Source organism: Neobacillus pocheonensis (assembly GCF_050477905.1).
Lineage (GTDB): Bacteria > Bacillota > Bacilli > Bacillales > Cytobacillaceae > Neobacillus > Neobacillus pocheonensis_A.
The window spans coordinates 230,687-346,029 of sequence record NZ_JBCNAD010000008.1; the positions used below are offsets into that span (position 1 = coordinate 230,687).

The following is a 115,343-nucleotide window of genomic DNA, read 5'->3' on the forward strand; positions in this document are numbered from 1 at the left end:
TAACGGTATGAATAGTAAATCCAATCAGGGTTGGAAATAGAACGGGAAGGAGCATCGAGAATGCTGTCAACCCCATCGTCAGAATTAATGATGTTCTCCGGCCTATTTTATCGGAAATAACTCCCCAGATGGGCCCGCTAAATATCGATAAAATTCCGTTTAAAGCCATTAATTGACCGGCATATTTCACACTTATTCCTGATTCAATCATGTAACTCATGACAAAAATCATTTGAACTATGTAGGTAATTCCGATAATCCCATAAATAAGCCCGACATTAATCACTTTTGGATTTTTATAAATTTCTTTTGCGGATGATTGCTGTCTATTCTGTTTACCTGGATTTTCAGCAGGTGGATTTTTAATGAAAAAGAGCGTTAGAACCACTACTAGTAGTCCGATGACTGAGAATATTCCCCACGCGATTCTCCAGCCGATTTCCTCATTTATCCTGCTAAGGTAGGGGACAAGGATGCCAGCCAGAAGAATACCAATTCCAGCCCCACTTGTGGTAAGGCCGATGACAAATCCCTTTCGGTGCGGAAACCAGGCAACAAGCAACGAGATAAAAGGGGTATAGGTAAAGGAAGTCCCAATCCCTAATAAGAGCATAAAAATAAAAGTTTCTGGATATGAAAAAGAAAAGGATAGACCCGCAAGTCCAAGGGTTACAAGGGAAATTCCAAGTAAAACGGTCCTTTTACTGCCCCATTTGGATGCGAGAATTCCTGCAAAAATGATGGTACTCAAATAGCCTAATGAGGTGGTTGTCCCGAGATATCCTGCTTGTTTATAGGTGATATGAAGTCCCTCTCTCATAAACGGAAGGATAACCCCATACGAAAGTCTGGCAAATGCCAATACCACTATGGTTGTCAACATTCCAATTATGGCATAACTCCATAATTTTTTATTGGATTCCATGAATGTCTCTCCTTTTTTATGATCACATTTCTATATCATCTTATTCCTTTCGGGTTACGAAAATTCTTTCAAGTCTGAAACTTAAATGAATAAGTGCTTTTAAATATGGGGAAAATTTTTATGTTTGAACGAATTCATTAGAGTAAGGAGAACTTCGCGATGACAAATGTGAAATTAGCCGTTATTTATTACAGCATGGGCGGAACAAATCATCAATTATCAAGATGGGCTGAAGAAGGGGCCAAGGAAGCCGGTGCAGAAGTGAAGGTGTTGAAGGTTCCTGAATTAGCACCTCAATCAGCAATAGAAGGAAATCCCGTCTGGAAAGCACATGTTGAAGCGACCGCAAACGTGCCGGAAGTAAAATTAGAAGATTTGGAGTGGGCTGACGCCATCATTTTCAGTGTGCCAACTCGTTTTGGAAATATGCCATCACAAATGAAGCAGTTCTTAGATACAACGGGTGGACTTTGGTTTAATGGGAAACTGGTAAACAAAGTTGTCAGTGCGATGTCGTCTGCACAAAATTCTCATGGTGGTCAAGAGGCGATGATTTTATCACTATATACAACCATGTATCACTGGGGAGCAATCGTTGCTGCACCTGGATATACGGACCCGGTAACATTTGGAGCGGGAGGCAATCCATACGGAACGAGTGTCACCGTTGATCAAAGTGGTAAAATGGTTGAAGATGTACAAGCCGCCGTTAAGCATCAGGCAAAACGGACTGTAACAGTGGCTGAATGGGTCAAAAAAGCAAATCAGTAATTTTTAATTGAGCTGACTGGGATTTACCAGTTAGTTCTTTTTATTTTATACTAAATTTTCGAAAAATTCTATTGACATTTTGGCTATTTCTAAGGATAATCAAAGAAAATTAAAATGGAAAATGGTAAGGGACTAGTAAATCTTTGGAATGTGAAAGAGAGTGAAACCCACCGGCTGAAAGGTTTCTCACGGAAAGAGGATTGAACCTGCCCTGGTATAACTGCTTATGGAAACATGGGCCGTGACCCGCGTTATGGGTTTAAAGTGGATGCCAGCTTGAGGTTCGGCATCAATGAAGGTGGTACCGCGGAAACGACTTTTCCGTCCTTTAATTAGGACTGGAGAGTCGTTTTTTTATTTTTTAAAAAAGAAGGTATTAAATATGAAAAAACAACTAGTAGTGGTGAAGATTGGCAGCAGCTCGTTAACAAATGCCTCCGGAGCTATATCAAAGGAAAAAATGCGTGATCATGTGGAGGCTCTTGCCCTTTTAAAAAAACAAGGCCATGATGTGATTCTTATATCTTCTGGAGCCGTTGCCGCTGGATTTGGCTCACTTGGGTATACGGCACGACCAAAAACAACGGCTGGGAAGCAGGCCGCTGCTGCAGTAGGGCAAGCACTGTTAATGCAAAATTATATTCAACTATTTAATGAGTTTACGATTGTACCAGGGCAAATTTTACTAACCCGTGAGGACTTTTATAGCCAAATTAGGTTTAATAATCTTTTTAATACCATCCAGCAGCTACTTCAAAGAGGTGTAATTCCGATCATAAATGAGAATGACTCCGTATCGATAGAAGAACTGACCTTCGGAGACAATGATATGCTGTCGGCACTCGTTAGTGGGTTTTTACATGCAAATGCTCTCATTATATTAACGGATGTCAATGGACTGTATGATGGAAATCCCAAAGTTTCCAAGGATGCAAAAAAATATCATTTTATCCCGGAAGTATCAGAGACTCTTATGGGATTCGCTGGAGAAAGCGGTTCGTCAGTAGGTACTGGTGGAATGAAATCAAAACTGCTTGCTGCGAAAAAAGCATTATCGCTCGGTGTCAGTGTCTTTGTAGGAACTGGTGCAGGGAAAGAAAAATTGATTGACATCCTTTCTGGTAAAGGTGACGGTACATATATCGGCGGCCCTTTCCAAACACAAATGCAAATGAGGAAACAATGGATTGCCTACCACTCGCAGGTAGGTGGGGTAATCGAAATTGATGAAGGGGCTGAGCAGGCGATTGTACAAAGAGGAAAAAGCTTACTACCCGTTGGAGTAACAAATGTCACCGGTGAATTTAACGCTCTTGATGTGGTAGAGGTACGTAACCCAAAAGGAAAAATCGTCGGAAAAGGGCAAGTTTATTATTCCTCTCAGGATCTACTAAAGGTAAAGGGATTACCAAGTGAACAATCTAAGGTTTTTTCCATAAATCAACGGGCAGAAGTGATTCATCGCGATAATTGGGTCATGCTGCCAAAGGAGTGAAAGGTTCAATGAGTGAGTTAATAGAAAAAGCGAAAATATTGAAGAAGGCTTCGAAAAGTTTAGGGATGCTTACAGCTGAGGAAAAAAATCAAGCTTTAGCAAGAATGGCTGATCAAATTATGATTGAAAAAGAACGAATTATCAAGGAAAACCAAAAGGATATTTCAGCTGGTAAAGAAAATGGTATTTCTGTTTCACTTTTGGATCGTTTGCTTCTAACAAATGAGCGAATTGACCAGATAGTAGAAGGTATCTATCAGGTAATTAAACTAGATGATCCAATCGGTGAGATTATTGAGGCTTGGGAGAGACCGAACGGCTTGCACATTCAAACTGTAAGAGTACCGTTAGGTGTTATCGGAATGGTATACGAGGCCCGTCCGAATGTGACAGTGGATGCCGCGGCTCTTTGTTTAAAAGCTGGGAATGCTGTTTTGTTACGTGGGAGTTCTTCTGCTATTCATTCGAATAAGGTACTTGTTCAAGTGATGCAGGATGCCCTTGCCGAAACGGCGATGCCCAAAGCAGCCGTTCAGCTATTAGAAGATACAAGCCGGGAGACTGCCTCACAAATGTTTAAGCTCAATCAATATTTAGATGTCCTCATTCCACGCGGTGGTGCAGGGTTAATTCAATCTGTTATCCAGAATGCAACGGTTCCTGTGTTAGAAACGGGTGTTGGCAACTGTCATGTTTTTATAGATGAATCAGCACAAGAAAAAATGGCAACTGAAATTACATTAAACGCGAAATTACATCGGCCATCTGTTTGTAATGCAGCGGAAACGCTTCTCATTCATAAAAAGTGGTCGTATATTTCAGAATTAATAAATGTTCTGCGTGAAAAAGGAGTCGAGCTGCGTGGTGATAAAGAATTATTATCCATATATTCGTTTGTCAACCAGGCAACCGAAGACGATTGGAAAATAGAATTCTTAGGACCAGTCCTAGCTGTAAAACTAGTTAGTAATGTGAATGAAGCAATTGACCACATAGATCAGTATGGTACAAAGCATTCAGAAGCTATAATCAGTGAAAATCAGCAAAATGTCCGCTTATTTTTCCAGGCGGTAGATGCAGCAGTGTTGTATCATAATGCCTCTACCAGGTTTACCGATGGGGAGCAGTTCGGATATGGGGCTGAGATAGGGATTAGTACACAAAAGCTTCATGCACGGGGTCCAATGGGACTTAAGGCAATCACAACAACCAAGGCGATTGTGCAGGGCAATGGGCAAATTAGAATATAAAAAAGGAAGTAAGGACTTAAAATTAGTCCTTACTTGTTTTTTTTCTAATTGAATGAAAGGGACATTGGGCTAAAGATGTATCATCATCATGCAAGAAATATTGCTTCCACTCATAGTTATCCTTATTTCCATACGTATTTAAATTAGGGTGAATGTCTATAGAGTCATATTCTGATAGGCGTTTGCGAATGGATGCTTTGATTTTGGCAGCATTTGAAGCAGTTGAGGAAAACTCTTCTAGAACAAATCGAGGGGTAATAGCTAGCATGAAGTATGGGAAATGTCGGCTTACTCTTTGTTTATGTGCTGGTGTCGCACAATACATAAAATATTGCTCACCATGAAAGCAGAATTCCCATAAAGAATCATGAGGATCAACTGGTATATGGTTTGGCCATTCTATTTGATCGAATTCATGTAAAAGATTAAGCTGTTCCCAAAAAAACTGCTCAAATTTTTCTACTGAGGTATTCTCATGTAAATCCGAACTTGGTTCATAAAATACAATAAGCGAAGTAAAGGATCCAATTTCTCGAAAGGTCTTTGAATAGTCTTCCAGTAGTTGGGCTAATTGTTTTGAGGATGCATTTTTATTTGGAATGCTGACAAAACCATATCGAAAACGATGGAGTTGATATCCTTGTGTGGCTGGAATACATGGAAAGGGTTTGTTTTTATCCAGCATTTTTGCTTCGAATTTTTCAAATGCATCCTTTTGCCAATTTTCCTGTGCCATCCCCAGCAGTGATTCCTTTGTAAAGATATGCATGTAATACCCACCTTTCATTCACAAGATATGCACAATTAAAAATGAGGGTGAGTATTCCAGTTGTTACCCATTACCAGCAATTCTGTTATAATAAAAAAACAAACGTATATTCCCTTTATAAGATGGTGATTTCGTGGCAAATGATATTCAAATTTCTGTTAGAACTTTAGTGGAGTATGTATTTCGTAGTGGGAGTATCGATACACGTTTTCGGTCGCAATCGACGCTTACAGATGGGACAAGGATACATCAAAAAATCCAAAAAACCTATCATGAGGGGGATCAAAAGGAAGTCTACCTCAGTGTTGAAATACCATTTGAAGGAATTTCCTTCCTTATTGATGGCCGATGTGACGGGCTTTTGTTTAAAAATGGGGAAGTGACGATAGATGAAATCAAATCGTTCTCCCAGCCATTGGAACAAATTGATGGTGATGGCTACCCTGTTCACTGGGCTCAAGCGAAAATGTATGCCTATATATATGCGAAAGACCACCAATTATCTGAAATCAATGTACAGCTAACCTATGTTCAGGTTGAATCAGAAGAGAAACAGTTTTATCTAAATAAGTTTACTTTAGTAGAGTTAGAAGACTTTGTATTAGAAGTAGTTAGGGGGTATGCCCCTTTTGCAAAGCTGCAACTGAAGCATCGTACGGATCGAAACAAGAGCTGCAGAGAGTTGAATTTCCCCTTTCCTTCTTATCGTGGAGGTCAGCGCAAATTGGCAGGCGCTGTTTATAAGACGATTTCGGAGGAGAAAAACTTATTTGTAAAAGCGCCTACAGGAATCGGGAAGACAATTTCTACTCTCTTTCCAACAGTAAAAGCCATCGGAGAAGGCTTATTAAACCGCATTTTCTATCTTACCGCAAAAACCATCACCCGAACTACAGCCGAAGAGGCATTCGCCCGTATGCGTACTAACGGTCTATGCATAAACACGGTCACCATCACAGCTAAAGATAAGGTTTGTTTTAAAGAGGAAACAAAGTGTCAAAAGGATTACTGTGAGTTTGCAGATGGGTATTATGACAGGATCAATAGGGCCATTCTCGATATATTAGAGAATGAAAACATTATGACTCGCGATGTAATTGAAACCTATGCTCGAAAGCACAAGGTCTGTCCATTTGAATTTTCTCTTGACCTCGCCTATGCCGTTGATGCCATAATTTGTGATTACAATTATATTTTTGATCCCCGAGTTTCGTTAAAGCGATTATTGGAGGATCAGAAAAAGTCGACCGCTGTACTTATTGATGAGTCCCATAATCTAGTCGATCGTGGACGGGAAATGTTTTCCGCCACTATTAACAAAGAAATATTTCTTCAATTGAAAAAAGACTATAAAGGGATCAATCAAGCCATTTATGATGCTGCGAACAATTTGAATTCCTGGTTTATTTCCTTAAAAAAAGAATATGCATCTCAGAATGAATTTGTTGTAAAAGAAATGGACGAAACTTTAAAGCTACAACTTATACACTTCTTAGAAGTTGCGGAACAATTATTAAAATCAGGGGACTCAAGCCATTTATTGGATTCCTATTTCGTGGTCAATCATTTTTTAAAAATCTTAGAGTTACTTGATGAGCATTATGTAATATATGGTGAGAAATTTAAAAATGATTTAACCTTCAAGCTTTTTTGTATTGATCCTTCAAAAAATCTTAAGCAAATGGGGAAAGGATTCCGGTCAAAGATTTACTTTTCAGCAACGTTATCTCCACTGCCCTATTACCTAGATATCCTTGGGGGACAAGAGGGAGATTATGCCTTTTCAATTCCTTCTCCTTTTTCAAAGGAGCAAGTGGACGTTTTGATAAAGCCAGTGTCAACACGCTACCGGGATCGTGAGCGAACCAGGGAACCTATTGTGAAAATGCTGCAAACAATCGTAAAAAAACGGCCAGGCAATTATTTGATTTTTTTCCCGTCTTATCACTATTTACTTTCGGTATTTGAACAGTTCAAACTAGGAGATGAAGTGACAGAGACCATTATCCAAGCATCCGGGATGAGTGAAGTTGAAAGAGAAGAATTTTTAGCCGCATTTAAACCGAATCAAAAGGAAACATTACTGGGTTTTGCTGTTCTTGGAGGGATTTTTTCTGAAGGAGTCGATTTAATTGGCGACCGCTTAAATGGTGTTGTAGTGGTAGGTGTGGGCTTACCTCAATTATGTTTTGAGCGAAATCTAATGAAAGACCATTTTGATAAGCAAGGTAAAAATGGATATGACTATGCTTATGTATTTCCTGGGATGAACAAGGTGTTACAGGCTGGAGGAAGATTGATTCGCTCTGATGACGACCACGGTACCATTGTTCTTGCCGATGATCGCTTTTTACAACCTCATTATCATAATCTACTTCCGCAGGAATGGCGGGAGTACACAATTATTTAAGGTGCGATTTGCATTCATTTGCAGCGTGCTTTTTTTTTTTGCTTGGACAAGGATCCCATTTTTTAAATTAATTCTAAATTATTTTTGTAAATAAGGTGACAAAATCGGAAACTTTATCATATAATTAACAAAAAGTTGCACTAGGTAAAAACTTTGAAGGAGGGGAAAGAGAGATGGATAAACCTAAAACAATGAAATTAGTGAATGGTGAAAAAGGAAATATTATAAAAATTACTTCTTTAAATCTGGACGGTGTGATGAGAAGAAGATTATTAGATTTAGGCTTTGTAACTGGCGCATTGGTTGAGGTCGTACGTAAAAGCCCCTTAGGAGACCCAATTGCGTTTCGCGTCAGCCAAACTACGATTGCACTTAGGGAAGAGGAAAGTTCAAAAATAGAAGGGGAGCTGGTATCTGATGGGAAATGAATATCGAATTGCCTTAGCGGGGAATCCCAATACAGGTAAAAGCACGTTGTTCAATGCCTTAACGGGACTTAGACAGCATACCGGCAACTGGGCCGGCAAAACGGTTTCGCTTGCACAGGGGAATGTGCAGTTTAAGGATAAAACGTTCCAACTTATAGATCTCCCTGGCACCTATTCACTTTTTTCTAATTCAACAGATGAAGAGGTTGCTAGAAATTATATTGTTTTTGAAAAACCCGATGTAACGCTTGTCGTACTGGATGCGACATCGTTAGAACGTAATTTGAATCTCGCTTTACAAGTTTTGGAGATGACAAAAAACGTTGTCATTGCGATTAACCTAATTGATGTTGCTGAACAACAAGGAATTCAGATTAATGAACGGCTGCTGACAAATCGATTAGGGGTTCCAGTCGTCAAGATTTCTGCGAGGAACAAAAAAGGATTTCCAATGCTTTTAGATACGATCGACCGCATCGTAACGGGAGCCATTGAATGTAACCCAGTAAGAATGACTTACTCCGAGGAAATTGAAGAACAAATCAAGAAAATTGAACCGAAGGTAAGTGCGATTGTTGGCAATCAATTATCTTCCCGCTGGGTATCATTAAGATTGCTGGATGGTGACGAAACCTTATTGAATGAAATAAATCAGAGATTGTCAGGGAGGCAGGTAGAGTATGAGTATTCAACACATATTTGCTGAAGCCCAGGAACTGACGACGCCAAAGCTGAGAGATGATATTGTTCAGCAGCTTTATGATCGCAGCCATAAATTATGCCAAGAAGGCATTTCATATACGAAATCGGAAAGAGATACACGGACAGAAAAACTGGATGCCATTTTTACTTCACCTATTTTTGGTTTTCCGATCATGATTGCCATGCTAGGTTTATTGTTTTATATAACTATTGCGGGTGCCAATGTCCCTTCCTCCATGATTGCGGAGTTATTTGGATACCTTGAGGGTTATATAACGCAGTTTTTTAACTTTATTCATGCTCCAAATTGGCTCCACGGCATTCTGGTTCTCGGATTATATCGGGGTACAACATGGGTCATAAGCGTGATGCTGCCTCCGATGGCGATCTTTTTTCCAACCTTTGCGTTATTAGAGAACTATGGATACCTGCCACGGGTAGCCTTTAATATGGATCGTCTCTTTAAAAGAGTTGGGGCACATGGGAAGCAATCCTTAACGATGGCGATGGGCTTTGGCTGTAACGCAGCGGCGGTTATTTCAACGAGGATTATCGAATCACCTCGTGAAAGAATGCTTGCCATTTTGACGAATAATTTTGTACCATGTAATGGCAGATGGGGAACATTAATTGTGTTGTCATCGTTATTTATGGCTGCTGGTTTTACGGGGGGAATGGCATCACTTGTTACTACAGGTGTCATTGTTGGAATCGTTATGTTTGGTATCATCGTTACCTTTTTCGTATCGTGGATATTATCGAAAACCGCTCTCAAAGGGGTTCCAACTCATTATACGTTAGAACTTCCACCTTATAGGAAACCAAAGATCTTTGATACTGTGATTCGTTCATCTTTAACAAAATCATGGTCAGTCCTAGTGCGTGCAGTTAAGGTAGCGGCACCTGCAGCCATTTTAACGTGGGTGTTTGCCAATATATATGTTGGTGATACGAGTATCCTGATGTATGCTGTTAATTTCTTGGATCCATTTGGAAAAATGCTTGGCCTTGATGGGTATATTTTGATGGCGTTTATTTTGGGTCTGCCTGCAAATGAGATAGTGTTGCCAATCCTTTTAATGGGGTATTTATCAACTGGATCTTTAACTGAAGTTGATAACTTGGTAGATTTAAAGAAAATTTTTCTAGAGCATGGCTGGACGTGGTTGACTGCATTAAACATGATGTTATTTTCATTGCTGCATTATCCTTGCGGTACGACTTTGCTTAATATTTATAAAGAAACAAAGAGTAAGAAATGGACTTTCTTAGCATTTCTTATCCCAACAGTTATTGCCATTCTTGTCCCACTATTCATAACGCAAACGGTGAGATTTTTTGGATGGGTATAAATTTTGAAGACATCACTTTATAAAAAGTGGTGTCTTTGTTTAGACTTTGTAACATGTCTGGTGATTGGCGCTCCAGTTTCTCCCCGCGGAAAGCGAGTGCCCGGAGCGGAAATCAACAGGCCCAGCTGCAGGGGAAATCTTTAAATTTGATATTTAGATTCTGACATCACTTTAATAAAGTGGTGTCTTTTTTTGATTATTAGAAGTATAAACGAATAGGTCATTGATAAATGAAGAAACCTATAAATACCTATTATGTGGAGGATAAGGATGTCAGAGGATACTTTAACAGATACCATTCATTCAGATTTTCTATTGAATATTCAAACGTTAAAAAATACCTTTTCAAATATCCATGATTTTAAGACAAGAGTTTTCGAGATAAAGGGTCGAAAGATTGGGATTGCGTATATTGACTCGATTACGAATAAGGATATCGTTAATGGCAGAATTGTAAATGAAATTAAAAAGTTAGATGTTCCTGACTCCCTCCTTGAATTACCTATAGCTGACATTCATGCAACAGATGATTTTAAGAAAATATTTTCTGGAATTATGTCTGGGAAGGTCGCAATTATTGAAGGAAACTCGATGATCGCTTACCTGCTGGATACCGGATTGTTTGAATCTCGTTCTATGAGGGAACCTGATTCAGAAAAAATCGTTGGCGGTTCACATGACGGCTTTGTTGAAAGTTTAAATAAAAATATTAACATTCTAAGAAATCGGATTAGAACACCAAATTTAAAGAGTGAGTTATTAAGCGTAGGAGGAGAGGAGATAACCACAAATATTTCTATCCTTTATCTCGAAAATATCGCAAATCCTGAAGTAATTAATATAGTAAAAAACCGCATTTCTCTCATTAAACTGGAGAATAGTCTCACACCAGGAAAATTGGAAGAGTTTATTGAGGATAGCTCATACTCCCCATTTCCACAAATTTTAGAAACAGAAAGGCCTGACCGTGTTGCTGCAAACTTGATGGATGGGCGTATAGCGGTATTGGTGGAGGGAAGTGCAACTGCATCCATTATGCCTGTCACATTTTTTTCCTTTTATCAATCCCCGGATGATTATAATTCTAGATTTATTTTAGGGTCGTTTTTGCGAATAATCAGACTGGTAGGTTTTTTTATAAGCATTAGTTTACCGGCGATCTATATTGCTATTGTTTCTTTTCATTATGAGATACTTCCCTATGAATTAGTCACAAATATTAAATCGAGCTTAGAATATGTACCCTATCCGCCGGTTATAGAAGCCTTGATTATGCAGCTTACCCTGGAATTATTAAAAGAAGCAGCCATCCGCTTGCCTACATCCATGGCTCAAACAGTAGCTATAGTAGGTGGTTTAGTAATAGGTACTGCCATTGTGGAAGCCAATCTTGTTTCGAATACTATGATCATAGTCATTGCTATTACGGCAATTTCTTCCTTTACTGTGCCTATTTATGAGATGAGTTCATCGATTCGGTTATTAAGTTTTCCCATGATTTTTGCTGCATCGCTGTTAGGGTTAGTAGGAATTGTTGTAGGATTTATACTTTTAATGATACACCTAGTAAAATTAGAATCATTCGGTGCTCCATATTTTGCACCATTTGGTCCCATTCGTATGTCCGATTTAAAAGACTCGTTAATAAGAGTACCATACTGGAAAATGAAGACCCGTCCAAGTACAGCAAAACCAATTAATCAAAAACAATCCACTGGGAAAAAGGGGTGGGCTGAGGATGGAGAATAAGAAGGAGGGAATTTCCTCTTTTCAAATGTTCTTCTTCATTGTATTGTCGACAATCGGAGAAGGAATTTTATCATTTCCGAATTTGGTTTACAAAGATGCCCGGCAAGCCTCGTGGATATCCATTTTGATAACGGGCTTTGCCGCTTTTTTTCTGGTATTGACCTATTGTTATTTGCATCGTCGATTCCCAAGGAAAACCATTTATGAAATTTGTATGGTTATGTTCGGAAAATGGTTAGGAAGGTTAATCATCGTGGGTTACCTTATCTATTTTTTCCTTATATGCATGAATATTAATCGAATATACATGGAGACCATCAGAAATTGGATTCTAACCTCTACACCTCGATCAGTGATTTTATTTCTTATGTTTATGCTTGGGATTTATTTGGGTAAAGAAAACATAAGAATGATAACACGCTTTTTTCAGCTTAGTTTTTGGATTATTATCTTTCTCATGTTCATGAATCTAGGGTCATTGCCTTATCTACATTGGAAGTATTTATTTCCGGTTAATGAAGTTAGTTTTGCCAATATTTTAAGAGGCAGTAGGAGCAGTGTTCCTTCTTTTTTAGGGTTTGATAGCTTATTAATTATTTTGCCTTTTGTAGAAGGTAAATTAAAAAGTAAGGTAAAGTCCTCTATATTTTCGATTATGTTTATAACATTCACTTATTTATATGTGGTCTTAACCTGTATTTTATTTTTTAGTTCAAAAGAATTGATTTTAATTCCACAGCCGATTTTATATTTATTTAAATCGGTCACGATCTTTGGGGTCATAGAGAGACTGGATATTATCATTGTTTCGTTATGGATTGTCATGATGATGAACAGTTATATTTCCTATATTTATTTAACAAATATCGGATTTTGTACGCTATTTCATATAAAAAAACAAATCATTCCAACGATCATCATTACAGTTCTTGTTTATTTTCTTGTTCTATTTATTCCAGTATCAAGAGAATCCATTATTACTCAGTTTAAACTGATATCCATTTTAAGTTCTATTTTTTCAGTAGGAATACCGTTATTGGCTATCATTTCGTCCTTCCTTTTCCATCGGAAAGACATGAATGAAGGGGAACCTCAATGATGATAGGAAAAGGTTTTTTAATAATGGTGGTTTTGCTTTTCCTGACAGGATGCTGGGATGAAAAACTTTTAAAAGATAGCTCGCTAGTCTTGAGTATTGGCATCGATTCAACGAAAAACAACAAAATAAAAGCTACAACAGCAATCCGAACAAGCAAAATCATTTCAGGCGGTCAAAGTGAGTCGATTAACTACATAGTTGAAGAAATAGGAAATACCATTAGGGAAACCAGATTAGAAGTCGATAAACAAATCCCGGGTGTTTATGAACCAAATAAATTACGAATTATATTGATTGGGGACAAAATTGCAAGCAAGGACCTTTATCCTTACTTTGATGTCTTTTTTCGTGATCCTAGAAGTTCACTTGCTGCAAAAGTTGCCGTCGTGAAAGGGGAAGCTTCTGATATTATCAAAATGAAAAAATTAAAGGAAAATTTGATAAGTGAAGCCTTGATTGATCTCATAAAAAGTGCAGAAGAACACACCATTGTTCCTGTTGAAAATCAACAAACGATTCTAACAAGTATGTTTGACGAAGGCGAGGATTTTACACTTCCATATATGGAGCGATTGGATAAAAACACGGTCAAGGTAACAGGAATTGCCCTCTTTCACAAGAAAAGGTTTACAGATAAAACGTTAAAAGGCAACAAATCAGTTATATTTTTAATGGCAAAGGGGGAAAAGAGCAAGGATATTAAGCTTACAGAGAGTATAGAAAACAATGAAGATCATAAAGTAAGAAACTTTGTCTCTTTTTCTGTTTTAAAAACGAAAAGAAAGATGAATATTAAAATGGTAAACGGCAAGCCTGCAGCAACGATTAACCTAAAGCTTTTTATCGAAATCAATGAATATCCAAAAGGGTCATTATATGGACAAAAAGAGGAATCGGACCTCAATAAAAAAGTGGCCCACAGAATTGCGAAAGAAGCGAATCAGATGGTTGAGACACTAAAAAGTGCTCATTGTGATGCCTTTGGAATTGGACGCTATTTAATCGCTGAGCATCCTAAAGTTTGGGAAAATCTAAATTGGGAGGAGGAATATCCAGACATGCCCTTTAAAATAAACGTTACGGTTGAAACCGTGAAAAGAGGCATTATCTTTTAATCATATAACACCAAAAAACCCATCTATCGTAGTGAAGGTATATGAACCTTTCTACGAGGATGGGTCATTTTTATGGAAGCGGTTAATCTATGATTCCTGTTTGTAGGATTTCTACATCTGCATTTACACTAACCTTTACGCTCGGATAATACCTTTTCCATTGTTTTTCACTAAATCCGCGATAATGTTCTTTATATTTTGCTCCTAAACCTAGAGGGTCTACTTGATGGTTCTTAAAATGTGTAATGATTTTTAAGGCACTTTTTTCTAATTTCTGTTCAACCTGTTTTTGATATTTCTTTTTATCAAAAGTCTGTCTTTTTTGCTTTGAAGGAGCGAACTCTTGAAGTTTTGTTTTCATTTTGAGATGAATCGAAAACTCTGGTCTGCCGTTTACAATTTTTACTTTATACTTTGTATGTGTTTTAAGTGTTTCAAGAACTACCTTATCACGATTTTCCAAAATAAATTGGCGTAAACCATTCCTGTTTTTATCTACTAATGCTTTAAAAATAAATAGGTCTTTCTTTGAAATTGAGGTTACAAATTGATCATCTTTAAAAATTGCCAGTCCAGTGATTCTGATGTTACTATCTGCTTTTTTAATTAATGGTAAATAAGGATCCTGTCCTATTTGAAAATATTGAAATAAAAAGGTTTGTAAATCCGTTCGAGGAAGCAGACCAAATTCCATATTTTGATCGAGCATTTCTTGTATATAAATTGAAACATTCTCCAATTTATATTTCTTTATCTTTAGCAATTCATTAGCATCACCATCAACTACGGCCATTTGCACAATACTTCCAATAGAGGGATCACGGTTTGCTGTGTCAACTAAATCATTAATACCTTTTGTTGCCAAATCTTTGCCATAAAGAGCCAATCGAAGCTGCCCGCTTACCAATGGATATCTTGATTCGTTATTTAAGCTGGTACGTATCTCCTTACTAGATTGACCAAGAGCTGTTTTGACTTCGATATAGGAGGTTTTGTCTTTTTTAAAAATAGGAAATACTATCGTGCCCTTTATGCCCTTTTTTCCGGACAGATCATACCCTACCCCCTGTGACATATTGATTTCATTAACAATGTTGGTAGGGAGGAAGGAGCATCCTGATAAAAATAATATTAGAAATAACCATATTGCTAACCGATTAACCATTCTGATTACTCCTTCGTAAAATGGTAAATACAAGTAAGAGTAATGGGATATAGCCGTAAAAAATGTATAAATTCATTTGAGTGATCATTTTATCCAGCATTTCTTTGAAGGTTTCGGTTATGAATTGAGAGAGTGCCACACTAATTAAGCACAGAATGAGTAAGGTGTACTTTTGTTTCTTACAGAATATCTTCTTTAAGCCTCTGCTTGAGCACCATAATAAAAGTGCAAGCAATGAAGTAACGATAATTAGATACATAGAGATATATAAGTATTCGAATCTCTCCAAATACGATAGCTTAATTATTTTTGTTAAAGAAAGTTCCGGCCAAATCGTCATTTTTAACTGATTTTCACTATAAAAGCTAAAGGAAATAATAGAAGAGAATGTATAAAGTAAAGTGGTAAACAGTACACCTAAATGAGCGAATTTTTTCGAGGCTTTAGGATCCCTTATAAATGGGTAGTACATCAATAATGCCTCTGTCCCCGCTAAAGTATACATCGAGCTTTTAATGGAATCTACCATTTCCATGAAGGTATGGTTCATGATCGGCAGCAAATTGGCTAAATGAGCATTCTTTAACGGGTAAATATAAAGGAAGATTAACAATAATTGCGGAAAAACAAACGATAAAAAAGACAGTCCGACAATTGTCCGAAATCCACCAGAAACACAATAAAACAGGAATATTAGAATTAAGGTAGAAAGAACCCATGTAGGTATGGTCGGAAACATCCAGACTTGAACGATTTCTATATAGCCTAGTAAAACAGATGCACTGGCCAGCCAGTAATATATGATGATAAAAAAGCTAAGAAATTTGCCTAGAAAATTGCCAAAAAGATTTATATGAACATCTATAATATCTCCATCTGCTTTTCCAAGCAGTTTATAAGCCATCCAAATAAAAGCTTGGACTAAACAACCGGCTATTAGGACACCAATCCAAGCATCATATCCTGCTTTCGCGGCAATGATTCTTTGAAATCCTAAAATACCAACACCAACCTGGGAATTATAAATAATAAAGAAGACTAAATAAGGAGAAACTTGATGCCTAATATTCGCTTGCAAATGGAATTCTCCTTTACTATTTATTCATAAAAATCGTTCATTGGCTCTGGGGTCTTCACAGTCCCAGTAGATTTACTCTTCTTTTGCGGCCTCAAGTTTTTTGGGTTTTCTTTTTGCATGGAAAAAGGAAGTCTCACCCATAAATCTTGAAAGGAAGTAATACGTATTGGATATTGGCTTATATAGGGACGCCCCAGTGACGTTAATCGCAGTAAATGGACTTGTATAAATTGGAAGGATAAAAACACCCCAAACAAACCAAACCATTGGGCAAGAAAGATGGTTGGAAACTTTAGAAATCGAATGGTATTACTAAATTTATAAATAGGTGAAGTATAGGAAGCCAAAGTTCCGAGTCCAACTAGAATAAGCAAAACATTACTTGTTAAGCCTGCTTCCACAACAGCTTGCCCGATTACAATTCCACCCACAACCCCAAGGGACTGTCCAATTTTAAACGGCAGGCGAATGCCAGCCTCTTTTACCATTTCAATCATTAATTCTAAAAAAAGTGCCTCCAAAAATGGGGGAAAGGGCACAGATGCTCTTGAACCAACAAGGGTCTCCAATAAACGAGCAGGGATCAATTCATAATGATAAGTCATGATGGCTACATACATCGGAGTTACCATACCCGAGATAAAAATGGAAAGTAAGCGCATTAAACGGAAGAAATTTCCAATTATCCAAGAGTAACTATAATCCTCCATGGCAATAAAAGATTCCATTAAGGTTACGGGAAGAATGACTAAATTTGGTGATCCATCTACTGCAATGATTATTTTTCCTTCTGTTAGTCCAGCAGCCACTCGATCTGTTCGTTCCGTTGAAATCGATTGAGGAAACAAAGAATTGGAGTTGTCCTCAATCATCGATGCAATATAAGAACTGTCCTGAATATGGTCATATTGAAGGTCTTTTATTCTTTGGATGACGGTGTTTACATTTTCTGGATCAGCAATTCCATCCATGTAAAGTACAGCTACTCTTGTTTTGGAAAGTTCTCCAACCTTCATTTCCTCTACGAGCAGTTCCGGAACGGGCAATCTTTTTCGGATAAGATTAATATTGGTGTCCAATTCTTCAATGAATCCAACCTGCGGGCCAACTGCTGATGATTCCATCAATGGAACGCTTATATCGCGAAATTTGGTGTTTGCAATATTAATTATTAAACATTCTTCATCAAATGGGTGCTTTTGGATAACAATAGCTCCATTTAAAATGCTTTGAACTATCGTATCTGAATCTTTTGTAAATACAATTTCCTGAACTGGGATTTTACTTTTCAATTCTTCGAGGGAAAGCCGGTCTTGTAAAAAGGGCAAAACATCCTTATGCAGAATGTCTGATGAGATGAGAGTGCGATAATAAGAAAGCCAGAATGGTTCATTCTCTTTTAATGATGTATGTTCGTATACAAAGTCATTTGATTTAGATAATCGTTCAAGCCAATTTTGATTGGAAGAATTTTGTGGTGTTTTTTCGTTATCGCCATTTCTTGTTTTCATAAAAATCCCTCAAAGTCATTTTTCTCATTTTGTGTAAAATGGTGGATTTTATGCAATTATTGGGGAATAAAAAAGCAGACATGATGGCATGCCTGCATTAAGTATCAACCTACATGGAAGGACTTGACGGGAGTCGAACCCGCAAAACACATAACAGTCTTTCATAGCGACTGCCAGTACTCTACATTGAGCTACAAGTCCTGTTTGTAATATGACCTTTATGGAAGAAATTATTCATTTCAATTTGCGGATTTCTTCTGTAACAACAAACGCCAAGTCATCGTTCCCAAACAACGATAGTACTCCGAGCAAGGTTTGGTCATCCACTTCTCCAGCTTCTTCCTTCGGTACTGTCAACTCAATTGCTTCTCTTAAAGCAGGGTTTGATGACTGATTTGGATATGCCCTTAAATATATTTCTTCGGGATTTAGGTCATGATTCACGCACCACTGGGCAAAGACAAGAATCATCATTTTTTCTTCACCCTTAAAGTTCTCGATAATCTTTTCTTCTATCTGTTTTTGATTCATAAAGCAATTCTCCTTTTTTCACTCGTTATAGGTTTATTATAAAAGTTTTTCAAGAAAAATGTAGTTTTACCGTATTATGTTTTTCGTCCAGCATGGATTAAACTCTTCTTATATAGCCATACTGTTTGAAGAATATTTTTTTATGACGAGAGGAGTAATTGAAATGAGCAAGATTGAAGTAGGCGAAATTTTTACGATTAGTGATGAAAATGATGATGAGCAGGAAGTGGAAGTACTGGGTGTGATGAGTATCGAAGGCACCGATTATGTGGCAGTCGCGTTTGCGGAAGATGTTAAGCAGGAAACAGACGATGATATAGATATCTTCTTTTTGAAAGTCGACGAGGATGGAGATTTTTCCGCAATTGAAAGCGACGAGGAGTTTGATACGGTGTCAGCCGCCTTTGATGAAATGATGGATGAGGAAGAAGAGGAAGAATAGTTTGTTCGAGGAGAGGCGTGAGTTTGCCTCTCCATTATTTTTGACGTATTTTTAGATGGAAGAATTATGTATGAATAAAAATGATTTAGGAATACTGAAAAGGAGAATATCATCAAAGGAGAGACGTAATGTCTATTAAAGAAGGAACTAAATTTCAAATTTCCCAAGGTATACAAAACTATTTTAACTCTGCTGAGTCGTTAACTGTCATCTCAAACAACGGAATAACGATCCAATTCACACTTTGCGACGGCAGAGGTTACGGTTCGATGCCAGTTGAACATTTAGATTACTTATTAAAAAAATCAAATTTATCTCTAATTCCCAATAAACGCTCCTTGCTTAGTGCGGATCATGACGAGGAACAGATTGGATAAAGGCATAAAGTTCAAATTCGGAGCATTACTTTTTCATTGGGTAATGCTTTTTTATATTATTAATATTGAAACCATTAAAAATATGGAGTGAATAACGATGAAGAAACTGGTTATTGAAAATTCAACGATTGCATACGTAGACCAAGGAGAAGGAGAACCAATCGTCCTGCTTCATGGATTTTGTGGCAGTTCACGTTATTGGGAGAAAGTGATTCATGAACTATCCACCATTTATCGTGTGATTGTACCCGACTTACCTGGTCACGGGCAATCGGATCCATTTAAATATGAGTGCACCATTGATGATTTTGCCGAAAAATTGAAAGCACTAATGGATCAATTAAATATTCAAACAGTTACGATGTTTGGCCACTCATTAGGCGGATATATTTCATTAGCCTTTGCAGAAAAATACAGCGACCGTTTGAAAGGCTTCTCCTTGGTTCATTCCACAGCCTTTCCAGATTCAGATGAAGCGAAAAAGGGGAGAGCTGCCAATGCGGAAAAAATCAAAAAGGATGGAATCCAACCTTTTATCGAGGGACTAATCCCGAAACTTTTTGCTCCAGATAATCAAAATAAAACGTATGTTGAAACAGCAAAGGAGATCGGCTTTACAACATCCCCTAAAGGTGCCAGAAGTACATTAATTGCGATGAAAGACAGACCTGACCGAAATAAAGTATTAGAGGAAACAAACCTGCCTGTTTTATTAATCGCAGGTGAACACGATCAAATCATCCCGGCGGAAAAAACATTCTCTGTGAGGAAGTCGAATATCAGGCAATCAGTAATTAAAAATGTGGGTCATATGAGTATGTACGAAGATCCGAAAGAGCTTCTATCGGATATGAAACTTTTTTTATCAAATATTTATGAATGCTGTTAAATGATAGAGGAACCTTATGGGTTCCTCTAAAATAGGTCATTAAGTTCGGTATCGGAGTAGACAGCAATGAGAACAACGGCTTTTTTATCGCTAATATTTTTCACAAAATGTGGAACACTTGCATTCCAACTAAAGGAATCACCTTCTTCGAGGATCACTGAATCTTCCCCTTGTTCGGCAAGAACTTTCCCTTCTAACACCAAATGGCACTCTTCTCCTTGATGAGCATTCGCTTCTCCCATGGAAGCGCCTGGAGGAAACTCCACACTCAGCAGCCTTAATCCTCCTTTTGATGAGATATGCTCAATTTTCAGGTTATTAAAGGTAGAGTAGGTTCTTTCATTTTTTCTTACAACACGCATATGCTGTTTCTTTTCTAACAATAAGTACGGCAAGGGTACCTCAAGATAGTTAGCAATAGTCTGAAGTGTATTGATTGAAGGCGAAGTATTATTATTTTCAAGATTGCTAATAAATCCTTTTGACAGACCAGTGCCCTCACACATTTGGGCAATCGTAATTTTTTTTCGGTTTCGGATTGCACGGACTTTTGATCCAATATCCACTATTTTCACCTCATTATGTTTTGTAATAGGAAATTTAGTTTTATATTAACAAAAAAATCATTGACAATCCACATCTTTCTTTGTTATCTTATAAACAACAAAAGTTCATATTTGAAAACATAAATTAGTTATAGTTATTTCTTTATTAGTATGAACATTAATTGCCAACCTTATGGTAATTGAATTAATTTAACGAAGGGATGATGAAAAATGGATTCACCGATGATTTATGAACTTCGTCGACCAAAACGAATCGACCAAGAAAAAACCTATCCTGCCATGTTTATCATGCATGGAATCGGCAGTAACGAACAAAATATGCTGTCATTGGTTGATGGATTAGAAGACCAATTTTTTATTTTTAGTATCAGAGGTCATCTGCCGCAGCCTCCAGGCTATGCCTTTTTTACGATTCAAGGATATGGGAAACCACATCGCGAAGTGTTCGATGATGCAATTATTAAACTGACTAACTTCGTAGATTATGCTTGCTCCCAATACCCCTTGGATTTGAAAAAGTTGTTCTTACTTGGCTTTAGCCAGGGTGCGATTCTTTCAATGACACTTGGTCTTACCCTTGGGAACAGAATAAAAGGCATCATTGCCCTTAGTGGATACATCCCTGGATTTGTCAAAGAGGAGTACAATATCAAACCAGTTGATAACCTATCTATTTTTATTTCCCATGGAGAAATGGATCAAGTTCTTCCATTTGATTGGGGTGTGGCAAATAATAAGTATTATAGAGAATTAGGTGCGAATGTAACCTTTAAAACCTATCAGGAAGGTCATACGGTTTCCTTACAAAACCAACATGATTTTATGACATGGTTAATGGACCAAGTAAAAAAATAATTTCATCTAAAAAGGGAGAGAAAAGAACAATGTTAAACAAATTTGAAGCTAGTACATTAATTTTACGTGTAGTATTGGGGATTACTTTCTTTATTCATGGGTTAACTAAATTCACAGGCGGGATTGAAAATATCGTTGGCTGGTTTGACAGCATTGGTTTGCCAGGATTTATGGCCTATATTGTAGCTCTGATTGAGGTTGTTGGAGGAGTTGCATTGATTCTTGGTTTAGGTAGTAGAATTGTTGCAGCTTTGTTAACTCTATTAATGATTGGTGCAACTATAAAAGTTAAATTAGCTGTTGGATTTTTAGGAAATGGTCAAATGGCTGGTTATGAATTAGATTTAGCGCTCCTTGCTATGTCTCTGTTTATTGCTATTAATGGTAGTAAAATGTTTGCACTAGATCAGTTAATAATTAAGGGACAAAAATCAGATTCACAATCAAAAATTAGTCTTAATTAAGGAAGGAGAGTTGTAAGATGCTGCCATCTTTCTTTATCGCTCATGGGGCACCGTTATTAGCGATTGAAAATAATGAATATACTAACTTTTTAAATCAGCTGGGTCAAAGCCTGTCGCGGCCAAAGGCCATTCTACTTTTTTCGGCACATTGGGAATCACAGCAGCAAAAAGTGAGTGAAGTTGATCAATATAGCACCATCTATGACTTTGGAGGCTTTGATCCAGAACTGTACACCATTAAATATCCTGCAAAAGGAGATTTGAAGATTTCAAAAGAAATAAAAGAATTGTTTGAGGCGAATGGAGTACCGTTTGAAGTGGAAACTACTCGCGGTCTGGACCATGGCGCATGGGTAGTCCTTCGTATGATATATCCAAATGCAGATGTTCCAGTTATCGCGATGTCGGTAAATCCTAATCTTACACCAGAAGAGCAGTATAAAATTGGGAAATCTCTATCAGCACTGCGGGCAAATGATGTGTTAATTATTGCTAGCGGTGGAACATCCCATAATCTAAGAATATTAAAATGGGCAGACAATGGGGAGGTTGATCAATGGGCTCTTGAGTTCGAAAGTTGGTTGGCACTCCATCTGCAAAATTGGGATGTCGATTCATTATTTAAGTATGATTCCCTTGCTCCTTATGCTGAATATGCGGTACCTCGATATGGGAATGAGCATTTTATTCCATTATTCTACGCAATGGGTGCCGCCGATGATGTGAAAAAAGCAACGCTTTTACATCGCAGTTTCCGTTATGGTAACCTAACGCACAGTGTTTGGCAGTTCGGATAATTTAAGTAAAAAAAAAGATATTCTTCAAAGTAAAAAGGTCAGTATTCTGGCCTTTTTTATTTATTTTATAGAACTATCTAATTTTTAGATTGACTAAATAAATTGAATAATTTTAAGAATATTGTTATTATTCATATAAATGCAAGCGCTATTATCCACATTACGAAAGGGGATTAAAGATGAAAAGCTGGTTAGTAAAAGAACTTGGAGAACCTTCTGATGTACTGAGTATGGAGAATGTGAAAAAAACTGAGCGAATTGATAACGAAGTATTAATTCATGTAAAGGCTGTGGCTCTTAATTTTTTTGATATCCTGTTGTGCCAAGGGAAATATCAAGAAAAGCCGCCGCTTCCCTTTACAATTGGTTCAGAAATATCAGGGGTCGTGGTTCAAGCAAGCGAAGGAAGCAGGTTTAAAGAGGGACAGCGAGTGTTAGCTCTGCCGCAAAAGCCAAATGGGGGTTTAGCAGAATACGTTTCCGTTTCAGAAAGTGCTGTTTATCCAATTCCAGAATCAATGAGTTGGAATGAAGCTGCCGCTATGTTTATTACATACCATACCACACATTACGCCTTATTTAATCGGGCAAAGATTCAAAAAGGAGAGGTATTACTCGTACATGCAGGTGCAGGAGGTGTTGGATCTGCGGCGATACAGTTAGGAAAAGCAGCTGGAGCCTTAGTAATCGCAACTGCTGGCGGAGCGGAAAAAACTGAAATCTGCAAACAACTTGGTGCTGATGTGGTAATAGATTACTTAACCGAAGACTTTGTTGAAGTGGTAAAAAGAGAAACAGATGGAAAAGGGGCAGACGTAATTTATGATCCTGTTGGAGGGGACGTTTTCGACCGTTCACGAAAATGTATTGCTTTTGATGGCAGGATTCTGGTTATTGGGTTTGCCGGCGGAAACATACCAAGTATTCCAGCTAATCATGTCTTAGTCAAAAATTATTCAGTTGTCGGTGTCCACTGGGGTTATTTTAATCGATTATATCCTGAAAAAGTGAATCAGGAACATGAGGAACTAATTGGACTTTATGAACAGGGTAAAATCAAACCGCTCATTTTTAAAGAATTTGATTTCCAAGATGTACCGGAAGCATTGAATTTATTAGCAACTAGGAAAACTTGGGGTAAAGTTGTAGTAAAAGTATAATAATGAAATATCAGGAGGAAAAACATGACCAACAATAAAAAAATCTTGTTAGCATACCGACCGGTTGGAATGCCTGATCAGAGCCACTTTAATACTATTGAAACAAATGTTCCAGAGCTAATTGATGGAGAGGTGTTAATTAAGTCTCTCTATATTTCTGTTGACCCTTACATGCGCGGCCGGATGTCAGATACAAAATCTTACGCAAAGCCTTATGAGGTTGGTAAACCTTTTATTGGAGGAATCGTGGGTCAAGTAATCGAATCAAAGAATCCGAAATACAAGGTTAATAGTTTTGTTGAAGGACGGATGGAGTGGGCGGAATACAATGTTTCTAATGGCAGTAATATTCGAAAAATTGATCCAGAAATTGCCCCTATCACAACAGCCCTTCATGTACTTGGCATGCCAGGATTAACTGCTTATTTTGGTCTATTATATATTGGACAGCCAAAGGAAGGGGAAACCGTTGTTGTCTCTGGGGCATCTGGTGCTGTGGGTACAATCGTAGGACAGATTGCGAAGCTTAAGGGCTGCAGGGTGGTTGGAATTGCAGGAGCAGAAGAAAAATGCTCGTTTTTAACAAATGAGTTAGGCTTCGATGCTGCGATAAACTATAAAACAACACCTGATTTATACAATGAGTTGGCAAAAGCCTGTCCAAATGGAGTCGATGTGTATTTTGATAATGTCGGCGGAACAGTGACGGACGAAGTGATGAAACTAATTAATTTTCAGTCACGGACTGTCATTTGCGGTCAAATCTCTCAATATAATTTGGAGAACCCTGAAATGGGGCCAAGCATTCTCGGGCAATTGCTAAAAACAAGTTCTTTAGTGAAAGGGTTTATTGTATCCGACTATGCCGATCATAACAAAGAAGGACTTACGATGTTAGCTAAGTGGGTCCGTGAAGGAAAAATCCAATATCGAGAAAATGTTATTGAAGGATTTGAGAATACGGTGGATGCGTTTCTTGGGCTTTTCCGAGGTGAGAACATTGGCAAGCAGCTAGTCAAGATATCTGAACCTACCATCAAGGATTAAATTTCCATTAGAGTTAAAGAAAAGGTGTAAATAATATATCCTTCCCAACTAAAATCGGGAAGGATATTTCCATTAAGATTCAGCCGGTGCAGTCCCTACGAAAGTTCCATTAATAAACACGTTCACAGATGGAAATCCGTCTGTACTTACAAAGGGTACACCTACCATTGTTACACCTTCTGCTGGAATTACTACCTCAATTGTATGAGCGCCGTTCCATTTATTACCAGATTGAATTAATTCCATTTTTTGTGCCTTGAATGCTTCACTGCTTAAAAATTCTGCAACAATTTTATTTCGTTCAGGTCCTGATAAAGGGATAAGATCATGACAAGTGCAATCATCATCTGGTTCTGCCGCTTTTGCAGTATTCCCAGTAGAAACAAATAATGTTAACGCAATTAAGCCTCCAAATAGTAGAGTTAGAATTTTCTTCATCTTTATTCCTCCTTTTATGCGACTCTATTACTCTTTTCTTTATAATACGACAAAATCCTTCAAAAATTTTGGAAAAATATTCGACAAATGCCAATATTTATTACAAATTGGTGTCAATTCCCTTTTGTTGCCATTTTAGTATTAATGCGTTCTAATAAGATTAGGATTTTACCTAATATGAAACTATTATACTTGGAGGACGTTATGATTTTAGATGATATTGTTGTCCATTTCTTAACATATACAGAACCGCTCTATATCCATCTTGCCGTTTCCAATAAGGTCGGCGTTCCTTTTTCTCTACGGGGATTTGGACTGAAAATTAATAAAGAGAAAAACCAACTTTGTATTTACATTCTTAAATCACAAACGGAGAGATTTCTCTCATACATAAAAACAGGAAATAATTCAATAACATGTCTATTTACAGATGGTTATTCAAATGAATCCTATCAAATTAAAGGGAATTTTATTGAATTAAAGGATTCTAGTGAAGATGAAGACCTTGAAATTTTAACTAGTTACCGTAATGGAAGTCTAAAGCTTTTCCCAAAAATGTATGCGAAATTTCCATTGTCACCAGCACTTTGTGACATAGTCACCTACAAGATAGATGAGGTATTCATCCAAACTCCTGGTCCATATGCGGGTAGGACGTACTCAAAAGGAGATGAAAATCATGATTCCTGAAGAAATGCATCCTGCATTAATGGGAATTGTCCCAGCCACTTTAATTACAAGCAGTAAACAGGGTATCCCAAACATTACGAACATTTCAAGGGTTTGGTTCGTTGATCAGGAGCATGTCGCGGTTGCCAACCACATGTTGAATAAAAGTATTCATAACCTAAGAGAAAATGGTCACGCCTTTATTCGGACCATGGATACGACTACTTTTTCAACGTGGGAACTGGAATTAGAGTATATTGGCCCTAGTACAACTGAGAAAATTTTTGCTGAAATGCAAAAGCAATATGAGGTCCTTTCCATGATTCTAGAAACAGAGATGCCGATTACCATTCATAACGCAGAAATATTTCATGTCCTGTCTGCTCGTATTTGTGAGGAAGAAAATAGTCATTTGTTATCAAAACCGGATTTATTTAATCCAATTTTAGAACAGTTAGAAAGAAAATTCGGCTGGAATACCTCAGCTGTTTGGGTTATGGAGGAATTAGATCCACAATTACAACTTGCAACACTTAGGGGATTTGCAGAGGAATCAGAAACGAAAGTGCTTAAACGAGTAGCACAGTGGTCTGTCGAGCAGGAAAAACCGATACGGATTAACAATATTCGATCCCAATATCAATATGCGTTAACCACTTTCCTCCATCAGCAAAAAGAGACTTTTACATTTGAAGACTTTCGGAGCTTAAATCATAACTACATTGCCATCCCTATTAAGGGGGAAGCTGGAAATATTATTGCTGTCATCTGCAGTCAAAGCAACGATTCATTAAAGTTTAGCTTTTTTAAGGATGAAACCCTACTGGCTGCTTTCAGATTTCTATCTTTGCTTATAACAAAACTGCTACAGCTTCATGACCCAAACAAACGCCAGTTCGCCATTGATCAAGAGTTGGAGAGGATTCGTTTGGTAGGCTCTAAACGAACAGGTGAGGTTAAAACTATTTTAAGTCCGCGTGAATTACAGGTCGCAGTGCAAGTGGCTCATGGTTTGTCGAATGAAGAAATCGCGAAAACACTTTTTTTAAGCAAACGGACAGTCACTACCCATTTAGAACGGATCTTTCAAAAACTATCTATTAATTCCCGAGCAGCATTGGCCAGTTATGTGATTGAAAATGGCCTAATGGACTCCTCGCAATAAAATTACGTAATTCAACCGATATTTTTCAAACCGAACACCACTTATGATAAGTTCAAGACTTATGAATAGGTGGTGTTTTTTATGGAATGGCTTGTTTTATTACATGTTATATCAGCGGTGGTAGGACTTGGTCCGGCTTATGCTTTTCCGATGATTCTAAAAAAGGAAAAATCGCTGGTGGAAGTAAAAAGAATGGCAGATTTAGTGACCAGACTAGAGATACTCCCTAAAATTTTTGGGATGTTGACTTTATTGTCTGGACTTATGTTAGTCTGGCTGGGCAATTATGGGACCTTTTTTACGCTATGGATTATAGCCGCCCTAATCCTTTTTATTTTAGCAGAGGTCGTCATTATTGGATTTCTTACACCTGCGGCTAAAAATCTATCCGCAACCTTAGATCATTTAACCGAACAAGGCGAAATCGAAACAAATGAAAAAACTTTAGGCCTGCTGGCAAAGGTGCGAAATTACCATATCACTTCATGTGTACTGGTTTTGGTAATCATTGCTCTTATGGTCGTTAAGCCTGTGTAGAGGAGGGAAAATGAAATTGGATTCATGGACTGAACGATATTTAGATTTCCTAGGATTAGAGGCGAAAAAGCCTAGTTACCATTATTGCAAGCAACTAGTAGAATCTCATTTTCACCAAGTACCGTTTGAGATTTGTAGTAAGTTTTATTATTTTAAAAATAAGGATTTAAGTAATTTAATTCCCAGTAAGGAAGAGTACATGGAGCATTTATTAGAAAAAGGCTGGGGCGGGAATTGTTATATTCTTAATATTCACTTTGGTTTACTGCTGCAATCACTTGGATTTGACATAAAATATATCAGGGCGAGAGGGGGAAATAATCATCTTGCTTTAATGGTTACGATCGATGACAAATCGTATTATACCGATGTTGGTTACATGGCCCCGTTATTTGAGCCCCTCCAAATTGAAAAAGAACCTTATTTGGTTCGCTGTGGAGAAGAAATCATCATTAAGCGAAAAAGCAGCAATGAGTACATGATTGATAGAAGAACTGGCGGTCAAAGCTTTGTGACAAAAACGATTGAATGGTTTCCTGTTGGGCTAGAAAGCTTTACGAAGGATATAATCCATTCCCATCGCGATGATAATGACAACCCGTTTATGAGACGAATGGTGGCGACAATTTTTAAAGAACATGTCAGCTATGCGGTGATGAATTCAAAATTAATCATTAAATCTGATAAGGAAATAATAATTAAAGATTTTAATAATAAAACTGAATGGCTGCAAATGATGAAATCAACATTTAACCTGAAAAAACAGGATCTAGAATTTGCCTTGGACTTCTTAAATGAACGTAACGTACACCTATTTTAGTTACTAACACAAAATCCATCTGAAATAGGTGGATTTTTTCTTTATCTGAAAAAGGAGGGATAATCAATTGGATATCGAAATATAAAAAGGATTAAAAACTTACGGAGGGATATGTATATATGATTTCGACCTTAAGATTTCCGATACGATCGCATATTGGCTGGGGTTCAATTGAAAAACTTCTACCAGAGCTACAAAATTTAAAGCTAAGTAACATCCTTATTGTTACAGATCAAACACTAGTTAAAATTGGTCTAGTTGATCAATATCTATCGCCATTAAAGGAAGAGTTTACAGTTAATGTCTATACTGATGTCGAACCAGAGCCAACTTTGAGATGTGCTGAAACGCTAGTGGCGTTTACTAGACAAGGAGAATTTGATTGCGTGATTGGGTTAGGCGGTGGCAGCGCACTTGATTTGGCAAAGCTAGCAGCTGTCGTGTCCCAAAATGATGGAAGTGTAAAGGATTATTTAAATCTGACAGGAACAAAGCCCTTGGTACATAAGGGTATTCCTAAGATACTAATCCCAACAACTTCTGGAACCGGAAGTGAAGTTACGGATATTGCCGTTTTATCACTTGAGGGAACAAAGGATGTTGTCACCCATGATTTTTTACTCGCCGACCTCGCCATCGTTGACCCTCAATTAACTATTTCAGTTCCAAAACGAATAACAGCCGCGACAGGTATTGATGCCTTAACACATGCCGTGGAAGCATTCCTTTCCATTAATGCCAATGAAGCTACAGATGCTCTTGCGCTAAAGGCGGTTAAACTGATAAGTGGCTCGTTAGAAAATGCTGTTGAAAATGGGGAAGATAAAGAAGCTAGAACTGCAATGAGTTTTGGAAGCTATTTGGCTGGTTTAGCCTTTTTCAATGCGGGGGTTGCTGGCGTACATGCACTGGCCTATCCGCTAGGAAGCCAATTTAAATTACCGCACGGTGAATCTAATGCTGTCTTATTGCCCTATGTAATGAAATATATCGCTCCTAGCTGTTTGCAGAAGATGAATATTGTTTGTGATATTTTAACTAAGGAAGATAAAAATCCAACACCGGATGATTATTTGCAAATATTTTATCGATTAGTAGAAAATGTGGGGTTACCAACTACCCTAAAAGAATATGGAATTTCAGAATCCTATCTTAGCACATTAACAGAAGATGCCGTGAAGCAAAAAAGGCTGCTTGGCCGTAGTCCAATGCCGTTAAATCAGGAAGATATCTTTCAAATTTATCATTTGGCATTACATGGCGTGAAGGCAGGAATTTAATATGTTTTTGACTAGGATTGAGCCTAGAGTTTCAGAAACAGATGGCGTGGGCCATATTAATAACACAACGGTTCCAATTTGGTTCGAAGCTGGCCGTAATCAACTTTTTAAATTATTTACACCTGATAGCTCGTTTGAAGATTGGAGAATGATTATTTTAAAGATGGATGTAGAATATATAAGACAAATTTATTATGGAGAAAATGTAGAGGTCAAAACTTGGGTACGGAAAATTGGAAATTCGAGTTTAGAGCTGTATGAGGAAATTCACCAAAACCAACGGTTATGCGCAAAAGGCACTGCCTTATATGTGAACTTTAATGTCCAAGCCCAAAAATCTGAGCCCATTCCCGATCACATCAGAATGGAATTAGAAAAGCATTTCTACGAGCCGGAGGAATAATGCAAACGATCGCTACAGAAAAAGGCAGTTCACTTAAGGTGAACAGCCTTTTAATTTTTCTTTACTGTATAATATTTAAGCGGTTCTTTACTTGAATCTTTTATGGCACCAAAAAGGATGCTGGTTATACTTTTTGGACCCTGGGCATCGTGACCTGCCTCCCAAAGCATCATACCTCCGAAACCATGTTCGAGTGCCAGTTTTGTTTTCTTTTTCATGGTAGTATCGCCATTATAATAGTAGGTTGTTCCATTCATTTTTACCGTGTCGTTTGCAGCATTAGCAGGATTTTGATTAACAATGGTTGAATAGGAAACCTGTTTGATTTTTGGATCTGCCGGTTGAGCATAAAGTGGAACGCCTAAAACAAGTTTATCTCTTGATAATTTTTGCTGATCAAAGTAGTTACCCCAGTATTCTACAATCTTTTCGGCGTATGGGTACGTTGACAAGTTCTCCGCATGATACCCATCATCCCACTGGCCGTCATAAGCCATGATATTTACATGGTCGACGTATTGAAACATCGATGGGTCATACTTCACAGCCCCAATTTCTTTCAGAGTGTTCGCATTAATTTTTGGATAAACAGCAACCGATAGTTCTTTCTTTTTTGGGTGAAGCTGTTGGCTTAATTCCTTTGCGAAAGCAGCTAGATTTTGAGCATCTGCGTTTGAACGTGGGTGTTCAAAATCGATATCAATTCCGTCTAGCTTTTCGCGCACCGCAAAACTAGTAAGCTCATTAACTAGCTTTGTTCTAGAAGTAGGATTCGAAATCGCGGCCTGAAAATACGGATACGATTCACCGCCGTACATGTGAAACCATCCGCCTACGGCAATCTCTACTTTTGTATTAGTTTTCTTTGCTTTCATAACAATCGTCCGTAAGTTTTTTAGTGGTTGATCGCCATTAAGCAGCATCCCGCCATCCTTGGTGGGATGGGCAAAAGAAAAAATGACATGAGTTAGTTTAGAATAATCAATCATGTTTGGATCACGATAATCCTGAACATAGCTAATTAATACTTTTGATTTTGTTTTATCTATCTGTGGTAATGCTTTTTCTTTTGGTTTTATAGCTGATTTTGGAGCATTATCTATTTTTATTGTATTGGATTGGCCGGATTCTGACTTGTTTCCAGTGATTAAAACTCCAGTAAAAATTCCTCCAAAGAAGATAATAACAATTACCAGGGCAGGGAGGAGATTACGTTTTTTCATCATTTAGGATTCCTCCTGATTTTTCTGCTACTAAAAAATTGTAACAGAAAAAAGGGGAAGAATGAGTTGGTAAATTTTAATATTACCTCAAGCTTTTAATTGGAATATGGAAGTATATTTTAATAAAAATCACACAGGCAAAGCAAAGCAACCAGGCCCAAAAAGGTTTACTGTAATGAACTCGCAAGCAAAAAAACATGAATATCCAAACCATTACTGACCACCCAAGGTTCCATCCATTATGGTATGTAATCAGGTCAGCGGCCTTAAAAAAACTTTCAATCGCTATTGAATATAGGACCCAGCATGCACCATATACGATTTGCAAAATTAATCGGGCTTTTAACGGGAATTTCGAGAGGTATATGAATACTATGGGGGATAATCCAAAAAAAGTAAGTAAATAGTCCGTAATGGTATGGTTTGGTACAAGCATTGATTCTTGAAACGTCCATAATGGGTGTTTATAGGTGAAAGTTGAAATCCCAAAATCCACACTTATTAAAAAAAGGATCGTTGGATAATATTTTTTCCAATTTCGCCAATCACCAAATTGCCATGCGGCAAGGAAATTTAACAAGGGAAATCCCAGCCTCAAATATGATGCCAATGTGTGTAACATAACATCCCCCAATTATTTTAAGGCATAATCATTTTATACTATATAGAATTTACATTTTCTAAGAAAATATGACCGATTCATTTTACAATAATTGCATTGCAAGCTCTTTGTTTGAAAATGAATTCTAATCTTGATAATATAGATAAGTTAGATTATAAAAATACGATTGTTTTTATTAAATGTAAGGTGGTAAACATGAATCAAGAATATAGAGTGTTATTGTATTATAAATATGTTCAAATTGAGAACCCTGAGGAAACGGCCAATGAGCACCGTCAATTGTGTATGGATTTAAGTTTAAAAGGGCGTATCATTATTGCATCGGAAGGGATTAATGGTACGGTGTCAGGCACCATTGAACAGACTGATGCCTATATAAAATACATGAATAAGCATCCACTTTTTTCAGGTACTGTTTTTAAAATAGATGAAGCAAGTGAACATGCATTCAAAAAACTGCGCGTCCGTCATCGGCCTGAACTTGTTACACTGCGGCTTGAGGATGATGTTGATCCGAATGTTGTAACCGGTAAGCATTTAAAACCGAAGGAATTTTTTGAAGCGTTGCAACAGGAAGATACAATAGTAATCGATGCTCGAAATGATTACGAATTTGATCTCGGTCATTTTAGAGGTGCAGTACGGCCAGATATTTTAAATTTCCGTGATTTACCACAATGGATTAGAGAAAATAAACAGGAATTTGAAGGAAAAAAGATTCTTACTTATTGTACAGGTGGTATACGTTGTGAAAAATTCTCAGGCTGGCTTCGTCAAGAAGGCTTTGAAGATGTATCACAATTAGAAGGTGGAATTGTTACTTACGGAAAAGATCCCGAAGTACAGGGCGAATTATGGGATGGACAGCTTTATGTTTTTGATGAGCGCATTAGTGTTCCTGTCAATCGTAAAGAACACGTCATTGTTGGAAAAGATTTCTATTCTGGCGAACCATGCGAACGATATGTGAATTGCGCTAATCCAGAGTGTAATCGCAAGATTCTCTGCTCCGAGGAAAATGAACATAAACATTTACGCAGCTGTTCACATGAGTGCAGGATTCACCCACGGAACCGCTATGTTGCTCAACATGGCCTAAGTGAAGAAGAAGTAAAAGAAAGACTTAGCGCGATTGGTGAAGAGGTCAAAATTTAATGATATTGAAAGGCAGGTCAATTTTGACCTGCTTTTCTTATTTATTAGATAAATTTAAAGGATTTTGCCAAATCCATTCGAATATATTTAACTAATGCTGCAATATTGAAAGGAGTTTTGAAATGACCACTACATATACGTCAAGAAGTGATGTCCCCCTACATGAGAAATGGAATTTATCAGATATATATGAACACCAAAACAAGTGGGAAGAAGACCTTCGTTTGATAGAAAGAATGGCGAACGATCTTAAAGGCTTTGATGGTCAAATAAAAGATGGGGAAACCTTATATAAGTATTTAAAGCAAAGGGAAGAATTATCGTTTGTTTTTAATAAGGTTTATGCTTATGCGATGTTAAATGTGGATGAAGATACAAGGGTAACAAAATCACAGGCCTTAATAGATCAAGCTAAACAACTAAGTGTGAAGGTAAGTGCATCCACCTCCTTTTTCATGCCTTTTTTATTAGGCTTAAACGAGGATATGTTAAGAACCTATATTAAGGAGGAAGAGGGTCTAAAATACTTTGAAGAGGATTTATTAGAATCGTTCCGCTATAAAGCACATGTGTTAAGTAAGGAGCAGGAGGAAGTCTTATCCCAATTAGGGGAGGCGCTATCAGTTCCAAGCCATACCTTTGGTATGCTGAATAATGCGGATATTAAATTTGGCGACGTGACAGTAGAAAATGGTGAAAAAGTTGAATTAACAAGGGGCATGTATTCAAAATTAATTGAGGATGAGGACCGTGAAAAAAGGCGGGAAGCCTATAAGGCATATTACCAACCATATGTACAATTAAAGAATTCCATCTCTTCAACTCTTTCTGGAGCGATTAAAAATAATGTGACCATGTCGAAAATTCGCCAATATCCTTCCGCATTGGAAAAAGGTTTATTTGGTGATAAAGTACCGAAAGAGGTCTACGAAAATCTAATCCAGACAACCAAAAACAATATCGAACCACTTCATCGATATAATCGAATCCGCAAGGAAAAGTTAGGATTAGAGGATCTTCGACAATATGATATGAGTGTCCCACTTGTTAGTGGGGTAAAACAGGTTATACCATATGATGAAGCTTACGAAACAATGTGTAGGGCTTTATCACCACTTGGAGAAGATTATATAAGTATTTTAAAAGAGTTTAGAACTTCTAGATATATAGATGTTCGTGAAACACCTGGTAAGCGCTCAGGTGCCTATAATCTTGGTGTATATGGCGTTCATCCGTATATCCTCCTTAACCATCAGGATGATTTGGACAGTTTATTTACCCTTGTTCATGAATGCGGTCATGGCGTTCACAGTAAGCTAAGCTCCCAGCATCAACCGCAAATTACAGCAGGTTATAGTATTTTTGTGGCAGAAGTGGCTTCAACCGTTAATGAAGTTTTATTAATAAACTATCTTCTTAACAATGAGAAGGATGCTAACATTCGAAAACATTTGGTTAACCATTTTATTGATCAATTTAAAGGGACATTTTTTACTCAAGTCATGTTTGCCGAGTTTGAGAAAAAGACGCATGAAATAGCTGAAAATGGCCGACCTTTAAATGTGGAAGTATTCAGTCAGACCTATGAGGCGTTGTTCCGGGAATATAATGGAGAAGAGATTGTTTTCGATGAGGAAGTCAAATATGGCTGGTCGAGAATCCCTCATTTTTATCGACCATTTTATGTATACAAGTATGCGACAGGATTTGCTTCAGCCATCCATTTGGCAACAAAGATTATCGAAGGTGACCAGAAAACGTTGCATTCTTACTTAGAGTTTTTAAAGAGCGGCAGCTCCGATTATCCGCTTGATTTGTTGAAAAAGACGGGAGTAGACTTAACAACCCCAGTTCCCATCGAAAATTCTCTGCGTAAGTTTAGTGAGCTTGTTGAGGAGTTTTCTAAATTATAAAACTAAATGTGTGTTATTGCGCAGATGAAGGACAAAACACGCCAAGATTGTTAACGAAATGTCCTTCATAAGGCCTATGAAAGACAAAACGCACCAAGATTGTTAACGAAATGTCCTTCATAAAGCTAATCTATCAACCGCCATGTCATTAAGAGATTGGAAACATGCATTAGGTCTGGGAAGCGATCCATCTTGTAAGGAGTCACGTATGGGTCTGGATGTAATTGCAGGAGAATAAGCAAAAACTCGGCATTTTTTAAATTAAATGCCGAGTTTTTCTTTTATCATTTATTCAGTTGCTTCACGACCAAATGCCTTTTCTTGTTTGTTCTTTTCTTCTTCAAGCTCTTTGTCTTTTTTAATACGGCCTTTTCCAACCGATAGGGCAACTAAAACTCCTACTGCAATAAAGATCAGACCAGTTAAAAAGACAGTCGCAAACGATTCAGACCAAGCTGTTTCAATACCGTGAATGACGATTTTTTGAATTTCACCAGGCAATTTTAATAAACCTGGATTAAGTAAAAGGCCAAATAAGGCATCCGTTTTTTCTGAAAGAGTCGTTAAAGCTCCATGAGCGACTGGGTTATCCGTGTTTTTAGCAACATCGACCATTTTGGTTTCAAGCGAATGGTTCATGACCGAATTTAAGATGGTAATCCCAATTGTACCACCAATTGAACGGAAGAAAGTGGACGCTGACGTAACAGTCCCTAACTGCGATTTTGGGAATACATTTTGAATCGCAATCATCAAAGTAGGCATCACTAATCCCATTCCAAGTCCAAGGACTACCATATAGGAATATGCCATAAACTCACTGGAATCTAATCCCATGGTGCTCATTAAATAAAACCCAAGACCTGCAAGCAGCATGCCAGCTGTCAGCACTGTACGGAAGGTGAGTTTAAGTAATAATCGCCCGCCAATGATACTTGCTAAAATCAGCGCTATCATCATTGGAGTCATAGTTGAACCTGCTTTGGTAGGTGAAACACCCAGAATTCCCTGCATATACATCGGTACAAACATAATCGCACCAAACATCCCAAGACCAAGCAAAAATCCTAGAGCATTCATCGTTGCAAAGATACGATTTTTGAAAAACGATAAATCTAATATTGGTTCAGCAGCTTTATTCTCAATAAATCCAAAAATAATAAATAGGACGATCGATCCTCCAAAAATGAAGAAGGATGTTGTGGATGACCAGTCAAATTTATCGCCGCCAAAGGTTAAGCCGAGCAATAATAAGACGATTGCAGGAATCAAGGTTAATATACCTAAATAATCGATATTAACCTTTTCTTTCTTGGCAACATTTTCATGCTTTAAGCCAGCAAAAATAAATAAGGCGGATAGTAAGCCAAAAGGTACATTAATAAGGAAGATCCAATGCCAGCTAATATGATCGACAATGATACCGCCTAGGAAAGGACCAATAACAGAACTTAATCCAAAGAGACCACCAAAGATCCCTTGCCATTTTGCTCGTTGCTCAGCGGTAAAGATATCACCGATAATCGTTTGTGAAAGCGGCATAATCATACCACCGCCTATCCCTTGAAGACCACGGTAAAGCACTAATTGTTCCATATTGGTCGCAGTCGCACAAAGGCCAGAACCAATGATAAAGATGATGGTACCCAGTAAATATAAGGAGCGTCTGCCATATAGGTCAGATAATTTACCGACAATCGGTACAATGGTCGTAGAGGTAATCATATAAGCTGTGGTTACCCACGCGAAAATTTTAAAGCCATTTAACTCAGCGATTATGGTTGGCATCGCGGTGCCAACAATGGTCTGCTCAAGTGCACTAAAGAACATACCAATGATTAAGCCGGTTATTACTAACCTGGTATTAATTCCTTTTTCTTGTATTCCCATATTTATTTCCCCCATTTTTTGATGTTTTTCATTTTATCATTTTTGACCGCTGAGTCATTATACAATCGAATGTCTGGTCAGTCAATGAAAAACAAAAAAAGGATTAACTTAATCCTCAAAACCGTAAAAAGAAGCAATTGCTTCTCTGTATATATCAAATTCTTTTTTTTCCTTAAAGTTAGATAGCATTCCTTTAATGACTGGGATTCTTGGGTTCTCCTTTTTGATTTCATCCTCAAGAACTTCTAGGGATATTTCCAATGATTCCTTATTTTTAACTTGACCAAGGACTTCCCTCATTTTTTGAACAACATTTTCGATTGAATTATTTTCAAATAAATCCTTTGATTTTTTAAGGACCCTTTTTAATTCATCTTCAGAAAAGAAAGGTTTTTCAGCTGTAATATCTTTCACTATGCTATCTAATCGTCTCATTAGATATTGTGTCAAAGCTTCAAAATCAAATTCATCAGGTTCGAAAAAAATGATTTTGATATAGGATTGGAACAATCCTTCGAGAATTAGCGCCAAATCAACCGCATAGGGCTCCATGTCTTTTCCGTATATCGAGATAAGTCCCTTTCGATAGAGGAGATGGATTTCATGGTGTTTACTAAATAAGAGATTTTTAATTTCCTCATTTCTTGGAATTGCTTGTTCTTTTGACAGCATAATTAAAAACTCTTTATGTTTTAAAAATGTTCCAAAAAGAGCTGAAATTTGTTTAATAAACTTTTCTCGTGGTGGTAAATCTTGTTGTTCAAACATGGTGATATTAGTAAAGACTGTTTCAAAGATATATTCTAAAATGGCCAGTAAAAGCTCATCTTTTGACTTAAAATGTAAATAAAATGCCCCCTTTGAGATGCCGCTTTCGGATGCAATTTCTTGAATAGAAGTGGATGAAAAGCCTTTACTAGCAAATAGCTTCATACCTGATTCGACAATGATTTTTTCCTTTTCCCGCAAAATAAACCCTCCAAAAGTTATGACTGTCCGGTCAGAATTAATTCTCTATAGTCAAAATGCTATTCTAAGTGATGTCATTTGTCAATAAGCATAGGAAAAGGAGGGATTATGTGCAAAAAACATCCATATTTTACATTTTTTAATAACTTTTTACACTGAATTTGGTAGAATACTGATAAAATGAATCTTAAATAAAATTCATTTAATAAGGAGGAAGATTGCTTGGATTCAAAATTTACAAAACCAAAAGGCTTTGGTGAAATACTTGATTTTACGTTTACCATAAGTAAGAAGCATTTTAAGGACTTTTTCCTCATTTTACTGATCTTAATGGGCCCGGTATATTTGCTTGAAGCGGTAATCCAGCTTTTTTCTGGGGTTCATTTTTTTAGAGGGGTTGGAACAGGGAACGGATGGTTTGAAAAAGGGCTTTCTAGTTTTGCGGAGTCGGGAACGTTTGAGGCAAGTAGTATTAGTGCAGATATTGGACTAATTATTACAGCTATCGTCGGATTTCTTTTGTTTCCGGTCGCGGAGGCAGCTGTGCTTTTTGGAGTTAACCATATTCGAAAAGATGAAGAATTTTCGGTTGCTATGGTCATGAAAGAGGCGTTTTCAAGATTTTGGCCGATGCTGGGAAGTTCGATTTTATTTGGTCTCATTACAATGGGTCTTATCCTTGTCCCTGTCGGAATCATTGCTGCTGCAGGTTTTGGCCTCGCAGCAATCAAGCATCCATTATTAGGAATACTTTCAGGGTTGGTGCTGTTTTTGGCTTTTGCCTTGGTAATTGGATTACTTTTAACCCGTTGGAGCTTTTACTTTGCTTCAGTCGTTTTAGACCGGCAATCACCAGGTTTTTCAAGAAGTTGGCGGCTTACAAAGAAACGTACTTGGCCATTACTTGGACTTTATATTGTCTTTTATTTAATTATTTCTAGTATTAGTTTTGCAGTACAAGTGACACTAGGAGTTTCCTTAGGAAACAGTGTGATGTTGTCGATAATTAGTAACCTTGTTACCATCTTGACAACGATGTTTTTCTCGGTTGGCTACGCCGTAATGTATCTTGATTTAAAAACTAGACATGATGCTGATGATATAAAAGAAATGATCGAAGACTATCACATAAATTAACCGATCAAAGTTAGGTGATTGAAAATGCTTGATGCAAATAAGGCACGTGATAAATTGGAAGGTATATTAAATAAGAAGGAATACCAGGTATACAACAATCATTCGAAAGGCTTTCTCGAAATATTATGGGAAAAGGCAAAGGCATGGTTAACCGAACAGCTAGAAAAATTGATTCCTTCCATCGACTCTGCCAGCCAATTATCAGGGCCCATATTAGTTGCCATTATTGTCGTCGTAATAATATGTTTATCGTTTGTTGCTTTTATCCTTATTCGTAATAGTAAGCGTAATCGAATGCTGCGGGATCAAAAACCATTGAAATCAATGCAGGAAATGAATTGGTCGTTTCAAAATCATCTTCAAGAAGGAATCCGACAGGAAGAGTTAGAAAATTACACGTCAGCCACCCGCCATCTGTTTTTAGCCTTACTCCTTTACTTTCATGATAAAAGATGGCTAGAGGCTAGAATGTGGAAAACAAATTGGGACTACTATGAAGAACTTCTGAAAGTGAACAAGCAGAACGCCGATCGTTTTTATAAGCTAGCTTCTTTTTTTGATGAAGTGACCTATGGGGAACAAATAGTTCAAAAAGACGCTTTTCTTTCGTTTAAAAGTAACGTCATGAGTTGGTTTAATGAAGATGAGCAGCCGGGAGAGAGGAGTTTGAAGACGCTTTGAAAAAATCCCAATTCAGCAGGCAAACTTGGCTTTGGCTTTCGGTTATCCTCTTACTTTTCATTCTCATTAGTTACATCACTTTTACACCAAAGCCTCAGGTTTATCCGAATTATGTTGCTAATTCACCTTCTCCAACCGGTATAAAGGCAATTAATACATATTTAAAGAATGAAAAAGACGCAATAAATTGGGTAAAGCCGCCTGGTTTTCTGCCAAAAATTGCAGGTAATAAACTTCTCATTATCGTCGAGCCTGATTATATTCCTGAAAAAGAAGAAATGAAAGAGTATAGCGATTTCATGAAAGCCGGCAATACGGTTTTGCTTTTTATGAAAAATCCTAAAGGAATGTTTGATATCAGCATTGGACCTAAGGAAAATGCTCCTTCCAATCGAGAGATGAAAGTATTTAATCAAAATAATAAAGCTTTTAATGCTGCAATTAGTTCTGACGTCCGTTTGAACCCGAAGAATGGAAATGAAGTTCTACTGCATGATGATGCCGGAGCAGTTGCTCTAAAACAAACATATGGGAAAGGGCATTTAATTGTGGCTCTTGCTCCTGAATGGCTGACAAATGGGAAACTATTAAAAAATGATCATTTACCGCTTATTGTTAATCTTATTAATATTGAAAATCCGCGTACTATTTTGTTTAATGAATATGTTCACGGCGAACAAACCGACATTGGGTTTTTGACTGCTTTTCCTAAATGGTTTTTACTTCTTTTGCTCCAAGGGCTATTATTGACCATTCTCTGGCTATGGTTCAAGGGTAAAAGGTTTGGCCCTATTTTTCTCCCGAGGGAAGAAACAGTCCGTTTTAGTGATGAAGGCATTCGAGCCTTAACGGCCTGGTATCTAAAGGGCAGACGTTATCATGATTCATTACTTATCCAAGCAGATTATGTAAAACTCCTCCTGCAGGAACGTTGGGGAATACCATACAATCGGCAATGGTTAGATCTCCCAAATTATCTGGAACGAAAGTGGCAGCAAATTCCGAACAGTGAGATTCGCCCATTTATTCATGGTTTGACAAATGTTTTAGAAAAAGGAAAACTAAACAAGCAGGAATACTTGCTTTGGTCAAAAAAGCTTGATCAATTGAGGAAAGAGGTAGAGACTGGATGAAATCAACTTTGACATCCTTTTTAGAAAAATACGAGGAGCGCATTTTAGGACAAAGCCTAAATCTAAAACTCCTGCTATCAGCGATATTAGCAGGCGGACATGTCCTTCTTGAAGGGGTTCCGGGTACAGGCAAAACTCAAATGGTCCGAACGCTTGCAGGTCTCTTGGGCGGAAGCTTTAACCGCATTCAGTTTACCCCTGATTTACTGCCAAGTGATATCACGGGAAGCACCATTTACAATATGAAGGAAAGCAGCTTTCAAACGATTAGGGGTCCCATTTTTACAAATATTCTTTTAGCGGATGAAATAAACCGGACACCCGCCAAAACGCAAGCGGCACTTTTAGAGGCGATGGAGGAAAAGCAGGTAACCATTCAAGGTGAAACCTATCATCTGCCAGAAGTATTTTTTGTTGTGGCAACCCAAAATCCGATTGAATTCGAGGGAACCTATCCACTCCCTGAAGCACAGCAGGATCGCTTTTTGTTTAAGCTTTATATCGATTTCCCTTCATTTGCAGAAGAGAAGGAAGTCTTAAAACAAGTGATTGAAAGAAGCTTCGATCAGACCTTGATTTCCGCCATCCTAGATATGGATACTTTTATAGCGATTAGAAGAGAGATTGAGAAAGTTACCGTAGGAGAAAGTGTACTAGATTATATCATGCAAATTGTCAGACGAACCCGTGATTCAGAATCCATCCGCTTCGGGGCAAGTACGAGAGCAGGTATTTCCATAGGAAAAGCGGCTCAAGCATGGGCCTATCTCAATGGTCGAAATTACGTAACCCCGGATGATGTGAAAATGACGGCCAAGCCTGCCTTAAGACACCGCATCCAATTATCTCCTCATGTGGAATTGGAGGGATCAACCGTTGACCAAATCATTGAAGAACTTGTGGGCTCGGTTCCTGTTCCAAGATAGGGGTATTTTGCCAACAAAACGGTTGTTGCTCCTATTTCTAATCCTTTCCTTTGTGTTAATCGGTGTTTCAAGCTGGACCAGTATGACATGGACATATGTCATTATCGTCAATATTTTCTTATTTATAGTAAGTTTATTAGATCTTTTATCTTCACCAAAGAAAAATCAGCTTTACTTTAAGCGAATCCTTTCATCAGAAATGGAAAGGGGCATTCCCTATTCTTTTAAGGTCGAAGTGAGGAACGACTCAGAGTATCCCTTGTCATATCGGTTGATCGATGGGATTCCCCAGTCTTTTGAACAGTGTTTTCCACTAGTAGGTTCTGTTCCTAAAGAGTCAACAATCACCATTTCATATGAAACAATTGCTCGTGAAAGAGGTCTATATGAGATTCAAAAGCTGTATTTTCGCTATCAAGGCATGTTCGGATTATGGGAAAAACAAGTGACTGTGGAATTAGCAGATTCCGTTAAGGTCATTCCTGATTTAACAGAGACAAAGCAATATTTAGAAAATGCCCAGCAATTTTTATTACATGAGGGGTTAAAGATTCGCAAGTTTCGAAGTGGTGCAGGTGATTTTTCAAAAATAAGGAGCTATGTAGTCGGCGATGATCCGCGAAAAATTAACTGGCGACAAACAGCGAAGCTACAAGAAGTGATGACAAATGAATATGAACCAGAGCATGGAAAATACATAACCATTTTGATTGATTGTGGAAGAATGATGGGGGCAGAATTACAGAAGGGAAATCGCTTAGAAAGGACACTTGAAGCAGCACTGACCGTAACCGCTGCGGCTCTTAAAAAAGGGGATTATGTTTCTGTGCTAGCCTTTTCAAAGGGAATAAAAACGTTTGTTCCCCCCGCGAAAGGAATGACGCACCTTCAAACCATCCTTCAAGCTATCTATAATGTAAAAGTGGATGCATCAGAATCTAATTATGCGGCCGTGCTGCAATATTTAGAAATGGTCCAAAAGAAACGCAGCCTGCTGTTATTATTTAGTGATGTTCGCACCTTTCTTTATGAAGAAAGTGCACTTAGTTATTTGAAGAAACTCAGACAACGTCATCTGTTTTTAATGATTGGAATGGAAGATCGGTCATTACAAAAGAGAATAAATGAGGAGCCAGTTGATGTTCAGTCATCGATGGTAAAAAGTATGGCCCAGCAACAGCTGCTGATTAAAAAAAGGGAGAAAATAAAATGGGAAAAACAAGGCCTCCAAATGATCGAGGCCCATGAAGAAAAATTGGCGATTTCCGCCGTTTCCCATTATATAGATATTATGAATCAAAACCTTTTATAGCCTGGGATTTAGTTAATCTTAATTTTCCAATTACCACATAAAGGATTAATCCAATGACTGTTAAGAAAGCAACTATATATTTTGCTTCTAATGAAATCGCAGCAGGTGTGATGAAGCCTTCAATCACTCCTGCAATGACAAATAACGGAATCGTTCCTAGCAATAACTGAACAGATCGTTTAGCTTGAAATTTTAATTGGTAACCTCTTGAAAGCTGGCCCGGGACAAAGAGCTTATAGCCCATTAATAAGCCTGCACCACCGGCAATAAAAATGGCGGTAAGCTCGATGACTCCATGGGGAACAATAAAAGCCCAGAAATCATAGGATTTGCCATGATGGCAGAAAAGGGCAGCAAGGGCGCCAATTAGGATGCCATTATATACGAGCAAATAAACCGTTAGTAGTCCAAAGGTAATCCCACCCGCGAAAGCTAAAATAGCTACTTTAATATTATTTGTCATGATACTAGCAGACATTAGAGAGGAATCGACTGCTCCATGACTCTTCCCCAGGTGTTCAGGGTCAACGCCCTGTGCGATATTGGCTGGGAGAAGGGAATAAATATGCAGAGGATCATTGAAGACTGCAATAAAACTTCCTAATGCGCCAATGGTAAATAAAATCATTGCGACTACCACGAACTTCCATTGCTCTAAAAATAATCCGACAAATTTAGTTCCGAAAAAATAACGGATTTGTTTAAAGCTTGAAACTTGATCTTTATATAAAAGATTATGGGATTTGGAAACTAGTCCGTTTAAATATTGGGTTACTTCATCCGTTGGGAAGTAGGTTTGGCTGTACGATAGATTCTGGGCAGCTTTTTGGTAAAGTCGATTAAATTGGCTAAGATTTTCTCCAGTAATGGCTTTTCTGCTTTTACTTAATGCTGTGACGAGTTGTTCTAGCTGTTTCCATTCTTCCCGATGCATTTTAACAAATTGTTTCAGGTTCATGTTTACACCTTCTTGTTTAGATAGGCTGCGATTACTATTCCTTATTATAGTAATTTTGTAGAAAAATAGGAACAAAAATAGAAAAAAACATCTATGTTTTAGGGGGGACACCTAATGAATCAGGAGCAAATGGATATAAAAACACCTGAATATGTATCGCTTCAGTTCAAACTAGCGGGGTTAGGAAGCAGGGCTGCAGCCTTTTTAATTGATCAATTGTTATTATGGGCCGTTAATGTCATTTTAGTTATTGTTTTAATTATCATTTTGAACAATGAAACTTTTTTCCCCATTTTTTTCGCAGAGAATACTATTCCAATTGCTATTACCATCATCGCTATATTTATCCTTAATTGGGGGTATTTCTTCGCCTTTGAATTCTTTTCGGGCGGAAAAACCATTGGAAAAAAACTATTAGGGATCCGAGTCATCCAGGAGAATGGCCACAGCATTACCTTGCTCTCTAGTTTTATCCGAAATTTGATGCGCATCATTGATTCGTTGCCAACAGCCTATTTACTTGGAATCATCATGGTATTTTTTCATCCTAAGCATAAAAGACTTGGCGATCTTGTTGCGGGAACAATTGTTGTCCACGAGCGCAAAGCCAAACGGAAAAAGAAAAAGCTTTCACCTGTCGAAAAAGAAATTGAAAACAGAGGCCTATCAAAAGATGTTCTTCCAATTGATGATTGGGCTTTAAAATCATTTGCGTTGAAGGATTGGAAGCTTCTCAGTACATACGTGAACCGCTTTACCCAATTACCTCTTGTAGAGAAAAATCTATTAACGAAACAAATTGCCGAGATTTTGTTACCGAAAACGGGTTTGGAAGCAGAGGGGAAGAATGAAAGTGATTTAGAAAACATTCTGCTTGTCCTTTACTTAAATCTGAAGGATGAATGGGAGTTTGAAATTTAATAATAAGTAATAGAACAAAGCCTGGCTGATACCAGGCTTTGTTTTTTAATATGGGAATTGAGTAGAGTAATTGCTAAATTGCTGGTAGCCTTGATCAACCTTTTGCTGTTCCGCTGCTTCGAGTTTATACCAGCCATTTTGGAACATTAACAAATAGAGCTCGCGGCAACTCTGGTGGGTTTCGTTAAGAATTTGAAGCAGATCAGTATGTAGTTGATCGTGACTTGCTTCACGTACTGCGATGTTTAAACTATCCGTTATATATTTACAGGTACTAAGTCCATCATTAAGAAAATCACGGTCGTTCATCTCCGGACCTTTTACTTGAGGCAATTGTCCGTTTTGTGGGTTGGCAATTTGATTTGGGTTTTGCGATTGCTGAGTTTGACCTTGTTGGTTTTGCATTTGTTGATTTTGCATTCACTAAACCTCCATAGTTATGATTAGGATTGCTGTGCTTGCTGCTGCGTGTTGGGAAGGCTCGCTAAAGCAGCATTGTTATTAACCTGAAGATGGGTAAGCAATCGTTGATAATGATTCTGATGCATTTGTCCCGCTTTATCGAGAGCTTGCTTAAATTGCGGATTGGTCGCATGCTGCGCTAAAAAGTGAAATTTTTTAAAAGCCAAAAGCTCCCATGATAATGCATCTTTTAAATAGGATAAATCTTTTGTGGTGATCGCTCGTGGTGGAGATGGAATGGGTACTTGATTATTCTGCATGAAAATTCTCCTTTCAGATTGTTTTGCATCATGTTGACTAAAGACATAAATCTCCCTACTAAAGGGAGAGAAGCACTTATCAATTATTAATATGCTCTTACCGCCGATTGATTATTTCTACAACATGTCATTTCGTTGTAACATCCTAAAGAGCTTATGCGTATAATGCTGACGTGTCTTTATTTTTATAGGCAAATTGCTTATTTTTTCTTATTAAGTGACACCTTATCCAAGCTAACCTTATCTTAACTAAAATAATACACATTTGATTTGATCCAAAAGGTGGTGAGTAATATGTTCTATGGTTACGGCTGGGGCGGTAATTGCTACGGGGGAGGCCTTTACGGAGGCAGTTCTTTTGTTTTAATCGTAGTATTGTTCATCCTGTTAATTATTGTCGGAGCATCTATGACTTATTAAGATACCAATTCACGTTCTAGCGGAAAAAGTTCTTATGGTGGAGGTGTTATAAAATGAGCGTTGGACATGGGAGTGGTTTCGCGTTAATCGTTGTATTGTTCATTCTTCTTATCATTATCGGTGCATCATTTATGTGCTATTAATTTGGAATAAGAGAAATCAACCAAGAAAAAGGCCCACTTTTGGGGCTGTAAACAAACTAATAAAAATTGACAAGTTCTTTCCTTTTTTAACTTTTAGCCATTTCTTCCTTTCCTAAAACCCAAGTAAAAAATACCCAAACTATATGAAACAAACCCGAAAATAATCATGATAACCTTCTTATGCAATGTCCACAGTAGGGCTAAAGTGGAAATGAAATTTCCTTTAGTATGCAAATAATAGCTATAGACAATTAGCAGAGATAGGGAAATAAGAAAGAGTACCTTAAGTAAACGAAAGAAATTTAAATTGTCGAGAAAAATTGTTATCTTTCTCTTTTTTTTAGAGGAAGATTTTTTTGTTCTTTTTTCTGTCATAGAATTCTCCTCTCAATTTTTTGTTAGAAAATAAAAACTTATAATTCATAATAAATGATGAATCAAAAGTTATAAACCTATTAAACTCGGAAGCGTTAGTATTGATTATATTGATTATAGAAATTTCCTATACTTTCATCAAGTTCAACTCTCAGAAAGAATCTTGTTAAGGCACAATGATACCAACCTAACCACAGATAGAACAGTTTTGAGAGTAAATCTCTTATTAGGTGAATTAACGATTTTTCCAATAAAAAAGAGAGCGGCGAGTCACTCTTTTAATCATTTTGGCGATTAAAAATATCCCCCTTTTTCGCTCCCTATTACTATTTACATTATCTTTCTACCAGTTCTAGCTTCTCACCATTCGGTCCTTGGAAAAAGGCGATTTTGACTGTATTATTTAAGATGCTTCGAGGTTGTTCATCTACTAATTTGATTCCTGCTTTTTTAAAACGTACGAGTTCAGCCTCAATGTTCTCAACAGTAAAGGCCAAATGGTTAACGATTCCTTCGTTTTCAACCGGGCCGCCGTAGACAAGTTCAACCTCTACACTCGGCTGCTCTGGAAAAAATAAAAATGCCAGCTCAATAGTGTCATTTAACCACACTCTATTTCTTAATTCTAAACCGAGGATCTTTTGATAGAACTCTAAAGACTCGTCCATGTCATTGACCATAATCCCCACATGTTCCATTTTCACAATGCATTCCTCCAAACTGTAGATAGTATGTATCGTACTTTTATATATTAGTCTATTTTTGACTGTTCTAATAGCGAAAAATACAATTTATATATCCCTGATAAAAAGGTCGTTTCTGGAATATCGGCGGTAATAAAGGCACTCATAAGTACAGTCACCTTCCGAATATAGATACTTAAAATGTGTTTAAAGACCAAAAGGCGGTGGAGGATATGAGTTTCGCTTCATGGTTTGCTATAGGCATTGGGGTAGCATTCGCGATAGGTCTATTCGGTGGTAAATCAAAACAGAAAAATGAGTGCTATTTACATTAAAAGATCCTGAATATAAAGGGAATGGTGTTATGGCAAGTTTAGGTAACATCATAGAAAATCCCCATATAGGACTAATGTTTATCGACTTTTTTGAGAATAACATAGGGTTACATGTTAATGGTAAGGCAGCTATTATAGAAAATAACCAATTAAGATCATTCAAAATTCCTGAAGAGATTATACATGATATTGAAGAAAAAGAAGGAAACAAACCTGAACGTTGGATTATGGTAGAAGTTGATGAAGCGTATATTCACTGTTCAAAACATATCCCAAGACTACAACAAATGAACAAAAAAATAAATTGGGGAACTGATGATGAAAAACAAAAGGATGGGGATTTCTTCAGGACAAAACAAAGTATGAAACAGTTAAACTTGTGAAAAACAGGAATACCATTTGAACAGCTTCATCGTTTAGTTGAAGGTGCACTTCGGTCAGCTGAACAGGCAGTTTTTAAAGTCATAAATTTAATTAACAAGCCTTTATGACACGATTAATGTGGGGCAATAGTTGAATGAAAGCGGCCATGCTGCTTTTTTTTTGGACTAGCGGGGCAGGATAGTCGAATAACATCCAGAGGAGCTCCATTATTCAATAGGTGGGTGGCATAGCTGTGCCTAAGTTGGTGTGGACCATAAATTATCTTTTTTACAGAATTATTGAGCAGATTGACGAAATTGAACAGGCAGTTCTTATTAAGCTAAAGAAGCAGTTTCCCAAAAGAATGACAGCCAATAAGGCAGACATTTTCTTCCTTGTCTGAGGACGGCGGCTAATAGCATACTAATGAATATCTTAATTATCAGCAGGAGGGAAATCATGAGTAAAACAGAGGAATTAAAAAAGGAATTGCAGGTCTTGACCAGTCGGCGTGATCGGATGCAAGAGAACCTTTATGAAGTAGAAAAACGCATTAACGAAATTGTTAATGAATTGAAAAAGTAATAAAAGAATGGGAGCGCTCCCGCTCGTGTTTTTGACTTATTTATTTGTAAAAGGTAAATTTTTTAACTGGGTTGCTACGGCAGCCTTTTTTTCTTTAACTAAAGGAGTAGGTTAGCTGAAGAAGAGATATGTATTGAATCATATCCCTAAATGATTTTTAAAAACTATTTTCAATCAAATATTCCGAATAATAATTTACCAACCCATATTGCAAGTAAAATCCAAATCAGAATGAATAGTACGGCAACAAACCAGTTTTTTGGTTTACCATTTTTCCTAATATCTTCAGCCTTTTCTCTGTTTTCATCAATAATGTAAGAAGGTATTAATTTTAGTGCTAGTGAAATGCCGAGCGGAACAATTATTAGGTCATCTAGATAACCCAATACAGGAATGAAGTCAGGGATTAAATCGATAGGACTAAAAGCATAAGCAACTACACAAATAGCAACCAATTTTGCGTACCAAGGTACTCTATTATCCCTGTATGATAAAGTACGAATAAATTTTGTTTTAGTTTTCTAGCGTAGTTTTTTAATTTTGTAAAAGTATTTTCTTGTTCCATCTTACTCCCCCTGTTAGTAATGATTATAAAGTAAAATAGGAGAGAGTTGAATCAATTTTAGGTAAAAAGCAGGTTACTTATTTAGTTAAAAGACTTCATCATCTTCCTTCCATTTGGTTCTGTCTTGTCATCCCCAGCCTCTGCTCATACCAATAACAGTGAAGGTTTTTCTAACATTAAAGTCAATGAAAAAACATTAGATTATGAATTAAATCTAGATTTAGAGGAGCTGGGCCATGCACTTAATAAGGAAACAGATCAAAATCAGTTGATTTGAGGAAATGATTCAAATAATTACCGCCTAAATGTAAAACAGTTAGGCTTTCATCCAGTCCTATTTAGGTGAAAGTTCATAGACTACGGTACTATAAATGAAAGGAGGATATAAATGTATTACTACATATTATTGCATCACTACAATCCTTGGTATCGACCAATAGTAGTTCCCTTTATTCCTCCACCACCGGTCCCACCTGCTGCTGTTACCTACCGGAATTTGTTGGATAACCACGGGGACGGTTCTCTTGGCTCAAAAGGCGTTAATTGCTACCAAAAGAACCGTCCCTATGGCATTCAAATATTTAAGTAAAGAATTATAAGCAGGACTTTTTTACTACCAAAATTTACAGTTGCCTTCCAATTGAGCTTGATGTTATATTTCTTGTGTAAGTTCTTAACGGAACTTAGCGATAAGATTTTTATTACAGAGAAGTACTCAAGAGGCTGAAGAGGCGCCCCTGCTAAGGGTGTAGGTCGGGTAACCGGCGCGAGGGTTCAAATCCCTTCTTCTCTGCCATTATAATATGGGAATGTATTGGTATCGACAGGGATAGTTTGAGCTTATATTGCGAGTCGAGGGATTCGGCCTCGTTAAAACGATAAAGCCTATAACTGGCAAACAAGAAAACAACTTCGCTTTCGCTGCTTAATACCGGCTGTTAGCGGTTCCTCCCTCCATCGTCCATGTGGTAGGGTATGGGACTCATTCTAAGTGGACTACGCCGAATTCCACCGTCTGAGGATGAAGGAAGAGAATAATCAGACTAGCCGTTTCAATGCCTGTCAGTAAGCTAAAGAAATGGGCGAAAACTAATTCTACTGACTACACTCGTAGCGGTATAAGTGACAATATCTTTGCACATGGGTTCAACTCCCATCATTTCCACTAAAACAATTGTTCCGCAGTAGTTCAGGTGGTAGTCCAATTAGGTGTAAACCGATTGGTCGTAGGTTCGAGTCCTACCTGCGGAGTATAGTCCAACAAGGCAACTGGGAACTTGGTCAGGGCGGGAACGCAGCAGCCATAACTAGTGAAATTGTGTGGGCTATTACATAACGTCACCACTGGGACGGTTCTTGTGTGGCAGAATTTCACTTCTGCCACACAAGAACCGTCCCTTTTGCACTTTTTAACACTTAACTATTGACAACGTATATATGATGGTGTTAAAATTAAAAATTTGATTAAATTTAACTTGTGTGGTATCCTTAATTAGATTTCAAATTGGAGGCGATTCAGTGTTTCAAGTTGGTGATTACATTGTTTATCCGATGCAAGGTGCCGGAGTTATTGAAGCTATAGAAGAAAAGGAAATCTTAGGTGAGAAACAACAGTATTATGTAATAAAAATGCCAATCAGTAAAATGCAAGTATTGATTCCAATTGGGAAAGAAAAAAAATCACGAATTCGCTTAGTTTCAGATATACCTACACTTGAAAACGTATTGCACATTTTTCAGTATGGAGAAACCGATACAAATCTTTCAATGAAAGAACGGTTCAAAATTAATACCGAAAAATTGAGAACGGGTAATATTCAAGAGGGAGCTGAAGTTGTACGTGATTTAATGCATATAAACAAAAATAAAGCACTTAATTCTAGCGAAAAGCAAATGCTGGATAGCGCAAGAAAGATTTTCATCAGTGAACTTGGTTTAATAAAAGGGATCACTGAAAAACAGGCAACTGAGTTGTTAAACAACAAGGTCGGCTAAGTACTTTACATCCTTTTCAAACTCTTTCATGATTAACTTCATTTTTCCTCACTCAATTTTAACGACTCTACTTTCTTTTGAACAATTCTATTTTTCTCCAGATGTTAAATATAACATGAGCTAAAATGCTACATGAAGAGATAACGGTACTTTTAATTATTTCTGTATTACCAGATGAAGGGAAGGGAAAAAAATGTACGAGACAAAAGGTTTTCAAAGTATAGACTTCGCTGAATTCATTCGGGAAGTTAATGATTTTCTGGGTTCATTAGAGGAAGGGACGCTTATCGATGTAAAATACAATACTGTTCCTCTTGATATAAGCACTCATGCTGAATATGGTGTTTATCCAGATTCAAAATATACTGCGCTGATAATCGTAAAGAAATAAATAGTTGGGAAAAACTTGTGAATTTTTTGTGTCCTTGTAATTTTTTTCAAATAGTGTTATTCTGAATAAGAATTATTTTTGTTCGGTGTAGAGGATAGTGTAAGAATTACCTTTTCGTCTTGATGAACACTGAGAGCAAGGATAGTAATACATTGTGTGTCATTACACACTAGGAGGCAACAAAAATGGAAAACGGTAAAGTAAAATGGTTTAATGCAGAAAAAGGTTTCGGATTCATCGAACGTGAAGGTGGAGACGATGTATTCGTTCATTTCTCAGCGATCCAAGGCGAAGGATTCAAATCTCTTGAAGAAGGTCAATCAGTAACTTTTGACGTTGAGCAAGGCCAACGTGGAGCGCAAGCTGCAAACGTACGTAAAGCCTAATTGCTAAAAATATAGACAGACTTTAATTTAAAGTCTGTCTTTTTTTATGCAAGCCAATAATTATAAATAAAAAAACCCCGCTCACGAATGAGCAGGGAAGATAAAACGGCAAATCAAATGGTAAATAAAGTATAGCACACATAATTGGAATTGCCTAACATTTACTAGAATTTAACAAATTTAAAATTTAAGTTGGATACTAATGATTATCCGATTATTAGATTTTCTATTTGTTCTTGTGATAGTTCCTCACGTTTAATCTCAATATCCTTTCCGCTACCAATCAAAACTATATCATCATTTTTCGATAATGGTTTTCTTCCTCGTGGTACAGATTCTGTATATTTTTTCCACATTCCATCAATCTTTGCAAATGATACATCACCTCTTTTCATACTCAAACCGCTAATATTTTTTGGCAGCATTAAACCACTTATAAATTGTTTTTTTGAGAAATAAAAATCTTCTATCATTTATTCCACCCCTTAATGGTTAGTAGTGTATGCCAAATATAAATGAACCATTAATGAATTATTAATAAGCATTTCACTAAATACATAATTGTTTAATTTTACAAAAGGGCTTTGTTATAGGGGAGTTTGGGTAAATTATGAATATGAATTCCTAGAACAGTGAGAAAGCAGGGAAATAGATGATTGTCATTGAAAATGATTGGTTGAATGTTGGTATAGCAAGGGATGGAGCAGAAGTCCGGAAAGTGAAGCATAAGAAAAATGGGCTGGACTACATGTGGACAGGGGATAACGCTTACTGGGGACGCATCTCTCCAGTCTTATTTCCCGTTGTTGGAAAGTTAAAGGATGATCATTATCAACTGGATGGTGAGACCTACAAAATGTCACAACATGGCTTTTTGCGAGATGTTGTATTCGATGTGGATCAGCAGACTGCATCAGACGTTGCTCTTGTGTTTGAGTCTGCGGGACAATTCATTCATATTTTTCCTTACGAATTTAAAGCTATTATTCGTTATAAACTCAAAGAGGACACACTCATTGTTCAGTGGAAAATAGTGAATGAAAACAAGGAAGAAATGTATTTTTCCATTGGTGCACATCCTGCTTTTAGGATTCCACTTGTAGAAAATGAAACCATTGAGGACTACAGTCTAAATTTTTTCCCTTCAGCAAATAAGACTGTGATGGAATATGAGCTTAAGAATTCTCTTATTCATGAGAAAAGAACTGCTAATGATATTTCTACGATTCAACTCACCAACTCTCTATTTGCACATGATGCTCTTGTTTACAGCAATATTGATCAAATTACGCTGGTATCGAATCAATCGAGTCATGGAGTAGAAGTAATGTTCGAAAATTTTCCTTTTGTAGGCATTTGGTCTAAATATATGGATAAAGATGGTATGATGGCGCCGTTCGTTTGCATTGAGCCTTGGTACGGCCTTGCTGATACCTATAATACAACTGGAAACTTGAAGGAGAAGTTTGGAGTGAATAAGCTTGAAGCAGGAGAAACATTCCAAGTTGAGTATAAAATGAAGTTTAACTAAACAGTATTAACAAGATAAATCTTTAGTAGGTTAATTCCAATGTTTCCAATTATATTAGCTAATATCAGGTTTTTTTTACTAACCGATATAAGTTCATTCCGCAGTAGCTCAGTGGTAGAGTTATCGGCTGTTAACCGATCGGTCGTAGGTTCGAGTTCTACCTGCGGAGTCATAGTCCAACAAGGAAACTAGGAAATTGAACAGGGCGCGAACGCAGCAGCCATACTAGTGAAATTGTGTGGGGCTATTACATAAAAGCAGTAAACAAAAATGCTAAACTCTAATTCATTTGAGTTTAGCGTTTTTGTACTTACAAATTATGATGTGGAGAAGTTTTCTAATATTTCCATAGGAAAAATATGGTATAATAAATAAAAAAAGTAGGGTGACTAATATGATTTTAAAAAAGGCTCTCAACCGAAATGTTTTGTTGATCTTACTTTTGTTTGTACTGACTGCAAATTATTCTCTATACCAAACACCATTGGGCATTCAATTATTACCTGATAAGCCAAATTTATTAATTATTGCGTCAATGTTAGATATAGCGTTAATTTCTCCGATTTTATTTTTGTCATGGAAACGAAAATTGAACTGGAAAAACCTGATTTTAGGAATAGCTGGCGGACTTATATTTGTCAGATTCCTTATTCCGATGGAGTATTTAGCTCCATTTAAAGCGCTAACATGGATTGGTATAGCTATTGAAGGCGGATTTTTCTTCCTGGAAATTTTGGTCCTAGTTTCATTATTTAAATTTTTGCCCTCCATTGTACGCTCGGTTAAGAAAAGTCCTCTGCCGATTCTTTTTTCTTTTTCTAAAGAAGGAGATACTCAAATAAAATCCTATCCTATTTTTCGCATTATCTGTTCAGAAATACTTATGTTTTACTATGCATTTGCAACCTGGAGAAAGAAACCACAACTCGCCCCTAACATGTTCACTTTGCATCTGAACTCTAGTTTGATTGCTTTTCATGTAATGTTGATTCACGCTACGATTCTTGAAATGGCTGGGCTTCATTGGCTGTTTCATGAAAAGTCTGTGATCTTGTCGATAACATTAATTGTGATTAATATTTATTCTGTCATTTTTTTCGTCGGTAATATTCAAGCCGTGCGCAATAATCCTTTAGTTGTTACGGAGGAAAAGTTGTACATTTCACTGGGCTTACTAAAGCGAATGGAAATAAAGTGGTCGGATATTGAAGATGTTATCGATGCACCCGAGTATTTACAACAAAAACGATCAAAACAAACAATTGAATTCATTGCCCGTGATTTTGAGGAAGTTCATCCGGATGTCATTTTAAAATTAAAGCAACCTGTCGAAGCAACCTTAATAATGGGGATAAAAAAAGAATATTCACAGGTCGCTATTCGTGTCGATGAACCAAACCGATTTAAAGAGGTATTAAAAGAAAAAATGGTGAAGGAGATGCCGGAGAATGAATGTAATTGTTGAGAAAAAAGGGAAGGTTTGTACGATTACGATTAATAGACCAGAGGTTAAGAATGCAGTTGACCGAAAGACAGCTAAAGAGCTTGCGGATGCTTTTCGAGAATTCGAAAAAGATGAAACTTTGCGGGTAGCTGTCTTACATGGATCAGGTGGAACTTTTTGCGCTGGGGCTGATTTAAAAGCCCTTTCCTTAGGTGAAGGCAATGAAATGAATCGTGACATGTCAAAAGATGGTCCGATGGGTCCCAGTCGAATGTACTTAACAAAACCGGTAATAGCTGCCGTTTCAGGTTATGCCGTTGCGGGAGGATTGGAGCTTGCCCTCTTGTGTGACCTCCGTGTGATGGAACGGGATGCCGTATTTGGAGTTTTTTGCCGCCGTTTTGGTGTACCACTTGTGGACGGAGGCACTCAACGATTGCCTCGGCTAATTGGGATGAGCCGTGCCTTAGATCTGATTTTAACTGGCCGTCCTTTATATGCGGAAGAGGCATTGATGATAGGTCTGGCAAACCGCCTTGTTGAGCCTGGTTCAGCTAAGGAAGAAGCAGAAAAACTAGCGGGCGAAATTGCCGAGTTTCCACAGCTTTGCCTGATCAGCGACCGTGAGGCCGTTTATCGAGGATTTGATCAAGACTTTGATAAAGCGATGCATCTAGAGTTCCTTTTAGGAATGAGTGTTGTCGACAGTGGAGAAACCCGAGAAGGAGCCACTAGGTTTTCAAACGGACAAGGAAGGCATGGCAAATTCTAATAATCAAAACATTGAAATCATTATTTAAGGTATAAGTGAAAAGGCAGGGATAATTCCCTGCCTTTAGTTGGAGCTAGCTTTATTATTCCTCTTTACCAGAAGCAAATATGATAAAACTGCCCCCAATCCGGCACAGACAATTACCACTCCCATCGGAATCGCTGTCTGACTTCCGCCAATTCCAACAAGTGGAGCGGCAATTCCGCCAAATGCCATGGATGTAACACCAAGTAAAGCAGAAGCACTTCCTGAATTTTTTCCTTGTGATTGCATCGCAAGCGAAAATCCTGCTGTATTCACCATTCCTACGCTCGATACAACAAAAAATAATGGAATCAAAACGAGGAATAAATTTGCCTGTAAAAATAAAAGAAGAAGCAAAATGATACCGCCTATTGAAGACATTCCTAATCCAAATTTAAACAACTTGGATTCAGGAATTTTGCCAGCCAATCTTCCAGCCGTCTGACTATTGATCATAATCCCGATTGCGTTAATAGCAAAGATAAGGCTGAACATTTGAGGAGAGGCTCCAAAAATATCCTGAATGACAAATGGAGAGCCAGAAATGTAAGCAAACATTGCAGCAAAAACCAATCCTTGTGCTAATGCAAATCCCATAAAGCTTCGATCCGCTAGCAGTTTTAAAAAAGGATAAAAGGTATTCTTGATGCCGCCAGCTGACCGCTTTTCTTCAGGAAGTGTTTCGGGCAACCCAAAAAGGATGACAAAAAACATGACGATTCCAATAATACTCAAAACAATAAATACACCTTGCCATGGAACTAGTTTAAGAAGCTGAGCACCCATTATAGGAGCGAGAATAGGGGCCAATCCATTAACCAGTGCAAGTAGTGAAAAAAACTTGGTTAATTCGCTGCCTGAATATAAATCTCTGACAATCGCCCTTGAGATCACAATTCCTGCCGATCCAGCAAATCCCTGGATGAATCGCAACACTATTAAACCCCAGATGGAAGGGCTAAAAACACATAAAAGAGACACGGCAAAGTAGATAAATAACCCCACTAATAGCGGTTTACGGCGACCAGTTACATCACTGATAGGACCTGTCAGGAGTTGTCCCGATGCTAAACCCAGCACGAATAACGATAAACTTAGTTGAACAAAAGATGCGTTGGTTTGGAAATCCTCTGCAATATTTGGCAGTGCAGGTAAATACATATCAATGGATAAAGGGCCAAATGCCGAGAGTGAACCAAGTACAATTGCCATCCATAACCTTTTGGAACGTGAAAGTTCTGCCTGATCATTTACTGGCTTGTGTTGTAAATCCTCCATAACGTAAGTTCTTCCTCCATATTAAGTTCATTCATTCCTGTTGCCTAAGAGATTCTATCATTCTATGGTAACAGATTATGTTATATTTAGGAAATTCTATACCTTTTACTAAGATAAAATATTGATTTTTAGAGTGAAAAGAGAAAAAAAGCAGATAGGAAACGTTTTACAAAAAAAATTGACATCCTCGGAAGATGGCTGATACGATTAATATTAATAAATTTATAATTTTCAAAAAATGATTATCAAATGAATGGGAAGCGTTAACACACGGCGTGGAAGGGGAGTATTGAATGACACTTATTAATTCTGTTACAGGACAAGTTGATTCTTCCGAATTAGGCTTGACGCTAATTCATGAACATATGCGTGTTCGCTCTGAATCTGTTTATGTACAATTTCCTCATCTGTATGATGAAGAAAAAGAGCTTTCTAAAGCAGTGGAGCAAGTGAACAAAGTCAAAAAACTAGGTGTTAAAACAATCTGTGATCCAACTGTCATGGAACTTGGCCGGGATATCCGCTTTATAGAGAAAGTCGCTCGCGAAACAGGGGTTCAAATCATAGCTGCAACAGGAATTTACTCCTATCATTATATTCCTCCACATTTTCAAAATCGTAGTATTGACTATATGGCAGATCTCTTTGTCCGAGATATTGAAGTCGGAATTCAAAATACTTCTATTAAGGCAGGCTTTCTAAAATGTGCCACCGATGCCCAAGGGATTACGCGAGATGTTGAAAAGGTCATTCGTGCAGCGGCACGTGCTCATAAACGAACTGGTGTACCGATTATGACTCATTCACATCCTCGAACTGGAACCGGCTTAATGCAACTTGACATTCTACTTGAAGAGGGAGTGGATCCAAAACGGGTTCTTATTGGTCATACAGGTGATACTGATAACATGGAATATATATTAAAAGTTCTTGATCATGGGACATTTATTGGGATGGATCGTTATGGTTTAACAAGAGAGTGTACAACCGAAAATCGAAACACGACCGTCATTGAACTAGCCAAACAAGGGTATGCCGACCGCATGTTCCTATCACAAGATCATTGTTGTTCCATTGATTGGTATCCGGAAGAAACTCCTGCGCGATTGTTCCCGAAATGGACGATGAGTTTTGTTCTCCAAGAGGTCATTCCAGAACTAAGAAGTAATGGTGTAAGCGAGGAACAAATTAACCTCATGATGGTTGATAACGTCCGCCGTTGGTTTGAAGGGAATTAATACTCTATCAATCTTGCTAACTTTTTAATGAAGGCTGCCCTATAGACTTATAAGGCAGCCTTTGATAATTATAAAGGTCGATTAGTTAACATTGAGCCTGTTTACCGAAACCGAGATGGAAAGAGGATTAGGTTAAAGAACAGGCAAGAGCGTTCCATTTACCCAAAAAGCAAAAATGAGTGCATTTCGGTAAATGCAAGAGCCTTTCATTTCCCCAAAACGCCCAAATATATGTTTCCCGGTAAATGCAAGAGCGTTCCATTTACCCAAAAAGCAAAAATGAGTGCATTTCGGTAAATGCAAAAATGTTTCATTTTTCGAACAGTAAAAAACAATCTGTTGCAGTTAATAAAAACAATTCATGGTCTTTTTCTTAGGCTATTCAAATTGACTTTAAACCCACCGCCAGTACCAGCAAAATTCATCTATTAGCACAATAATCGAAATTATTTTAATCTTAATGATGATATAATATATATAGTAGGAATTGGAAAATATTTAATACATAATATTAATCAAGTAACTTAGGAAATTTGGAATATAATCATTACAATTTTCAAAAAAGGGAGGTTTTTTATTATGAAATGGGTTAGAAAACTTCAAGATAAACTCACGGGACTAACTGATGCCATTACCCGTTATCCCTTAACAACTTTATTTCTAATTGGTGCGGCCATTATTGATGCTTATATGATTAGCACTGGAAAGGATAATCCAAAATTCCTTCTAACCTTTATCGTTGGTGCTTTTCTTAGCGCTGTGTCACAGGTTGTTTACGAAAGGTTTTATTCAAAGTTTTCTATCCGTTTGGTCTTAATGGGCTTGGTGGTCCTGCTAACGGCGGGATACTACCTAATAATTAGACATGCTCCAACGCTTAGCATGGAGGTAGAAATTAGAACGATTGTTGCCCTTTTTGCTCTGCTTATTGCCTTCATATGGGTTCCCGTCATAAAAAGTCCTATCAGCTTTAACACAAGCTTTATGATCGCATTTAAGTCATTTTTTAATTCACTGTTCTTCTCAGGTGTCATTTTCGGAGGGATAAGCATTATCCTTACGGCCGTTGATCAGTTGATTTTTACCATCGATAGTAACGCTTATCCGCATACAGCAAATATTGTTTTTATATTATTTGCACCGATGTATTTTCTTTCACTCATTCCCATTTATCGTAAGGTAGAGGACAACAAAGAAGAAGTAAATATGGCAGCCCATTGTCCAAAGTTTTTAGAAATACTCATCTCTTATATTGTGATTCCACTCATTGCCGTGTTTACGTTAATCTTAGTGATTTACATTTTCAAAAATATTGGTGGGAAATTTTGGACAGATAATTTACTAGAACCTATGATCGTTTCTTATGCAATAACCGTTATTCTTGTGTATATACTAGCAAGCGAGATAGAAAACAAGTTTACAGCTTATTTTCGAAAAATTTTTCCCAAAGTGTTAATTCCTATTGTTCTCTTCCAGGTTGTATCATCGGTTATCAGTTTGTCTGATACAGGCGTCACACATACCCGCTATTATGTCATTTTGTTCGGCATCTACTCTGCAATAGCTGGTATATTATTAAGCTTTTTACCAGTGCGGAAAAATGGAGTTATTGCGGCCTTACTAATTATTTTTGCTACAGTATCGATTGTGCCTCCGGTTGATGCGTTCACGGTAAGTCGAAATAGTCAGATTGGTACACTAAAAAACGCCCTTGTGAAAAACGATATGCTCGAAAAAAATAAAATTAAACCCAATGCAAATATTTCTAATCAAGATAAAAAAATCATAACGAATGCGATTCAATACTTATATATGATGGAATATACAAAAGAAATTGATTGGCTGCCAGACGATTTCAATGCATATGAAGATTTTAATGATACATTTGGTTTCAGAGAGTATCAAGAACCTCAGGATTCAGAACACCCTATTTACCTGAGCATCAAACAGACAAATCCTATAAATATCACAGGCTTTGATACCTTTGTCCAAACCGATATTTCAACGTATGACAAAAATACTTTGGAGTTTGATGCTTTTGAAAAAGCAGGTAAAAAGTACATTTTATCGAAGGACTATAAAAAGGATCAAGCTATTTTTACTTTAAAGGGAGATAATAATCGGGAGCTTATCAGCTTTAATACCCAAGAAATCTATGATAAGTTTTATGATTTTCCTTCCAATAAAGATTTACTTGCCTTGAAAGATGCAACCCTTTCAAAAGAAAATGATGCCGCCAAAATAACCATTGTAGTTCAAAGTGTTACCATCGATAAGCAAAATCCACAGAATAATAACGCATTATTATATGTTTTTGTTCAGATTAAATAGATATAGAACTATAATTCAAAAAACAAACGGGACATTGTTCCGTTTGTTTTTCTATTTCAGACTAATAATTTATGAATTCCGATGACTTTCACTGCAGATTTCAACATATTAACATAATTTTCCTTGTTAGAAATTTGACTATTTGAAACTATTATTTATTGTCGAATTCTGATAAGGTTAAAGGACAAATAATAATTAATCCCTTTCCAGTTTGGAGGCTTGGATAGATGTTGAAAATACGAAACGCAAGAATGGATGATTTAACGGAGTTATTAATAATTGAACATCTTTGTTTTTCTGAAGATGAGGGGGCAACGAAAGAAGCGTTCGAAAAGCGTATTCAATTAATTGCCGATAGTTTTTTTGTCGCGGAAATGAATGGAGTACTCGTGGGTCTAATCAATGGTCCAGTGATTGAAACAGCCTACATCACAGATGATTTATTTAATGAGATTAAGGAGAATCCAATTTCAGGCGGCCATCAAAGTGTGTTGGGATTAGCGGTCACCCCACATTTTCAAACGCGTGGCATAGCGGCAGCATTACTTGACCACCTGGAAAAAGTCTCTAAAGAAAAGAATCGGGAAACCATTACACTTACATGCAAGGAAGATTTAATCCGGTTCTATGAAAACCACGGCTACGAAAATCATGGTGTTTCAAACTCCCGGCATGGCGGAGTGACTTGGTACAACATGATTAAAAAATTGTCGTAAAATGGATCCTACCTTGACATAAATTAATTTTTTTTAGCGATCCTTTTGCTAATCTATGAATACGAAGACTTTGATTTTTTTATAGATTGTAAATTGGAGAGTGAGAATTATGTTTCAAATCATTGAAAAAAAAGCCGTCATGGATGTCCGTGAACGAATTGCGAAGGGGGAGCATCCACGACGGGAGATAATAAATTTTGTAAAAACAGCACCGGTTGGGACAATCTTTGAGATTCATTTACCATTTCGGGCAGAGCCGCTCATTGGTAATTTACAATCGTTAGGGATGAATGTCATTGTAAATGAATTAGAACTGATGCATTTCCGTCTCATGGCTGTTAAACTTGATGAGTTTTAAGCCATTTCAGCCATAAGTTTAAGTTGGTCCAACTCAAGAATCTGTATTTGCTTGCTTCCGTCCATTTGAATTAGCTTTTGTGTTTTAAAACTTAATAGCTTTCTACTTACTGATTCTGGGGTCGTTCCAATGTAGCTTGCCAACTCCTTTTTCGTAATAGGGAGTATAAATGAGCCCTTATTTGGGCTCATTTTTTTATGAAAAAGAATAAGGGCCCTTGCCAGGCGTTGGTCAACTTCCATTAAACTCAAGGAACCAACCGATTCATCTGCATCACACAAACGTTCATTTACTTCCAGCAAAAAACGGTAAGCTAGTTCAGCGTCCTTTTCCATTGTCGTTAAGAAATCCTTTTTTTCGATATAGCAAATCACGGTGTTTTGTGAAGTTTCTGCATTTACATAGTGTTTATCCTTTTTTAACAAAGAGGATAACCCGAAAAAATCTCCTGGAAATAACAAGCGGACAATTTGTTCTTTACCTTCCGCTGATATCTTTGTCAATTTTATCAGTCCTTCATTCACCACAAATAGTGTTTCAGAACGTTCACCTTCCTGAAAAATGAACTCGCCTTTCGAAAAGTGACGACTTCTTGTTACTTTTTGTAATAGCTGGCGATCTACCACATTCAACCCCTCGAAAACAGGGACAGAGGTGAGGCATGCAGATTCATGAGCGCATCCTTGATGACAGGCCATTTTCACTCACTCCTTACAAACATTCGTTAGCTTCACCATATCAGCTTTGCAGTTTTTATGTAGTGATGTATATCAATTTTTCATCTTTCTTGATATAAATCAATGTCAGTGAGAATGATTTTCAGTATGATTAATTAAAATAAGTGAGAGGAGTTTGGATGGAATGAGTATGATTGAATTGGCATTGAATGATGTGGCCTGTTGCGGATGTATTGGTAAAATAAAAAGACGGTTACAAAGAACCAATGGTGTGGAAAAAGTTAAAATCGTCTCCGGGTATGGAAAGATTCAAATTAATTTTGATGAAACGATTATTCAATCAGATGAAATAAATCTAAACCTATATAAAATGACAATGAGAATATTTGATTAAGAAGCTGCTCTTGCTGGGCAGCTTTTGTTCTGTTTTTAATGGAAAGCTTTGTTAAACTAAATGGTTGTTCTTATACTCTGTTGATTGGAGCGGAAAGCGAGCGCATGGAGCGGAAAGCGAGCGCATGGAGCGGAAATCAACATACTAGTTTAACAGAGCCATATGGAAAAATAACAGTTTGAACGATTGAGATAGTATGATAGATTCATTAATAGTATAATTAAAATGAATTTCGAATATATAAAAAATAACTGATATTTAAGAATTTGGAAGAAAAGTTTTTCTAGAAAATAGAATAGAAAAACATGAAGTTGAGGTATCTATCGTATGAATGATGTGTTACTCATAAATGCCGATGCATGCTACCGACATGCCGAGCAGAAGGCTGCTCAATATTTTACATCGCTTTGTGACCAGGTAATAAGACAGACGTATGTCCATTCCTTAACGAAAGATCTCCAATCCTGGAAACAGAACCATATTCATCATCATTCAATCTTTTCTTTTTTTTCACGGAAAAAGGGAAATAACGCTCCAAAGGGGTATCACAATTATATCCGCTGGTTGAATTACACAGGTAAACTCGATCCATACCTGGATCGAAGTATTTCCTATCTTTTCATGCGGGACCTAGGTAAAGCCCTGGACTCAACTGACACACAAACCAAGGTCCGGCGTATGGTTGACAGTTTAAAAAATCAGCTTACTGGTCAAGACGATCAATCTGAAACCATCAGCATGTCAGGTTTGTATCGGTGGGCTCAAAAGGAAGGTATTGAAACCACCTTTATCTGGCTGATCAACAAACTAAAGTCAGTGTCTTCCCATATTCCAACTGGTATGGATGCGGAGAATGCTCAGCGAAAACTGATCAAAATCATTGCTGGGGTATTGATGCACGTGATGGTTGATATGGACGATGAGATTTTTCCAGAGGAACGAACTCAAAAGCTTGCTGAAGCTATTCGACTCGGGTATGCCTATGGCCTGACCTATCCCTTCATTGACGATCTCCTCGATGCTAATGTTTTATCCGATCACGAGAAAAAACAATATTCTCAATTAATCCGTACCACCCTAATCACCGGGACTGTGCCGGAATTGAGTGAGTGGCCTGGAAAAACAAAAGAATTGATCCAATATATCCATGCAGAGCTCCGAGATGCTTATGAGTATATTAAGGGTCAACAGCGACGTGAAACTTTGAACTCCTTTTTTGAGCAATCCTTTGTTTTTTTTCAATCCCAGGAAGTGGACCGAGAAAAAGATTTATCCAATGCTGCTTACACGAATGAAGAGCTTTATATACCAGTCATTTTAAAATCATCTTCTTCTCGTTTGATTGTCCGTTCCGTACTTAGTGCTCCTGAAGATGAGGACTATAGCAGCCGAACCTTCTTTTATGGCATTTACAATCAGCTGGCTGATGATTTTGCGGATATGTTCGATGACCTAGAGGAAGGAGCGGTAACACCCTTTACCTATTATTTGAAATTTCATGATAAACGTTCCGACCTCATCAACCCATTTGAATTATACTGGGCGGTTATCGCCAATTTAATCCATAACGTTTATCAAGGGGATAATAAGACCTGTGAGGTTATTCTGGACCGTGCCATCAACGGCTTAAAACGATATAAAGAACGAATGGGAACTCAGAAATACAATGAAGTGATGGAGTTTTTTGCTTCTGGAAATCCAACATTCAATCGTGTAATTCAAAATATGGTGGGTAAAGCGGATGATGTAGATTTCTTTGATAAACTGCTTCGCGACCATATGATTTCCATTCTAAAAAATGAGCGAAAAGAGCAAGAGGAATTTAAAGATACAATTGAATCGGTTCGCAATAAGATCAATAACATCTTATTTATCCAAAAGATTAATAAGAGTTCAGTACTGAAGGAGCCCATCATAGATGCGGCAAATTACAGTCTGAAAGGTGATGGAAAGCGATTAAGACCAATCATGACCTGGGTCATGGGCGTGAATGAATATGGATTAAATCAATCAGCAATCGTGCCACTTTTGAGATCATTGGAATATATGCATACTGCCTCCTTAATCTTTGATGATTTGCCCTCACAAGATAATGCATCAATCCGTAGGGGGCGTCCAACTCTACATATGGTATACGATAATGCCATAGCTGAATTAACCGGTCTATTTTTGACCCAGAGGGCGATTGAGGAACAAGCTTCCCTTGATCAGTTCGATGCAAAAACGGTGCTCAACTTGATTCGATATTCGACCCAAATAACCGAAGATATGTGCAAGGGACAGGCAATGGATTTAGATTCAAAAGGGAAGCCATTGACACTGGAACAATTAAATATAAAGAGTTTTTACAAAACCGGGATCGCATTCGAAGCGTCCCTCATTATGCCTGCCATTCTTGCTCAAGCAAGTGAATCGGAAATGGCAGCATTGAAAAAATTCGCCCATCATGCCGGCATTGCTTTTCAGATCAAGGATGACCTGCTTGATGTCGAAGGGGATTTATCCATACTCGGTAAACCAATTGGGATCGATGCTGAAAATAATAATTCGACCTTCGTTTCCATCCTGGGTGTAGATGGTGCCAAACAAGCGATGTGGGAACACTTTTGTCTTGCAACGGAAGCATTACAAAACCTGCCGCGAAAAACTACATTTCTTAAGCATTTATTGAATTATATCGTGAATCGTGACCATTAAGATTTTATATATAGTTTGGAGTGAATTTTAAATGAATGGTTTATCTAAAATACCTCAGCCGCCTTACTACGCTGTGATATTTTCTTCCCAAAGAACTGAAGGTGATAAGGGTTACGGAAAAATATCTGAAAGAATGATAGAATTAGCAGCACAGCAAAAGGGCTTTTTAGGAGTAGAAAGCGCTCGTGATGCGGAACTTGGAATCACTGTTTCCTATTGGGAATCACTTGAAGCGATTAAGGACTGGAAAGAACATGCTGAACACAAGGTTGCACAGGGAAGAGGGAAAAGTGAATGGTACAAAAATTTCTCCCTTCGAGTTTGTAAAGTGGAACGGCATAGCTTTTTTGAAATGTGATTTTTTTTCATATAGCAATTCTACGTGACCGAAGAGTGTGTGGAACAGAGTGAAGGGGAACGTAGAATGGTCCTACGTGACTAAAAAGAGTCTGGAATAGAGAAATGGGGAACCTAGAGAGGTTCTACGTGACCGAAAAGAGTGTTAATTAGAGAAACGGGTAACGTAGAGTGGTTCTACAGCACCGACTAGAGTAGAAATTAGAGAAACCAGTCAAAAATGACTGGTTTCTTCACGTAAATCAGATCTTTAATTTATTTTGGAGTTCAGCTACAGCGAAAAGTGCTTTTTTGTCTTGTAGGACGTCTTCGGGTTTGCTGCCCTCACCAAGGACATATCCTCCAAACTCAATTCCCATGAAATCAAAGATATATTTAAACTGCTGAATCATTGGCAGACCTTTAATTGATGGATTGTCACCACCGACCGCGATCACATAGGCTTTCTTTGTAGCCAATTTATTTTTGAAATCAGGATAATTTGGATCCCTTAAGGTTTGAGACCAACGATCAACAAAATTTTTCATTGTTCCGGACATACTATACCAGTATATTGGTGTTGAAAATATTAAAATGTCATGAGGCAGAATACGATCGATGATAGAGTTATAATCATCATTTCTGTCTTGAAATCCTTCTGGAGAATGACGCATATCCTCGATTGGCTTGATAATATAATCTTTTAAGTAAATTTTTTCAGCAGGTAAACCTTGAACTGCATGATCTGCCAAAAGCTCTGAATTACCATTAGGACGGGTTCCCCCATAAATAACTGCGATTGTCATACCCTAGCACTCCTTTGTTTCTAATTCTTGCTTACTTATAACATATATGTAAATAAAAATCGATTAAGATGATTCGTGTATTCCTATTATAATCGGTATCATTAGAAAGAAACAGGGACAAACAACCAAGTTTGCCGCAGCTGTTTTCAAGGAAAGTTGGTTTTTAGCTCCCTCATTATGAAACTTGAGCCCAGTTTATACATATAATGATGGGAGATCTGAAGTTGCTTCCAAGATTAAGGAGGGGTTGAGATGAAGTTTACGGTACAGTATATACCACTGAACAAAATCAAACCCGATTTATCGATGAAAATTACGGAGCACATCAAGCGGGTGCAGCGGTTTATGTGGGACTGTATGTTTGTTTTGGTTGTTAGAAAAAATAAAAAAGACGGAAACTACACGATTGTTAGCGGACATGATCGATTCGAAAACCTCCAAAAGCATACAAAAAGTATCTATGCCCCATGTATCGTTGATAAAAGCTCATCCTCCGGAATCACTTCCTGGTTTTATCGTTTTCGGAAAAAACAACCCCTAGATGATTTTCCTTTAATGCCGAAAAGCTGGTCCATCATGCGAGCATTTTTGAAACAAGAGCCCCGTTTTCATGAATTAACCCGATCCCAACAAATAAGAGTCCTAATTTTAGCCGTGAAGTACAAAAAAACGGTTATTTATTCCATGAAAACAGCGGTAAATGAAATGATTAATAATAATGAATAGCTCTAACGGAGTCCCAAGTGTTTAACGGCACTTGGGACATTTTTATTTCAGAAATCAAATATTTCGGGAATGAAAATAAATGAACTTTATGATATTATAACAATATTAAAATGACACACTGGAAAAATATATCTTTTTAGGAGATGGAACAGCATGCTAAGGTGGAAACGAAATTTGTGGGTGCTCTGGGTCGGAGTTTTTTTCACATCAGCAAGTTTTTCCATGGTTATTCCTTTTTTACCGATTTTTCTACTACAAATCGGAGTCCATGAACACACCGAAATGTGGTCAGGTTTATTATTCGGCTCTGCTTTTTTTGCCGGAGCAATTGCCTCACCATTTTGGGGGAGCCTAGCTGATAAATATGGACGAAAGCCGATGATTATCCGGGCCGGATTTGCTCTCTTTGTCATCTATACCTTAATGGCGTTTGTTACAAATCCATATGAAATTTTGGTGCTGCGGATCTTGCAGGGATTATTAAGCGGGTTCATACCAGGAGCGATCGCATTAATCGGAACCAACACGCCAAATGAAAAAGTCGGATATGCACTTTCCATGATTTCTTCTGCTTCCGCCTCAGGAGGCATTGTTGGACCGCTTATAGGCGGGGGAATGGCGGAATTGGTAGGAAATCGCTGGGCCTTTGCCAGTGCCGGTTTCATTGTTTTTATCGCGACCTTCTTGATTATTTTTTTAGTAACTGAGGAAAATTTCACGCCAAGCAAGAAGCGTGGCTCAGTAAAAAATGATTTTAAATTAGCGATGACCAATCGTCCATTAATGCTCGTTCTTGGTCTAACTGTCATAACCGCCTGTTCGGTTTTGACGATTGAACCGGTATTGCCTTTATATATCGTAAAATTGAGCGGTACTAACGATAATACTTCTTTATTAGCAGGAATTGTCTTTTCACTTCCTGGGATTGCAAGTGCCCTGTTCGCACCTTTTTGGGGGAAATGGGCAGACAAGGTTGGGTTTCAAAAGGTTTTATTTATTGGCTTGCTAGGCGGTGGAATCGGAACAATTGCGCAAGTTCTCTTTACCCATTTATGGGGATTCTCGATGATACGCTTTGTTTCCGGAATCTTTTTCTGCGCGGTCTTCCCAGCCTTAAATGGTCTCGTTGTAAAATCAACAACAGAAGATTTCCGCGGAAGAGCCTTTGGTTTAAACCAAACGGCGACCCAAATCGGCGGGATGACAGGACCGTTGATTGGCGGATTACTGGGAGGAATTTTCCCTGTACAAAGCGTATTTATGTTAACGGGTATTTTATTATTAGTTGCTATGGTTATGGCTTATTGGAATAGTAATGAGTTAAATAGTACATTGAAGAGAAAGGTGTTACCTGAAAAATAAAAGAAACAAAGCAATCCCCGAATCCTGTTGATCGGGGATTTTTTTACATTCCACCTTGAAATGTTTTGGTTCATATAATTTATGGTTGGACATACATTTAGAGTAGTAAGTTTTCATGCGTCAAATCCAGAACGATTGGGACAAGTCAGGAAAAAGGGGTAGGACAGCTAATGGATTTTTTAAACGAAATATTTAATAGTTATCATACGTTTTTATCGTTAGATGCTTTAAAATCAGTAGTTCTTAATCCAGGTAGCTGGGGGGTAATTGGTACTCTTATCATTCTTGAAGGGCTGCTTTCTGCTGATAATGCCTTGGTGTTAGCAGTGATGGTAAAGCATCTACCAAAAAGTCAGCGTAAAAAAGCTCTTTTTTATGGGATATTTGGTGCTTATTTTTTCCGCATAGTTGCAATTGGCTTAGGAGTTTCCTTAATTAATATTGCTTGGATTAAAATTGTCTGCGGTCATTATTTGCTTTGGATGGTTATTCAAAATTTTATTAAGAAAAAAGAAGACGAAGACGAAGTCCAAGGTAAAAAAATGGGCTTTTGGGGAACAGTGCTCACTGTAGAGCTAATGGACATTGCTTTTAGCTTTGACAGCATTATCGCGGCTTTCGGTGTATCGAATCATGTTTGGGTCCTATTATTAGGGGGCATGTTAGGGATCTTAATGATGCGTGGCGTGGCTCAATTATTCCTAACCCTAATCGAAAAAGTACCCGAATTGGAAACAACCGCGTTTGTCTTAATAGCCATTATTGCGCTCAAAATGATTGCGGCTGCCTTCGGATTCCATATGGATGAATTAGTATTCTTTAGCCTTTTAATAGCCGTTTTCGCTGGAACCTTTTTAGTTCATTTTGTCAGAAACAATAATAGGAGAACGATATAAGAAGCAGGGACCCATGTCTCTGCTTTTTACCATTCAATTTTTTTCCAAGAATAGTGGATAAATAACCATTATCAGGAAAATATAAAATGTAAGTCTTATTACGATCAAAAGAGGGTCAATTTATGAATCAAATACCACCCTACCGGAGACAAAGGGCCTTTTTATCCCAATTCACCACAGGACAACTTCATTTAAAAAACCCGTGGGTGGTTGCTTTTTTCTCCTTTTCTTATCCGGGATTCGGGCACCTTTTGCATCATCGATATTTAGCGGGGTTTTTTTTGATTTTATGGGAAACCTTTATTAACGGTTTTTCAAAAGTGAACCTCGGCATTTTATATACCTTATTAGGTGATTTCGAAAAAGCCAAAGACGTTTTAGATCAACGTTGGTTGATTCTTTATGTCTCGATATATATGTTTGGCATATGGGATAGTTATCGAACAACTGTAGATTTAAACAAGCAATATATTTTAGCTGACCGAGAGGATGCCCCTCTATTAAATATTAAAATGGGTTCATGGGATACAAACTACTTGGATAAACGAAAACCCTGGGTTGCTTTAATGTGGTCACTCCTTTTCCCTGGCCTTGGTCAATTGTATCAACATAATGTCATTACTGGTTTTTTTATATTTCTATATACAGTGGCAATCTGTTATTTTGGACATATTCTTCCAGCTATACACCTTTCAATGACCGGCAACTTTGTCCAGGCTAAAAATATGTTAAATATGCAATGGACGATCTATTTACCATCTATTTATTTTTTTATCATCTATGATTCGTATGTATCGGCAATTGAAAAAAACAAATTGTTTGAAAAAGAAATGTCTAAATATTTACGGCTAAAATATCAAAATAAGAATTTTAAATACCCTATATAAAGAGTGAGTGTTGAAAAATATGGTTATTATTGCTACATTCGAAAATTCGATTTTTATTGAATTAGCTATTTCCAGATTAGAACAATCTGGAATCAAGAATGATAAAATATTAGCTGCCCCCCTTGATAAAAGAACAGAACAGAGGCAGCTATTTGATACGATTCATCGTGCGGATGGGTTTAGTTTATTTGACTTATCAGCCATATTAGGCACCTGTTTCATGCTTTTGGGTGTCATATATGGTTACACATTTAAATGGGGACCCATCATTTGGGGAATCATCGGCGCTGTTAGTGGTTTGTTAGTAGGTTTTATAATTAAAATGCTTATGATTAAAAAAGATCAAAATGGGACAAAAAATATTACGGCTGAAATTGTACTAATGGTTCGCTGTGAAGAACATCAAATAGAAAAAATTGAAAACATATTATGGGATAATAATGCACTCGGATTTACTACAATTATTGATGCTTAGGTCATATTTAGAATTAAACATTCATGAAAGCCCATCATATACAAGCAAAATTTTCTTGTATATGACGGTTAATCATGAACAAACATACCTTAATCATTCCTAGTTTTGGTCACATTTCTTAAATACCTTTCCATTGAGGATAATAACTCTGTGAGACTCACTTCATCATCATGTGTTTGGTGCAAGGTTGCTTCCTCTTCATATTGATCATATTGAGGTTCTTGAATCAATTCTTCTTTGATAACATTACTTGATTTTGCAACACGTTGACTTGATTTATTTTTATTGGATTCAGACTTGCTTGATTGGTTCACCACTTGTTTATTCGATTTGTTAGATTGGTTAGAAGCTTGATAATTGGATTTTCCTTCTTGTGCTTCTTCAATTTTTACTCCATAGCTGATATTCATAATATGATACGTGGAAATGCGGACGATTTCCTCTTTGTTAATGATGGAAATATAATCTTTGTGGATATCACTTAATACTCCTTCGAGCTTTTCAGGACCCCCGCGATTTATTCCTACCCATTGAAATTTTAATGCCTCAAGTAGATCTTGAAAATGATCTGCTTTTTTAAATACTAAATTGGAAGGAACATCCACATTAAATGGCATATTACCCTTCATATTATCTGTAAAACTTTTAATTTGCTGCATATTGTAATAAACAATGCCGTCATCTTCTGTGTAAATAGCGAGATGGTCGTCACCGTAATCCATTAACTTTCCGATTCTTGATTCAGGACCGCCCCGATTGATCTTGATTACTTTCCCTAAAAAATACTTCATGATGTCTTTATGCATAATAAGTTTTCCCCCTGAAAATTAATTAATTATATTTACACTGCATCTATATGTGTCATGGAATGACGTTGTCCTAATAAATTAGCCTTTTTTTCTAAAATTTAAGAGAAAATAGGCAAATAATAGAGTATGATACAAGACCAGAACCCAGATGGATGAGCAGTGTGTGTGCTTGTATTCCTATTTTTAAATCCATTTCGGTAAAAATTTTTTAAAAAGGAAGGGGAGTACTTTTTTAGGTGCTATCACTAGATTTATAGGATGACTGATTCAATGGGGTATACAACAAAAGCAGTAAAATTTCCAAAATGGGAATTTTACTGCTTTTTCGATGGCAAAGGGGCGAATTAACGCAAAAATGAATCACACTAAAGTCATGAGAATTTTGTATATCCTTTCATTCCATCATTGTTCTTTTAAGCTCGATACAGAAACACTTTGTTTAGTATCTGGTTCATCCAGCGGATGGATGGTAGCTTTTCCGGCTTCCTGGTCAACATGTTCAATATAAATTGGGGTTCCGTTATAGGTTACATTGGCCATGTTTCGTGAACTCGCGATTTCCTGTGCGCGTTGTGCGTCCAATATTCATCCCTCCTTTTCGTTATCACAAATTAAAGTTTTTGTTTTAATTCGCATGTATATTCATTTGCAATGACATATTTTTTTTAGAAAAAGCTTTTTTTACTGAAAAGATTATGTTATTTTTTTAGAGTAAGAAACATATTTTATATTGTTTTTTAGTTCTACTAGGGGGGTCCGATGGCTCGGACTGAGAGAAGAATGCATAAAATTCTTTGACCCTTTGAACCTGATCTGGATCATACCAGCGTAGGGAAGTAGTTTCGAAGGCGTAATATAACCATTTTTACTATGCGCCGCTACTTTTTGACGATGAATCAGGTTCTGTGTATACAGAACCTTTTTTTATTGTCATTCATTTACATGTCAGTCCATTGAGTACTACATGTTGTGAACTATGCTGTAACTTCCAGATCGCAAAATCTACCAATTTTTTAGGAGGAAGTTACATGCAGAATATCGAATTAAAATCACCATTCACTGGAAGTAAAAAAGTTTATCAAGAGGGTTCTAGACCTGAAATGAAGGTCCCGATGAGAGAAATCCAATTGAAACGAACAGTTACTACTTTCGGGGAAGAAGAAAATGCCCCCGTTAGAGTTTATGATACAAGTGGTCCATATACAGACACTAACTATCAAATTGACATAAGGAAAGGGCTGCCAGCATTACGCGAGAAATGGGTTCTTGAGCGAAATGATGTTGAAAGATATGCAGGCAGAAAAATAAAGCCAAGAGATAACGGATACCTTGATGAAGATAATCGGGCCAATCTAGAATGGTTTCCTAATATAAACCTAGCACCTCTCCGTGCAAAAAAAGGTCATACTGTTACACAGATGCATTACGCCAAAAAAGGAATGATCACCCCCGAAATGGAGTTTATAGCGATACGAGAAAACGTCGAACCGTCGTTTGTTCGAGAGGAGGTTGCACGAGGAAGAGCGATCATACCAGCCAATATTAATCATCCAGAAATTGAACCGATGATAATTGGAAGGAATTTTCTTGTAAAAATCAACGCGAACATCGGGAATTCAGCAGTTACATCCTCTATTGAACAAGAGGTTGAAAAAATGACTTGGGCTACCCGTTGGGGAGCTGATACGATCATGGATTTATCTACCGGAAAAAATATACATACAACAAGAGAATGGATTATCCGCAATTCGCCTGTACCTGTGGGAACTGTTCCGATTTATCAAGCCCTTGAGAAGGTGAATGGAATTGCCGAGGATTTAACTTGGGAAGTATACCGAGATACGCTGATTGAACAAGCCGAACAAGGCGTCGATTATTTTACTATTCATGCCGGTGTATTATTACGCTATATTCCATTGACGGTGAAACGGACAACGGGCATCGTATCCCGCGGAGGTTCGATTATGGCGCAGTGGTGTTTGGCTCATCATCAAGAAAATTTTCTATACACCCATTTTGAAGAAATTTGTGAAATTCTAAAGCAGTATGATATTTCAGTTTCCCTTGGAGATGGATTACGTCCTGGCAGCATTGCAGATGCCAATGATGATGCTCAATTTGCTGAACTTGAGACATTAGGTGAATTAACTGAAATTTCCTGGATGCATGATGTCCAAGTTATGATTGAAGGTCCCGGCCATGTACCGATGCATATGATTAAAGAGAATATGGATAAGCAATTGGAACTCTGTAAAGAAGCGCCATTTTATACCTTGGGACCGTTAACAACCGATATTGCACCAGGATATGATCATATTACTTCTGCGATCGGAGCAGCGATGATTGGCTGGTTTGGAACCGCGATGCTATGTTACGTAACTCCAAAAGAACATCTGGGATTACCGAATAAAGACGATGTCCGAGCGGGTGTCATTGCTTATAAAATTGCCGCTCATGCTGCTGATCTGGCAAAAGGCCACCCGGGTGCGCAAATCAGAGACAATGCTTTATCGAAAGCCCGTTTCGAATTCAGATGGGAAGACCAATTCAACTTATCATTGGATCCGGAACGTGCTAGAGAATACCACGATGAAACTCTTCCGGCTGAAGGGGCAAAAACAGCCCATTTTTGTTCCATGTGCGGTCCAAAGTTTTGTTCCATGAAGATTTCACATAACATTCGCGGCATGAATGTGGATGACAGTTTAGAAATTGAAGAAGGCATGAAGAATAAAGCGGAGGAGTTTATCCATGATGGGTCCAGAATTTATCGATAACACTTCAAACAATGAAATAACAAGGCTAATAGAAGAACTAGAATCTTTAAATCAAAAGCTAGATTTTTTAAAAGAAAAAATCCAATCCATCCAGTGTCATTGTAAGCATATATTCTTAGAGACCCCCGGAATGAGGAAATGCCAAAAGTGTGGTTTCGCTGAAAGTACCTATTATTAGAAAACAGTATTAATTTGGTCGTTTAAGGATAGAACCCATCGTTCTATCCTTTTTTCCTATATTAATCTTTTTATATAACTCTTTTCATTATCTCTATAAAATTGCATAATAAAAAATAGCTGCAAATTTCAAAAAAAGGAGATGAATCCTTTAAGGTGATACAAACAAAACAAATGAACCGTGAGTTTACATATTTTCAGCTTTTTAGGAAATCCAGGCATTTTACAGCCTTACTTTTTGGGCAGATTTTTTCTTTGTTAGGAAGCTCGATCACAAATGTGATTCTACCGATCGTTGTCCTTCAGGAGTCTCATTCAACCGCGATGATGGGGACAGTGATGGCGGTCTATATGACGCCTTTTGTTGTGCTGCTACCTTTTTCTGGCGTCCTGGTTGATAAAATGAACAAAGTGAAAATCATGTTTTTCGTCGACATTGTCCGCTTTATGTTCATGGTGATCTTAGCAGTGATCGCCTTTATCGGGCAGTTAAATATGACGTCTCTTTTTATTATCATGTTTGGAATGGGTATGATGGATAGTTTTTTTCAGCCAGCCTATTCGGCTGTGAGAGCGAAAGTATTTACTGAAGATATCCGCAATGCCGCCAATTCCTTAACGCAAGTGAGTATGCAGGCGTTACGAATATCAGGCCCAATTATTGGAGGATTGATTGTCTCTTCTTTATCTGCTGGATGGGGGTTTGGGATTGATGCCCTTACCTACATCATCTCCCTGCTGTTTTTATTTAACCTGCGGACATTGCCGTTTCAAAAAACGAAAGAGATACCAAGCGAAAAAAATTCGATTAAACAGGATTTTTTGGAAGGGATCGTCGTTCTCAAAGAACAGTCGTGGTTATGGATTACGATTCTAGCTTTCTCGTTAATTAATATTTTTTCAGGGGGTATCATGCGGGTTTTAATCCCGTGGCTAGTGAATATTTATTATGTATTTGAGCCGGTTGTATTCGGTCTTGTTCTTTCTGCCGGTGGGGCAGGGGCTATTGTTTGCGGAATTATTTTTGGTTTAAAGAAGGAATGGAAAAAAAGAGGGTTGCTCGCTTATGGGGGAGTGGCGGTCAGTGGTGTGGCCCTGTTAATCATGCCCTTTATCTCAGATGTTCCAATTTTAATGCTGTGTATGTTTATCGAAGGGGCCGGCATTATGTTATTCGGTTTGATTTGGGAGACGAGTCTTCAAGAACTAGTTCCTGAAGACAAATTTGGCAGGGTTGCGAGTTTAGATATGTTGGGATCATTTGCACTATTACCTGTTGGGTATCTTATTACAGGCTGGTTAGCCGAAGGAATTGGGGAAATCACAACTTTCATTCTTTTCAGTTGTATTATCATCTTCATTTCCGTGCTTGTGATGCTAAATAAAGGAATAAGAGGTTTTGACTAAGGTTCAACATTAGGATGTTGGGCCTTTTTCAGTTAAACCCCTTTTCATTCTTACAAAGGCCAAAAAGTCTATTAATTCATCTGCTGTAAGTGACTGCCCATCAATAGTCAGGGTAGCATCTGAATGATGAATGACTTCTGTTATTTCTACTGTCCGCTTTACACGTTCTGAATTTTCTGTTCGACCCAATAGATAGTCAACGGTGGTATCAAATAAATCTGCGATTTGTGATAGGGAATGCAAGGATGGCTCCCGATATCCGGATTCATAACCTGCATAGGTGCTTTTTGCAATTCCTAGTTGATCCGCGGTTTCCTGTAACGACCATTTTCTCGCTTTTCTTAATTCGGATAAACGACCAAGCATCTTCTAAAAACCCCACTCCTATTTTTCATGCCCTCATTATAGCATAGGTTTACAGAAAAATGTACGCGAATCGAGAACATAATCTTGATTTATTCAAATTAAGTTCTATAATGTAAGTATAAATACGCATTACGCGGATAAAAGACTATTTTTTCACACAATGGAGCTGTTACGTATGAAGAAAATATTATTGCTTGCAACTGGGGGAACAATTGCGTCAGTGGAAGGGAATGAGGGCCTCGTTCCTGGATTATCTGCTGAAGAGTTGCTCCATTATTGTCCGATTACCTCTTTCGATTTAAAAATTGATAGTAGAATCTTGATGAATATTGACAGCACCAATATGCAGCCGGAACATTGGGTAGAAATAGCTCAAGCTGTCTTTGATCATTACCATGATTACGACGGCTTTGTGATCACACATGGAACAGATACGTTAGCCTATACCTCGGCAGCCTTGTCCTATATGCTTAAAGGCCTCGATAAGCCGGTTGTGTTAACAGGCTCACAGGTTCCGATCAGCTTTAAAAAAACGGATGCAAAGAAAAATGTCTCAGACTCAATCCGCTTTGCGTGTGAAGATATTGGCGGAGTGTTTATTGTTTTTGATGGGCGAGTAATAAATGGAACAAGAGCGGTGAAAATGCGCACGAAAAGCTACGATGCTTTTGAAAGTGTGAATCACCCCTATGTGGCAATGATAAATGAAAAAGAAGTTAAATATCAGTGGAAACCAGCACCTCCTAGTCATCAGCTCACCTTAAATACTAGTTTGTGTACAGATGTTTTTCTAATGAAATTGTATCCCGGTACCAAACCGGAGATTTTTGATTGTTTAAAAGGGTTATATAAAGGAATTATCATCGAAAGCTTTGGAAACGGCGGTTTACCGTTTGAAGGGCGAAATTTGCTTGTAAAAATTGGGGAGCTGACGGAAGCCGGAATGGCTGTCGTCCTCACGACTCAATGCTTAGAGGAGGGGGAAGATTTACTACTCTATGAAGTGGGTCGGAAGGTAGCACAGCATCGCGTTATTTTATCTGGTGATATGAACACCGAAGCCATTGTAGCCAAACTTATGTGTGCTCTTGGCCAAACGGATGATTTAAATGAGGTCAAAAAGTTTATTGAAACACCTCTGGCTGGGGATTTAACGATGAGTTATGATAAAGAAGAGTAATAGTTTCATAGAATGGTTGTTAATAGGGGAGCGCGTATAGTATGTCAACTAATCAGAAAACTACTGGAAACGTACGGATTGAAAAAGATTTTTTAGGAACAAAAGAAGTGCCTGTCGATGCCTATTATGGTGTGCAAACTCTAAGGGCTGTCGAAAATTTTCCGATTACCGGTTATCGGATTCACGAAGACCTAATTAAAGCAATGGCGATGGTGAAAAAAGCGGCAGCACTGGCAAACATGGACGTGAAGCGTCTATATTCAGGAATTGGTGAAGCGATTGTAACCGCTGCAGACGAAATCATCGATGGTAAATGGCATGATCAAATCATCGTCGATCCGATTCAAGGTGGAGCCGGGACATCGATTAACATGAATGTAAATGAAGTCATCGCTAATCGAGCGATCGAGTTATTGGGAAAAGAAAAAGGGGACTACTATCATTGCAGTCCCAATACCCACGTGAATATGTCGCAATCAACGAATGATGCGTTTCCAACCGCCATTCATATTGCCGTCTTAAATCTTCTTGAAAAATTGCTGGATGCGATGGATATAATGCACAAGGTTTTTCTAGAGAAAGCTGCCGAATTTAATCATGTGATTAAAATGGGGCGGACACATCTACAAGATGCGGTTCCAATCCGTCTCGGTCAGGAATTTGAAGCATATGCCCGTTTCATTGGACGAGATATTAAGCGGATTAAACAATCTCGCCAGCATTTATATGAATTGAATATGGGAGCAACCGCTGTTGGTACAGGATTAAATGCCGACCCACGTTATATTGAATTAGTAGTCAAACATCTTGGAGAAATCAGCGGCTTACCACTAGTTGGTGCCGAACACCTTGTAGACGCAACTCAAAATACAGATGCTTACACAGAGGTATCTGCAGCTCTTAAAGTATGTATGATGAATATGTCAAAAATGGCGAACGATCTGCGGTTAATGGCTTCTGGGCCAAGGGCGGGATTAGCAGAAATCTCGCTGCCGGCACGTCAACCAGGTTCTTCCATTATGCCTGGAAAGGTAAATCCGGTAATGCCGGAGCTGATCAACCAAGTAGCTTTCCAAGTGATTGGTAATGATCATACGATTTGTCTTGCTTCAGAAGCAGGCCAGCTTGAATTGAATGTCATGGAGCCGGTCCTTGTTTTCAACCTGCTTCAGTCGATCAGCATTATGAACAATGCATTCCGCGTTTTCACTGAGCACTGCTTAAAAGGAATCAAAGCCAATGAAGACCGATTAAGAGAATATGTGGAAAAGAGTGTTGGCGTAATTACAGCGGTGAACCCACATATTGGGTATGAAGTAGCGGCACGTATTGCAAGAGAGGCGATATTAAGCGGGGCGCCGATTCGTGAATTATGTTTAAAATACCAGGTATTGACGGAAGAGGAACTTGATTTAATTCTCGACCCTTATGAAATGACCCATCCAGGTATTGCTGGTGCTTCATTACTGGAAAGAGAATAAGAATTTATGGTGCCTGACACCTACCTCCCGGGGGGATGTGTCAGGCACTTTTTTAGTTTTTTTATGATTCGCCGATAAAGTGGTCAGATTCGCCGATAAAATTGAAAATTCGCCGATAAAGTGGTGAAATTCGCCGATAAACATTCTAAATCCGCTGATAAAATATTTTAAGAGATTAAAATAGAGTAATTTTGCACCGGAATATAACATTTTGAGAGTTTTTTTAGTAAAAAAACAGCATTGATCATTTCTATAGGACATTTTTCTAGAATTCTAAGTGAGTTTTGTCCCATAGACGGCCTCTATTGGACATTTTTCCAGATACCAAATTGAGTTTTGTCCCATAGACCGCTTCTATCGGACATTTTTCCAAATATCAACATGAGTATTGTCCAATAGGCACTACGACTTCAGTTTTATTGCATTTTAACGGAGACTTCTTCCTCCGATGACCAGCCTTTACTCCAAGATAGATGGACTAACGCCAAAATGAAAAGAGCGGCGATGCCAATTACGCCAATCACAATAAAGCCGGTTGCATATGTTCCGGAAACTTGTTTTAGTGTTCCCAAAATATTAGGTACAAAGAATCCGCCAACCCCGCCAGCGGCTCCGACGATCCCAGTAATCATTCCAATCTCCTCCTGGAATCGCTGTGGAACAAGTTGAAAAACTGCACCGTTCCCCATTCCCAGGCAAAGCATCCCGATAAACAGAAAACTTGTCACCAAGTAAATAGACGGAAGCTGGCTTACGCCGAACATCGTGAGAGCTACCCCGATAAGTAGAAAAGTAAGCAAACGGCTGCCGCCGATTCTATCAGCTATGTATCCGCCAACTGGCCGAAAAAAGCTTCCAGCAGCCACACACAGCGTAACAAAATCTCCTGCCGTTACCTTTGATAGGTTATATTGATCTACAAAAAAGATACTTAAAAAACTAGATAAGCCAACAAATCCACCAAAAGTAACACTATAAAGCAAACAAAAATACCATGCATCTTTTTGTTTAAATACCTTGAAATAATCTACAATTGGCTTAGCCGGTGGCTGGGAAGGTGCATCCTTGGCTAAAACGACATATAGAATAAAAACTATTAGAAGAGGAATAAGGGCAAGACCCATTACATTATGCCAGCCGATATTTTCGGCAAGACGCGGACCGAGAAGGGTAGCAAAAAGAGTTCCACTATTCCCAGCGCCAGCAATCCCCATCGCCAATCCCTGTAAATGCGGCGGATACCAACGGCTTGCCATGGGTATCGCCGCAGCAAAGCTCGCACCCGCAACACCAAGAAGGATTCCGATCATATATAGCTCCGTTAAAGTTTGTCCAAATAACCAGCCCCATACTAGTGGAACCGTCGTAACCATCATCCCGCTAATTGCTGTTTTCCGTGGTCCAATCCGGTCGGTTAATACGCCAAGAATCAGCCGAAAAAAAGAACCACTCAGAATTGGAACAGCAACAATGAACCCTTTTTGAGAGGGCGAAAGACCGAAATCTTTTGTTATATAAACCCCGAGTGCCCCCAACATCACCCAAATCATAAAACTTACATCAAAGTATAAAAATGATGCCAACAATGATGGTGCATGACCGCTCTTTCTTAAATCCACTAATTTCATTATGCTGTACACCTCTCTAAGTAAAATATTTTACATTTTTTAGAATAGAGGGTATCGATCCATTTTGTCCGAAAATATGTAAGGTATCCTAACATGGATTTTCCCAGCAAAAATTGTATGTCAGAAAATGTAACACAATTAATTTTTATCCCATCGGTTTATGGAATAATGGAGAAAGTTCATGTGAATGCACACATTTTCGCAAGATGGAGGAGCTCAAATGGTAAAGCAAAAATTAATCTTGGTTGGGAACGGGATGTCAGGTATTCGCTGCCTTGAGGAAATCTTAAAGATAAATCCTGACCGCTTTGACATATCGGTATTCGGTAGTGAACCTCACCTGAACTATAATCGGATTTTATTGCCGACTGTTTTGCAGCGGAGGGCTACATTCGCTGAACTTACCTTAAATGATCGTGAATGGTACAAAAAACACCATATCCACCTGCACACAGGTGAAACGGTTATAAAAATTGACCATGAAAAACAGATGCTAAAAACAGATAAACAGCGCGAACTCTCCTATGATCACCTCATCATAGCGGCGGGTTCGATTCCGTTCTTCCTGCCGATACCAGGTGCCGATAAAGAAGGAGTGGTTGCCTTTCGGACGATTGAGGATTGTCAAAAGATGATCGAGGCTGCGCAAAAATACAGGAAGGCAGTGGTCATTGGCGGTGGGGTACTAGGGTTAGAAGCAGCAAGCGGCCTGCAAAACCTTGGAATGGAAGTGAGGGTAGTTCATAACACTCATTACTTAATGGAAAGGCAATTAGATAAAAAAGCATCAAAAATGCTTCAACGAGAATTAGAAAAACAAGGGATCCATTTTCTTTTAAAAAGAGAGACGGAAGAGATTCTCGGAGGTAACAGGGTCAAAGGCATGCGGTTTAAGGACGGAACTGAAGTTGAGGCGGATTTGGTGGTGATGGCCGTTGGAGTTAGGCCCAATGTCCAGTTAGCAAGGGAAAGCGGAGTCGAAATTAAACGCGGAATTATCGTCAACGACTATATGGAAACCAACCTGCCGAATATTTACGCAGTTGGAGAATGTGTGGAGCATCTTGGAATCGTTTATGGTTTGGTAAAGCCTTTGTTCGAGCAAGGAACGGTGTTAGCAAAACGAATTTGCGGAATCGAAGGTAATCGTTATAAAGGTTCCGTTCTTTCAACACAATTAAAAGTATCGGGTGTTGAGGTGTTTTCCGCTGGCCAGTTTTCGGAAGATGCATCGTCAAAGTCGATTAAAGTCGAAGATGAGGTAGCCGGGATTTATAAAAAAATTGTTTTGAAAGGTGATCAAATCATTGGGGCTGTGTTATTTGGTGACAAAAAAGAGAGTTCTAAGTTGCTAGAAATGATTCAAAAGAAACAAGATGTTTTGGATGTAGAAAAAGTAAAGCTTTTTCCATCGTTAACGAACGAGGGCAATACGGTTGCAGCGATGGCGGCTAATGAGCTCATTTGCAACTGTAATGGCGTCACGAAGGGCGCCATTATCGAGGCTGTTCAGAAAGAAGGACTATCGACGGTTGAACAAGTTAAAAAGTGCACAAAGGCTTCAAGTTCATGCGGTGGCTGTAAGCCTGCGGTGGCAGAAATATTATCCTATATGAATAGTGACGAATTCACCAGGGAAATAGAGCAGCCAACGATGTGTGCCTGTACATCATTAACCGAAGAAGAAGTAGTTCAGCAAATTCAGCTTTTGGGATCGACCACTGTTAAGGAAGTTTTAGAAATGCTTAATTGGAAAAATAAACAAGGTTGTCTCACCTGTCGTCCTGCTCTGTCCTATTATATAGGAATGATTCATCCGGAATATGAAAATAACCATGATGCTGCATTGGGAAACGATCATTGGAAAGCAACTGTCGAAATGAATGGCACATTTTCAGTGGTACCGCAAATGTACGGCGGAATGACGAACTCGGAAGAATTACGAAAAATTGCTGATGTTGCCGACAAATATGGGATAACGGAAATGGCCATAACCAGCGAACAAAGGGTTCGCTTGATGGGAGTGAAAGAGGCGGACCTCGCTGGCGTTTGTGGTGAACTGAACATGCATTTAAGCTCCCCCTTTAGGAATAAACTGCAAAATATCGAGGTCTGTCATGGGGAAGCATTTTGTCGATGTAACAAAAATTCGGCTCTAAATCTTGCTGCAAGTCTCGAAAAAAGATTCGAATACTTAACCATGCCAAATCGAGTAAAAATGGCTATCTCTCCTTGTTTACATAATGGTGCAGATAGAATGTTAAAGGATATCGTTGTGATTGGTATGGAAAGAGGCTGGGAGATTTATATGGGGGGCAGAGGTGGAGGAAAGATACGTGCTGGTGAGTTATTATGCATTGCCGAATCAGATGACGAAGCCATCGAACTTATCGGAGGGTTGCTTCAACTTTACCGAAAAACAGCCTGTTACCTGGAACAAACTTGGGAATGGTTTGACCGAGTTGGCTTAATTCACATAAGAGAAGTATTGTTTGACTTCGATCTTCTCCAGCCATTGATCGAGAGTTTAGAAAAGGATCGATTGCTTCAGAAGGAAAAAATAAGTATGTGAATCAGAGGTGAGATTTCTTGACTGAGATGCTTTTAAACTATTTCCGCACCAAGCAGCAAAAAGTGGAGTCGGAAAAAACATTTGAGACTCAATGCCCCTTTTGTAGTATGCAGTGCAAAATGCAATTGATTGAGCAATCGATTGTTTCTAGAAAAACCTATAAGACTATTGGAAAAGATAATCCCACTTCGGAGGGGCGATTATGTGTGAAAGGGCTGAATGCCCATCAGCATGCTTTTCACCGTGAGCGCTTGAAATATCCTTTATTAAAAGAAAATGGTCAATTTGTCCGGATTTCTTGGGAAGAAGCATTAAACAAAATTAAAGAAAACTTTACTACAATCCAAGCAGAGGACGGTCAAAATGCCTTAGCGGTCTATGGGAGTGCGTCCATTACCAATGAAGAAGCCTATTTATTGGGTAAGTTTGCCCGTGTTGCCTTAAAAACCAAATACATTGATTATAATGGCAGATTCTGTATGTCTGCAGCCGCATCAGCTGCCAACCAAACCTTTGGAATGGATCGGGGCTTTACAAATAGTCTTTCAGAAATTCCGAATACACGCTGTATTATTTTAGCGGGGACGAATATTGCCGAGTGTCAACCCACGATCATGCCATTTTTTGAAAAAGCCAGAGAAAATGGGGCATATTTGATTGCGATTGATCCGCGGGAAACGGCTACTACTAAAATCGCTGACTTACATTTAAAGCTAAAACCAGGAACAGATGCGGCACTAGCAAACGGATTATTGAAAGTCATCATCGAAGAAAACTATATCGATAGAGAGTTCATTCGTGAGCGAGTAAATGGGTTTGAAGGCGTTAAAGAGTTTGTTACGTCATTAGAACTACAAGAAATAGAAGAAATAACCGGAGTTCCAATGGAAGAAATTCGCAAAGCGGCGAGGAAGTTTGGCAAAGAAGAAACAGGAATGTTGTATACAGCGAGGGGGGTGGAACAGCAAACCGATGGATCGATTGCTGTACGTAATTTCCTGAATATTCTGCTTTCAACAGGAAAAATCGGGAGGCCGAACTGCGGCTATGGTGCCATTACGGGACAAGGGAATGGACAGGGCGCCAGAGAACATGGACAAAAAGCTGACCAGCTGCCGGGTTATCGATCCATCGAAAATGTCGAGGATCGTACATATATCGCCAAAGTCTGGGGGTTGGACCCGACAGAGCTGCCTGGAAAGGGCGTTTCTGCTTATGAAATGATGGAAAAAATCCATGATGGTGATATTACAGGCATGCTGCTAATGTGCTCCAACCCTATCATCTCCAGCCCCAATGCTCATTTGGTGAAAGAAGCACTGCAAAAATTAAAATTTTTTGTAGCAGTCGATTTATTTGTCTCTGAAACAGCGCAATTAGCAGATTTAATTTTACCCGCTTCTTCTTATTTAGAAGATGAAGGGACCATGACGAATGTTGAAGGTCGAGTGACATTTAGAGAAGCGAGTTACCCATGTCCAGGAGAGGTCAAGCATGATTGGCAAATTATCTGTGAAATTGCTCGCGTGCTTGGTAAAGAAGAATACTTTTCTTATTCTTCGGTGGAAGAAATTTTTCATGAGTTGAGATTGGCAAGCCGTGGGGGGAAAGCGGATTATTTTGGAATCACCTATGACCGCTTAAGAAAGGAAGGCGGCATATTATGGCCGTGCCCGGATCTGAAACATAAAGGGACGAAAAGACTGTTTGAAACTTCATTTGCTCACGCTGATGGCAAAGCGGTTATGGTGGCTGTTCCCAATAAACCAGCTGTAACGAAAGACGAAGTGAGCGATGCGTTTCCATTAATTTTAACCACCGGAAGAGTCATGTCGCATTATTTAACGGGCGTGCAAACGAGAAAAAGCGCGGCCTTGGCGGCCAGAAATGTGGAAGCCTTTATGCAAATCCACCCATCAACGGCAAGTATTTACCGGATTGAAGATCATACTTTGGTAAAAATTGAATCGAAACGAGGGAGCATAGTTGTTAGAAGTAAACTATCAGAAACCATTCGAAAAGATACTGTTTTCGTGCCGTTTCATTGGGTAGATTCACAAAATGTAAATCTACTGATCGCGAGAGACCTAGACCCAGACTGCAGAATGCCAGGCTTTAAGGTAAGTGCCGTGAGAGTGAGTCCGTTGATAGATTCAGTTTTTTAGAAAAAACATGTTAGAAAACATAACATGATAAGTCACATGATTCGAGGCCCATGGTATCATTTAGGAAACTTTCTAGGGGAGGAACGCCACTTGGAGATGAAAAAATTGGTTCTTGTTGGCAACGGTATGGCAGGGGTAAGAACGATCGAAGAGATATTAAAACAATCTAAAGATTTATATGAGATTACTATTTTTGGGAGCGAACCGCACCCTAATTATAATAGAATCCTCTTATCAAAGGTATTACAAGGCGATACAGAGGTAAAAGATATCACCTTAAACGACTGGGATTGGTATCAAGAAAACAACATTCATTTATATACAGGTGAAACCGTCATGAAAATAGATACACAGCGGAAAACGGTGGTGACAGACCGAGGGAGGATCCAGCCATATGATGAGTTAATTCTCGCAACGGGGTCCGTACCCTTTATCCTTCCCATTCCAGGAGCCGATAAAGAAGGGGTAACCGCTTTTAGGGATATAAAGGACACAGAAGTGATGCTAAAAGCATCCATGTCTTATAAAAAAGCAGCCGTCATTGGTGGCGGATTACTCGGACTCGAAGCAGCAAGGGGTCTATTAAACTTAGGGATGGATGTTTCCGTTATTCATCTGGCTCCCTTTTTGATGGAAAGACAATTAGATGCAACGGCAGGCAAGTTATTACAAACAGAATTAGAAAAACAAGGGATGACTTTTTTATTAGAAAAACAAACGCAAGAAATACTTGGTGATGATCGCGTAAGGGGATTAAGGTTTAGCGACGGAACGGAGATCGAAGCCGACCTGGTGGTAATGGCAGTCGGGATTAAGCCCAACATCCAATTAGCCAAAGAAAACGGCCTTTCCGTTAATCGCGGAATTATCGTCAATGATTATTTGGAAACGAACGTTGCAAATATTTATTCAGTTGGGGAATGTGCTGAACATAATGGAATTCCATACGGATTAGTGGCTCCGTTATATGAGCAAGGAAAAGTATTAGCTAAACATCTTTGCGGAGTGACGACCGCTCCTTATAAAGGTTCTGTTATTTATACTCAGTTGAAAGTTTCGGGTGTAGAGGTATTTTCAGCCGGCGACTTTACGGAAGGGAAAGATAAAAAAGCGATAAAGGTTTTTGATGAACATGACAATTTTTATAAAAAAATCGTCCTGCGTGATGATAAAATTGTTGGAGCTGTCCTGTTTGGGGATAGCAGCGACGGAAATCGGTTAGTTTCCATGATTCAAAAGCAGACCGATATCTCCGATACCATGAAGGTTTCCCTATTGCAGCCTCTTGACCAAGAGGTGAGCGGCAGTATCGTGTCCGTTTTGTCCGATGAAGAAATTATTTGCGGATGTAACGGTGTATCCAAAGGGGATATTATCCAAGCCATCCAGCAAAAGAGCTGTAGTTCGGTCAATGATATTAAGGCTTGTACAAGCGCTTCCCGATCATGCGGTGGATGTAAGCCGCTAGTTGCTGACTTGTTACAAATGACATTGGGGGCAGAGTTCGCGGTGAGCGCCCAAAAAGAGGCTATTTGCGGCTGTACCACTTTATCAAGGGATGAAGTAGTCGATGAAATCAAAGTGAAACGATTAACCCATATAAAAGAAGTGATGTCTGTTCTCGGATGGACGACAGATGAGGGCTGTTCAAAATGCCGACCCGCTTTGAACTACTATTTAGGAATGGTGAATCCAATTGAATACGAGGATGAAAGAGAATCGCGTTTTGTCAATGAACGGATGCATGCCAATATTCAAAAGGACGGAACCTATTCCGTTGTCCCAAGGATGTATGGCGGCGTGACCAATTCCCAGGATTTACGCCGAATTGCAGATGTCGTTGATAAATATGATATTCCGTTAGTCAAACTGACAGGAGGACAACGAATTGACTTACTAGGCATTAAAAAAGAAGATTTGCCGAAAGTGTGGGAGGAGCTGGACATGCCGTCTGGGTTTGCATACGGAAAATCACTTCGAACGGTTAAAACTTGTGTTGGTGAGCAGTTCTGCCGCTTTGGGACACAGGATTCCATGGGACTTGGAATGGAACTGGAAAAGAAATTTGAAGGGCTGCAAACTCCTCATAAAGTAAAAATGGCTGTATCTGCCTGTCCACGAAGCTGTGCGGAGTCCGGGTTTAAGGATATTGGTTTGATCGGTATTGACGGCGGTTGGGAAATCTATGTTGGCGGAAACGGAGGAACTCACGTCAGAGGAGGAGACCTTCTATCAAAAGTGAAGACTTCAGAAGAAGTGATCGATATTACAGGTGCTTACCTTCAATACTATCGGGAAACGGCCAACTATTTAGAACGGACTTCGGCTTGGATCGAGCGGGTAGGATTAGCGAATATCCAATCTGTACTGGATGATATGCAAAAAAGGAAGGAATTAACTAGTCGAATGGAGGAGGCTTTATCTGTCATTAGAGACCCATGGAAGGCCATTTTAGAGGATGAAAAAATGAAAAAAGAATTGTTTTCGAATGTGGTCATGGCATAATGGCGCTAAATGAAAAGGGGGAGTGTTAGCGGATGATAAACCAAAGCGTCAAGAAATTTCCCATTTGTTTTGTGAGAGATTTGCCTGATCGTTTAGGAAAAACGGTTGTTATAGGCGATAAAGAATTGGCCGTGTTCAAGTTGTCAAACGGAAAAGTTAGGGCGATAGAAAATCGTTGTCCGCATAAAGGCGGGGTGTTGAGTGAAGGAATTGTTAGCGGCGAATTCGTTTTTTGTCCGATGCATGATTGGAAGATTTGTCTTGAGGACGGAAAAGTTCAGGAGCCGGATTACGGCTGTGTAAAAAACTATCAAACCATTATAGAAGGGGAAGAGGTCTATCTTTTAATAGAATAGGTTGCAAAATTTTATAACAGAAAATTATGAATATTTTGTGAACAAAATCTATCCATTACCATCACCGGTTTTTATTACAAGCATATTATATACAAAGGTGGTGATGATAAATGGGCTTTGCACTATCAGACTGGATGCTCTATACATTATGGGGTGTTTATGGACTAATGATTCTTAATTTCCTTATTCAATTTATCCAAATGTTCTGGAAAGGCTCCTTTGATACAAGTTTTGTTCTAGACTATTTAAAGGATGTCGTCTACTTCGTTCTTCCATTGAACATTATTTTATCTATGCTATCCATTGACCCGACTGGATGGATACTGGTAACCTTCTACTTCATTGGCGGAATTGCTGTCGTGATCAAGTACGTGATGGACATCAAAAACAAACTTACAAATTAATTTTTGAGGCTCTCCTTTATTGGAGGGCTTTTTAGTTGGAAAAAAATTTTGCAACTTACACCTTTAGGCTAATTCTTCATATAATATTCCAAATTTTCTGAAATGGATGTGGGACCATGAAGAGTCATCGTTGGATAAAGTGGCGTAAATTCCTACTCTGGCTCGCCTTAATCGTGTTTATCGGCGTGCTGTTGGTGAGAGGAGGACCTGCCTATTGGTCGGTCGCTTTGACGATAATTAGCTATTTATTTCAGCTAATCTTTGCCATGTTATTTATGATTATTCAGTTTGTAGCACTCTTTTGGTTTCTGGCCCGAGGCCGAACGTACTGGATCCTTCCTGGTGAGACAGGAACAACCTGGGAAGATTATCGCGGTAATCCTGAGATTGTAGAAAATGCTAGGCGGATTGTCACCCTGCTTAGGGGTGTAAAAGAGTTTAAAGAGATGGGGGGCGAGGCGATTAGGGGTTTGCTTCTATGTGGTCCACCTGGCACTGGGAAGTCTTATTTAGCTCAGGTCATCGCCAATGAAGCACAGGTACCCTTTGCTTACGCATCTGCTCCAAGTTTTCAAAATATGTTTTTTGGTGTAGGAAACTTAAAAGTTATGGGTCTTTATAAGAAAGCCCGGAAGCTCGCTGATATGTATGGTGCTTGTATCATATTCATCGATGAAATCGACGCGATTGGAATGAGCAGGCAAGGTGGAGGAGGAGCAGGTGGCGGGCTGATGGGAATGGCCGGTATGGGTGGCGCTGGACTGCTTAATGAGCTTTTATTGCAAATGGATCCTCCAAATATCGACAACTCCAAGATTGCCAAACTGCTTCGTTCGCTTGGCCTTCGGAAAAAAGTGGCAGAGCGGCCGGCAGTATTGACCATTGGCGCTACGAACCTTCCTGATGTGCTCGACCAAGCCTTACTCCGTCCTGGCCGCTTTGACCGTAAGCTCTGGGTGGATTCCCCTGATTATGATGGTCGGGTAGATGTTTTCCAATACTATCTTAAAAAAGTAAAAATTGATGCATCCCTCACTTCTGAAAAGGCAGCCCTCGACACAATCGGCTATAGTCCTGCGCAAATCAAACATATCGTCAACGAGTCCGTCGTTATTGCTCATCAGCGCGGTGCGCAGGTTGCCAGTTATGAGGACTTCCGAGCAGCAATGGAAACCTATGAGTGGGGACTTAAACAGCCGCTTAGTTCCATGATGGAAGATGAGAAACGAAATGTCGCCTACCATGAGGCTGGTCATGCGGTGGCGCAATTTTTATTGAAGCCACATGAAAGAGTCTGGAAGGTGACGATTATCCGCCGTGGCGGTGCGCTTGGTCTAGCTGCGACAAAGCCAACGGAGGAGCGGTATAACCGAAGTGACAGTGAAATTTTAGCAGAAATCCAAGTTTGCCTAGCAGCACGTGCAGTGGAAGAAGAGTTCCTGCACAAAAAATTAAACGGAGTAACCTCTGATCTCCAGCAGGCAACGCTACTAGCCGGTGCCTACCTTGGCATGGTCGGAATGGGTGATGAATTGTTCAGCTGGCTTGCAGTAGGTTCCAGACTTGATGGCTTAAGAGCACTCCGTCCCAAAATCAATTTGCTGTTAAAAGATCAAATGCTCCAGGTTAAGAAGCTTGTCAATGAACACGCTGACTTTGTTCATTCGATTGCAGAAGAGCTGCTCAAACGTGGCGATTTGACAGGGGAGGAGATTGAAGAAATTTACGTAGGGCTATATGGTCAAACAAGACCAGAGCCTCCTAAGGTAGTAACTTCTGTTGACTATATAGATGCTCCTGTACTGTTATTGCCAGAAGCCGATTCGGAAATGGAAGAAACAGATGAATTAGGGGATACGAAATAAACAAATATGCAAACAACCTCGTCAAATCGGCGAGGTTGTTTTATGAAGGCAAAATTATACCTTCTTTTAGGTGAAATATATGCTATTTTAAGTTGTTTATTTTTTTATCGGCGAATTTTCTAAGTTTATCGGCGAATTCAAGTACTTTATCGGCGAATTTTAAAGTTTATCGGCGAATTCTTCCTTTTTATCGGCGAATCGTAAAAAAGCTACCATTTCCCACTTTATGATGATGAAGACGAAGACCATTCTTTAACTCTTTGATCACTAGGTAGAAAATATCCCAACAATCCAATAAGCGGTAAAAAACTTACCAGATTCAAAATAGATGTAAGGGAATAGGCGTCGATTAACGATCCGAGTGCAACCGCACCAAGGGCGCCGAGACCAAACGACAATCCCGTGGTAAGACCAGAAACGGTGCCAATCATATTGGGCACCAGTTCTTGTGCATATACGACCGTTACAGACCAACCAGACATTAAAATAAATCCATTAAAAATCAGAATCACAAACGCCCAAAAAGGTGTTGCATGCGGAAGCAAAAAGGCGAATGGAGCGGTTCCAACCATCGAGAAAAATAAAATATTTTTTCGGCCAAGTTTATCGGATAAGGGACCACCAAAAAATGTTCCAAGAGCCACCGCAACCCCGTATACGAAAATATAAATTTGTGCCTGTGTGAGGCTGAGATGAAAACGTTCCATTAACTGAAACGGATAATAAACAGAAATGGCTGAATGATACCAAGTGCGAACAAACAAAAGAAATAGGATTAGAACAAAGGTTAGCGTTACTCTTTTTCTATTTAAATTTGACATCCCTGTATTGGCTTGCTTTTTAACAGGAGGATTTAACTTTAATCTATTTTTATACCAACTAGAAATGTAGAGTTGTATTCCAATTGCTGACCCAGCTACAACCGTAAACCAGATGGCTCCAAACTGGCCAAATGGGACAAATATCAAAATGGTCATTAACGAAGCTAGAGACTGACCAAAATTACCGCCTACCTGAAAAATAGATTGTGCCAGGCCACGTTTCTTTCCTGCAGCCATATGAGCAACACGCGACGCTTCTGGATGGAAAACAGCCGAACCAATTCCGATAAAGATAGTTGAAAGCAAGATCATCCAATAGCTGGGTGCCAAAGCCAAGACCAATACGCCAATAAACGTCAGTACCATTCCAAGCGGCAATAAATAGGGTGACCGCTTCCGGTCAGAATAAAGCCCAATCGGCGGCTGTAATATTGATGCTGTAATATTAAGTGTAAAAATAATCGCCCCCGCTTGCATGTATGACAATTCCATTTTATTTTTTAAGATCGGCAAAATCGATGGAATTATCGCTTGAATGGTATCGTTAAATAAGTGAACGATACTTATCAGTAAAAGGATTCGGTATAATGTCGTTTTCTGGTCAGCTTGTTGCAAGCCCTTTGATAAACCAATTGTTTTTGTTGTTTCAGTTTGCAAGATACCTTCTCCTTTCTAATATTGATAATATCTGTTAATCATATCTACATTGCTTCTTCCATGTGCTCTTCCTTTAATTTTTGTTTTTTTATGACGACTACAAATAAACTGGCCACCAAACAAAAGACCCCTCCTAAAAAGAAAGCCAACGTATACGAATTAAAAATTTTATAAATCATCCCACCGCCGTATGCGGCAACAGCTGCACCTACCTGATGCGCCGCGAAAATCCATCCATAAACGATTCCACTTTTTTCAATTCCAAACACTTGCCTTGAAATGCTAATCGTAGGCGGAACAGTAGCAATCCAATCTAATCCATAAAAGATAGAAAAAATAACTAATAGAATGATAGAGCCTTTATTTAACGCTACTGGCAGTAATACAAGAGAAGCGCCTCTTAAGCCGTAATACCAAAATAACAACCAGCGATTATCAAAGCGATCTGATAACCAACCCGAAATCGTGGTTCCAATTAAATCAAAGATTCCCATAAAAGAGAGCATAGAAGCTGCAGTGACAACCGGGATCCCGTAGCTAATGCAATATGAAATAAAATGAGTTCCGATTAAGCCGCTTGTCGAAAGACCACAGATAAAAAAGCTGCCCGCTAATAGCCAAAATTCCCTGTATTTCACTGACTCTACTAACGCTTGAAAGGCCATGACAAGCGGATTTTTCTTTTGAAGACTAGGAGGTTCCGCTGGTTCTTCTTCAAGACCATAGGGAAACAGCCCTGCATCCTTTGGTGAATTTTTCATAAATAATAGAATGATTACGAGCATAACGATGCATAGAATCAGAATCAACCCAATCGCCCAGCGCCAGGAATAATTTTTGATCACAATCGCTAAAATAGGAAGTAATATTAGCTGACCGGTAGCTGTACTAGCCGTTAAGATTCCGACTGCCAATCCTCTTCGTTTTACAAACCAATGATTTGCTACATATGTACTTAAAACAGTTAAAAACAATCCTGATCCTATCCCAATAATCATTCCCCAAATTAACAATAACTGCCATTCTTGCTGCATGAAAAAGGTTAGTGTAATACCGCTCATCAATGTGAACATAGCACCGACCATCATTTTTTTCAAACCAAAAACTTCAAGTAAGGCAGCCATAAAAGGACCAGAAATGCCATATAAAAAAAGACTTACAGCAAAGGCTAAGGAAATAACAGAACGATCCCACCCAAATTCTTTTTCAAACGGAACAATAAAAACTCCTGACGAGGAACGTATGATCCCCGCTACAATAATGGAGAAAAAAGTTATGATAAGGATAATCCAGCCATAATGAATACGTTTCAAATCTTCACCCACGATCTTAAATAATATTAGAATATTACATCAATTCGATTGAATGTACAATAAAGACGCCTAAAAAAATATACCGTGCATGTTTTTAAGGAAAATGGTATAACATGGATGAATAGGAGTTGAACTAGCGAAGGGATACGAAACGTGATGGAAATCCTATTATCTTTTATACATACGTTATTGCTTAGTTTTATAGAATTGGTCTATCTTTTAGGTACGATTATAGCGGTTGGTTTGCTGTTAGGGATACTTGAAAGGTATTCCAATATGTTCTTGATTCGTGCGTTCGGACCCCGAGGGGTGCTTATGACCGCTTGGATTGGTACGCCTATTCACGAAATCGGGCATCTAATCCAGTGTTTCCTATGGGGACACAAGGTCTCAAGAGTCAAACTTTTACAGTTAAACAGTCCAAATGGAATCCTTGGGTTTGTAGAGCATCAATATAACCGTAACAGTATCTATCAGCAGGTTGGGAATTTCTTTATTGGTCTAGGTCCTATTTTTAGCGGAATCGGCTCGTTAATTTTGGGTATGTATCTTTGCGTCCCCCAATCTTATCAAACTTTTCAAGACCAACTTCATCAGCATGTTTCAATTGAAGAACTGGACCTCAATGTGATAAAAACAATTGGTGGTTCATTATTAGCTATTGGTAAAAGTCTTTTTACATTAGATAATTTCATTAATCCACTTTTTTGGATATTTTTAGCCATAGCCATTAGTATTTCATCTCATATCGCCTTAAGTAAAGCGGATATCCAAGGTTCCGCTAAAGGACTGTTGATGATATTCTTTATCTTAGTTTTCTTTAATCTGGCAGCAGGTTTCCTACATTTAAATAGCTACCGGTTGATTGTCAAACTCGCTGTGTATAATGCCTATGTGCTTGCTTTTTCCAGTATTGCCTTACTCTTTTCCTTCATTACCTTAGTAGTAAGTTTTATTCTGTATCAAGTAAAAAAGGATAGAAATGGAGTAACATGAATTGTTAAAATTAGTCTTGTTAAGTGATTTTTCAAAAAAGAATAATCCAATTTTAGAACAGCGCATCAAAGGGCTGATTTCAGGAGAGTCTTATAAGCTTGGCTATATTCCCTCTCAGTCAGATTTTGAACGGAAATACTTTCACATTGCCAAGGAATATTTTCGATCTCTAGGTGTTACTGATTTTTGCTATTTTGATGTTGATGGTGAGTATGATGAATCTTTGCTTGAAGAACTCATTACCTGTGATGGTCTCTACTTATCAGGAGGAAACACCTTCTATTTTTTAAAAAAGTTACATGAAAGAAAGCTTGTAGGAAGGATTCAAGACATGGTTTCAAAAGGAACTCTGTTAATTGGGGTAAGTGCAGGCAGTATTCTCATGTCTAAATCGATAAAAATCGCCGAATACATTGACGAAAATCATGTCCAATTGGAGAACTTAACGGCATTAGATTTAGTAGATTTTGAGTTTATGCCGCATTGGGAATCACAGCAAGCACGCCTAGGGGAACTTTTGGTATATTCGGCAACAGAGCAGAAAAAGATTATAACCTGCAATGACGGTGATGGCTTAATTATTTTAGGGGACTCTATCGAGTATTTCGGGAAAATGGACGTCATTCGCAATGGCAAAATGATTAAGGGGGGCAATAACATGCATCAAGAAGGTTTTATTGAGGTAACCGGGGGCAGAGTTTGGTATGAAATCTATAATAAGGAAGTTGCTAGCACTCCTGTCATTATTTTACACGGTGGACCAGGCTCTTCGTGTTATTCATTACAAGGGTTAAAAGTTTTGGCAGAGGACCGTCCGGTTATCCTTTACGATCAATTAGGGTGCGGAAAGTCTGATAGGCCAACTGATCCATCATTATGGCATCTTGATCGATTTGTCGAGGAATTAGCCCAAGTAAGGGAGGCGCTTAACCTTGATGAAGTACATATTCTTGGTCATTCATGGGGGACGACGCTTGCAGCAGCCTATTGTTTAACTAAACCAAGCGGGGTAACCAGTGTTATTTTTTCTAGCCCATGTTTAAGTGCTCCATTATGGGAGCAAGATCAAAGACGAAATCTTAAAAAGCTGCCAAAAGAGATTCAAGAGACCATCCTCCTCTGTGAAGAAACGGGAACGACCGATTCAAAAGAGTACGAAGAGGCCACTCTTGAATTTAATAAAAACTTTGTTAACAGATTGGACCCCTATCCAGAATGGTTAAAACAAGGACGACAGTATCGGAATCCAGATGTTTATAATATAATGTGGGGCCCATCTGAATTCACTGTGCTTGGCAACCTGAAAGAATTCGATTGCACTTCCCAATTAAACGAAATTACCTGTCCGACCCTTTTTACGTGCGGTCGTTTTGATGAGGCCACACCGGAGTCTACAGAGTATTTTAGCATGCTTACCCCAAACGGCCAATTCCATGTTTTTGAAAACAGTGCTCATATGCCTTATGTGGAGGAGCCTGAAGAATATTTGCGTGTCATCGGCGGGTACTTAAAAGCCATCGATACAAAAAAATCCACTATTTAAATGATGGTGGATTTTTCCTTTTTGATGTTTTTTATCCATTTCAGATATTATTTTGCTATGATTAAAAGAAAAATAGATTATTTTGAAGGAATATAACGGATTATGCCGAAATGGATATAAGACAATCTTCCTATATAAGAGGGCAGAATAATGAATAAAGCAGGTCAAATTTCTTTAGTATTCATTTCGATACTTTTTTCATTGTATCAAAAGTTCACAGATCATCATCCATTTTTTACGATTGACTTTGTTATTTTTACCGCGATTGCGTGGGTAGTCGGCTGGCAATATGATAAAGCTCGCTTTTTTGAAAAAAAAGCCCGGACGAGTGAAGACAGTTATAAGCAATTGATTGATTCCTTGCCGGAGCCGGTTTATGTTACCAAAGACCATCAACTTATTTATCTTAATAAAGCCGCTTTATCCATGGTTGGGGCTAAGCAAAAAGATGAAATAATCGGAAAATCCATCATGGATTTTATTTTACCGGAATACAAGGACCGTTTATTAGAGCGTTATAAACAAATTTTAAAAGCAAAACAGCCGGTTAATACGATTCAATACAAAGCAAGACGACTTGACGGAACAACATTCTTTTTTGAAAGTTCATCAATGAACATCGTTTTTGGCGGTAAAGAAGCAGTATTATCGATTGGACAGGATATTACAGACCGAAAAGAGCAAACAGAGCGGTTGTTACAAAAGTCTGAGAAACTAGCGCTTTTGGGGCAAATGGCAGCAGGAATTGCCCATGAAATCCGCAATCCGCTAACATCGATTAAAGGGTTTATTCAGCTGTTTAAATCCAATCAACAACAAGAAGAGTATTTTGATATAGTTTTGGCAGAGCTCGAACGAATTAATTTGATTGTTGGTGAATTTCTTGTTCTGGCAAAACCTACCGCTGCTGTTTTTATTGAAAAAGATATAACGGTCCTCATTAAAGATGTTGTTACATTAATCAGTACGCAATCGATCCTAAATAGTGTGGAAATCTTCGTTGATTATGAGGGTGATATCCCGAGGATAAGCTGCGAAGAAAATCAGTTAAAACAAGTATTAATAAATCTTTTAAAGAACGCCATTGAAGCGATGCCGAATGGCGGGAATATTTATGTGAATGTGAAACTAAAGGAAGAAGGAAAAATTTCTATAACCATTGCTGATCAAGGGATTGGGATTCCAAAGGAAAGGATGGCCACTCTTGGAGAGCCTTTTTATACAACGAAAGAAAAGGGAACGGGTCTCGGTCTGATGACTTGTTATCGGATCATCGAAAGTCATCATGGTGAGCTTTTGATCCACAGTGAAATAAATGAAGGAACCACGATTGAAATTACTTTGCCGACGATTAAGCAGCCATTATTGAAAAAAGAGCTAAGCTATTCTTCTGTAAATTGAATAAGAGGAAATCCCCGTAGGCTAAATGGACCACGGGGATTTTTTATATTGAAAATTTGTCGAAACTGCAATTTTGTTGTTTTATCAAGTCGAATCTTTTGGAATTGCGTCTTTTTTTAGCTTGTTTTATCGAAACGGTTCACCGTATTACAGAAAGTGATATAATACATTTTGCGTCAATTGTTTACAGTATTCGAAATTATTACATATCTTTTGAGGTGTATTTTTGTTATGAGACAGGAACAGTTAGAAGAAGCCATTAGTAAAAAAAGAGATGAGATGATAAGAATTGGAATGACAAAGGGGCTTCACTGCGAAGAAACGGTCCTTTGCAGTCAAGAACTGGATAACATGTTGAACGAATATAATCGAAAATATTTAAACCGAGACCGACATAAGTCATTTAACCATTATCATCCACTCTTGCTTTCTTTACATGAGTACTCATTTAAACTCTTTGTGCTAAGCTGCAATTCCTATATTCGTTACTTTCAGTTTTGAAAAGATCGTCAATTTTAATTGGTAAAGATATTCCATTGAGGACTTCTGAACTATTACTATATGATTATCCTTGCAATTGGATTGATTAATAGTTTCGAAGGGAAAAATAGATTGAAAAAAATCCTGCTGATAATCATGGCTATTTTGATTCTTATTCCTTTTCTTCCTCAAAACAAAGGTTTCGCAGCACAGACTGAACCGATCATAAAAGTGAAGTTGACGAATTTTTTAGGGAATAAAGCAGAAGTCACGTTGAAGCCAAATGGCGATTTTTCCACGAGCAATAGAATGTTACATTATAATCGGGTACCACTTATCTATTAAAACAGGAAAATCAAAAGCTTTCTATATATAAAGATGACGTTTTGCTCAATTCCTCTAGTACTTTTTCAGCAAAGCCTGTATTGCAGAATTCTCAGCTTTCAATTAATAATCGATTATATCTGGGAAGTTTTGATTTTATTGTGGAAAATAACCGTTATGTACGGCCGATTAATAGCGTGTCCATGGAAGATTATTTAAAAGGCGTTGTTCCCATTGAAATGTATCCTTCATGGAACATTGAAGCTTTAAAAACACAAGCAGTAGCAGCAAGAACGTATGCGATGAGTTACACTACTCGCGGTGTCATTGATGATACCATTTTGTATCAAGTATACGGTGGCTACAATTGGACCGCTAATTCCACTAAAGCGGTTGATGAAACAGAGGGACAAGTTGCCCAGTTTAACGGTCGTTTAATCAGTGCAGTTTATTCTGCCAGTAATGGCGGCAGGACAGAAACCAATACGAACGCGTGGGGAACGGCACTAGTTCCTTATTTAGCAATCAGGCAAGATCCATATGACCCTAAAACTGTATGGAGTTTCACCATTCACAAAACACAAATTGATTTAACCTCAAAAGATTTAGCAAAGGCTTCAGAATGGTGGTCCACAACGAAAGAAGCCGATCTCGCAATTACCTCTAATATTAAAATGTGGTTAACTGACAATGGATATTGCATCGAACGGGTATTTGATTCACTAAAAAGGCTGATTCATTTCAGCTTTTTTTTTTGAAAAAAATAAGATAAATAGAATCACATTTTGCTATAATGATAGTGGTTCATTTGTAATTGTAAAAAATAGGTAGAAACTCAACAGGTTTTTTCAGGAGGATGTATGAAGAAGAACAAATATGTGTTTTGGGGATTAGTGATTACAACCCTCATTTCGGCACTTGATGCAAACATCATGCAAACGGCAAGCCCAACGATTGTGAAGCAGCTCGGCGGAATGGAGCTATTTGCATGGATTTTTGTAGTGTATATGTTAGCAAGCACGGTAACCGTTCCACTTTATGGGAAATTATCCGATATGTATGGCCGGAAAAAGCTCCTCATGTTCGCTGTCGGATTATTTACCCTCGGTTCGATTCTATGCGGCATCGCGAACTCGATGGTGACGCTGATTATTTTTAGAGGGATCCAAGGGTTAGGAGCCGGCGGGATGATTCCGCTTTCCATCATTATCGTTGGTGATTTGTTTACCATCGAAACACGGGGGAGAATCCAGGCAGTCTTTAGCAGCATTTGGGCTATCTCCTCAATCGTTGGACCAGTCCTAGGCTCATTTTTTGTGGAAGCTTTAACCTGGAGATGGATTTTCTTTATCAATATCCCCATTGGAATTGCAACCGTCCTGTGTTTGATTCCGTATAAGGAGCAAACAGAATTTAAAAAGACTCATATTGATTTTAAAGGGTTCTTCTTATTTGGGATATCCATCACACTGTTATTGTTAGCGACAAATGTAGGCAATGCCCTTTGGTACGTAATCATTGGAATAATCGGATTAATTGTTTTCTTTTTAGTGGAAAAGAAAGAAAAACATCCATTTCTCCCAGTTTCGTTGTTTCAAAACAAGGGAATCCTCATGTCCAACCTTTTCATGCTGGTCTATTGCCTTTCCTTTTTTGGGACATCCAACTTTATTCCTTTGTATTTACAAGAAGGAAATCACATGAGTATTTATAAAAGCGGTCTGATCTTGTTGAGTATTGCACTCGGCTGGACATTTGGAAGCACGCCGGCTGGAAAGTGGATCATTCGCTTTGGCTATAAAAAATTATTTATGATTGGAAGCTTCATTACGGCCATATCAGGCTTGGCACTATATCTATTCATAAATGACCTTTCCTACATGGGTTTATTTCTGATATTAACTGTACAGGGATTATCATTCGGTTTATTATTTGCGGTCGGGACGATTGCCTCTCAGGAATTTGCGGATGCGGAAATCAAAGGGGTGTCCACTTCACTGCAAATGTTTCTACGGAACATTGGAACTTCCATCGGGGTTACCATCATGGGGTTATTGATTAACCATGCATCGAGCATTGTAATTGGAATGAAAAACGTGTTCCTCTTTGCTCTCTGTTTAAGTTTAGTCACGGTATTCCTAAGCTTTTTCATTCCTGCCAAAACAGCTGCAATGAGGAATAATTAGAAAAAGCCGCCTTCGGATATAGAGGAAGGCGGTTTCTTAATTTTATACTATACTCATACGAGGATAGAAGGAGTAATCGCATGAATTCACAAAAAACGGTTGTCGATAAATTAAATCTGGGGAAATATCCGGCAAAGCTCATCATCGGACTCCCAGACGACTTGGATGATTTTAATGAGATTGAATTCGACACTACTATTAAAAAAGATCAATACGATATGTGCTTTTTCTTTGTTTTTAGCTTAGAGAAATTTTCCGAGCAAATTAAGCTAGTAATCGAAAAGAAACTATTGAAGGACAAAGGATATTTGTTCTTTGCTTATCCGAAAAAGAATAATCCAAAGTATAAGGAATACATAGAGCGTGATAGTATATTCCCAGGCCTTGGCGTTGATGAAGAGGGCTATGTATCTGGAAGTGATATTAAGTTTGCCAGAATAGTAAGCCTAAATGATGTTTTTACCGTGGTTGGGCTAAAATCTGAACCAAAGAAGGCGAAAAAAGCAGCCAGTTCAAAAGCGAGTCAATGTGTCGACGACTATCTTGACAATGTGGAAGACATTAAGCGGTACTAGAGCCATAAAGAGGATTTATCCAAGTTCTATAACGATTTAACCCCAGGGTACCAAAAAGATTGGGCACGTTATATTTACAGCGCTAAAAGGAAGGAAACTCAGGAAAAACGCTTGCTGGAAATGGAAACCCTTTTAGGTGAGGGCTTTAAATCAATCGAACATTATCGTAGAGAAAACAGATAAAGTGCTGGCCAATAGGTGGAATAAATGGATTTTTCGCGTCAGTAAAGGTAAAATATTAAAATGATTTCAAAATAAATTTAAGAGTAGGTAGTAGAAAATGATTGCAAAGACAGAAGAGGATATTAACAGTTTAAAGGAAATTGGCAAGATTGTAGCGTCTATTCGTGATGAAATGGTCCAAAAAACCAAGCCGGGTATCACGACGAAGGAATTAGATGAACTTGCGGGCGAGATGTTTGAAAAAGCTGGCGCCATTTCTGCACCAAAAGGAGAATACGATTTTCCAGGGTATACTTGTATCAGTGTCAATGATGAGGTGGCACATGGTATTCCAGGGAAACGAGTTATCCAGGAAGGCGATTTGGTAAATATCGATGTTTCAGGATCCAAAAACGGATATTTTGCTGATACCGGGATTTCCTTTGTAGTCGGCGAAGGAAACGAATCCATGAAGAAAGTTTGTGAAGTGGCGAAATTGGCATTTGAAGCAGGGCTAAAAAAAGCACGTCCTGGTGCCAAAAAAAGTGGAATAGGTAAGGCTGTCCACCAAACGGCTCGTCAACATGGATTAACGGTGATTAAAAATCTGACAGGTCATGGAATTGGTCGCAGGATCCATGAAGCACCTGACCATGTTTACAATTACTATGAACCATGGGACGATGAACTGCTTAAAGAGGGTATGGTCATCGCCTTTGAACCATTTATCTCTACACATGAAGAAGAAGTGTTTCAAAAAGACGACGAATGGACCTATGCAACCGAAAAAAGCTTTGTCGCTCAAATTGAACATACGTTGATTCTGACAAAAAATGGACCCATTATCATCACACAATAAAAGAGGTGCTTACCCGCACCTCTTTTTTCATTATTTCAGTATTTCTTTAAATTCCTTCCCTTTTTGAACGTAGTGTTCACTTGACATTTTCAGCATTTGCAGGTCTTTGTCATTTAATTCGCGTACGACTTTACCAGGTGAACCGAGCACAAGGGAGCGGGGTGGGATTTTGATTCCTCCTGCCAAAAGTGTATTGGCACCAATAATACATTCCTCGCCAACTTCGACATTGTCCAGTAACGTCGAGCCCATCCCTACTATGGAATTCCTGCCAATTTTACAACCATGTAAAATAACATTATGTCCGACCGTTACATCGTCCTCAATGATAACCGGAAATCCTTCATACAAATGAATAGTGGTGTTATCCTGGATGCTGCATCTTTCTCCAACAATGATCGGACCATCATCAGCCCTTAATACCGCATTGAACCACACAGTTGAACCTTTCCCAATTTGAACATCACCAATTAAATAAGCACCAGGTGCCACAAATACGGAATCATGAATCGTAGGGGATTTCCCATTGTATGGAATTTTCAATTAAACCTCTCCCTGAAATATATTTTAATAATCTTAATATTAAAATATTTTATGTACCTTAATCAAGTCGAAGATACTTCGTATTATAATAGAGGAAGTTCACGTGAAAATATTTATGTTAGGAGACTAGTATGTCAAAGACGATTTTTACAAATGGAAAAATCTATACCCTGGATCAAAATCAACCTTTAGTGGAAACAGTCGTAGTGGAGGACGGTAAAATCATCGATTTAGGAAACCACGACGAAATGATTCTCCAATGGGGAAAAGGTGGGTCAACTATCATTGATTTACAAGAGAAAATGGTGACCCCTGGTTTAATTGACAGCCATTTGCATCTTTCTGGTGTGGCGTTTAACTTTTTAGACCTGGATTTAACTGGTGTAACGTCAAAAGGGGAAATGCTTAATAAAATAAAGGAAAGGGCTAAGTCGACGCCACCAGGAAATTGGATTGTCGGGATGGGCTGGGATGAAAATCTTTTCACTGAAGGGTCCATTCCTACGATCGAAGAACTCGATTATGCGGCCCCACATTGTCCGATCTACCTAAAGCGAATTTGCTACCACGCCTTTCTGGTTAATAGTAAGGCACTAGAAATAAGTGGGTATTACCCTTCTATAGATGTGCCAACAGGTGGTACGGTGGTTTTAGACACGGTTACGAAGAAGCCTACCGGGCTTTTGCTAGAATCTGCATCGAAGCTGATTACGAAATACATCCCCGAAAAAACATACGCTGAGTTAAAAAGCGGTTTGAAACAAACAATGAATTTTGCAATTTCTAAAGGCTTAACGAGTGTACATACGAATGATCCTGCCTATTTGGGTGGCCTTGATCAAACGTTCCAGCTGTATGATCAATTAATTAATCAGGAGCAAACGGGGTTAAGGTGTAATCTCTTAATTGATTATCCTTATCTAAGTAGATTAAAAGAAAGAGAAATGAATGTTGGGTTTGGAAATGCCCAACTGCAAATAGGAGCGATTAAAATTTTTGCAGATGGAGCTTTTGGGCGAAGAACGGCCCTGCTTTCAGAGCCTTATCATGATGATCCGAATCAATTTGGAGATGCCATGATGGACCAACAAACTCTATATGAGATTGTCAAAGAAGCTAGAGATTTCTCTATGCCAATTGCTGTGCACACCATCGGTGATCAAGCGCTGGAAAATGTTTTAGACATCCTTGACCAGTTTTCGAAGGTTGCCTACCGTGATCGAATCATTCATACCTCACTCGTTCGTCATGATTTAGTTAAGAGGTTGGCAGATTCTAGCTGGATTGCAGACATACAGCCTAGATTTGTCGTTGGTGACTATCCATGGGTCAAAGAAAGGATTGGAGAAAAACGGGAGTCATATTTATATGCATGGAAAACCCTATTGTCTGCAGGGGTCATATGTGCAGGCGGTTCTGATGCACCAGTAGAACCCGTCGATCCACTTCTTGGCATCCATGCTGCCGTAACACGGAGAGCACCAAGGGAAACTCATCAAGGATGGAATGAAAAAGAGAAATTATCCATGCTTGAAGCAATTAAATTGTTCACAATCGGCGGAGCTTATGCAACCAATGAAGAACATGTAAAGGGCACCCTTTCTCGAGGAAAATTAGCAGATATGACCGTTTATTCTAAAGACTTGATGACAATGGAAAATCCAGACGAACTCCTATCAACAGAAATCGAAATGACCGTCATAAATGGTGAAATTAAACACCATAAATAACATGTAAAGATGGACAACAACGGCAGGGAACACGGATAAAAAATGTAAGCGCTTTATAAATTGTCTAAATATAAAAAATAGTCAAAAAATATTGACAGAGTATTTTTTCGGTGGTAACCTAATTAAAATTAATCATGAATCCATGACGAGAAGAGTAGGATTGCTCCTTGTTTCTTAGAGAGTCGGCGTTTGGTGGGAGTCGATAACAGGACGATTTGAAGATCATCTCTGAGATGTATAGCTGAACGGTGCTAGTAAGCTATACCGGCAAATCCGCCGTTATATGGGAATGCGTACAAGAATAATGTTCTGTACGTCTATCGAGAGCCGCAATGGAAAGCTTGTTGCGGAAGTAGGGTGGTAACGCGAGCTAACTCGTCCCTATCCATATGGGACGGGTTTTTTGTTGTTTATAAACATGTATTCATTGAGAAAAGATTCGATTAATAATGAGGAGGAACCGAAAATATGAGTCAACAGGTTGACAGAAAAGCGCTGAATGTAGAGGATATCATCATTGCAAGTCACACCATTAAGGATGTGATTTCGCCCACTCCTCTTCAATTTAACCATTTATTATCAGAACGTTATGGTTGTCATGTGTATTTAAAGAGGGAAGACATGCAAAGTGTTCGGTCCTTTAAGATTCGCGGAGCATATAATCGGATTAAAAAACTAAGTACCGAAGAAATGCAAAACGGAATTATTTGTGCGAGTGCAGGGAACCATGCACAAGGTGTGGCTTATTCTTGTCATCTCTTAAAAATTAACGGAAAAATCTTTATGCCAACAACAACCCCAAAACAAAAGGTAAATCAGGTCAAATTTTGGGGTAAGAATAGCGTTGAGATTGTTTTAGTCGGTGATACCTTTGATGATGCTTCTGAAAAGGCGCTGGAATGCAGCCGCGTTGAAAACCGGACCTTTATTCATCCATTCGATGACTTTGATGTTATCGCTGGTCAAGGTACAGTGGCTGTAGAACTTCTAAATGACTGTCCTGAAAAAATCGATTACCTTTTCGGTGCTATCGGCGGAGGCGGCCTAATGGCAGGAGTAGGAACGTATCTAAGACACTTTTCACCAGAAACCCATTTAATTGGTGTAGAGCCTGAAGGAGCTCCAGGCATGAAAGAATCGATTTTAAAAGGCGAAGTCAAATCGCTTGAAAAAATTGATCCTTTTGTTGATGGTGCAGCTGTTAAAACGGTTGGTTCCAAAACCTTCAATATTTGTAAAGAGATTGTCGACAATATCGTTGTGGTACCAGAAGGAAAGGTATGTTCCACCCTATTAACCCTATATAACGAAAACGCTATTGTAGTGGAACCAACTGGAGCCCTTTCCGTCGCAGCCTTAGATACATATGCAGATGAAATTAAGGGCAAAACGGTGGTTTGTATCATCAGCGGAGGAAACAACGATATCGGTAGAATGCAGGAAATTAAAGAGCGTTCAAAGCTTTATGAAGGGCTGCAGCATTATTTTATTGTACAGTTTCCACAACGTCCAGGAGCGTTACGAGAATTCTTATTAGATGTCCTTGGGCCAAATGATGATATTAGCCATTTTGAATACACAAAAAAGAATAATCGAGAAACAGGACCAGCATTAGTTGGAATTGAACTGAAGGATAAAGAAGATTACTATCCATTAATGGAGCGAATCAACACAAAAGGATTTGTCTATCGGGAAGTGAACAAGGATAGTACCTTGTTTCAGATGCTTGTATAGTGAAAATAGAATCAATAAAAAAAGTAGGTCAGGATCTAAACTGAACTACTTTTTTTTATTACTTCGTTAGGCAGTTAGGATTTTTCTATAGATTTAAGTTAGAATCCATGGATATTTCGAATATTAAACACTTAACAAATGGCCCATTTACGGTATAATATTATCTGTGCAAGTGGAGCATGTATAATTTATTGATTTATAGGCAATAGAATAAGCATTGAATTAAGAAGGAAGAGAGTGTTCAGAATGGGTCGTAAATGGAATAATATTAAAGAAAAAAAAGCGTCAAAGGATGCAAATACGAGTCGTATTTATGCAAAGTTTGGTGTTGAAATTTACGTAGCGGCAAAACAAGGTGAACCAAATCCAGAATCAAATCAGGCGTTACGTTTTGTCCTTGAGCGTGCAAAAACGTATAATGTGCCAAGACATATTATTGATCGTGCCATCGATAAAGCAAAAGGCGGTTCAGAGGAAAGCTATACCGAGCTTCGATATGAAGGCTTTGGACCAAACGGTTCCATGGTAATCGTCGATGCATTAACAAATAACGTGAATCGTACTGCCTCAGACGTACGTGCAGCTTTCGGTAAAAACGGCGGTAACATGGGAGTCAGCGGTTCTGTTGCCTATATGTTTGATGCTACTGCGGTAATAGGTGTAGAAGGTAAAACGGAAGAAGATGTGCTTGAACTGTTAATGGAGGCAGATTTAGACGTACGTGATATCATTGAAGAAGATGATCAAGTCATTGTTTATGCTGAACCAGATCAATTCCATGCGGTTCAAGAAGCTTTCAGAAATTCAGGAATCACTGATTTTACTGTTGCTGAATTAACCATGTTAGCTCAAAATGACGTAACCCTTCCAGAAGATGCACAAGCAAAGTTCGAAAAAATGATTGATGCTTTGGAAGATTTAGATGATGTACAGCAAGTGTACCATAATGTTGATTTAGGGGAATAATATTATGAGGGACTGAACTTTAGATTCAGTCCCTCAATTATTTTCAAGTAAAATAGTCACTTATTTTTGTTAGAACCAATCATTCCGTAATCTTTTATTGTAATATTAATATCATAGGAGATGGGAACCTTACTAAATTCTTCATCCCAATTATTCTTTACCTTTTTCCATACATCAGGATATTTTATCCTTAATTCATTCCCAAATCCCGCGACATCTACCTGGTATTTTTTTTGAATTTTTTCCGTCGTATTCTCTACCAAATACAAAACTTCTTTCTCAGCCGCTTTTTCTATGTGTTTCAGCGTTTTATTCTTAAAAGCAGGTTTAAAATGAGGATTCCAATATTCAGCGATTCTTCCTTCAGACTCTATTTTGACCTCAAATGAAATGTTCTTTCCGGTAACATGAGGCTTAATTTTGCTTTTCATTGAACTGATTTGATAATAAGTGGGTTTATCAGACTTTTTTTGGAAGGCTTTTACCGCTCCACTTTTACCTTCTCCGGTTATCCAATTTATTCCTTCCACCTCTTCTTTATTTAGAGTCCCAATCATTTTGTTTGTTTTTCCTTGAATCACTGCAGCACCATTAAATTCTGGTTCACCTTTTTTTACATCAATTAATTGAAGAAGGAAACTTGTCTGAGAATTCGATTTTCCCCAAATCTTCATTAATGAAATATGTCTTAATGTTCTAGTGGTCAGTTCCTGTTCGGCAATTTGCACTAAACGTATTGCTGGAATGACACCGGCTTCTTTTGTTTCTAGCGTCTGTGCTGCTTCGCCTTTGGAAATAAAAATAATCGTACTTCCCCTAATATCGATATCCCGAAAAAACAAATCTGTAATTTCTCTGAGAGGTACCTCACGCACCAGATTTTGGCCAATGACGGTTGCTTTTTGATGTGCACCTGAAATGGGACCCTCTCTTTTTAAGGTTGTTTCCCACCCAATAGGTTCTAAAGATATCCCCGAAGCAGCGACATTAATATATGGTTTTTGTTGCGGGGACTTACTGTTTGCATTCCCGATTGCTTCAGGTATTACATATTGAAGAGTAGATTTTATCTTTCCATCTTTTGACTTATCGACCGCTGAGCCAACGACGATATTAAGATCTTCAATAGACCTGCTGCTCCAACATCCTGTAAGTAGAAATATAAAAAGTATCGAGAGTAAGAGATACTTAAAGGTCAGGTTACATTTTTTCATGTATTCTTTCCCTCACAGTTGAGATGATTAGAAGGGCCATTGGCATAATAAAAAATAAATAAAGAGCAAAATTACCAATAATGTCCGCCATTTTAAATACCTCATTAATATTTTTAGGGATCATCGAAACGATAAAAATGACAGGCATTAATCCATAAATAAAGGGATGAGTATTTTTCGCAAATATCTGATTTAATCCTAAAGATGCTATAAAAAGAGCGATCACATAGGTAGCAAATATTTGCATAATCCAAATGACAAGAATGAGTGAATCAAACCGTTCAAATAAGAGACCGGTGATTTCAAAGCTGCGAATATATGTGAGCACAGGCCATGTTTGTGAAACCACGCCGTCTACAGAAAGGGAACCGATTACAATAATCACTGTAATCGTGTAAAAAATAAAAGGGATGCCGACTCCTAATATTGGCACCTTTGTTACCTTCTTTTTTTCTTTCATAAACATAAAAATAAAGAGGAGAATTTCGAAGCCTGCAAAGGATAGGGAAGACGTGGTCAACCCTTTCAGTACTGGCTTAAATCCCATTCCTAAAACGGGACGAAGGTTATCCATTTCAAATAATTCGAAGCCTAAAAACATAACGGCAAGGAAAAAAAGAACCGTTATTGGAAAGATAATCTCTAACAACCGAGCAATCGCATTTACTCCACCCAGGACTAAGTATAGACCAATCCACAAAAATGGCATCATTATGGCCCATGTTGGAGTTCCTTGAAGTAAGAATAATCGTGTCGTTTCCGACATGGTTCGAACCTCATAGGCGGAAAGGGCAATGTAATAGCAAATGACTACTAGACTTAGCAACAATCCTATCCATTTACCAAGCAGCTTTTGATTAAATTGATAAAATGTTTCATTGGGATATCGTTGACATAGCTTTAAAATAATTACCGCTATAACCGTAATAATCAAACCACTAATAATAACAGCAATCCAAGAATCAGGTGTTTTGATTTTCTCGGTAGTGGTTCTGGGTAACGTTAATATTCCGGCACCAAGAATAAAATTTATGATAAACATGATTGCCTGATGTGTTGTTATACGATCCATGGGACTGGAATTCAAAATAAGTCAACTCCTTTCGTACCGTTACCTTTTTCTTACAGTATCTTTTGAATGCAACAGCTGTGGACGCCGTTTCATCAGGAAAAGGGGGACTCGAATAATGAAGTCCTTCCAGTCTCTCAATCGATAAGAAACAGCAGGGGATATATATGGAATACCAAAACTTTTAAGCCTGACCAAGTGGCTGCCAAGCAAAAGGAAGAACAAGATGACTCCATATAATCCAAACACACTAGCAAATAGCATGGATGCAAAACGAAGCATCCTTAAGGCAATCCCAACGTTATATTGGGGGAGAGCAAAGGAAGAAATGGCTGTGACTGCGACCACGATAACCATGATAGGACTGACAATTCCAGCTTGCACTGCAGCTTCTCCAATGATTAATCCGCCCACAATCCCTAATGATTGACCGATAGGTTTTGGTAAACGAAGCCCTGCTTCTCGTAATACTTCAATGGACACTTCCATAATCAGCGCTTCAATAAGTGGGGGAAAAGGTACCCCTTCACGATTTGCAGCAACGGAAAAAACGAGCTTAGTTGGAATTAATCCTGGATGAAAGGAAATAAAAGCAATATATAAGGAAGGGACAAATAAAGCAATAAACGCAGCAAAATATCGTAATATCCGTATTAATGATGCAGCTATCCATCTTTCGTAATAATCCTCTGGTGACTGCAGGAGCATATTAAAGGTTACCGGAACAATTAAGGCAAAAGGTGATCCGTCCAATAGGATAGATACCCGACCTTCCATCAAAGCACTCATCACACGATCAGGTCGTTCTGTACTTTGCACTTGTGGAAAAGGACTTAAAAAATTATCCTCAATTAATTGTTCAATATAACTAGAATCGTGGACATCATCCATTTTTATTTTATTTATCCGCTGCTTGACCTCTTCTAATAAAAGAGGGTCAACAATATCTTTCATGTAAGTGATGACTAGTTCTTTTTTAGACCGTTCTCCTATCTGAAAACTGATGATGGATAAGTTTTGATCCTTGCCATGCCGACGTAAAAGCGCAGTATTGTCTCTTAAATTTTCAATAAATCCCACCCTTGGTCCACGAACCAAGGCCTCTGTTGGCGGCTCATCAATATTTCTTGTTTTTGCTTGCGCTTCTCCAACCAGGAAAACGTTATTTAGACCCTCAACCAATATGGCAATTGATCCAAACATGACTCCAGAGGTAATCTCTTTTAGAGAACAAACTTCTGTTAGACCACAAACAGTAAGGGCATGGTTTTTAATAAAATCTTTCAAGGAGGAGTTATCAAAAGATGGATCAGTAACGATTGGTGAAACCGACATTAAGTCAACTAAAATATGGTTATGAAGAAGATCCATATCTGCTAACCCTTCAATAAATACAAGAGCAACGCGAATATCCGTTTCACCCATTCGGAACTCCCGAAATCTTACGTCCGAATTGTGCCCAATTTCATTTCGAATTACATCCATATCCACGGTAATATTTCCAGTCATTTCATGGATGGATGGGTGAGTAAGATGGTCGTTATGTAAAGGACTTTTCTCAGGTTTCTTTGCATTCAACTGATTGTTTTTGAGCTTACGCCATTTCACTGATTATCACTCTTTCTCTAATGAATCAATCCATTTAAAAAACTTACTAAAACCAAAGGGTACTAAAAAAGTAATAATAGCTTGAATGAAAATAATATAGTCTGGCATTAGAGAAAGAATTTTCTTGAACATAAGTACATCACCTAATACACAAAAAATTTTTTATTTGGAAAGCTTTAGAATGATTGTTTTTATTATTTACCTTTCCTGTTAAAATTACCCCGTTCCTTAATTGATTTACACAACAAAAAAAACGCTTGGGAACCCAAGCGCCAGGTTGACGAAAACTTTTACTTTCCATCTGATCGTTAACGTTTGACTGCTGACAATATAAAAATCGTTGCAATAATGAAAAATGAACCAATCCATTCTGCAGGACCGAATGTGACATGGAGCCAGGCAACCGCTAAAAAGGCTGCAGATAAGGGCTCAACACATGCCAGGAGACTTGCCTCTGATGCACTAATAAATTTAAGGCTTTCCATATAGCAAAAAAAGGCAATTAGGGTGCCAAATATGACAACAAACACAACAGCCAGGAAGGCTGACAAGGACCAATCACCCTGAAATTTCCATGGTGGATGAATAAAGCTAAATCCGATACCTCCTACCAACATTCCCCAACCCACTGTTACTAATGAACCCCACTTCGACAATAATCTGCTGGGATAAAGTGTATAAAATGCAAGGGCATAAGCTGAAAGAATTCCCCATAAAAAGGCGGGTCCTGAAATTGCGAGTGTGTGAATATTCCCTTTTGTAACTAATAGAAATGTACCTAATAAAGCAAGAAAGATGGCGATCGTTTCATTCTTTACTGGGATTGTTTTCGCACGAAAACATAAGAAACAAACAATGATAACTGGCGCCAAGTATTGCAGAACGGTTGCTGTAGCCGCATTTCCATGTTCAATGGCTGCAAAATATGTATACTGTACACCAAACATTCCAATAATCCCAAACACGATTAACTGAAGAATATCCTGTTTATTTTGCCAAACGCTCCAGATATTTTGTTGTCCACTTGTCTGAGCAAATAACAATAAACCAGCACCTGAAAAAATCAGTCTAGTCACTACTAGCCATTCTGTGCTGAAGCCTTGTTGATGAAAGAGATATTGAGCCACGGTACCTGAAACACCCCATAATGTTGCCGCAATAAGGACTAGTAAAATTCCTTTTGTCCGAGGGTAGGACATTGTTGCATCCTGCGAATCCATAGCTGTTAAACCTCCTTAAAAAAACTGCTAAAATCTTTTTCTATAACTATAACATTATTTTTGAATTATCAGGCTTTTTAAAGGTTTTTCTTTTTTCGGAAAAATAAAAACGCTTGGGATGAATTCCAAGCGTTTCATTTATTATAAAAGCTAGGTTAGCATAATTTATGGACGACAAAATCCCCAATCTCATCAACAGACTGCTGACCCTCTGGAATTTGGAAGGTTTGGAAGACATGCCACATATCATCCCAGACTTTAAAGTTGACTTCTACTCCGGCTGCACGAGCACGGTCAACCAGACGTGCCGAATCGCTTAATAGAATTTCATCGTTACCAACATGGACCAGCATAGGAGGCAGACCTGATAAATCAGCATAGATTGGTGAAACCATAGGGTCACGGCGGTCGGTATCACCAATATATAAAGCTGGTACTAGTCTAGTAGATTCAGGATGCAGCCAAGGGTCAACTGCAGCGCGTGATTCCATTGATTCGCCTGTACCTTCCAAATCCGTCCAAGGTGACAATAGCACCGCCAAGGCCGGCAATTTATCACCCTCAGCCTTTAAGGTTAAGAGTGTAGATAATGTTAAACCACCGCCAGCTGAATCTCCACCAATAACGATTTTTTCAGGTGAAATACCGGAAGAAATTAACCAGCGATATACTCTAACAGCATCCTCGACCGCGGCTGGAAAAGGATTTTCTGGTGCAAGACGATATTCAGGTAATAAAACACGAGCGGCAGTAGACCTAGAAAGCTTAGAAGCTAAATATCTATGGCTATTACAGCTCCCCATAATGTAGGCTCCGCCATGGAGGTAAAGGAAAACGCGATCATCTATTGCATTTGGTGCTGTAACCCACTCAGCATAGATTCCCTCAATCTCCGTTTTTTCTACTTTAATATCCGCTGCGACAGGTGTAAGCGCAGATAAAGTCTCTAATCCTTTTCGTGCTGCTTCAAGGTTAAATTCAGCCGTCTGGTTGGATGAAAAAGCTTTTAAATACTGTCTTACTAGCATACTTTCTTGACTTGCCATTTCCTATTTTCCCCTTTCAAATGGGATGTAAGTGTTAACTAATATGTATTTCTACTTAAACCGAAAAAATCCTCCATTATTTAACAAAAAAAAAAGGACCTACAAATTGGGATTGTAGATTCCTTTGTCCTTATAAAGGATTATCTCGGGGTTACAGGTTTAACGGAAATTGCTGGGTTAGTAGTGGTAATAACGCAGCCATCCAACTGATCGGCTTTTAAAAATCCTAGATTTAGAGCAGCTTTAATTTTAACATCATTAGGCTTTTTCACCACTTGAATGAGGTCATTCATCTTTAATTCTTCTAATCTTTTTATAGTCTCTGCTTCATTATATTTTTCTGTTTTTCGGATTTGCCTTTGAAGTTTGTAGCCGCTAATGGTAATCTCGCCTTTATGGTCAGTTCCCACTAAATGATTAAAATAACTTTGAAAAGCATCCTTTAACTGATTCATTTCCAGTTCAATTTCTTTTTTTTGTTTATTCAGTTCGTAATACCTGACTAACATCTCTCCTGTAATCAAGGACTGTTTTACCAAAATCCTCGCCTCCCTACGAACGTATATTCTATTTTATGCTCGAACTTGGGAGATATTACTTTTATTACTCAGGAGCTTTAGGGTTGTTATATGTTTATTATAAAAATATCCCAAGGAAAGGGGACCTAGGGATATTTTTATTGATCGTTATTATTTTTTGCTTCCACAACGGCTTGCGCATTTTCGTCCGCTGCTTTTGCCGGTTCCGGTATCGTGGATGCTGTAATGTGGTCGGTAGTACTTACAGCGTCTCCTGTAGCTGCCAAGCTGTAATTGTGTATCCTATTCTGCAGATTTACAGATTCAGGTGGTGCTTCTTTCGGTGTATTTTTATTGAAGCTCATTTTTTTACCTCCCATTTAAAAGTGCAGGGCTTTCGATTTCATTTTTACTATCCCCTAGATTTGGAGAAAATATAAATTACAGAAAAATAGGTATATGAACATAGATTGGTGAAGAAAATGAGTGGACATTTTTACCATACATATAGGAATAATTAAACTACTCTTACAATAATATGGATTTAGGAATTGTTGTCTATGTTGGCAATCCCTTAGAACCTATTAGAATAGAGGTGGCTGCTTGAAGCAAATTTTTGGATTTGCCTTTTTTTTCATTCTGTTAATTGGTATCATGAGCGCTTGCAGCAAAGATGATAACGATAGCGCGAAGGTACCAGCGAAAGAACCAGCAAAACAGGAAACAAGCGAACCAGCTACAACACTTGCAGGGGATGAAATATTTCAAAAAAGCTGTATAACTTGTCATAGCTCGGGTGACATTACAGGCGGTCAAAAAGTACTGGATGCCAACAGAATCCATACCGATTTTAAAACAAAAGATGATCTTCAAGCTTTCGTGTCAAAGAATATGCCGAAATCAGCACCAGCATCCTTGTCAAAAGAAGAGTATGATGCCGTTGTAAGTTATTTATGGGATCAAAAATAAAAAAATACTTACGTATTTTAAAATAGTCCGGACAATTGTCGGGCTATTTTGCATTTTTGAGCAGATATAAAATAAACGAAGCTCCCCAACTTCCTTTTAATACGTAGATTTTGGTTTTAATTGCGTGATGGTTTCTTTATCACAAATGATAAAAAGCTGAGCATCTGCAGGTATCGGATTATCCAGTTTTTGATTAATATGCAGGTCGCCTCGATCAGCTACAAGGGTTGCCCCTTTATTCAGCAGATCAATAAAGGCATCTCGATAGGTTTGCCATTCAGGCTTTTTGGGAATTTCATACATCGTTTCTTCGTACTGTGTGCTCATCAGTTCAGTATACACGTTGGTGATACCATGTGAAAATAATGACCTAACTGCAGCATGGGAGATCATTTCTTGGGTAGGAATAAATTCATCCACCTTAACATGCTTAAATAAACGAATATGGTTTTGATTATTTACTTCAGCTGTTACATGAATACTGATATTTAATTTTTCCTCGATGTGTGTGATGGCGGTGGCAATTAACAATGTCTTTCCGTCGACTAGAAGCGGATCTTTTGTTGCGAAATTATTTTGAGTTATTTGGTCCGCAAAGATAATAACACCTTTTGCTTTGGGCAAATTTGCGGACAGTAGTGTTTCCTCATCGGCAGCATCTCCGCGAATATAGAATAAACGGTCTTCAATAATCGGTGCTTTTTCTA

General features: G+C 38.3%; 115 protein-coding genes, 4 tRNA genes, 2 other RNA genes, 3 pseudogenes, 1 riboswitch and 2 other annotated features (2 of these 127 running past the window's edge). Of the genes and pseudogenes, 85 read left to right on the plus strand and 39 right to left on the minus strand.

What is annotated here, in order from left to right:
- On the minus strand, positions 1-925 hold the 5' portion of the coding sequence (locus ABES02_RS05630) for an MFS transporter (protein ID WP_430131931.1). Its footprint begins 311 nt before the window's first position; only the first 925 of its 1,236 coding nucleotides appear in the window; it begins with the start codon at positions 923-925; its stop codon lies beyond the left edge, outside the window.
- A gap of 159 nt (positions 926-1,084) precedes the next feature.
- Here ABES02_RS05630 and wrbA point away from each other — a divergent pair, with 159 nt between their 5' ends.
- From wrbA to ABES02_RS05645, 3 genes are all read left to right on the plus strand, one after another.
- On the plus strand, positions 1,085-1,696 hold the full coding sequence (gene wrbA / locus ABES02_RS05635; protein ID WP_430131934.1) for an NAD(P)H:quinone oxidoreductase: 612 nt from the start codon (positions 1,085-1,087) through the stop codon (positions 1,694-1,696).
- 118 nt (positions 1,697-1,814) lie between these two features.
- Positions 1,815-2,028: a binding site (T-box leader), on the plus strand.
- A 50-nt stretch (positions 2,029-2,078) separates the two neighbouring features.
- Complete coding sequence (gene proB / locus ABES02_RS05640; protein ID WP_430131937.1) at positions 2,079-3,191, plus strand: glutamate 5-kinase; 1,113 nt, start codon at positions 2,079-2,081, stop codon at positions 3,189-3,191.
- An 8-nt stretch (positions 3,192-3,199) separates the two neighbouring features.
- Positions 3,200-4,441: a glutamate-5-semialdehyde dehydrogenase gene (locus tag ABES02_RS05645; protein WP_430131941.1), complete on the plus strand. Its 1,242-nt coding sequence runs from the start codon at positions 3,200-3,202 to the stop codon at positions 4,439-4,441.
- Between the two features lie 22 nt (positions 4,442-4,463).
- On the opposite strand, the gene ABES02_RS05650 is transcribed toward ABES02_RS05645, so the two are convergent.
- Positions 4,464-5,210 (minus strand): YqcI/YcgG family protein, encoded by a 747-nt coding sequence (locus ABES02_RS05650; protein ID WP_430131944.1) that lies wholly within the window; start codon positions 5,208-5,210, stop codon positions 4,464-4,466.
- Positions 5,211-5,343: 133 nt separating this feature from the next.
- On the opposite strand from ABES02_RS05650, the gene ABES02_RS05655 reads away from it, so the two are divergent.
- From ABES02_RS05655 to ABES02_RS05685, 7 genes are all read left to right on the plus strand, one after another.
- Entirely contained in the window at positions 5,344-7,620 is a 2,277-nt protein-coding gene (locus ABES02_RS05655; RefSeq protein WP_430131947.1) for an ATP-dependent DNA helicase, read from the plus strand.
- A 173-nt stretch (positions 7,621-7,793) separates the two neighbouring features.
- On the plus strand, positions 7,794-8,048 hold the full coding sequence (locus ABES02_RS05660) for a FeoA family protein (protein ID WP_430131950.1): 255 nt from the start codon (positions 7,794-7,796) through the stop codon (positions 8,046-8,048).
- Entirely contained in the window at positions 8,038-8,754 is a 717-nt protein-coding gene (locus tag ABES02_RS05665) for a FeoB small GTPase domain-containing protein (protein WP_430131953.1), read from the plus strand. Before ABES02_RS05660 ends, ABES02_RS05665 begins: the two co-directional genes overlap by 11 nt.
- Positions 8,729-10,102, plus strand: coding sequence for a nucleoside recognition domain-containing protein (locus tag ABES02_RS05670; RefSeq protein ID WP_430131956.1), 1,374 nt, complete (start codon positions 8,729-8,731; stop codon positions 10,100-10,102). The genes ABES02_RS05665 and ABES02_RS05670 overlap by 26 nt, the downstream gene beginning before the upstream one ends.
- Before the next feature lie 270 nt (positions 10,103-10,372).
- Entirely contained in the window at positions 10,373-11,851 is a 1,479-nt protein-coding gene (locus ABES02_RS05675; protein ID WP_430131959.1) for a spore germination protein, read from the plus strand.
- A complete protein-coding gene (locus ABES02_RS05680; protein WP_430131962.1) occupies positions 11,841-12,950 on the plus strand; it encodes a GerAB/ArcD/ProY family transporter in 1,110 nt (369 codons plus the stop codon). The genes ABES02_RS05675 and ABES02_RS05680 overlap by 11 nt, the downstream gene beginning before the upstream one ends.
- On the plus strand, positions 12,947-14,065 hold the full coding sequence (locus ABES02_RS05685; RefSeq protein ID WP_430131965.1) for a Ger(x)C family spore germination protein: 1,119 nt from the start codon (positions 12,947-12,949) through the stop codon (positions 14,063-14,065). Before ABES02_RS05680 ends, ABES02_RS05685 begins: the two co-directional genes overlap by 4 nt.
- An 82-nt stretch (positions 14,066-14,147) precedes the next feature.
- On the opposite strand, the gene ABES02_RS05690 is transcribed toward ABES02_RS05685, so the two are convergent.
- From ABES02_RS05690 to ABES02_RS05710, 5 genes are all read right to left on the minus strand, one after another.
- A complete protein-coding gene (locus ABES02_RS05690) occupies positions 14,148-15,230 on the minus strand; it encodes a Ger(x)C family spore germination protein (RefSeq protein WP_430131968.1) in 1,083 nt (360 codons plus the stop codon).
- Entirely contained in the window at positions 15,223-16,308 is a 1,086-nt protein-coding gene (locus ABES02_RS05695) for a GerAB/ArcD/ProY family transporter (protein WP_430131971.1), read from the minus strand. The genes ABES02_RS05690 and ABES02_RS05695 overlap by 8 nt, the downstream gene beginning before the upstream one ends.
- Positions 16,309-16,328: 20 nt before the next feature.
- Positions 16,329-17,819 carry a spore germination protein gene (locus ABES02_RS05700; RefSeq protein ID WP_430131974.1) on the minus strand — a complete coding sequence of 497 codons (1,491 nt, stop codon included), beginning with the start codon at positions 17,817-17,819 and terminating at the stop codon, positions 16,329-16,331.
- 118 nt (positions 17,820-17,937) lie between these two features.
- Positions 17,938-18,020: transfer RNA gene (locus ABES02_RS05705), tRNA-His, on the minus strand.
- A 33-nt stretch (positions 18,021-18,053) separates the two neighbouring features.
- A complete protein-coding gene (locus ABES02_RS05710; protein WP_430131977.1) occupies positions 18,054-18,350 on the minus strand; it encodes a hypothetical protein in 297 nt (98 codons plus the stop codon).
- Positions 18,351-18,513: 163 nt separating this feature from the next.
- Here ABES02_RS05710 and ABES02_RS05715 point away from each other — a divergent pair, with 163 nt between their 5' ends.
- From ABES02_RS05715 to ABES02_RS05725, 3 genes are all read left to right on the plus strand, one after another.
- Positions 18,514-18,792, plus strand: a complete 279-nt coding sequence (locus tag ABES02_RS05715) for a DUF1292 domain-containing protein (protein ID WP_430131980.1) — start codon at positions 18,514-18,516, stop codon at positions 18,790-18,792.
- Between the two features lie 128 nt (positions 18,793-18,920).
- Positions 18,921-19,169: a hypothetical protein gene (locus ABES02_RS05720; RefSeq protein ID WP_430131983.1), complete on the plus strand. Its 249-nt coding sequence runs from the start codon at positions 18,921-18,923 to the stop codon at positions 19,167-19,169.
- Positions 19,170-19,266: 97 nt separating this feature from the next.
- Positions 19,267-20,058 (plus strand): alpha/beta fold hydrolase, encoded by a 792-nt coding sequence (locus tag ABES02_RS05725; protein ID WP_430131986.1) that lies wholly within the window; start codon positions 19,267-19,269, stop codon positions 20,056-20,058.
- 26 nt (positions 20,059-20,084) lie between these two features.
- On the opposite strand, the gene ABES02_RS05730 is transcribed toward ABES02_RS05725, so the two are convergent.
- Complete coding sequence (locus ABES02_RS05730; RefSeq protein ID WP_430131988.1) at positions 20,085-20,624, minus strand: helix-turn-helix domain-containing protein; 540 nt, start codon at positions 20,622-20,624, stop codon at positions 20,085-20,087.
- Positions 20,625-20,834: 210 nt separating this feature from the next.
- Between ABES02_RS05730 and ABES02_RS05735 the strand changes: the two genes are divergently transcribed.
- The 5 genes from ABES02_RS05735 to ABES02_RS05755 all read left to right on the plus strand — a co-directional run bounded on the left by ABES02_RS05735 (position 20,835) and on the right by ABES02_RS05755 (position 24,947).
- Positions 20,835-21,479: an alpha/beta hydrolase gene (locus tag ABES02_RS05735; RefSeq protein WP_430131991.1), complete on the plus strand. Its 645-nt coding sequence runs from the start codon at positions 20,835-20,837 to the stop codon at positions 21,477-21,479.
- A 29-nt stretch (positions 21,480-21,508) separates the two neighbouring features.
- On the plus strand, positions 21,509-21,943 hold the full coding sequence (locus ABES02_RS05740; protein ID WP_430131994.1) for a DoxX family protein: 435 nt from the start codon (positions 21,509-21,511) through the stop codon (positions 21,941-21,943).
- 17 nt (positions 21,944-21,960) lie between these two features.
- The gene (locus ABES02_RS05745; RefSeq protein ID WP_430131997.1) at positions 21,961-22,740 is read left to right on the plus strand and encodes a DODA-type extradiol aromatic ring-opening family dioxygenase; all 780 of its coding nucleotides are present in this window, start codon (positions 21,961-21,963) and stop codon (positions 22,738-22,740) included.
- Between the two features lie 179 nt (positions 22,741-22,919).
- The gene (locus ABES02_RS05750) at positions 22,920-23,900 is read left to right on the plus strand and encodes an NADPH:quinone oxidoreductase family protein (RefSeq protein WP_430132000.1); all 981 of its coding nucleotides are present in this window, start codon (positions 22,920-22,922) and stop codon (positions 23,898-23,900) included.
- A 24-nt stretch (positions 23,901-23,924) separates the two neighbouring features.
- Complete coding sequence (locus tag ABES02_RS05755; protein WP_430132003.1) at positions 23,925-24,947, plus strand: NADP-dependent oxidoreductase; 1,023 nt, start codon at positions 23,925-23,927, stop codon at positions 24,945-24,947.
- A gap of 72 nt (positions 24,948-25,019) precedes the next feature.
- Here the strand turns inward: ABES02_RS05755 and ABES02_RS05760 are convergent, their stop codons facing one another.
- The gene (locus ABES02_RS05760; RefSeq protein WP_430132006.1) at positions 25,020-25,385 is read right to left on the minus strand and encodes a hypothetical protein; all 366 of its coding nucleotides are present in this window, start codon (positions 25,383-25,385) and stop codon (positions 25,020-25,022) included.
- 204 nt (positions 25,386-25,589) lie between these two features.
- Between ABES02_RS05760 and ABES02_RS05765 the strand changes: the two genes are divergently transcribed.
- The 6 genes from ABES02_RS05765 to ABES02_RS05790 all read left to right on the plus strand — a co-directional run bounded on the left by ABES02_RS05765 (position 25,590) and on the right by ABES02_RS05790 (position 30,259).
- Complete coding sequence (locus tag ABES02_RS05765; protein ID WP_430132009.1) at positions 25,590-26,075, plus strand: hypothetical protein; 486 nt, start codon at positions 25,590-25,592, stop codon at positions 26,073-26,075.
- On the plus strand, positions 26,065-27,219 hold the full coding sequence (locus ABES02_RS05770; protein WP_430132013.1) for a response regulator transcription factor: 1,155 nt from the start codon (positions 26,065-26,067) through the stop codon (positions 27,217-27,219). Before ABES02_RS05765 ends, ABES02_RS05770 begins: the two co-directional genes overlap by 11 nt.
- Positions 27,220-27,300: 81 nt before the next feature.
- Positions 27,301-27,756 (plus strand): DUF2269 family protein, encoded by a 456-nt coding sequence (locus tag ABES02_RS05775; protein ID WP_430132016.1) that lies wholly within the window; start codon positions 27,301-27,303, stop codon positions 27,754-27,756.
- 10 nt (positions 27,757-27,766) lie between these two features.
- Positions 27,767-28,576, plus strand: a complete 810-nt coding sequence (locus ABES02_RS05780; RefSeq protein WP_430132018.1) for an arylamine N-acetyltransferase — start codon at positions 27,767-27,769, stop codon at positions 28,574-28,576.
- Between the two features lie 119 nt (positions 28,577-28,695).
- Entirely contained in the window at positions 28,696-29,856 is a 1,161-nt protein-coding gene (locus tag ABES02_RS05785) for an iron-containing alcohol dehydrogenase (protein WP_430132021.1), read from the plus strand.
- 1 nt (position 29,857) lies between these two features.
- A complete protein-coding gene (locus ABES02_RS05790) occupies positions 29,858-30,259 on the plus strand; it encodes an acyl-CoA thioesterase (RefSeq protein WP_430132024.1) in 402 nt (133 codons plus the stop codon).
- A 50-nt stretch (positions 30,260-30,309) separates the two neighbouring features.
- Here ABES02_RS05790 and ABES02_RS05795 read toward each other — a convergent pair whose 3' ends face one another.
- Both ABES02_RS05795 and ABES02_RS05800 read right to left on the minus strand, forming a co-directional pair.
- A complete protein-coding gene (locus ABES02_RS05795) occupies positions 30,310-31,485 on the minus strand; it encodes a glycosyl hydrolase family 18 protein (RefSeq protein ID WP_430132026.1) in 1,176 nt (391 codons plus the stop codon).
- Positions 31,486-31,564: 79 nt separating this feature from the next.
- Positions 31,565-32,104 (minus strand): CBO0543 family protein, encoded by a 540-nt coding sequence (locus ABES02_RS05800; protein WP_430132028.1) that lies wholly within the window; start codon positions 32,102-32,104, stop codon positions 31,565-31,567.
- A gap of 195 nt (positions 32,105-32,299) precedes the next feature.
- Between ABES02_RS05800 and ABES02_RS05805 the strand changes: the two genes are divergently transcribed.
- Positions 32,300-33,259 carry a rhodanese-related sulfurtransferase gene (locus ABES02_RS05805; protein WP_430132030.1) on the plus strand — a complete coding sequence of 320 codons (960 nt, stop codon included), beginning with the start codon at positions 32,300-32,302 and terminating at the stop codon, positions 33,257-33,259.
- Between the two features lie 122 nt (positions 33,260-33,381).
- Positions 33,382-35,172 (plus strand): oligoendopeptidase F, encoded by a 1,791-nt coding sequence (gene pepF / locus ABES02_RS05810; protein WP_430132033.1) that lies wholly within the window; start codon positions 33,382-33,384, stop codon positions 35,170-35,172.
- 288 nt (positions 35,173-35,460) lie between these two features.
- Here pepF and ABES02_RS05815 read toward each other — a convergent pair whose 3' ends face one another.
- Together ABES02_RS05815 and ABES02_RS05820 are read right to left on the minus strand one after the other, a co-directional pair.
- Positions 35,461-37,062 carry an MDR family MFS transporter gene (locus ABES02_RS05815; RefSeq protein ID WP_430132036.1) on the minus strand — a complete coding sequence of 534 codons (1,602 nt, stop codon included), beginning with the start codon at positions 37,060-37,062 and terminating at the stop codon, positions 35,461-35,463.
- A 108-nt stretch (positions 37,063-37,170) separates the two neighbouring features.
- The gene (locus ABES02_RS05820) at positions 37,171-38,031 is read right to left on the minus strand and encodes a TetR/AcrR family transcriptional regulator (RefSeq protein ID WP_430132039.1); all 861 of its coding nucleotides are present in this window, start codon (positions 38,029-38,031) and stop codon (positions 37,171-37,173) included.
- A gap of 222 nt (positions 38,032-38,253) precedes the next feature.
- Here ABES02_RS05820 and ABES02_RS05825 point away from each other — a divergent pair, with 222 nt between their 5' ends.
- The 5 genes from ABES02_RS05825 to ABES02_RS05845 are packed head-to-tail and all read left to right on the plus strand — an operon-like array spanning position 38,254 to position 43,220.
- The gene (locus ABES02_RS05825) at positions 38,254-39,168 is read left to right on the plus strand and encodes a hypothetical protein (protein WP_430132042.1); all 915 of its coding nucleotides are present in this window, start codon (positions 38,254-38,256) and stop codon (positions 39,166-39,168) included.
- A 24-nt stretch (positions 39,169-39,192) separates the two neighbouring features.
- Positions 39,193-39,849, plus strand: coding sequence for a DUF4129 domain-containing protein (locus ABES02_RS05830; RefSeq protein WP_430132044.1), 657 nt, complete (start codon positions 39,193-39,195; stop codon positions 39,847-39,849).
- Positions 39,846-40,982: a DUF4350 domain-containing protein gene (locus ABES02_RS05835; protein ID WP_430132047.1), complete on the plus strand. Its 1,137-nt coding sequence runs from the start codon at positions 39,846-39,848 to the stop codon at positions 40,980-40,982. The genes ABES02_RS05830 and ABES02_RS05835 overlap by 4 nt, the downstream gene beginning before the upstream one ends.
- Entirely contained in the window at positions 40,979-41,908 is a 930-nt protein-coding gene (locus ABES02_RS05840; protein ID WP_430132049.1) for an AAA family ATPase, read from the plus strand. Before ABES02_RS05835 ends, ABES02_RS05840 begins: the two co-directional genes overlap by 4 nt.
- The gene (locus ABES02_RS05845; RefSeq protein WP_430132052.1) at positions 41,859-43,220 is read left to right on the plus strand and encodes a DUF58 domain-containing protein; all 1,362 of its coding nucleotides are present in this window, start codon (positions 41,859-41,861) and stop codon (positions 43,218-43,220) included. The genes ABES02_RS05840 and ABES02_RS05845 overlap by 50 nt, the downstream gene beginning before the upstream one ends.
- On the opposite strand, the gene ABES02_RS05850 is transcribed toward ABES02_RS05845, so the two are convergent.
- Positions 43,198-44,178 carry a stage II sporulation protein M gene (locus tag ABES02_RS05850; RefSeq protein ID WP_430132055.1) on the minus strand — a complete coding sequence of 327 codons (981 nt, stop codon included), beginning with the start codon at positions 44,176-44,178 and terminating at the stop codon, positions 43,198-43,200. The two genes, ABES02_RS05845 and ABES02_RS05850, sit on opposite strands and share 23 nt — an antisense overlap.
- Before the next feature lie 114 nt (positions 44,179-44,292).
- On the opposite strand from ABES02_RS05850, the gene ABES02_RS05855 reads away from it, so the two are divergent.
- On the plus strand, positions 44,293-45,099 hold the full coding sequence (locus tag ABES02_RS05855) for an RDD family protein (RefSeq protein ID WP_430132058.1): 807 nt from the start codon (positions 44,293-44,295) through the stop codon (positions 45,097-45,099).
- 45 nt (positions 45,100-45,144) lie between these two features.
- On the opposite strand, the gene ABES02_RS05860 is transcribed toward ABES02_RS05855, so the two are convergent.
- On the minus strand, positions 45,145-45,519 hold the full coding sequence (locus ABES02_RS05860; RefSeq protein ID WP_430132061.1) for a spore coat protein: 375 nt from the start codon (positions 45,517-45,519) through the stop codon (positions 45,145-45,147).
- 23 nt (positions 45,520-45,542) lie between these two features.
- The gene (locus ABES02_RS05865) at positions 45,543-45,821 is read right to left on the minus strand and encodes a ferritin-like domain-containing protein (protein ID WP_430132064.1); all 279 of its coding nucleotides are present in this window, start codon (positions 45,819-45,821) and stop codon (positions 45,543-45,545) included.
- A 294-nt stretch (positions 45,822-46,115) separates the two neighbouring features.
- Here ABES02_RS05865 and ABES02_RS05870 point away from each other — a divergent pair, with 294 nt between their 5' ends.
- The gene (locus ABES02_RS05870) at positions 46,116-46,241 is read left to right on the plus strand and encodes a YjcZ family sporulation protein (protein ID WP_289983342.1); all 126 of its coding nucleotides are present in this window, start codon (positions 46,116-46,118) and stop codon (positions 46,239-46,241) included.
- A gap of 53 nt (positions 46,242-46,294) precedes the next feature.
- Positions 46,295-46,384 (plus strand): YjcZ family sporulation protein, encoded by a 90-nt coding sequence (locus ABES02_RS05875; protein WP_289983345.1) that lies wholly within the window; start codon positions 46,295-46,297, stop codon positions 46,382-46,384.
- A gap of 710 nt (positions 46,385-47,094) precedes the next feature.
- Here the strand turns inward: ABES02_RS05875 and ABES02_RS05880 are convergent.
- Positions 47,095-47,457 (minus strand): VOC family protein, encoded by a 363-nt coding sequence (locus tag ABES02_RS05880; RefSeq protein WP_430132375.1) that lies wholly within the window; start codon positions 47,455-47,457, stop codon positions 47,095-47,097.
- Between the two features lie 304 nt (positions 47,458-47,761).
- Between ABES02_RS05880 and ABES02_RS05885 the strand changes: the two genes are divergently transcribed.
- The gene (locus ABES02_RS05885; RefSeq protein WP_430132068.1) at positions 47,762-48,160 is read left to right on the plus strand and encodes a pyridoxamine 5'-phosphate oxidase family protein; all 399 of its coding nucleotides are present in this window, start codon (positions 47,762-47,764) and stop codon (positions 48,158-48,160) included.
- A gap of 182 nt (positions 48,161-48,342) precedes the next feature.
- Here the strand turns inward: ABES02_RS05885 and ABES02_RS05890 are convergent.
- Positions 48,343-48,432 (minus strand): annotated as a pseudogene (locus tag ABES02_RS05890) (tyrosine-type recombinase/integrase); the annotation flags it as partial.
- Here ABES02_RS05890 and ABES02_RS05895 point away from each other — a divergent pair.
- Entirely contained in the window at positions 48,394-48,543 is a 150-nt protein-coding gene (locus ABES02_RS05895; protein WP_430132071.1) for a hypothetical protein, read from the plus strand. The pseudogene ABES02_RS05890 and the gene ABES02_RS05895 sit on opposite strands and share 39 nt — an antisense overlap.
- 56 nt (positions 48,544-48,599) lie before the next feature.
- Positions 48,600-48,725 (plus strand): hypothetical protein, encoded by a 126-nt coding sequence (locus tag ABES02_RS05900; protein ID WP_430132074.1) that lies wholly within the window; start codon positions 48,600-48,602, stop codon positions 48,723-48,725.
- Positions 48,726-48,895: 170 nt separating this feature from the next.
- Here ABES02_RS05900 and ABES02_RS05905 read toward each other — a convergent pair whose 3' ends face one another.
- Positions 48,896-49,180 (minus strand): YkvA family protein, encoded by a 285-nt coding sequence (locus ABES02_RS05905; protein ID WP_430132077.1) that lies wholly within the window; start codon positions 49,178-49,180, stop codon positions 48,896-48,898.
- Positions 49,162-49,290, minus strand: coding sequence for a hypothetical protein (locus ABES02_RS05910; RefSeq protein WP_430132080.1), 129 nt, complete (start codon positions 49,288-49,290; stop codon positions 49,162-49,164). Before ABES02_RS05910 ends, ABES02_RS05905 begins: the two co-directional genes overlap by 19 nt.
- 388 nt (positions 49,291-49,678) lie before the next feature.
- Here ABES02_RS05910 and ABES02_RS05915 point away from each other — a divergent pair, with 388 nt between their 5' ends.
- The 8 genes from ABES02_RS05915 to ABES02_RS05950 all read left to right on the plus strand — a co-directional run bounded on the left by ABES02_RS05915 (position 49,679) and on the right by ABES02_RS05950 (position 52,062).
- Positions 49,679-49,879, plus strand: a complete 201-nt coding sequence (locus ABES02_RS05915) for a hypothetical protein (protein ID WP_430132083.1) — start codon at positions 49,679-49,681, stop codon at positions 49,877-49,879.
- 116 nt (positions 49,880-49,995) lie between these two features.
- Positions 49,996-50,086: transfer RNA gene (locus tag ABES02_RS05920), tRNA-Ser, on the plus strand.
- A 9-nt stretch (positions 50,087-50,095) separates the two neighbouring features.
- Positions 50,096-50,458, plus strand: a transfer-messenger RNA (tmRNA) gene (ssrA, locus tag ABES02_RS05925).
- 10 nt (positions 50,459-50,468) lie between these two features.
- Positions 50,469-50,541 (plus strand) — tRNA-Tyr (locus ABES02_RS05930).
- An RNA gene (gene ffs / locus ABES02_RS05935) (signal recognition particle sRNA small type) lies at positions 50,540-50,625 on the plus strand. The genes ABES02_RS05930 and ffs overlap by 2 nt, the downstream gene beginning before the upstream one ends.
- A 183-nt stretch (positions 50,626-50,808) precedes the next feature.
- Positions 50,809-51,285, plus strand: a complete 477-nt coding sequence (locus ABES02_RS05940; protein WP_430132085.1) for a CarD family transcriptional regulator — start codon at positions 50,809-50,811, stop codon at positions 51,283-51,285.
- A gap of 193 nt (positions 51,286-51,478) precedes the next feature.
- On the plus strand, positions 51,479-51,676 hold the full coding sequence (locus tag ABES02_RS05945; RefSeq protein ID WP_430132088.1) for a sporulation protein Cse60: 198 nt from the start codon (positions 51,479-51,481) through the stop codon (positions 51,674-51,676).
- A 185-nt stretch (positions 51,677-51,861) separates the two neighbouring features.
- Positions 51,862-52,062, plus strand: coding sequence for a cold-shock protein (locus tag ABES02_RS05950; RefSeq protein WP_223593777.1), 201 nt, complete (start codon positions 51,862-51,864; stop codon positions 52,060-52,062).
- Positions 52,063-52,268: 206 nt separating this feature from the next.
- Here the strand turns inward: ABES02_RS05950 and ABES02_RS05955 are convergent, their stop codons facing one another.
- Positions 52,269-52,535 carry a hypothetical protein gene (locus ABES02_RS05955; RefSeq protein ID WP_430132091.1) on the minus strand — a complete coding sequence of 89 codons (267 nt, stop codon included), beginning with the start codon at positions 52,533-52,535 and terminating at the stop codon, positions 52,269-52,271.
- Between the two features lie 179 nt (positions 52,536-52,714).
- Here ABES02_RS05955 and ABES02_RS05960 point away from each other — a divergent pair, with 179 nt between their 5' ends.
- The 4 genes from ABES02_RS05960 to ABES02_RS05975 all read left to right on the plus strand — a co-directional run bounded on the left by ABES02_RS05960 (position 52,715) and on the right by ABES02_RS05975 (position 55,809).
- Positions 52,715-53,593, plus strand: coding sequence for an aldose 1-epimerase family protein (locus tag ABES02_RS05960; protein ID WP_430132094.1), 879 nt, complete (start codon positions 52,715-52,717; stop codon positions 53,591-53,593).
- Between the two features lie 97 nt (positions 53,594-53,690).
- Positions 53,691-53,762, plus strand: a tRNA-Asn gene (locus ABES02_RS05965).
- Positions 53,763-53,987: 225 nt separating this feature from the next.
- Complete coding sequence (locus ABES02_RS05970; protein ID WP_430132096.1) at positions 53,988-55,058, plus strand: beta-carotene 15,15'-monooxygenase; 1,071 nt, start codon at positions 53,988-53,990, stop codon at positions 55,056-55,058.
- Positions 55,042-55,809: a crotonase/enoyl-CoA hydratase family protein gene (locus tag ABES02_RS05975; RefSeq protein ID WP_430132099.1), complete on the plus strand. Its 768-nt coding sequence runs from the start codon at positions 55,042-55,044 to the stop codon at positions 55,807-55,809. The genes ABES02_RS05970 and ABES02_RS05975 overlap by 17 nt, the downstream gene beginning before the upstream one ends.
- Positions 55,810-55,872: 63 nt before the next feature.
- Here ABES02_RS05975 and ABES02_RS05980 read toward each other — a convergent pair whose 3' ends face one another.
- Positions 55,873-57,111, minus strand: coding sequence for a multidrug effflux MFS transporter (locus tag ABES02_RS05980; protein ID WP_430132101.1), 1,239 nt, complete (start codon positions 57,109-57,111; stop codon positions 55,873-55,875).
- 293 nt (positions 57,112-57,404) lie between these two features.
- Between ABES02_RS05980 and ABES02_RS05985 the strand changes: the two genes are divergently transcribed.
- The 4 genes from ABES02_RS05985 (at position 57,405) to ABES02_RS06000 (ending at position 61,754) form a co-directional block, all read left to right on the plus strand.
- Positions 57,405-58,349: a phosphotriesterase family protein gene (locus ABES02_RS05985; RefSeq protein WP_430132104.1), complete on the plus strand. Its 945-nt coding sequence runs from the start codon at positions 57,405-57,407 to the stop codon at positions 58,347-58,349.
- 579 nt (positions 58,350-58,928) lie between these two features.
- Positions 58,929-60,680, plus strand: a complete 1,752-nt coding sequence (locus ABES02_RS05990) for a DUF4153 domain-containing protein (protein WP_430132107.1) — start codon at positions 58,929-58,931, stop codon at positions 60,678-60,680.
- A gap of 227 nt (positions 60,681-60,907) precedes the next feature.
- Entirely contained in the window at positions 60,908-61,396 is a 489-nt protein-coding gene (locus tag ABES02_RS05995; protein WP_430132109.1) for a GNAT family N-acetyltransferase, read from the plus strand.
- 109 nt (positions 61,397-61,505) lie between these two features.
- Entirely contained in the window at positions 61,506-61,754 is a 249-nt protein-coding gene (locus ABES02_RS06000) for an amino acid decarboxylase (RefSeq protein WP_430132112.1), read from the plus strand.
- Here ABES02_RS06000 and ABES02_RS06005 read toward each other — a convergent pair.
- Positions 61,751-62,452 carry a Crp/Fnr family transcriptional regulator gene (locus ABES02_RS06005; RefSeq protein WP_430132115.1) on the minus strand — a complete coding sequence of 234 codons (702 nt, stop codon included), beginning with the start codon at positions 62,450-62,452 and terminating at the stop codon, positions 61,751-61,753. The genes ABES02_RS06000 and ABES02_RS06005 overlap by 4 nt on opposite strands.
- Positions 62,453-62,615: 163 nt before the next feature.
- Here ABES02_RS06005 and ABES02_RS06010 point away from each other — a divergent pair, with 163 nt between their 5' ends.
- From ABES02_RS06010 to ABES02_RS06020, 3 genes are all read left to right on the plus strand, one after another.
- On the plus strand, positions 62,616-62,825 hold the full coding sequence (locus ABES02_RS06010) for a cation transporter (RefSeq protein WP_430132118.1): 210 nt from the start codon (positions 62,616-62,618) through the stop codon (positions 62,823-62,825).
- 327 nt (positions 62,826-63,152) lie between these two features.
- Entirely contained in the window at positions 63,153-65,522 is a 2,370-nt protein-coding gene (locus ABES02_RS06015; RefSeq protein ID WP_430132121.1) for a polyprenyl synthetase family protein, read from the plus strand.
- A gap of 31 nt (positions 65,523-65,553) precedes the next feature.
- Positions 65,554-65,880 carry an antibiotic biosynthesis monooxygenase family protein gene (locus ABES02_RS06020; protein ID WP_430132124.1) on the plus strand — a complete coding sequence of 109 codons (327 nt, stop codon included), beginning with the start codon at positions 65,554-65,556 and terminating at the stop codon, positions 65,878-65,880.
- Positions 65,881-66,121: 241 nt separating this feature from the next.
- Here ABES02_RS06020 and ABES02_RS06025 read toward each other — a convergent pair whose 3' ends face one another.
- Positions 66,122-66,664, minus strand: coding sequence for a flavodoxin family protein (locus ABES02_RS06025; protein ID WP_430132127.1), 543 nt, complete (start codon positions 66,662-66,664; stop codon positions 66,122-66,124).
- A 252-nt stretch (positions 66,665-66,916) separates the two neighbouring features.
- Here ABES02_RS06025 and ABES02_RS06030 point away from each other — a divergent pair, with 252 nt between their 5' ends.
- From ABES02_RS06030 to ABES02_RS06050, 5 genes are all read left to right on the plus strand, one after another.
- Positions 66,917-67,390, plus strand: a complete 474-nt coding sequence (locus ABES02_RS06030; RefSeq protein WP_430132130.1) for a hypothetical protein — start codon at positions 66,917-66,919, stop codon at positions 67,388-67,390.
- Between the two features lie 153 nt (positions 67,391-67,543).
- A complete protein-coding gene (locus tag ABES02_RS06035) occupies positions 67,544-68,752 on the plus strand; it encodes an MFS transporter (RefSeq protein ID WP_430132133.1) in 1,209 nt (402 codons plus the stop codon).
- A gap of 170 nt (positions 68,753-68,922) precedes the next feature.
- Positions 68,923-69,648, plus strand: coding sequence for a DUF475 domain-containing protein (locus ABES02_RS06040; RefSeq protein ID WP_430132136.1), 726 nt, complete (start codon positions 68,923-68,925; stop codon positions 69,646-69,648).
- 281 nt (positions 69,649-69,929) lie between these two features.
- Positions 69,930-70,535, plus strand: a complete 606-nt coding sequence (locus ABES02_RS06045; RefSeq protein ID WP_430132139.1) for a hypothetical protein — start codon at positions 69,930-69,932, stop codon at positions 70,533-70,535.
- Between the two features lie 19 nt (positions 70,536-70,554).
- Entirely contained in the window at positions 70,555-71,010 is a 456-nt protein-coding gene (locus ABES02_RS06050) for a hypothetical protein (protein WP_430132377.1), read from the plus strand.
- Positions 71,011-71,099: 89 nt separating this feature from the next.
- Here ABES02_RS06050 and ABES02_RS06055 read toward each other — a convergent pair whose 3' ends face one another.
- Complete coding sequence (locus ABES02_RS06055) at positions 71,100-71,816, minus strand: hypothetical protein (protein WP_430132142.1); 717 nt, start codon at positions 71,814-71,816, stop codon at positions 71,100-71,102.
- A 405-nt stretch (positions 71,817-72,221) separates the two neighbouring features.
- Positions 72,222-72,401 (minus strand): small acid-soluble spore protein H, encoded by a 180-nt coding sequence (locus ABES02_RS06060; RefSeq protein ID WP_430132145.1) that lies wholly within the window; start codon positions 72,399-72,401, stop codon positions 72,222-72,224.
- Between the two features lie 156 nt (positions 72,402-72,557).
- A riboswitch (TPP riboswitch) is annotated at positions 72,558-72,671 on the plus strand.
- Between the two features lie 176 nt (positions 72,672-72,847).
- Between ABES02_RS06060 and thiC the strand changes: the two genes are divergently transcribed.
- Both thiC and ABES02_RS06070 read left to right on the plus strand, forming a co-directional pair.
- Positions 72,848-74,596: a phosphomethylpyrimidine synthase ThiC gene (gene thiC / locus ABES02_RS06065; protein ID WP_430132148.1), complete on the plus strand. Its 1,749-nt coding sequence runs from the start codon at positions 72,848-72,850 to the stop codon at positions 74,594-74,596.
- Between the two features lie 333 nt (positions 74,597-74,929).
- The gene (locus ABES02_RS06070) at positions 74,930-76,180 is read left to right on the plus strand and encodes an MFS transporter (RefSeq protein ID WP_430132151.1); all 1,251 of its coding nucleotides are present in this window, start codon (positions 74,930-74,932) and stop codon (positions 76,178-76,180) included.
- A gap of 9 nt (positions 76,181-76,189) precedes the next feature.
- On the opposite strand, the gene ABES02_RS06075 is transcribed toward ABES02_RS06070, so the two are convergent.
- Entirely contained in the window at positions 76,190-76,546 is a 357-nt protein-coding gene (locus ABES02_RS06075; RefSeq protein ID WP_430132154.1) for a helix-turn-helix domain-containing protein, read from the minus strand.
- Positions 76,547-76,721: 175 nt separating this feature from the next.
- Between ABES02_RS06075 and ABES02_RS06080 the strand changes: the two genes are divergently transcribed.
- Both ABES02_RS06080 and aspA read left to right on the plus strand, forming a co-directional pair.
- Complete coding sequence (locus tag ABES02_RS06080; RefSeq protein WP_430132157.1) at positions 76,722-77,726, plus strand: asparaginase; 1,005 nt, start codon at positions 76,722-76,724, stop codon at positions 77,724-77,726.
- Between the two features lie 41 nt (positions 77,727-77,767).
- Entirely contained in the window at positions 77,768-79,207 is a 1,440-nt protein-coding gene (gene aspA / locus ABES02_RS06085) for an aspartate ammonia-lyase (protein ID WP_430132160.1), read from the plus strand.
- Between the two features lie 416 nt (positions 79,208-79,623).
- On the opposite strand, the gene ABES02_RS06090 is transcribed toward aspA, so the two are convergent.
- Complete coding sequence (locus ABES02_RS06090; RefSeq protein ID WP_430132163.1) at positions 79,624-80,835, minus strand: MFS transporter; 1,212 nt, start codon at positions 80,833-80,835, stop codon at positions 79,624-79,626.
- Between the two features lie 220 nt (positions 80,836-81,055).
- Between ABES02_RS06090 and nirB (ABES02_RS06095) the strand changes: the two genes are divergently transcribed.
- From nirB (ABES02_RS06095) to ABES02_RS06120, 6 genes are all read left to right on the plus strand, one after another.
- Complete coding sequence (gene nirB / locus ABES02_RS06095; protein WP_430132166.1) at positions 81,056-83,407, plus strand: nitrite reductase large subunit NirB; 2,352 nt, start codon at positions 81,056-81,058, stop codon at positions 83,405-83,407.
- A 17-nt stretch (positions 83,408-83,424) separates the two neighbouring features.
- A complete protein-coding gene (gene nasC / locus ABES02_RS06100) occupies positions 83,425-85,572 on the plus strand; it encodes an assimilatory nitrate reductase catalytic subunit NasC (protein ID WP_430132169.1) in 2,148 nt (715 codons plus the stop codon).
- Positions 85,573-85,662: 90 nt separating this feature from the next.
- Positions 85,663-88,077, plus strand: a complete 2,415-nt coding sequence (gene nirB / locus ABES02_RS06105; protein ID WP_430132172.1) for a nitrite reductase large subunit NirB — start codon at positions 85,663-85,665, stop codon at positions 88,075-88,077.
- 32 nt (positions 88,078-88,109) lie between these two features.
- Positions 88,110-88,433 (plus strand): nitrite reductase small subunit NirD, encoded by a 324-nt coding sequence (gene nirD / locus ABES02_RS06110; RefSeq protein ID WP_430132174.1) that lies wholly within the window; start codon positions 88,110-88,112, stop codon positions 88,431-88,433.
- A gap of 110 nt (positions 88,434-88,543) precedes the next feature.
- On the plus strand, positions 88,544-88,837 hold the full coding sequence (locus ABES02_RS06115) for a hypothetical protein (protein WP_430132176.1): 294 nt from the start codon (positions 88,544-88,546) through the stop codon (positions 88,835-88,837).
- A gap of 116 nt (positions 88,838-88,953) precedes the next feature.
- Entirely contained in the window at positions 88,954-90,702 is a 1,749-nt protein-coding gene (locus ABES02_RS06120; RefSeq protein ID WP_430132179.1) for an AAA family ATPase, read from the plus strand.
- A gap of 224 nt (positions 90,703-90,926) precedes the next feature.
- Here the strand turns inward: ABES02_RS06120 and ABES02_RS06125 are convergent, their stop codons facing one another.
- On the minus strand, positions 90,927-92,180 hold the full coding sequence (locus ABES02_RS06125; protein ID WP_430132182.1) for an MFS transporter: 1,254 nt from the start codon (positions 92,178-92,180) through the stop codon (positions 90,927-90,929).
- Positions 92,181-92,224: 44 nt separating this feature from the next.
- Positions 92,225-93,493: an MFS transporter gene (locus ABES02_RS06130; RefSeq protein WP_430132184.1), complete on the minus strand. Its 1,269-nt coding sequence runs from the start codon at positions 93,491-93,493 to the stop codon at positions 92,225-92,227.
- 156 nt (positions 93,494-93,649) lie between these two features.
- Here ABES02_RS06130 and ABES02_RS06135 point away from each other — a divergent pair, with 156 nt between their 5' ends.
- The 10 genes and pseudogenes from ABES02_RS06135 to map all read left to right on the plus strand — a co-directional run bounded on the left by ABES02_RS06135 (position 93,650) and on the right by map (position 102,019).
- Positions 93,650-94,489 (plus strand): hypothetical protein, encoded by an 840-nt coding sequence (locus ABES02_RS06135; RefSeq protein ID WP_430132379.1) that lies wholly within the window; start codon positions 93,650-93,652, stop codon positions 94,487-94,489.
- A 16-nt stretch (positions 94,490-94,505) separates the two neighbouring features.
- Positions 94,506-95,078, plus strand: a pseudogene (locus ABES02_RS06140) (Type 1 glutamine amidotransferase-like domain-containing protein); the annotation flags it as partial.
- 69 nt (positions 95,079-95,147) lie between these two features.
- On the plus strand, positions 95,148-96,032 hold the full coding sequence (locus ABES02_RS06145; RefSeq protein ID WP_430132380.1) for a proline iminopeptidase-family hydrolase: 885 nt from the start codon (positions 95,148-95,150) through the stop codon (positions 96,030-96,032).
- Between the two features lie 150 nt (positions 96,033-96,182).
- Positions 96,183-97,433, plus strand: a complete 1,251-nt coding sequence (locus ABES02_RS06150) for an ATP-binding protein (protein WP_430132187.1) — start codon at positions 96,183-96,185, stop codon at positions 97,431-97,433.
- Between the two features lie 231 nt (positions 97,434-97,664).
- The gene (locus ABES02_RS06155; RefSeq protein WP_430132190.1) at positions 97,665-97,934 is read left to right on the plus strand and encodes a Spo0E family sporulation regulatory protein-aspartic acid phosphatase; all 270 of its coding nucleotides are present in this window, start codon (positions 97,665-97,667) and stop codon (positions 97,932-97,934) included.
- 464 nt (positions 97,935-98,398) lie between these two features.
- Positions 98,399-98,995, plus strand: coding sequence for a SpoIID/LytB domain-containing protein (locus tag ABES02_RS06160; protein WP_430132194.1), 597 nt, complete (start codon positions 98,399-98,401; stop codon positions 98,993-98,995).
- Positions 98,996-99,097: 102 nt separating this feature from the next.
- Positions 99,098-100,423 carry an MDR family MFS transporter gene (locus ABES02_RS06165; RefSeq protein WP_430132197.1) on the plus strand — a complete coding sequence of 442 codons (1,326 nt, stop codon included), beginning with the start codon at positions 99,098-99,100 and terminating at the stop codon, positions 100,421-100,423.
- Positions 100,424-100,503: 80 nt separating this feature from the next.
- The gene (locus tag ABES02_RS06170) at positions 100,504-100,998 is read left to right on the plus strand and encodes a YdeI/OmpD-associated family protein (RefSeq protein WP_430132200.1); all 495 of its coding nucleotides are present in this window, start codon (positions 100,504-100,506) and stop codon (positions 100,996-100,998) included.
- Between the two features lie 21 nt (positions 100,999-101,019).
- Positions 101,020-101,181 (plus strand): annotated as a pseudogene (locus tag ABES02_RS06175) (YdeI/OmpD-associated family protein); the annotation flags it as partial.
- A gap of 97 nt (positions 101,182-101,278) precedes the next feature.
- The gene (map, locus tag ABES02_RS06180) at positions 101,279-102,019 is read left to right on the plus strand and encodes a type I methionyl aminopeptidase (protein WP_430132203.1); all 741 of its coding nucleotides are present in this window, start codon (positions 101,279-101,281) and stop codon (positions 102,017-102,019) included.
- Positions 102,020-102,049: 30 nt separating this feature from the next.
- Here the strand turns inward: map and ABES02_RS06185 are convergent, their stop codons facing one another.
- Positions 102,050-102,562, minus strand: a complete 513-nt coding sequence (locus ABES02_RS06185; protein ID WP_430132206.1) for a gamma carbonic anhydrase family protein — start codon at positions 102,560-102,562, stop codon at positions 102,050-102,052.
- Between the two features lie 131 nt (positions 102,563-102,693).
- Here ABES02_RS06185 and ABES02_RS06190 point away from each other — a divergent pair, with 131 nt between their 5' ends.
- The 3 genes from ABES02_RS06190 to ABES02_RS06200 all read left to right on the plus strand — a co-directional run bounded on the left by ABES02_RS06190 (position 102,694) and on the right by ABES02_RS06200 (position 106,992).
- Positions 102,694-104,292: an amidohydrolase gene (locus ABES02_RS06190; protein ID WP_430132209.1), complete on the plus strand. Its 1,599-nt coding sequence runs from the start codon at positions 102,694-102,696 to the stop codon at positions 104,290-104,292.
- A 133-nt stretch (positions 104,293-104,425) separates the two neighbouring features.
- Positions 104,426-104,678 (plus strand) — a binding site (T-box leader).
- 82 nt (positions 104,679-104,760) lie between these two features.
- Positions 104,761-106,026, plus strand: coding sequence for a threonine ammonia-lyase IlvA (ilvA, locus tag ABES02_RS06195; RefSeq protein WP_430132212.1), 1,266 nt, complete (start codon positions 104,761-104,763; stop codon positions 106,024-106,026).
- A 246-nt stretch (positions 106,027-106,272) separates the two neighbouring features.
- On the plus strand, positions 106,273-106,992 hold the full coding sequence (locus ABES02_RS06200) for a YebC/PmpR family DNA-binding transcriptional regulator (protein ID WP_430132215.1): 720 nt from the start codon (positions 106,273-106,275) through the stop codon (positions 106,990-106,992).
- Positions 106,993-107,048: 56 nt separating this feature from the next.
- On the opposite strand, the gene ABES02_RS06205 is transcribed toward ABES02_RS06200, so the two are convergent.
- The 7 genes from ABES02_RS06205 to ABES02_RS06235 form a co-directional block, all read right to left on the minus strand.
- On the minus strand, positions 107,049-108,206 hold the full coding sequence (locus tag ABES02_RS06205) for a Ger(x)C family spore germination protein (RefSeq protein WP_430132218.1): 1,158 nt from the start codon (positions 108,204-108,206) through the stop codon (positions 107,049-107,051).
- Positions 108,193-109,278 (minus strand): GerAB/ArcD/ProY family transporter, encoded by a 1,086-nt coding sequence (locus ABES02_RS06210; RefSeq protein ID WP_430132382.1) that lies wholly within the window; start codon positions 109,276-109,278, stop codon positions 108,193-108,195. The genes ABES02_RS06205 and ABES02_RS06210 overlap by 14 nt, the downstream gene beginning before the upstream one ends.
- Before the next feature lie 39 nt (positions 109,279-109,317).
- Entirely contained in the window at positions 109,318-110,883 is a 1,566-nt protein-coding gene (locus tag ABES02_RS06215) for a spore germination protein (protein WP_430132221.1), read from the minus strand.
- A 308-nt stretch (positions 110,884-111,191) separates the two neighbouring features.
- Positions 111,192-112,103: a DMT family transporter gene (locus ABES02_RS06220; RefSeq protein WP_430132224.1), complete on the minus strand. Its 912-nt coding sequence runs from the start codon at positions 112,101-112,103 to the stop codon at positions 111,192-111,194.
- A 155-nt stretch (positions 112,104-112,258) separates the two neighbouring features.
- Positions 112,259-113,149 carry an alpha/beta hydrolase gene (locus tag ABES02_RS06225; protein ID WP_430132227.1) on the minus strand — a complete coding sequence of 297 codons (891 nt, stop codon included), beginning with the start codon at positions 113,147-113,149 and terminating at the stop codon, positions 112,259-112,261.
- A gap of 140 nt (positions 113,150-113,289) precedes the next feature.
- The gene (locus ABES02_RS06230) at positions 113,290-113,688 is read right to left on the minus strand and encodes a hypothetical protein (RefSeq protein WP_430132230.1); all 399 of its coding nucleotides are present in this window, start codon (positions 113,686-113,688) and stop codon (positions 113,290-113,292) included.
- A 137-nt stretch (positions 113,689-113,825) separates the two neighbouring features.
- Positions 113,826-114,032, minus strand: a complete 207-nt coding sequence (locus tag ABES02_RS06235) for a hypothetical protein (RefSeq protein WP_430132233.1) — start codon at positions 114,030-114,032, stop codon at positions 113,826-113,828.
- 238 nt (positions 114,033-114,270) lie between these two features.
- Between ABES02_RS06235 and ABES02_RS06240 the strand changes: the two genes are divergently transcribed.
- Positions 114,271-114,636 (plus strand): c-type cytochrome, encoded by a 366-nt coding sequence (locus ABES02_RS06240; protein WP_430132236.1) that lies wholly within the window; start codon positions 114,271-114,273, stop codon positions 114,634-114,636.
- A 96-nt stretch (positions 114,637-114,732) separates the two neighbouring features.
- Here the strand turns inward: ABES02_RS06240 and ABES02_RS06245 are convergent, their stop codons facing one another.
- Positions 114,733-115,343 carry the 3' portion of an ion channel gene (locus ABES02_RS06245; RefSeq protein WP_430132239.1) on the minus strand. Its footprint extends 499 nt past the window's final position, so 611 of the gene's 1,110 nt are visible here — the last part of the coding sequence; the start codon falls outside the window, past its right edge; it ends in the stop codon at positions 114,733-114,735.

Coding starts and splice junctions, on each gene's coding strand:
- wrbA (WP_430131934.1), top strand. CDS start 1,085: ATGACAAATGTGAAATTAGCCGTTATTTATTACAGCATGGGCGGAACA.
- proB (WP_430131937.1), top strand. CDS start 2,079: ATGAAAAAACAACTAGTAGTGGTGAAGATTGGCAGCAGCTCGTTAACA.
- ABES02_RS05645 (WP_430131941.1), top strand. CDS start 3,200: ATGAGTGAGTTAATAGAAAAAGCGAAAATATTGAAGAAGGCTTCGAAA.
- ABES02_RS05650 (WP_430131944.1), bottom strand. CDS start 5,210: ATGCATATCTTTACAAAGGAATCACTGCTGGGGATGGCACAGGAAAAT.
- ABES02_RS05660 (WP_430131950.1), top strand. CDS start 7,794: ATGGATAAACCTAAAACAATGAAATTAGTGAATGGTGAAAAAGGAAAT.
- ABES02_RS05665 (WP_430131953.1), top strand. CDS start 8,038: ATGGGAAATGAATATCGAATTGCCTTAGCGGGGAATCCCAATACAGGT.
- ABES02_RS05670 (WP_430131956.1), top strand. CDS start 8,729: ATGAGTATTCAACACATATTTGCTGAAGCCCAGGAACTGACGACGCCA.
- ABES02_RS05675 (WP_430131959.1), top strand. CDS start 10,373: ATGTCAGAGGATACTTTAACAGATACCATTCATTCAGATTTTCTATTG.
- ABES02_RS05680 (WP_430131962.1), top strand. CDS start 11,841: ATGGAGAATAAGAAGGAGGGAATTTCCTCTTTTCAAATGTTCTTCTTC.
- ABES02_RS05685 (WP_430131965.1), top strand. CDS start 12,947: ATGATGATAGGAAAAGGTTTTTTAATAATGGTGGTTTTGCTTTTCCTG.
- ABES02_RS05690 (WP_430131968.1), bottom strand. CDS start 15,230: ATGGTTAATCGGTTAGCAATATGGTTATTTCTAATATTATTTTTATCA.
- ABES02_RS05700 (WP_430131974.1), bottom strand. CDS start 17,819: ATGAAAACAAGAAATGGCGATAACGAAAAAACACCACAAAATTCTTCC.
- ABES02_RS05710 (WP_430131977.1), bottom strand. CDS start 18,350: ATGAATCAAAAACAGATAGAAGAAAAGATTATCGAGAACTTTAAGGGT.
- ABES02_RS05715 (WP_430131980.1), top strand. CDS start 18,514: ATGAGCAAGATTGAAGTAGGCGAAATTTTTACGATTAGTGATGAAAAT.
- ABES02_RS05720 (WP_430131983.1), top strand. CDS start 18,921: ATGTCTATTAAAGAAGGAACTAAATTTCAAATTTCCCAAGGTATACAA.
- ABES02_RS05725 (WP_430131986.1), top strand. CDS start 19,267: ATGAAGAAACTGGTTATTGAAAATTCAACGATTGCATACGTAGACCAA.
- ABES02_RS05735 (WP_430131991.1), top strand. CDS start 20,835: ATGGATTCACCGATGATTTATGAACTTCGTCGACCAAAACGAATCGAC.
- ABES02_RS05740 (WP_430131994.1), top strand. CDS start 21,509: ATGTTAAACAAATTTGAAGCTAGTACATTAATTTTACGTGTAGTATTG.
- ABES02_RS05745 (WP_430131997.1), top strand. CDS start 21,961: ATGCTGCCATCTTTCTTTATCGCTCATGGGGCACCGTTATTAGCGATT.
- ABES02_RS05750 (WP_430132000.1), top strand. CDS start 22,920: ATGAAAAGCTGGTTAGTAAAAGAACTTGGAGAACCTTCTGATGTACTG.
- ABES02_RS05755 (WP_430132003.1), top strand. CDS start 23,925: ATGACCAACAATAAAAAAATCTTGTTAGCATACCGACCGGTTGGAATG.
- ABES02_RS05760 (WP_430132006.1), bottom strand. CDS start 25,385: ATGAAGAAAATTCTAACTCTACTATTTGGAGGCTTAATTGCGTTAACA.
- ABES02_RS05765 (WP_430132009.1), top strand. CDS start 25,590: ATGATTTTAGATGATATTGTTGTCCATTTCTTAACATATACAGAACCG.
- ABES02_RS05770 (WP_430132013.1), top strand. CDS start 26,065: ATGATTCCTGAAGAAATGCATCCTGCATTAATGGGAATTGTCCCAGCC.
- ABES02_RS05775 (WP_430132016.1), top strand. CDS start 27,301: ATGGAATGGCTTGTTTTATTACATGTTATATCAGCGGTGGTAGGACTT.
- ABES02_RS05780 (WP_430132018.1), top strand. CDS start 27,767: ATGAAATTGGATTCATGGACTGAACGATATTTAGATTTCCTAGGATTA.
- ABES02_RS05785 (WP_430132021.1), top strand. CDS start 28,696: ATGATTTCGACCTTAAGATTTCCGATACGATCGCATATTGGCTGGGGT.
- ABES02_RS05790 (WP_430132024.1), top strand. CDS start 29,858: ATGTTTTTGACTAGGATTGAGCCTAGAGTTTCAGAAACAGATGGCGTG.
- ABES02_RS05795 (WP_430132026.1), bottom strand. CDS start 31,485: ATGATGAAAAAACGTAATCTCCTCCCTGCCCTGGTAATTGTTATTATC.
- ABES02_RS05800 (WP_430132028.1), bottom strand. CDS start 32,104: ATGTTACACACATTGGCATCATATTTGAGGCTGGGATTTCCCTTGTTA.
- ABES02_RS05805 (WP_430132030.1), top strand. CDS start 32,300: ATGAATCAAGAATATAGAGTGTTATTGTATTATAAATATGTTCAAATT.
- pepF (WP_430132033.1), top strand. CDS start 33,382: ATGACCACTACATATACGTCAAGAAGTGATGTCCCCCTACATGAGAAA.
- ABES02_RS05815 (WP_430132036.1), bottom strand. CDS start 37,062: ATGGGAATACAAGAAAAAGGAATTAATACCAGGTTAGTAATAACCGGC.
- ABES02_RS05830 (WP_430132044.1), top strand. CDS start 39,193: ATGCTTGATGCAAATAAGGCACGTGATAAATTGGAAGGTATATTAAAT.
- ABES02_RS05840 (WP_430132049.1), top strand. CDS start 40,979: ATGAAATCAACTTTGACATCCTTTTTAGAAAAATACGAGGAGCGCATT.
- ABES02_RS05850 (WP_430132055.1), bottom strand. CDS start 44,178: ATGAACCTGAAACAATTTGTTAAAATGCATCGGGAAGAATGGAAACAG.
- ABES02_RS05855 (WP_430132058.1), top strand. CDS start 44,293: ATGAATCAGGAGCAAATGGATATAAAAACACCTGAATATGTATCGCTT.
- ABES02_RS05860 (WP_430132061.1), bottom strand. CDS start 45,519: ATGCAAAATCAACAAATGCAAAACCAACAAGGTCAAACTCAGCAATCG.
- ABES02_RS05865 (WP_430132064.1), bottom strand. CDS start 45,821: ATGCAGAATAATCAAGTACCCATTCCATCTCCACCACGAGCGATCACC.
- ABES02_RS05870 (WP_289983342.1), top strand. CDS start 46,116: ATGTTCTATGGTTACGGCTGGGGCGGTAATTGCTACGGGGGAGGCCTT.
- ABES02_RS05875 (WP_289983345.1), top strand. CDS start 46,295: ATGAGCGTTGGACATGGGAGTGGTTTCGCGTTAATCGTTGTATTGTTC.
- ABES02_RS05880 (WP_430132375.1), bottom strand. CDS start 47,457: ATGGAACATGTGGGGATTATGGTCAATGACATGGACGAGTCTTTAGAG.
- ABES02_RS05900 (WP_430132074.1), top strand. CDS start 48,600: ATGAGTAAAACAGAGGAATTAAAAAAGGAATTGCAGGTCTTGACCAGT.
- ABES02_RS05910 (WP_430132080.1), bottom strand. CDS start 49,290: ATGGAACAAGAAAATACTTTTACAAAATTAAAAAACTACGCTAGAAAA.
- ABES02_RS05915 (WP_430132083.1), top strand. CDS start 49,679: ATGTATTACTACATATTATTGCATCACTACAATCCTTGGTATCGACCA.
- ABES02_RS05945 (WP_430132088.1), top strand. CDS start 51,479: ATGTACGAGACAAAAGGTTTTCAAAGTATAGACTTCGCTGAATTCATT.
- ABES02_RS05950 (WP_223593777.1), top strand. CDS start 51,862: ATGGAAAACGGTAAAGTAAAATGGTTTAATGCAGAAAAAGGTTTCGGA.
- ABES02_RS05955 (WP_430132091.1), bottom strand. CDS start 52,535: ATGATAGAAGATTTTTATTTCTCAAAAAAACAATTTATAAGTGGTTTA.
- ABES02_RS05960 (WP_430132094.1), top strand. CDS start 52,715: ATGATTGTCATTGAAAATGATTGGTTGAATGTTGGTATAGCAAGGGAT.
- ABES02_RS05970 (WP_430132096.1), top strand. CDS start 53,988: ATGATTTTAAAAAAGGCTCTCAACCGAAATGTTTTGTTGATCTTACTT.
- ABES02_RS05975 (WP_430132099.1), top strand. CDS start 55,042: ATGAATGTAATTGTTGAGAAAAAAGGGAAGGTTTGTACGATTACGATT.
- ABES02_RS05980 (WP_430132101.1), bottom strand. CDS start 57,111: ATGGAGGATTTACAACACAAGCCAGTAAATGATCAGGCAGAACTTTCA.
- ABES02_RS05985 (WP_430132104.1), top strand. CDS start 57,405: ATGACACTTATTAATTCTGTTACAGGACAAGTTGATTCTTCCGAATTA.
- ABES02_RS05990 (WP_430132107.1), top strand. CDS start 58,929: ATGAAATGGGTTAGAAAACTTCAAGATAAACTCACGGGACTAACTGAT.
- ABES02_RS05995 (WP_430132109.1), top strand. CDS start 60,908: ATGTTGAAAATACGAAACGCAAGAATGGATGATTTAACGGAGTTATTA.
- ABES02_RS06000 (WP_430132112.1), top strand. CDS start 61,506: ATGTTTCAAATCATTGAAAAAAAAGCCGTCATGGATGTCCGTGAACGA.
- ABES02_RS06005 (WP_430132115.1), bottom strand. CDS start 62,452: ATGGCCTGTCATCAAGGATGCGCTCATGAATCTGCATGCCTCACCTCT.
- ABES02_RS06010 (WP_430132118.1), top strand. CDS start 62,616: ATGAGTATGATTGAATTGGCATTGAATGATGTGGCCTGTTGCGGATGT.
- ABES02_RS06015 (WP_430132121.1), top strand. CDS start 63,153: ATGAATGATGTGTTACTCATAAATGCCGATGCATGCTACCGACATGCC.
- ABES02_RS06020 (WP_430132124.1), top strand. CDS start 65,554: ATGAATGGTTTATCTAAAATACCTCAGCCGCCTTACTACGCTGTGATA.
- ABES02_RS06025 (WP_430132127.1), bottom strand. CDS start 66,664: ATGACAATCGCAGTTATTTATGGGGGAACCCGTCCTAATGGTAATTCA.
- ABES02_RS06030 (WP_430132130.1), top strand. CDS start 66,917: ATGAAGTTTACGGTACAGTATATACCACTGAACAAAATCAAACCCGAT.
- ABES02_RS06035 (WP_430132133.1), top strand. CDS start 67,544: ATGCTAAGGTGGAAACGAAATTTGTGGGTGCTCTGGGTCGGAGTTTTT.
- ABES02_RS06040 (WP_430132136.1), top strand. CDS start 68,923: ATGGATTTTTTAAACGAAATATTTAATAGTTATCATACGTTTTTATCG.
- ABES02_RS06050 (WP_430132377.1), top strand. CDS start 70,555: ATGGTTATTATTGCTACATTCGAAAATTCGATTTTTATTGAATTAGCT.
- ABES02_RS06055 (WP_430132142.1), bottom strand. CDS start 71,816: ATGCATAAAGACATCATGAAGTATTTTTTAGGGAAAGTAATCAAGATC.
- thiC (WP_430132148.1), top strand. CDS start 72,848: ATGCAGAATATCGAATTAAAATCACCATTCACTGGAAGTAAAAAAGTT.
- ABES02_RS06075 (WP_430132154.1), bottom strand. CDS start 76,546: ATGCTTGGTCGTTTATCCGAATTAAGAAAAGCGAGAAAATGGTCGTTA.
- ABES02_RS06080 (WP_430132157.1), top strand. CDS start 76,722: ATGAAGAAAATATTATTGCTTGCAACTGGGGGAACAATTGCGTCAGTG.
- aspA (WP_430132160.1), top strand. CDS start 77,768: ATGTCAACTAATCAGAAAACTACTGGAAACGTACGGATTGAAAAAGAT.
- ABES02_RS06090 (WP_430132163.1), bottom strand. CDS start 80,835: ATGAAATTAGTGGATTTAAGAAAGAGCGGTCATGCACCATCATTGTTG.
- nirB (WP_430132166.1), top strand. CDS start 81,056: ATGGTAAAGCAAAAATTAATCTTGGTTGGGAACGGGATGTCAGGTATT.
- nirD (WP_430132174.1), top strand. CDS start 88,110: ATGATAAACCAAAGCGTCAAGAAATTTCCCATTTGTTTTGTGAGAGAT.
- ABES02_RS06115 (WP_430132176.1), top strand. CDS start 88,544: ATGGGCTTTGCACTATCAGACTGGATGCTCTATACATTATGGGGTGTT.
- ABES02_RS06120 (WP_430132179.1), top strand. CDS start 88,954: ATGAAGAGTCATCGTTGGATAAAGTGGCGTAAATTCCTACTCTGGCTC.
- ABES02_RS06135 (WP_430132379.1), top strand. CDS start 93,650: ATGGAAATCCTATTATCTTTTATACATACGTTATTGCTTAGTTTTATA.
- ABES02_RS06145 (WP_430132380.1), top strand. CDS start 95,148: ATGCATCAAGAAGGTTTTATTGAGGTAACCGGGGGCAGAGTTTGGTAT.
- ABES02_RS06150 (WP_430132187.1), top strand. CDS start 96,183: ATGAATAAAGCAGGTCAAATTTCTTTAGTATTCATTTCGATACTTTTT.
- ABES02_RS06155 (WP_430132190.1), top strand. CDS start 97,665: ATGAGACAGGAACAGTTAGAAGAAGCCATTAGTAAAAAAAGAGATGAG.
- ABES02_RS06165 (WP_430132197.1), top strand. CDS start 99,098: ATGAAGAAGAACAAATATGTGTTTTGGGGATTAGTGATTACAACCCTC.
- ABES02_RS06170 (WP_430132200.1), top strand. CDS start 100,504: ATGAATTCACAAAAAACGGTTGTCGATAAATTAAATCTGGGGAAATAT.
- map (WP_430132203.1), top strand. CDS start 101,279: ATGATTGCAAAGACAGAAGAGGATATTAACAGTTTAAAGGAAATTGGC.
- ABES02_RS06190 (WP_430132209.1), top strand. CDS start 102,694: ATGTCAAAGACGATTTTTACAAATGGAAAAATCTATACCCTGGATCAA.
- ilvA (WP_430132212.1), top strand. CDS start 104,761: ATGAGTCAACAGGTTGACAGAAAAGCGCTGAATGTAGAGGATATCATC.
- ABES02_RS06200 (WP_430132215.1), top strand. CDS start 106,273: ATGGGTCGTAAATGGAATAATATTAAAGAAAAAAAAGCGTCAAAGGAT.
- ABES02_RS06205 (WP_430132218.1), bottom strand. CDS start 108,206: ATGAAAAAATGTAACCTGACCTTTAAGTATCTCTTACTCTCGATACTT.
- ABES02_RS06210 (WP_430132382.1), bottom strand. CDS start 109,278: ATGGATCGTATAACAACACATCAGGCAATCATGTTTATCATAAATTTT.
- ABES02_RS06220 (WP_430132224.1), bottom strand. CDS start 112,103: ATGGATTCGCAGGATGCAACAATGTCCTACCCTCGGACAAAAGGAATT.
- ABES02_RS06225 (WP_430132227.1), bottom strand. CDS start 113,149: ATGGCAAGTCAAGAAAGTATGCTAGTAAGACAGTATTTAAAAGCTTTT.
- ABES02_RS06235 (WP_430132233.1), bottom strand. CDS start 114,032: ATGAGCTTCAATAAAAATACACCGAAAGAAGCACCACCTGAATCTGTA.